Consider the following 98,721-nt stretch of genomic DNA (forward strand, 5'->3'; position numbering starts at 1 on the left):
CAGGCACTGCGATTACTGAACCAGTATGGCGACCGCAGCGTTAAACCCCGGTTGTACAGCCTGCACGAACCGGAGGTGGTGTGTATCGCCAAAGGCAAGGCCCGCACTCGCTATAAGTTCGGCTCCAAGGTCAGCGTGGTGACCACCGCCAAAGAGGGCTTCGTGTTGGATTGCCAGGCACTGGCCGGCAACCCCTACGATGGCCACACCGTCGATACGGCGCTCAAACGAGTGCTTCTGCATACCAGCAAGATGCCGGAGCATCTGCTGGCTGACCGTGGCTACCGAGGTAGCGAGAGCACATTCCTCTCCAAAATTCATATCACCGGCAAGCGGAGAGGACGCGGCAAAGCCCACCCCGATCAGCAACACCGGCGAAACAGTATCGAACCGATCATCGGACATCTGAAAAGTGACGGCCTGATGTTCCGGAACTTCCTCAGAGGGTTTGCGGGAGACAAGATACACGCGGTTCTGTGCGGTGTGGGCCTGAACCTGAGGAAGGTTTTGAGGAAGCTCGCCAAGCTTCTTTGGCTCTGCCAAAAGAAGAGGTATTTACGCCTGATTTTGGCTATTTTTTGTTCGACTCTGGCCTTGCCGGAGGAATCAATGGAGACCGGTGAATTGCTGGTTATCTGAAAGCGGCGTTTTTGCAGGGCCGACTACGTAGAGGATCTGGATAGCACTTTAAGTTTTGAGGCGAAGTGCCAGCAAATAGCCTTCAACACGGATGACTTTGCTGAAGGCATACGTGCACATCAGAGCAAGCAAAGGCCTGAATACAAAGGGCAATAAATAATGAGCACAGCAACACCCCAGTCCAGCCTTCGGCTAGTCTGAGGCGTGGACCCGGCACCTCTATAGATTTACCCTGCTCACTTAATAATCATTTTCCGGACAGCCGACTTCAAAATCTTGTTAACAGACGAAATCGGCAAAGGTTCATCAACAAAAGTCACCGCAACAGGGCATTTGTAATGTGCAATAAACCCGCGACAATGGTCCTTTATCTCCTGCTCGGTCGCACTGCCAGGCTCGGCCAACCTCACAACCGCATGAACAGCTTCGCCCCACTTTTCATGGGGAATCCCAATCACAGCGCACTCGACTACCCCCGGATATCGTGACAGTACATTCTCGACTTCAATCGGATAGACGTTTTCACCACCGCTGACAATCATATCTTTGATCCTGCCAGACAAGAAAAGATATCCGCCTTCGTCAAAGTAACCACTATCCCCGGTGTAATACCAACCGTCACTCAAAACAGCATCTGTGAGTTCGGGCGCCCGCCAATACCCTTTCATCACGTTGGAGCCCTTTACTGCAATCTCACCGACCTGCCCGACAGGCAAAACCTTTCGCTGCGAATCTACAATGCGGACATGGTTATGGAACACCGGGCGCCCTACAGATTCAAGACGTGTCAATCTTTCTGGTTCGAGAGAGTGGTCATCACCGTCGAGCACGCAAACCACGGGCGATGCTTCGGTCATACCATAAGACTGGGCAAACGAAACGCCGGGCAATTCATTCAAGGCCCGCTCAAGCAAAGCAACCGGCATCGGTGCCGCGCCATAGGTAATCAGGCGAAGACTGGAAAATTCAAAGTCAGAAAACTGAGGATGTTCGAGCATCATCTGCAACATAGTGGGAACTATCTGCATGGTGTTGATGCGGTACCGTTGCACTGCATCCATGACGGCCATCACGTCAAACCGAGACAAAATTACAGAATGGGTACCAGTCATGGTGGCGGTGAAAACGCGGGATCCTGCTGCCGTATGGAACAAAGGGCTAGCCAGCAAGTGGGTTTCCCGCTCCGTCATCCGATACCAGGACAATCCCCCCAAGGCGTTTGTAAACTGGTTATTATGAGTAAGCATGACTCCCTTTGATCGTCCCGTCGTGCCACCGGTATAGAAAATCAAAAGGGTGTCATCACCACTACTACCGAAGGAACACTGTGGCTGAGGTGAAGACAAAAGATTTTCGTAACCTTCCATACTTTCCGGAGGTGCACCATTACCGGCATAGATGACGGTCTTCAACCAAGGGCAGGCATCCATCAGCAGTTGAGCCTGTTCAATGTGATGTTCGTCTACTAACAAGAGCTCAGGCCGGGCATCTTCCATACAGGCAATCATCTCAGCGGTAGAGAGCCGGAAATTCAGAGGTAACGCGATAGCACCTGCTTTGGGGGCAGCGAAAAAAAGCTCAAAACACCAATGCGAATTGAAACCCAGATAGGCGACGCGGTCCCCCGCAACAATTCCTTTCGCGGCTAAAACCTCTGCAAAGTTGCAACAGCGCTCATAAGTCTCTCGCCAGCAGAAAGTTCGATCTTCAAATGTTATAGAAGGGCTGTCCGGCCAGAGCTCGGCGGCCCTCTCCAACAGATTCTGAACGGCGATAGATGATGGTTGCCCTGAGTCGCAACCAAGTTTTGCTGAAGACATCATAACTCCCGATAAAATTTATTTTTTATGCAATATCAAGCACGGCTTTGACCCGGCTTATGTCTACCTTAGTCCGTACCAATGAGCGCCCCGAGCATCGACGGAAAACCCAACTGTTCCCTCACTGATAAGATAATTCAGGCAGGCCAGAGCTTCGCCTGTCGCAAGATTAAAGATCATGAAGTGATCGTGATTTATGTGGCGACCGAAGATCACCTCAAACAGATCGACAACTCTCTTGGGCCCTTCTAACAACGCATTCCGTAAACGATTGAAAGCTTGCTCCTGGCTATGCAGCAAGCTATCAATCCGTGCGTGCAACCCTTCAAAACAGCGCTGGTGGGCTGGCAATACGAGCACATCATCTGGCACTTCGTTTTTGAGTTTTCGCAATGAGGCAAGCCAATCCTCCATCGGATTTGCATTGGGCTCTAAAGGAGTTACCGATACGTTGGATGAGATTCCCGGCAGCACCTGATCCCCCGAAATGAACAACCCGCTCTTTTCTGAATAAAGACATGCATGCTCTGGAGAGTGGCCGCTTCCAATGATCACTTTCCACTCATGGCCACCAAATTGGTGACACTGGCCTTCTTCAAGGCGCCTGTAGCTGCGGGGCAAACGGTAGATACGCTTGCCATAATTTGGATAGTGGTCCAGGTAACCCTGGATGGCATCATCGGACCAACCTGCCGCGATCTGAAATGCTCTAAAGTCATCGGGCGTTTGATCGTCCTCAGCATGGGAGATCATTGTCTGACAGGTATGATACTCCGTCCGGGTCATCCAGAACTCTTCAGCGCCGCTCTCCATCAACCAGCCAGCCAAACCGACATGGTCTGGGTGCAAGTGGGTGACAATAACGCGCTTGATACGCATTCCATTCGGCATCTGAGCCATGAGAGCGCCCCAGGCATCTCTGGCTTCCTGAGTATTCATGCCGGTATCAACCAGAGTAAAACCATCTGCATCTTGCAGCAGCCAGACATTGATGTGATTCAGCTTACCCGCCAGCGGGATGCGAGCCCAATGCACATTCGGCGCCACCTCCAGCATTTCTGCAGGGCCGGGGCTGTGCCTTGCACCCTGAATCTTCGAAGCCAACTCAGACATTAGCTGCGCTCTCCTCGAACGCTTCGTCCTGCAGTTTTCTCCACATAATTTTTCCCGTACCGGATTTGGGCAGTGCATCTACGATGTGTACAGAGGTAGGCACTTTGTAAACCGCCATGTTCTCCCTGCACCAGGCAATAATATCGGCCTCGGAGAGGTTCTCAGGAGCGCCCACCTTCAGAACAACCAGCGCCCGCGCAGTTTCGCCCCGTTTGGGGTCTGGTGCTCCAATCACGCAGGCCTCCTGTATATGCGGGTGACCATACATAATGCTCTCGACTTCCGCCGGCCACACCTTGAACCCAGAGGCATTGATCATCCGTTTGAGACGGTCAACCATGAAGAAATAGCCTTCATCATCGATATAACCCAGATCCCCTGTGCGCAGGAATCGATTACCATCGAGTTCGATAAAGGTCTTCTCCGTGGCTTCAGGATTGTTCCAGTAGCGGAGCATCACCTGATTGCCGTGCAGAACGATTTCACCTGTCTCGCCCTGCGACAACTCTTTGAGCGTGGCCGGATCGATAATTCGTGCATCCACGTTAAAACTGGGGATGCCAAGGCACTGGCGCTTACCACGCTCGATCGGATTGCCAAGAATAAAGGCCGCCGTTTCGCTCAGCCCGTATGCTTCGTTGTAGGAGATGCCGAATTCATCCCGCAACTTCTTCGAGATTGCTTCCGGCATTGCTGCACCGCCGCCCATCAATCGAGTCAGGCTTGAAACGTCCCGCCCTGCCAGCGCGGGGTTCGAAAAGAAATCCACAATCATTGAAGGCGGCGCACTCCAGACATTCACCCCGTAACGCTCAATCAGTGTCAGTGCAACATCACGATCCCAGCGCTGCATCAACACAGAAGTGGCGCCGGTCAGCAGGGGTGAGTTCATACCGCCCTGCATGCCCAGGAAATGAAACAGGGGAGCTATCGCCAGAGCGGTCTGTGCAGAAGAGCCACCTCGCCAGATCTTTGAGCTCTCAATCGATGCCATCACAGTGAAATGGGAGTGAACACATCCCTTTGGGTTTCCAGTAGTACCAGAGGTATAACCGATCACGGCCAAATCTTCACTGCATCCAGAAAACTCCATCGGCTCGTGGCTCTGGGCCAGCGCATCCGTCCATAGAACAATACCAGCACCGGAATGCTGAACCCGGGGTTCCTGCACCGCAGCCGGAAGGTTGAGATCCGTATCCTCCTTAATGAAATCAGAATAGGCGTGGACAATCAGATGATCCAGATCCCCGGCAAACAACAGTGGCTCAGCGTTACTGAACAACTCCTGTGCAGCAAGGGCCACCCGGGCGCCACTGTCGGTAACACAATAGCGAAGCTCCTCGCCCAGGTTCATCGGGTTAACCGGCACCACCACACCCTGTGCGCGCAAGACGGCATAGTAACCGATCACGAACTGAGGGCAGTTCTGCGAATACAGTGCCACCCTGTCGCCGGGCTTAACCCCGCACACTTTCTGCAGGTAACCGGCCAGTAACTCGACCTGTTCAGACAATTCAGAGTACGTCAACACAGTGTCATAAAACACGATCGCTGGCTTGTCGGGGTAACGCCCGGTGGCGACCTCCAGGTTGTAGTACAAGCTCGTCTTTGGGACATGAAGCTCTCTGGGGAAGCCCTTGGGCCAATACTCGGTTGTCGCAGCACTCATATTTATTCTCCTGCGTTAACGTCTCTTATCTCAATTTCCGGAACTCTGACTTCATAGTCAGAACATTTTTCTCGCAATCAGCTCTTTCATGATCTCGTTAGAGCCGCCATAGATCTTGCTGACTCGGGCATTGGCGTACATCTTCGCAATCGGATATTCGAGGATATAGCCGTAACCGCCATGCAACTGGAGGCACTCGTCAATCACTTCGCAGTTCTTTTGGGTAGCCCACCACTTCGCCATCGCTGCAGTCGTTGTATCAAGCTCGCCGGCCAACAATTGCATCATGCACTGGTCAACAAACGTCGTCGCAATGGTGGCAACCGTCTGACATTCAGCAAGTTTGAAGCGGGTGTTCTGCATCTGGCTGAGGCTCTGGCCGAACACTTCCCGCTGACTCACATATTCACGGGTAAACTCAATGGCCCGATGCATGCTCGCTTGGGCACCCAGAGCGATGATCATCCGCTCCTGCGGCAGCTGCTGCATCAGCTGAACAAAACCCTTTCCTTCCTCTGCACCGAGCAAGTTGCTGACTGGCACCCGGACTTCATCAAAAAAAAGTTCTGCCGTGTCCTGGGCTTTCTGACCAATTTTCTCCAGCAACTTACCCCGGCGGAAACCTTCAACCTCATCCGTCTCAACCATGATGAGTGAAATCCCCTTTGCCCCCAGTTCTGGGTTGGTCTTGGCAACAACGCAAATCAGGTTGGCGTGGTAGCCATTGGTGATGAACGTCTTTGAACCGTTAATGACATAGTGTTTTCCATCCCGGGCCGCCTTGGTCCGAACACTTTTAAGATCGGAACCAACCCCTGGCTCAGACATCGCAATCGCAGCCACCAACTCACCGGTTGCCATGCGTGGCAGCCATTTCTGCTTCTGCTCTTCACTTCCATAGGCGAGGATATAGTGCGACACAATGCCGTTATGCACACCAATACCAAAGTTGACCAAGGCCCGTGTAATTTCGATGTTGATGATGGCCTCATGGGTAAAATCACCGCCGCCACCTCCGTATTGCTCCGGAATACTTGCACACAGCAGGCCCATTTCACCGGCGCGGGACCAGGCCTCTCGATCAACAAACCCCTGCTTTCCCCAGCGGTCCTGATTAGGCACAAATTCCTTTTCCAGGAACTTGCGTACCGAATCACGAAAAATTTCCAGCTCTTCAGTCATCCACGGAGATCTGTACTGTTGGCCCAAAATCTTGTCCTCTCTATTTGTTATGCAGGCCACTTGGCTCAAAAACTCGACTCCAGAGTAAAAGCCAAACAGACTTTTCCCAATGGCAATAATGGGTGTTTTGATTAGCAATTCTGGTACCGGCTACCGCTTGCACCCTTCATCAGCCAGGCTGGCAACAGTGCAAACCCAAAAATCAATGCCAGAACCAGAAAGCTATCCCTGAAACCACTCTCATACCCCTGAAACCAGACCAACTCCCCCAACTGATAGCGAGCAAACATCCCAACAAGCTCCGGGCTGAGACCAACCACCTGATACCCATTTTCAATGGCAGTGAGCCATTGACTGGTTACAACATTTCCTGATGTCTGGGTGCTGGCGATCGCTGCTGCGTGAAAAGAACTGCGCCACTCCAGAACAACAGCCAGTACGTTCACCCCGACAGCGCCGCCTAACTGCCGAGCAAAGTTGTTTGCTCCGGCTCCCTGACTCAGTAAATGATCCGGAAGCACCTTTAACGACCCGGTACTCAGAGACGGCATTCCCAGCCCCAGTCCCAAGCGCCCCACCAGCACCCAGCCGCCCAGAACCCAGGGCAAGGTGCTTACATCCACCTTCGCCAGTTCCCAGCAGGACCAGGCAAAGAGCATCACACCTGAAGCAATCAGGATACGAGCCGGATAGAGGTCACTCATTTTGCCGGCAATCGGAAAAATGAACCCCATCGCAAGTCCCGCGGGCATCAACAGAAGGCCTGAGGCTGTCGCTGTGAAACCCTGAATTTCCTGTACAAACAAAGGCACCAGATAGGTTGAACCAAACAGCCCGGCACCGTAACAAAAGGCCACCAAAGACCCTGCCGCAAACCCGGGGTTGGCAAAGATCCTCACTGCCAGAAGTGCTTTGTCACTTCGCCACTCCCAAGCGATAAAGACCACGGCAGCAGCCAGTGCGAGCGCTCCGCCCCCCACAATCGAAAACGAAGTCCAACCCAGACGCTGACCGTTCGACAGCGTCCACAACAACGCAGAAAGAGCAATGCACAACAGGAGAAACCCGCCCCAATCAAAGGGGCTGCGCACGGAGTCTGACTCCCGGTCAGGCGCAAAAAAGAGCGCCAGAACTATGCCAACGAGACACGCTGGTAGCGGCAGAAAAAAAACAGCCCGCCAGCTCATCAGATCAACAAGAAAGCCCCCCAAGGCAGGGCCAACAGCGGGCCCAAGAATAACGCCCAGGCCATAAACCCCCATCCCTAGCCCCCGTTGATCCGACGGAAAAACCCGGAAAATAACAGTCATAGCCAAGGGCTGAATAATGCCCGCCATCGCCCCCTGCACCACCCGGGAAACAATGACCATATCTTCGTGCACGCTCATGCCGCCAATCGCCGCCGCAAGGATGAAAATGACCATCGCACCGATATAAGCCGCCTTCATCCCGAAGGATTCAAGCACCCACGAACTCAACAGCATAAAAGACGCCATGGCCGCCAGAAATCCAGTCGAAAGCCACTGAGCCTTGGTTTGGGCAATTCCAAAATTCCCCATAATGTCCGGAATGGCTACGTTAACGATGGTTGCCGCAAGCGTCATCGATAAAGTACCAAGCATGACTGTCAAAGTGCTTAGCCACTTGTAGGCAGGCCCGTAGCGATCAAACAGCTGATCAATCCCGGACACGTATTCCAACCTCCACCATCATGCCCGGACGTAGCCGCGGGTCAGGCGCATCAAAGCGAATGCGAACAGGTATACGCTGGGTGGTTTTCGTGAAATTGCCACTGGGATTCGGGCTCGGAATCAGCGCAAACTCGCTCGTAGTTGCATAGCCAACACGGGTAACCTCTCCCTGGAATGTTTTCTCCGGCATAGCATCTACCGTGATAATCGCCGCCTGACCCGGAGAAATTTTCCGTATGACGGTTTCCTTGACATTAGCCTCCACCCAAAGAGAGTCTGGTGAATAGGCAAGCATCAGCGTCTGCCCCACCTGCACAAACTCACCCTGCTCGACGAAAACCTTGGCAACCCGACCAGGCAGCGGGCTGAGCACACTATGATCCTCAAGTCTCAGTCGAAGCCTTTGCTCCTCTGCATCGAGCTCGGCAATTTCCTGAGTGACGACACCCTTTTGGCCGGCAAGCACACCCTTGCGCGCCAAAGAGGCTCGGGCCTTCTCCAAAGCCGCATTGGTTGATCGAAGCTCACTGCCCGCGAAACTGACTTTGACATCTGCTTGCTGGCGACGATACGTAGCATCTGCGAGCTGCTGGGCCGAAACCATCGCGTTTGCGGTCATGCCCTCCAGGCGCCTCAAATCAGCCGCCGCCTTCTCAAGTTCAAGCTTGGCTTGATTGAGTTCTATCTGAGCCCTGGCTACTGCTTCTTCAGCCAGAAACAATTCGGCCCGGTCTACAGCTTCGACATAGGCCAGTTCCGCATCCAGGCGGTCCAGCTCAGCGCGCAACGTGGCCTGACGGCTAACCAGAACTTTCAGCTCAAGACGGAGCTCTCCGCTATCAATAGTCACCAGAGGCTGAGACTTTAAGATCTCATCGCCCTCGTCAACCGCGACCTGATCCAACCATCCGGGTAACCTGGACGCTACGGCGACCATGTCGCTCTTGATGCGTGCGTCCACTACGTGCACGTGACTCATCCGGTAAAAAAGCCACTGGGCGACAACCACCAACAGCACGCCAAGCAAGGCCAGAGTGACAACAAGCTTCGTTGTCACTCTACCTCGATTGTGCGAAATCCCGATCACAGGGTTGGGCATGGTCTCGTCCTTTGTGCCATTCTTGTGGACTAAAACGTCATATGACTAGGGCGGCATCAAGGCTCAAGCGACGCGCGCCAAGATGCTCCTCGCCATGGCGATTACAGGTGCATCAACCATCTGACCATCTACCTTGAACGCACCTTCGGCTGATTCTGCAGCGATTATCACTCGTTCCGCCCACGCCACCTGCTCCTGCGTCGGTGCAAATCCGGTCTGCACAGGTCCAACCTGCTTCGGGTGAATACACAACATTCCGGCAAAGCCCATGTTACGCACCCGGCGAGCACGCCGTGTCACTGCATCAGGGTCATCAAAGACCGGGAACACTGTCTCAATCGGCGCCGGCAGTCCCGCAACTCGAGAAGCAATCAGCAACTGATACCGGCAATGGTCGAGAATAACCTGGGCACCTTCAGTGTCCCCTTCAATGCCCAGGTCATCGCTCAGGTCGAGCCCCCCATAACTGAGTCTTTCGACTCCCCTGGCTGCTGCAATCTCATTCACAGACCTGATTCCCAACGCCGTTTCGATTAGCGGAATCACCGGCTTTCCGGCCTCGGTTGCAGATACAATGTCGGCGGCAGACTCGGCTTTCGGCAGCACGATTCCTGCAACATTTTCATGCTTGCGACACAGATCAAGATCTGCTGAAAACTCCGCGGTTCCACGTGCATTCACACGAACGAAAACCGCAGATTCGCGGTGCGTGGCCAGGAAGGCGTCCAGTGCGGCCCGGGCCTCCTCTTTTGCGCCCGCTGGTACAGCGTCTTCAAGATCCACGATCACCGCGGCGGCACCGGAAGCGACTGCCTTAGGGATGCGTTCAGGCTTCGTTGCCGGAACAAAAAGCATGGTAGTCAAGTCGTTGGCGGTCATGGCCAGACTCCTGTTAACAATAGATAGGGCGTCAGACGATGCCCTGATTGATAAAGTTATGCGTTTGATTCTCGCTGTAGCCCAACTCACTCAGGATCGCTGTCGTGTGCTCGCCCAGGGCAGGAACGGCCGAAACGGTGTCATCAAACCAGATTCCTGGTGCCTTCAAAAATGGAATGACTCCAGCAGGTGTTTGCACCTCTTGCCAGCGGCCACGGGCTCTTAGTTGTGGGTGAGCCCACACATCGGCCATATTGTTTACCAAAGCATTGGCTATCCCGGCGTCATCGAGACGGTTAACCACATCTTGCGTCGACATTGATCGGAATGCGGCGGTTATCCGGGCCGAAAGCTCAATCCGGTGTTCCGACCTCAGAGGTACATCAACATAAAGGGGATCAGACGCCAGACTGTCATCTTGCAAGACCTGTTCACAGAAGACCTTCCACTCCCGGTTATTCTGCAGGCCCAGCATCACCACACCGCCATCACCAATAGAAAACGGACCGTAGGGATAGATTGTTGCGTGGGATGCGCCAGCCCGGGGAGGTGGCTGAGCCCCTTCGAAACTGTAGTAGAGTGGGTGCCCCATCCACTCAACCAGACATTCAAGCATCGACACATCGATGTGAGATCCTTCGCCAGTGCGGGCCCGCAACAAAAGTGCCGACATGATCGATGAGTAAGCGTACATACCCGCCGAGATATCAGCGACAGAGCAACCTGCTTTGGACATCCCGTCTTCTTCCGGGCTTCCGGTCACCGACAAGAATCCACTCTCACTCTGGATCAAAAGGTCATAAGCTTTCTTATGCTGGTAAGGGCCACCCTGCCCATAACCCGAGATGTCACAAACAATCAGGCCCGGATATCTGGCCTGGAGCGTAGAGAAGGAAAGCCCCAGACGCGAACACGCACCCGGCGCCAGATTCTGAACAAACACATCCGCCGTCGATAAAAGCTGATGGAGGATATGCTGCCCGGTCTCTGACTTAACATTGAGCGTCAAGCTTTCTTTCGATCGGTTCGCCCAGACAAAGTGCGAAGACAAGCCTTTCACCCGGGTGTCATAGCCCCGGGCGAAGTCCCCTTCGCCCGGCCGCTCGATCTTGATAACCCTGGCTCCCTGTTCCGCCAGATGGCGGGTACATAAAGGAGCGGCCACCGCCTGCTCAAGCGCTACAACGGTCACCCCCTCCAAAGGAAGCTGTCTTCGATTTTCCATCTCCACAAGACCATCCCAAACAGCAGATTCTCAGAATGAACGAGGCAACTCCAACAAGTGCTCCGCAACGTAAGACAGGATCAGGTTGGTTGAGATAGGCGCAACCTGATACAGGCGAGTTTCACGGAACTTCCGCTCAACGTCATACTCGTTCGCAAAACCAAAGCCGCCATGGGTCTGCAGGCAAGCGTTTGCCGCTTCCCAGGAAGCCTCAGCTGCCAGGTACTTAGCCATGTTTGCACTGGCGCCGGCATTGCGACCGCTGTCGTATTCTTCACACGCTCTCCAGCGCATCAGATCTGCTGCCTCAACGTTGATGTGCGCCTTGGCAATCGGAAACTGAATCCCCTGATTTTTGCCGATGGGGCGACCAAACACTTCCCGGTCATTGGCGTAGTTTCGGGCCTTTTCGATAAACCAGCGGCCATCACCGATGCACTCGGCGGCGATCAACGCGCGCTCTGCGTTCAGGCCATCGAGGATATAACGGAAGCCTTTTCCTTCTTCCCCGATCAGGTTCTCCGCCGGAATTTCCAGGTCGTCAAAAAACAGCTCGTTGGTTTCGTGGTTGACCATGTTAGCAATCGGCTGAACGGTCAGACCGTTACCAATAGCTTCGTGCAGATCGACAATAAAGATCGACATGCCCTCCGACTTCCGGGTCACTTCATCTAGCGGCGTTGTGCGGGCAAGCAGAATCATCAGGTCTGAATGCTGGATTCTGGAGATCCACACCTTCTGACCGTTGATGACGTACTTATCACCCCGCTTAACTGCGGTGGTCTTGATCTTGGTTGTATCCGTACCGGTCGTTGGTTCAGTTACACCCATAGACTGCAAACGCAGCTCACCAGCCGCAATTCTTGGCAGGTACTTCTGCTTTTGCTCCTCGCTACCATGACGCAACAGGGTAAACATGTTGTACATCTGCCCGTGCACGGTTCCGGAGTTTCCACCAGCGCGATTAACCTCTTCCAGGATGACCGAAGCTTCGGCAACGCCGAGGCCAGATCCCCCATATTCCTCAGGAATCATCGCGGCCAACCAACCGGCCTTGGTCATCGCCTCAACAAACTCTTCGGGAAACGCTTTACGCTCATCAACGCTGCGCCAGTAGGCCGCATCAAACTCAGCGCACAACCCACGCACGCCTTCGCGAATATCTTCATACTTGTTTAAGGAAGGGCTAGTCATCTTTCAGTTCTCCTCGAATTCAATTTCAGCCTCATGCGCAGGGCCATCCTCGTTGGCGGCCCAAAGCAATGCACGACGTTCGCCATCCATTCGGCCTTCTACGTTAAAACTTTTATTGACTGTCAGAGGGCGTAAACCACGATAAGACAGTTTTTTCGGGCGCAAGCCCGGATTGGCCTCCAGAAACGCCTGCAACATCAAAGTGGCAATCAGCGGACCGTGGACCACAAGATCCGGATATCCTTCTACCGAGGTTGTATAGGGATGATCGTAGTGAATACGATGGCCATTGAACGTGACCGCGGAATAGCGGAACAGTAGCAGTGGTGACGGCGTAATAGTCTGGCTCCACTCTGCATCCTTAATCGGCTTATCCAGAGACAGGCGGGGGGGCGCCGGAGCCTTGTAGACAATATCCTGCTCTTCAGAAATACACAGTTCACCGTCCTGACGATATTCATGGCCCACCGTCACAAACAACAACTTACCGGCTCTGCCCACTTTTTCCTGAACGGCAAGAATTTCTGAGCTACGCTCAGCAGCCACCCCGACTTTAAAGGGCTGGTGAAACTCCACCCGGCCACCTGCCCACATGCGGGTATCGCCCGCAGATTTCGGCAAAAAACCACCGGGGGCGATATGCCCATCCGGTCCTGTTCCAGAGGGTGGAACCGGAATCTGAAAGTATGCCCAATGCCACAAGGGAGCCAGAGAATCCCCCTCTGCCGGCGCAGCCCTGTCGAGCGTTGCGGCAATACGTTCCGCATGCGCCGGATCAAGCCTGTCACAGCGTGTTTCCCGCTTACCAATCCAATCTTGTGGTGAACTTGCCATACCAAACCTCTATCAATCTTTATTCTGGGTTCTGCACCTTCCCAATAATGCCGTTATAATAGATGCGGTAGAATTTGTTTTTTCGCAAGGGGCCTTTCGGTTTTCTTGAACATCTTGCTAACCTACCCATTTCTCCAACATCTAATCGGCTGCAGCAACCATGCACTTCAACATTCCCGACCTGAACCTGTTCATCCATGTCGCGGAGGCCAGCAGCCTGACCGGCGGTGCCCGGCGAGCCAACCTCTCAACTGCTGCCGCCAGCATGCGCATCAAATCGCTCGAAGGTCAGCTCGAAACCCGGCTGTTTTACCGTGACAGTCAGGGGGTGGAGCTGACGCCTGCCGGACACGACCTCCTGGTTCATGCACGCGCGATCATGAGACAGGTCGATTACATAAAAGACGAATTTTCACAATACGCCGAGGGTCAGTCTGGCCATTTAAGGATTTTCGCCAATACAACCGCTGTCAGTGACTTCATGCCCGATGTACTTGCTCGCTTCTTGGTTGACCGACCAGGTGTCACCATTGACTTGCAAGAGCGCATGACTCACGAAATCGTTCGCGGCGTACTGGACGGCTCATCCGATTTGGGTGTAATTGCCGGCCCGGTGAAAGACGCCAAAAAGCTTCAGGTCATACCTTTCAGCGTCGACCGCCTGGTACTGGTTACACCTCACGATCACGAGCTGGCCAGAGAGGCCCAGGTATCCTTCCGGCAAAGCTTGGGATACCCTCACATCGGGCTTCGTGAAACCAGCACTTTGTTCCAGTTCCTGAAAAGCCAGGCTCAGGAAGCCGGTGTAGACCTTCAGATGCGCATCCAGGTTTACGGCTTTGAGTCTGCCTGTCGAATGGTCAGCCGAGGCGTCGGCATCAGCATCCTGCCCCGCTCCATTGCCCACCGCTATGCCGATTTCATGAACATCCACACCGTAGACCTGGCCGATGACTGGGCTGAACGAGAGCGCAGCCTGATCGTGCGGGAACTGGACGCCCTGCCGAAATGCGGCAAAGCCCTAGTCGAGCAATTTCAAAATCTTACAGAGCACTAAAGTACTCAGGACAATTGCCTGACGAGCCCCATCTAACCTCGACGAAATACACCGGGGCGACGCTCTGTTACTGCCGTCACACCCTCTTTGTGATCCAGCGTCTTGGCCAGGCACACCTGCTCTGCAAACTCATGCTCGAGATGACTCGCCAACTGCTCGACCAGACCACTGCGCATCGTGGAGCGGGTTGACTCAACCGCCAGCGGTGCACACTGGGCGATCTCAGTCGCAAATTCGATGGCGGCAGATTGCACTTCTTCAGCATCTACCAGTAAGTCGGCCAGGCCAAACCTAAGAGCCTCTTCACCTTTGATGCGGCGACCGGTCAACAACATCAGCTTTGCATTTTGCTCCCCAATCAGTTTTGGAAGAACCAGACTGATACCAAAGCCCGGATGCACCCCTAGCTGAACGAAGTTCGCGGCGAAGCGGGTTTCATGACACACCACTCGGAAATCCGGCACCAACGCCAATCCCAGTCCGCCGCCAATCGCGGGCCCTTGAATGGCACCAACAACCGGCTTGGTAAATTTATAAAGCCTGATCGCTTCCTGATACAGACTCAACGCATTGTGGTCCGAAGTCTCATCGAACAGACCAGCTCCGCTCCCCGAAAAATCCGCGCCGGCGCAAAATACTCTGCCCTGCGCGGCAAGCACAACGGCCCGACAGCGATCATTCCGCTCCAGTGTTTCAAAGGTGTCCGCGAGCTGCTTGATCAGCTCCACATCAAAGAAATTAGTGGGTGGGCGACAGATCTCGACCACCACCACATGCTCACCACACCACTGCACATTCAAATCGTCATAATCAGTCACAGTAAACACTCCCTATATTATCGAGTCGCCAAATCCCACGCTTTACCGAGCACAGAATCGCCATGACCGGATTGCACCTCGTCTTGAATCAGCTCACCAATATACTCCGACCAATAAAACTCGGAACCAAACTCTTCCCGCCAACTCCAGACCCGGCGAGTAAAATGTTGCAACGGGTATTCATAGCTGAACCCCATAGCACCATGAGCCTGGTGGGCGTTTTCCGGAACTTTCTGAGCCGCCTCGCCGGCAACAAACTTCGCCGATGCGATGGCGATAGCAGTTGAACGATCACCACGAAGTGGCCGTTCCGCATTGCTAACGGTGCGTACAGCCTGTTGAACCGCAGCACCGGCAAGCGCTGTCTCCCCGACGATATCTGCGACCCGATTCTGAACAGCCTGAAACTTACCCAACGCTCGCCCGAACTGCTTGCGCTCAGCCACATAGTCAAGTGTCAGTTCCCCAACCCGGTCCAGAGCGCCAACGATCTGAACGGCGCGCAGCAAAGCACAGAACTGCCGAAGGCCGTCTTCGGTGAGATTTTCAATACGCCCAGACAGTTGGCTGGGTATAGCGGAACGCAAGATGATCCTTGTGCGTACTTCTCCGGCCAGATTACGCCGATGCTCCATATCAATGGTCGACGGTGCGAAAGAAGCGACTCTCAGATGACCTTTTTCGAGCACAGGCACAACAATCACCGATGCCTCGTGAGCGCCGGAAGCCATCTCAATGGTGCCATTCACTTCACCACGCACCGCAACCGGAAGCTCACCCCCATCGTACCCCAGGGCCGTCCAACGTCCGGGAACGGTCAGCCCGCTGACAGCCAGCAACAGATTTGCCACCAGTGTCTCCGCAAGCGGTAATGGGAGTGCAAAAGAGGCAGCCTTACGAATTAACTCGAACCCCAGCGCCAGCGAACCACCAACACCCCCAAACTCCTCAGGCACCCACGCCAAAGGTAATCCAGAATCAAGAATTGCATTTGCCAGATCTTCCGGCACCTGCCCCTGTTCATACCGCACCGCCGCTTCGGTCGTGCAGATATCGCTCAGCAGCCGCTCGGCTGCATCAAGGATAAGCAGATCAGTCTCATTCATAGTATGTCCTTAGCCCGTTCGGCGCGATGCGACTTATCGGAGCCCGATTCCCCGGGCTACAATGCCTTTGAGCACCTCATTGGTCCCCCCACGCAACGTAAACGACGGTTGGCGTAACAAGCTATCCGTCATCAAGTCATCGAGAACATCGCCATTACCACTTTTCCAGAGGATTGGCCGGAACGCTCGTAGCCGCTCAACCACGTCCTGCTCAAAACGCGTTCCCAGATCTTTCACCAACGCCGCCTCAACATCCGGAGACTTACCGGACTCCAACAGTGCAGCGACACCCAGTGACATCGCCCTCAGAGCCCTAACACGGGCGATAATGCCGCCTACAATAGCCGCCTGGCGCGCATCCAAATCCGAAGCCGCCCGAACCAAGGCATGCTCAACCACAATGAACGTACTCAAAAAACGTTCCGGCCCTGAGCGTTCCAGAGCAAGCTCACTGGTAATCTGTTTCCACCCCTCACCAACCTTCCCAAGCACGGAGTCATCCGGTACAAAAACGCTATCAAAATGACTTTCATTAAAGTGCATCAGGCCACTCATATCCCGAATGCCACTGATCGCAACACCCTGGGAATCAAGCGGAACGAGAAACTGGGTCAACCCTTCGTGGCGTTTACCCTCAAGCGGATCGGAAGTCCTCGCCAGAACCGTCATGTACTGGCAATGCTGTGCACCTGAGGACCAAAGCTTGGTACCTGTGATTTCCCAACCGCCATCAACTTTTCGCGCCCTGGTTTTGACCGATGCGAGATCAGAGCCAGCCTCAGGCTCACTCAATCCCAACGCAAAAAAACACTCACCTGCAGCGATACGCGGAAGAATGTTGCGCTTCATATCCTCGGTACCAGAAGAGAGAATAAGCGGACCACTTTGCCGGTCGGCAATCCAGTGCGCATGCACGGGCGCCCCAACGGCTAATAATTCTTCGGTAATCACATATCGATGGAGCGCACTCAGCTCTCGCCCACCGTACTGTTTGGGCCAGGTAACGCCGAGCCAGCCCTTTTGGCCAAGCTTACGACTGAAATCCAGATCAACCCCAGCGCACCAGCAGTCGGTTACCGGAGTAAAGCGATCATTGCAGATTTCCTCACGCAAGAAGGTTCGGACTTCACTTCTGAGATCGTAGATGCTCTGATCAAGTTCAGGAGCCGGAAAGTTAAAACGGATTCCACTCATACCAAATACTCGCTGTTGCTTTTACGTCAGCTCTGGCAAAAAAAAGGGTTTTCTTTAACAAGAAAACCCTGACCCAAATAAGGGGGTAGACAAACAACAATACAACACCAATATCAATCAATTAACTGCAGGTTACAAATACCAAAGAGAGATAACCCGTATAAAAAACCGGCATCCCTTAATCTCACCCCATTGAATTCGGTATGAGTAGTGAAATGATCGGGAACGCAACAATTAAAGCCAACACGATCATATCCACCGTTAAAAACTTGATCACACCCGAGAAAATTGTATGCACCTTTATATCTTTGCCAACAACACTATTGATGACAAATACATTCATACCAAGTGGCGGCGTCACAAGACCAATTTCCAGTAGTTTGACAACAACCACGCCAAACCAGATCAGATCCATCCCCATCCCTTCAACCACAGGAATCACGAACGGAAGGGTCAACAGCATGGTACCAATGGAGTCGAGAAACATACCAAGAACAATGTAAAGCAACACAATACAGAAAAGTACTTGCCAGGTTTCAAGCCCAAGCCCTTCAACAAATCCAACGAAAGCCCCGGTAACACCGGTTAACGACACGAAGGAGACAAAGATCTTTGCACCGACTGCAATAAAAAATAATGACGCGGTCTGGAAAGTGGTTTCCTTCATGGAACCAAGGAAATCTTCCCACGAGAGTCTGCGTGATATAACACCAAAACCAACCGCAAACACGAAGCACACTGCGGCGGCCTCGGTCGCCGTGAACACGCCGCCGTAGATCCCACCAATGATAATGAACATCAGCATTAATGCCGGCCAACCTTTAACGGCTGCCCTGAACCGATCTCGATTGGTAATCACAATATCCTTCGGCGCCGGCGCATGATGGGGCTTGAGAATCGCCCAGACCATAACCACAAGAATGAAGCCAGTTATTGTCAGAATACCCGGCAACACCCCCGCCAAAAACAGCTTGTTTACCGACTGCTCCGTGAACATGCCGTAAAGAATAAACAGTACGCTCGGCGGAATGAGCGAACCCAGCGTCCCCCCCATAGCAACGGTGGATGTAGCAAGCTGCTTGTTGTAGCCAAAACGAAGCATCTCCGGCACACAGATGCGCCCCATTGAGGACGCACATGCCAGACTGGAGCCGGTAATTGCCGAAAAACCACCACAACCAAACAGCGAGGCTACAGCCAGCCCGCCAGGCATTTTCGCGAGCCAAACGCGGACTGCCTCATAAATGTCTGTGGTTATCCTGGTGTGGTAAGCAATATGACCCGCAGCGATAAACAACGGAATCATGCTCAACGAATAGGAGTGGATAAAATCAAAAGCATTGGACTCAATGAGAGCTAAGGCCGGTCTGAGACCACGCTCAAAGATAAAGTCGCTGCCAGGCCGCCAGGCATAGGTAATCAACGAGCAAATAGACGCTACCCCTACAAGGACATATGCGATAGGAACGCGCATAAAAAGAAGAAATAACGCCGAGCCAAATCCCCAGGCACCAATAACAGTCGGTTCCATTAGTAGCCACCCTCTTTCTCTGATCCTTCTTCCGGAGCATTCACTACGCCAAACACAACCAAAACATCAAAAATGGAAAGGTCGATAAGCCTGATAAAAAACAAGATATATCCACAGAAAAACAGGCTTCTACCTGGCCACTTTGGCAACTCAAGCAAGCCGAAAAAATAGGCACCCGAATCAACAACATCAATAAATGACAGATATGCAGCGTAAGTAATTGGAGCGACGGCAATAACGCCGAACACCGAGGCCAAAACATTCAACGCCTGCTGAATCTTGACACCGAATTTCTGGGTAAATATCTCTACGGTAATAAACCCTCTATCCGCCGCTACAAAAGCTAGCGGCAATACCAGGGCACCAATCATGAATTCGCCGACAATGACGACCTCATCTGGAATACCCGAATTAAATACAGTGCGCAAGAGAACGCTACTTGAAATCAATAATGCCAAGGCAAAGACACATATTACGCCGGCGTACAGAAAAACTTTCTCCACTCCGCCCAGAAAGCCACGAGAACTCAACAATACTTTCATTGGCGCAGAAGACGCAGACTTTGAGCTTTGAGCAGAAAAATTCAGTGAATTCGCCATACACACCTCCAGGCGAAGATCTGGCTAGCTAACCGCTAGCCCAGCTTCAGAAATTGTGATTATTGTTACTGAAAGAAGGTGATGAACCGGATCGGTCAGGCTGCCCGGCTCACCTGGAAGAGTATCAGGAGCGAGCCCAGGGATAGCCCTTCTCGTCTAGTTCGTTCTGATACTTTTTCAGAAGTGACTGATATTCTTTCCAAATCTGAGCGCCATCATATCCCGCCTTTTCCATGTCACGAATCCACTCTTTGATGTACTTATCAGATTCTGCGAACAATTCTGCCCGTTTCTCATCAGACCAGCGGATGACTTCCACTTTGTTGCCTAATGAACCCGTCGGCAATTCAGCAAGAACTTTTTCTCGATCTTCAACCAGCTTTTGCGCATAGTGGTCAATCATCTCAGAGCCAACTTGGCGCATGAGACTGCGCTGCTCATTCGACAAATCATCCCAGCTCCACTTGTTCATAACCATGGCGAAGCCAGCAATCTGCCCCCAGTCCATTACCGCCACACTATTAACAACCTCAGGGGTTTTAAAAGCTCGCATTGCGTAGAGGTAAGTTCCTGAGCAATCAACCAGACCGGTATCCAATGCCTGATAAACCTCTGAGAAAACAAAGTTCACCATGTTTGAACCCGCATCATTCAGGATCTTGGCATAAATTGCCGATGCACGGATCTTCTTACCTTCAAAGTCAGACAACGATTCCAGCCGGGCATCACCAGCGCACTCAAACTGCATCGGACTTGTAGTAAAATTGGTCACATATACAACATCGTTATCTTCAAACGCCTGTTGCATTTGTGCATTGGTGGTCATCAGCTCATACATAGCCCGCATACCAACCCACGAATCCGATTGCGGAACAGGAACATCTCCCACACTGAGTGCTCGCATTTTTTGTGGCGCATACGCCGCCAGAACACTTCCCATGTCAGCGGTACCTGAACTAACCCCCCCCAAAATGGCACTGTACTTCAGCAAAGCCCCGCCCCAGTGAATATCGAGCTTCAAATCGCCATTCGACCGCGCTTCCAACTGGTCAGCAAAGTACTGCAGGGCATCAGCACGGGCCCCCCGGTTCGGAGAAGCCTCACCGTAACGGAACGTCGTCTCAGCGGCTGCTGCACCGATTGTGGACAATGAAATAATCGAGCCGGCGATCATTGATTTGATCAATTTATTGAAGGCCATCTGCTATACCTCTTATTTTTGGATTAATTGGCGCTGGTGCAATAAACGGGAAATAATTTCGTGAAAACCGATCACGCTGTTCAAAAAACTAACACCACCAACCAATAACAACAACTCACCATATTCTATAGTCGCTATGCCGGCATTTTATGGTCACCCCCCTCTAGAGGGCGACGCCTTTATCCTCTGCACCACCAGAAATGTACTTAAGCGAAAACTGCCCGGTCGCAATGACTTTATCTTCACAAGTTATCCTAACGTCAGCGAAGAAAATCTTACGTCCGCGGCTCACCATCCTGGCCTCGACCCTCAAAACCCCTTCCTTTACGGCGTTCACAAATTGCGTACTCATCGAAATGGTTATGCAACGCCGGACATTCCCGGGCACCGTGCAATACGTTCCACATAGGCCCGCCGCACTGTCGAGCAATGAAGCAAATACCCCCCCATGCACCAATCCATTTCGGTTCATATGCTTCGATTGCACCGGCGCCGTAATGACTGCATACCCCGGGCTCCACTCCTCGATAGCAAAACCCAGAACCTCACGGAAGCCACTCATGTTTTCGGCTTCCAGTGCAATATTTTCTTGACTCATAACATTCACGCTTCTTTACAGTACGCCCCACCAGGCTTTTCAACATGCCGGGGGGCGCATTGACCTCTACCCGTGAAATTTATCGCTCCCACGGATACCCAAGTTCTTCTTTCTCTTTTTCATATCTGGCAACAATATCCATGTACTGTTCCCATATTTTCTCGCCGCTAACGCCAGATTTATTCAGCAACTCAATCCAGTCTTGCGTGTATTTTTCAGACGCCTCAACCAGTCTCTGACGCTCTTCCGGGGCCCACCGAGTAACGGGAACCTGATTACCAATCTCCCCGGTCTCCAAGCCATCCACAACACTATCCATCTCTTCTACCTGAAGACGGGCAAAATAATCGATCATATTGGAGCCCGCTTCCCTCAACGCCTTTTGCTCGGAAGCGCTAAGGTATGACCAACTGTCAGCATTCATGACAATTGCGAAGCCTGCGATCTGTCCCCAATCCGAAAGGGACAAATGATCGATTACCTCGAACGTCTTAAGAGCCCGCACGGTATACAGATAGCTGGCGCTGCAATCCACCAGACCTGTATCAAGTGCTTGATAAATCTCACCAGCTGTAACACCTACAATTTCTGCACCAAGATCATTCAGTACTTTGCTATAAATAGCGACAGCCCTGATCTTTTTTCCTTTAATATCTTCTATGGACTCAATTTTATTAGACCCTGAGCATTCAAACTGAACCCCACTACTAGAGAAGTTCGTCAAATAAACCAGATTCTCTTTCTCCAGTAACTTTTTTAGGCTTTCATTTGTATTCATAAGCTCGTACATCGCCCGCATTCCCACCCAGGGATCTGCAGACTGGTGGGGAATATCACCAATCGCCAGGGCCTTGAGTTTGGTCGGCGCATAAACAGCGAGAACCGAACCTATATCTGCCGTCCCAACTGATAATCCACCAGCTGCAGCCTTATAGTCCAGCAATGCCCCACCCCAATGAATATCGAATTTCAGTTCACCACCGCTCAGCTCGGTCGCATTCTTCATGAAGTACTCGATCGCCTGGGCTCGGGTTCCCCGATTCGGCCCTGTTTCCGAGTATCGTAACGTGGTTTCTGCACTAAGGGAGATAGAGAAAAGGCTAATTGCCAATCCGCAAAACAGTTTCTTGATAATCATGATTCACTCCTTTGTTATTGTATTTCCCAAGCTAACACCGAAGCCTGTTAACAACCTCTATAATTTGTTGATATGCGCCATACAGGTCAGGCATATAGCGAGTAGGGTGAGGCGTTACCGCCTCATCCCTCTCACAGAACCGTACATACGGGCCACGTATACGGCTCATGCCATTAACTTACCCCGAACTCGGGGACGGTGATGCCGGTTTTGACCTTCGCAAGATCCATCAACTGCAGGTCATTGTGCAGGTAGGTGTTGGGCAGGGCCAGACTGGCCAGTGGAGATGCCGCATTGCGCCAGCTTTGCATCTTGATATGCCGGAACGGGGGTTGGTAACCCAGCTGTTTCAGCCTCCGATGCAGCCGACTCGGCTTTTTCCACTGCTTGAGCTGGATGCAGCGCAGGCGCCGCCTTAGCCAACTCATCACCTGCTTTAACACCCGCGCGCAGTTCGCCACCCGGAAGTAGCTGACAAAGCCCCGCAACACCGGATTCAGCTCACGTATAATGGCCGCGAGTCCGATGCCCCGGTTTCGCTTCGTCAGTGATTTCAGCTTCTGCTTAAGCCTGACCACCTTCTTTCCCTGTATGCAGGTGTACTTGCTATGTATCACCACGCCCAGGAACTTAACCCCTTCATCACTATGGGCGATGTGGGTTTTGGTGGTATTGACCGTCAGCTTCAACTCATTTTCCAGATAGCGCCGGGCAACCCGTAACGCATTCTCCGCGCCCGCTCGTGAGCCGCACAGGATCAGGATGTCGTCCGCGTAGCGGACGATCCGGTGACCCCGGGCTTTCATGAACTGGTCGAAGGCGTCCAGATAGACGTTCGCAATCAGCGGGCTGATCACGCCGCCCTGCGGGCTTCCCAGCTCCGTTTCTTCAAGGTGGTACCCCACCATCACGCCGCTTTCCAGGAACTGGCGCAGCAGTGACAGGACACTGCCGTCCGTGATCCGTTGGCGGAACTGGCGGATGATCAGGTCATGGTTGAGCGTGTCGAAGCATTTCGACAGGTCCATGTCCACAACCCAGTCACGCCGGTAGCGGCGGATAAACAACTCCGCCTTGCCGATGGCGTGGTGACCACTGCGTCCCGGACGATACCCGTAACTCGACGGGTGGAAATCCGGCTCGAAGATCGGTTCGATAATACGGCGCAGCGCCTGTTGCACAACCCGGTCCCGAACCGTCGGAATGCCCAGCAGACGCTCACCGCCGTCATCCTTGGCGATGGCAACGCGTCTGACCGGTTGCGCCTGATAGCGCTTTTCCTTCAGCTCGAGCAACAGGCACGACAGCTCCACCTCCAGATTCGCCTCAAACGCACTCAGGCTCTGCCCATCGATTCCGGCCGCGCCCTTGTTGCGTTTGATGTGTCTGAAGGCTTCATACAGGCGCTGTTTTGACAGCAATTGCCCGTACAGACTGTAGTATTTCCTCATGCCTGCTCATCTCTGTGGTGACGGCTTCGAGGATCGGTCTGGCTGCCGGTCTGTTTCAGGCGATCCGCCCGGGTACTAGCGCTCTGGCAATCTGCCGCCACGGTATCGCTCTACTCCCTTGTTCGGAGAACACCAGAGCCACTGCGTTCCCGCAGCACCCCGATGCACGTCCCTGCCCCGTCGGGCAGCTTGTGAACGCAGCGTCCACCTGTTCGCTCGTCGTCCGTCACTCTCGTTAATGACTTCCGCCCTTCGCATCCGACCAGAGCTTTTGACCCTGACCGGTCCGCTGAACCTCCGCCAGCGGTCGTTCCGGTTTTGTCCTCCACGCTGTTACCAGGCTTCTCAGGCCGGAACTTCCTCACTACTACGGCTTCATCTGCCACCTCGCACCGACTGCGGCCTCGGCTTTCACCTTGCGCCACAGCCTCCGGCATCGCCGGATTCGGTGTCAGGCTTCCCCGGTTACTGCACCGGCTCCCTGTTAACGATGCCACCCTCAAACACAGCCCAGGTCTGACTGAGTATCGGGCGTCGCGCTATTTTGCACGCTAACCCACCTGGGCTGCCGAAGCAGGTTCACTTGCGTTGTGTACCGTTAACTTCCTATGGCTTCCTTCAGACCCCACCGTTGGCCAGTGACGCCCTTGCCAGTCGGATTGTCTTCCCCTCAGTCGGGGTGACGCCATCTTCTTTCAGATGGCCGGGTTTGCCGGCTTCGCCGGGCAAACAAAAAAGGGCCTTAACGGCCCCTTTTCAGAAATACATATATTAGTTTCAGATCTTACGGCCTGAATTTTCCCAGTACTTATCACGAAGCCTTCGCTTAAAAATCTTACCTGAATCTTCCCTCGGCAAGTCTTTACCAATTTCAATGAAACGCGGAACTTTGAAACCGGCCAGATGCTCCCGTAGGAAGTTTTTTACATGGTCGACGGAAATACTGCTTCTAGGCTCTACCTCAAGCACCGCCATCACAGACTCACCAAACTCTTCGTCGGGAATCCCAAAAACGGCACAATCTTTCAGTCCCGGGTAGTTGTGAAGCACCGCTTCGATCTCCGCTGGATAGATATTCACACCACCAGATATCACCATATCCTTGGCTCGATCTGCTATAAACAGGTAGCCATCTTCATCCATGTAGCCCATGTCACCGGAGGTAATATAACCATCCCGGTCTATCTCAGCCCTCGCTTCTGGCTTGCCATGATAGGTAAAGTCCAATAGTGGAAACCGGGAGTAGATTTCCCCAATGGTGTTCGGTGGGAGGATGTTCCCATTCTCGTCCAGAATGCGGATATCTGCCTCCTCTACGGTTTTGCCGACGCTTCCCGGTTTGGCGAGAGCCTGCTCGGAATTCAGGGCCGTAATGGCATTAGATTCGGTAGAGCCATAAAACTCGTTGATCACTGGCCCGAACCATTCGATCATTGCCTTTTTCACATCTGCAGGACATGGAGCGGCGGCATGAATAACAAATTCCAGGGACGAAAGATCATACTTATTCCGAACCGCCTCAGACAGCTTGAGCATTCGGATAAACATGATGGGAACCATAATGGCACCGGTCAGTTTGTAGTCTTCGATCAACTTCAGCGTATCTTCCGCATCAAACCTTGGCACAATGACTAACAGATCGCTGATGGCTGAAGCCTGCATGGCATAGCCATTCGGTGCACTGTGGTACAAAGGTCCCGGAACCATACAACGCGCTTTAGGGGCACAGCCGTAGACCCGTGACCGGAAGTTTCGCATTGCTGCGGCATCGTCACCTCTGAGCGGAGCGCGTCGAACCCCCTTCGGATGCCCGGTCGTCCCCGACGTGTAAAGCATTGAGGAGGGCCCTACCACTGCTTCCTCTTCAGTAGGCTCACAAGAGTCCAGCCACTCCTGCCAATGAATCTGCTCAACCGGAACCCGGCAAACTTCAGGAGACAGACCGAATGCCTCATGAAGATCCTCAGGGGTTTCAACCACAAGGCAGGTCACGCCGTTCGGAATCGCGTCGTGGATTGATCGCCAGAGGTCAGCGTGAATGACCAGAACCTTTGCGTTACAGTCATTCAGAATGTAGCTGAGTTCCTCGCCAGCAAGGTGCCAGTTGATCGGGACTGCATAAGAACCAATAAAGTTGGCCGCGTGGTTAGCAATGAGGAAAGGAATATCATTGCGCATGAATATCCCGATACACTCACCTTCTTTAACTCCCAGCGCCTTAAACCCGGCCGCCGCCTTGCGTATCTCTTTCTGAAACTCCTCGTGGCTCAAATGCCGGTCGCCACAGACGATACCTTTGAATGTCTTTTTATCTACCATTGGGTCAGTCACTTAATTGTCTCCTGAAACTTTACTCAACTCTGGAACAATCGGAATTCAACGGCCAGAGAACACCGGCTTTCGCTTCTCGTTAAAAGCGGTAACACCTTCAACCCAATCGTCGGCTGTCACCGTATCTCCGAAGGTTTCGGCTTCAGCCTGCAACTGGTATTCGAGAGAGTGTTCAAGTGAGGAGGCAATCAGTTTTTTGATATTGCCGTAGGCCTTGGTGGGCCCCTTCGCTAACCTTTCAGCAAGTGCACGGGTTTGCGTCTCAAGCTCATCAGCGGGCACAACCCGGTTAATCATGCCAATGTCCTTGGCTTCCTGAGCACCGAATCGGTCGCCTAACAAGGCAATTTCCATTGCCTTTTTTGTTCCGACCAGTCTCGGCAGGAAATACGTCGCACCGCCATCCGGGCTACTGGCAATATGAGAGTAAGCCAAAGTAAAAAAGGAACTGTCAGATGCAATGACCAGATCACAACTCAACGCCAGGCTCACACCCGCACCCGCTGCTGCGCCGTTGACAGAAGCGATAATCGGTTTGTTTAAACGCCGCATCGTTGAAATCAAACCATTCAAGTTGGCCTGTATGCGGTTAATGAACGTAACTCGCCGCTCAGCAGGCGTCAGTTTAGTGAAGTCGTAAAACGACTTAACGTCGCCACCTGCCACAAAGTGGTCACCGTGCCCTCGAAGCACAACACAACGCACGGTGGAGTCTGTTTCAAGCTCCTGGAATACTCTAAGTAGCTGCTCGCGCATTTCCAGCGACAATGCATTGCGAACCTCTGGTCGATTCATCGTGAGATAAGCAACACCGTTTTCTACTTCGTACAGAAGATGACTCATTTTTGTTCTCCTCGCGCTACCGGATAAGTGATACCGGCACCTGAATTTTTTAGATTTCGCAACTAGAGTGCGCTTAGTTTTTCGCTGTCATAACCTAGCTCGGTAAATACGGCCTCGGTATCGGCACCATAAGGCTTAGCCGGAGAGGGTGTGCCGGAAACGGTTCTGCTAAACCGCGGGGCAGGAGCCGGCTGAACCATTTCCCCAACACGAATGTAGGTTTTTCTGGTGACGTTATGAGGGTGCGACGCGGCTTCTTCGAGGTCCAGCACCGGAGCAAAACAGATGTCGGTCCCTTCCATGAGCTCACACCATTCATCCCGGGTTTTCTGAGCAAAGGCCTCCGCCACCGCCTGCTTGAGCTCAGGCCAGTTTTCCTTGTTCAACTGGTCTCGAAACAGGTCTTCTGAAAGCCCCGCCACATCCAGCAATTGAGCATAGAACTGAGGCTCTATCGATCCAATAGAGATGTATTTGCCATCACGGGTTTCATAAGTGTCATAGAAGTGAGCCCCCCCATCGAGCTTGTTAGTGCCGCGGTCCAAGCTATGGATTCCCATCGCATGCATGCTGTGGAACATCGCCATCAGCACAGCGGAACCATCCGTCATGGCAGCATCTATTACCTGCCCCTGGCCCGACTTCTGAGTCTCCAGAAGCGCCGCGACGAGACCCAGTGCCAGAAACATTCCACCACCGCCGAAATCCCCCACCAGATTTAATGGCGGAACAGGCTTTTCCCCGGGCCGCCCGATTGCATGAAGGGCACCCGTTAGGGATATGTAATTGATATCGTGGCCAGCAGCGCGGGCCAAAGGACCAAATTGGCCCCAGCCGGTCATTCGCCCATAGACCAGCCGGGGGTTTCGCGCCATGCATTGTTCAGGTCCCACTCCCAGCCTCTCGGCCACACCTGGGCGAAAGCCTTCAAAGAGAGCGTCTGCTGTTTCAACCAAGTCCAGCAGCGCAGCAACTCCTGCGGGCGTTTTAAGGTTCAACGCGACTGACCGCTTTCCACGGCGACTGCAATCCAGCGCTACGGCCGGAGGGTTGGAACCTGAACGCTCAATACTGATTACCTCAGCACCAAGGTCCGCAAGTACCATTCCGCAAAAGGGGCCAGGCCCCAGCCCTGCTAGTTCTATAATGCGAAACCCGTGTAACGGTCCCATGTTTACTGCCTCCAACAGGCCATAATGTGGTGGCCTTTATTTTTGTTGTTACGAGCTAGCTACGATCTTCTCATCGAAAAGTCGGGCAATTTCGGGGGCCGATAAGCCCAGCGTATCGGCCAGAATCTCTTCCGTGTGCTCGCCAAGTTTGGGTGCAGGCCTCACAGGCTCCCGCTCAACGGAAGTGAACCGCAGAGGATGGTCCGGCATCAGGTATTTACCAATGCCCGGCTGCTCAACCATCTGGAAAAGGGGGTTATCTACCGAACAATCAATGTCTTGCTCGACCGCCTCTTTCACGGTCTGATACTTGCCCCAGCACGCCCCAACCTTGTCAAGTTCAGCAGTTACTTCGGAGAAGTTACGATCAGCAAACCAGGGCTTGAACACCTCTGTAATACCATCACGCCCTTTATAACGATCCCCTTCTTTCCTGAAATCAAGGCCGAGCCGATCTTGCAGAGCCTTTATTTCATTCTCGGTACCGGTTACCTGAACCAGGGCACGCCACTGGTTTGGACTCACTCCAACAACCATCAAGCGTTCGCCATCTTTGCACTGGAAATCATGGCCATAGGTGCCGTAGATATTGTTTCCAATGGCATCACGCTCAGTACCATTGATCATGGCTTCCGCCACATAGCCCAGATTACCAAGTGTCGCGAGCGCCACATCGGCCAAGGCAATACGTACCAATTGCCCCTCGCCGGTGCGAGCTCGGTGGCGCTCGGCCGCAAGGAGACCAAGCGCAATCTGCTGGCCAGTAATAACATCCCAGGCTGGCATCGGATTGTTTAAAGGCGCAATGTCTCCACTGTGTCCCACCCCAGTCATGGAAGGGAACCCAACTTTGCAGTTGACTGTGTAATCCAGTGCGCCCCGACCATGGCGGTCGCCTACCAGGTTCAGGTAAATGAGATCTTCGCGCTCCTGCCTGAGGCGCTCATATGAGAGCCACCCCTTGGCAGGGAAATTCGTCAGAAACATACCGGCCTGTTCACCTGGCGCCGCTATCAGTCGAGTCAGCAGCTCTTGACCTTCCGGGCGCTTGAAGTCGACGGCGATCGACCGCTTACCCTTATTCAGGCTATGCCAGTAGAGACTCTTCTGGTCTTTTGTGACGGGCCAGCGGCGGTAATCGATACCTCCAACAATAGGGTCAAAGCGAATCACATCGGCCCCAAGCTGGGCCAGCGTCATGCCACCTGAAGGCGCAGCAACGAACGCACTGCCTTCCACCACTCGAAGGCCTGAAAGTATGTTCTGCATATCTTTTTCCTGAAGATCAGAGCAAAGAAAAAAAGCCGCCGAACCGGCGGCCAAGACCTATCGTCAACTTACTTCTGCATATCCGTTGTTGATCACCACAACATCACGCTCAACCACACGACAGCGAAACGCCACAGCATCGTCCTCACGCCAGATCTCGGTACGGATAGTTTCGCCTGGATAAACCGGCGAGGAGAATCTGAGTCGGATCCTGTGGAAACGGGCCGGATCGTAGTCACAGAGGGTTTTCAGAATAGCGTGGGTGGCCACGCCAAATGTGCACAAGCCATGCAGAATCGGAGCCTTGAACCCTGCGGCAGTAGCGACGGAGGGAGACGCATGCAGCGGGTTATAGTCACCTGACAGGCGATAGATAAGAGCCGACATGGGCAGGGTCGGAAGATCGCAGGTCATATCTGGTGCCCGCTCAGGAATTGGGTCCGGTTTAGGTGAGGGTACCGCAGGGCCGCCAAAGCCACCGTCACCGCGGGCCATCGTCGTGCTGATCAGTGTACACAGATCTTCACCGGTTGCTGCGTCACGGACAGTTCGCTCAGACAGGATCAGAGCACCTCTGCCCTCCCCCTTATCAACAATCTCATTGATTTTGGTGGTGGCCTCAACCGTGCCTGACGCCGGCAAAGGCTTGTGCATGATCATTTCCTGACCAGCATGGAGAATTTTGACCCAGTCGATCCCGGTATCTGGCTCCTTCGCCCAGAATCCTGGATAGGCCAGCACGTTGGCCATGCTCGGCAGAGCCTTCAAACCATCTTCGTAGACGAACTGGAGGCACTGCTCATCCAGGGGATCAATACCCATGCCCACGCCTAAAGCGTACAGAATGGTGTCTTTTTCCGTGAAGGTATGTTCCAGCCGCTCAAACTTGCGACTCATCAGCTTGTTGTAATCGATCGCCACCAGAGCTCTCCTTTGTTCTTGTATCATCGCCAGACGTGCCCAGGTTGATCCGGGCACGTCCCTGAGTCATTGGCAATATTTTCAGAAAGGGTCCCAGCTGAATACATCAGCAGAACGGCTCAGAGGATAAAAATCGGCTTCAAACGCAGGCAGTACCCGATCCAGAACGGTGTCCGGAGTCCAGCCTTCAGAAGTATGGGCTGAACGGAATGGACGCGGCTGGCTGAACAGGAAGATTTCGTTGTTACGAACACCGAAGATCTGGCCAGTTACATTCTTGGCCTTGTCTGAACAGAGAGAGACCGCCAGTGTAGCAATCTTGTCTGGAGTCATTTGCTGGATCTTGGCTACGCGAGCTTTCTGCTCTTCTGTATCGGTCGGAATACTTCCGATCAAACGACTCCAGGCGAACGGAGCGATACAGTTGGAAGTCACACCGTAGCGGGCCATATCCAGCGCCATAGACTTGGACAACCCGACAATGCCCATCTTCGCTGCAGCGTAGTTAGCCTGGCCAAAGTTGCCAATCAGACCTGATGTTGAGGTCATGTTTACGAAGGTACCGCTTCCCTGCTCCCGGAAGATAGTCGCAGCTGCACGGCTTACATTGAAAGTACCCTTCAGGTGAACCGCGATTACGGAATCAAAATCGTCTTCGGTCATTTTGTGGAAAATGACGTCACGCAGGTTACCAGCGTTGTTAACCACACCATCCAGCCGACCGAAAGTATCTACAGCAGCCTTGACGATGTTCTGACCACCGTCCCATGACACTACGCTGTCAAAGTTGGCGACAGCATCGCCGCCGGCAGCCTTGATTTCATTTACCACTTCCTGGGCCGGCGTGGCGTCATTCCCGGAACCATCCGCACTGCCCCCAATATCGTTAACAACGACTTTAGCGCCGTTTTCTGCCAGCATCAGGGCGGTTGCACGCCCAATGCCGCGGCCGGCACCCGTTACGATAATAACCTTGCCATCTAACAGTTTATTGTCGCTCACAATTATCTCCTTAAAGCTTGTTGTAGTCTTACCAATAAATATTGTCGTGATGCCAAGGCATCACCGCTTAATTGCACCCGGCGGCGCCCTTCAGGCGCGGCTCACCAAGTTTCGGGCAATTACTTTCAGAGCCAGAGTTTCTTCGGCGCCCTCAAAGATTGACAGAACCCGCGCATCGACAAAGTATCGGCTGACCGCGGTCTCTTCCGCATACCCCATTCCGCCGTGAATCTGCATTGCCTCACGGGTAACCCACTCGGCGGCCCTGCAACTGAAGAGCTTGACCAGACTCGCCTCCATCTGACCTTCACCTTTATCCATCATGCGCGCCACGGCGTAGGTGAATTGACGCGAGGCGGTTAGCGTTGCCATCATCCGGCCGAGTTTGACCTTGGTAAGCTGATAGTCCCCGACAGGGCTGCCGAACACCTTACGATCCCGTGAATAGCTCAGAGCCTTTTCAAATGCTGCCTGCATGACGCCTGTTGCACGGGCTGCCGTTTGAATGCGTCCGCCGGCAAACCCGGCCATGGTGAAGTAGAACCCTTTGCCTCTTCCACCTTCTTCACCAATCAGACAATCAGACGGAACGAAATAGTCCTCGAAAAATACATCAAAAGAGTGCATTCCCCGGTAACCGATAGTGGCGATGGCCTTACCTGAAATTACGCCACCACCCGGCTGCTGATGCCGAAACTCATGTCCGGAAGCTGAAGGCTTTTCGACGATAAAGAGGCTCAGGCCTTTATGGCCTAGCGAGGGGTCAGGCTCACTCCGGGCCATAGTTATCAGAACACTGGCTTTACCACCGAAGGTGCACCAGGTCTTGCTGCCGTTGAGCAGCCAGCCACCCTCTACCGGAGTCGCCTTCAGACCAAGTGAGGCCACATCGGAACCGTAGTTAGGCTCGGTAATGGAAATGGCGCAGAGCTTTTCACCCGACGCAATTTGCGGCAGCCACTTCTCCTGTTGTGCGGACGTACCACCCTGCAACAGAGCCTTTGCCGCTATTTCCGGACGAGTGATCAAAGAACCCGCAGCCCCCAGAGAGGCCTTCGATAATTCCTCTGTCACCACGATCATCCCGAGACTGTCATCATGATCATCTGGCTGCAAACCACCAAACCGCTCCGGGATACTGATTCCAAAGCAGCCAAGCTCTGACGCTTTCACCAGAATCTCATCCGGGATATCCGTATCCTTACGGTGAATCTCCTCCGCAAGGGGAGCCACGACGTCTGCGCCGAACCGGGCAAACATATCCCGAACCATTTCCTTGTCTTCAGACAACAATGACGGAAGGTGTAACGATCCGCGAGCCGTTACGGTTTCTCCAATACCGGCCAGAAATTCCGCGCTTCCAAAACTGGCCAGGAACGCCTGGAACTCTGCATCCGCATAAAGTCCGGAAAGCTCCCCGACATTCAAGCCAAGATCCTTAGCTCGCGCCAAAAGGCGTTGCATAACCGACTGAACAGCTTCCGCCGTATACGCCAATGCATTGTTCGCAGCCAGGCCATCGGTTTGTGCTGCAGAGCGCGCATACTCACAGACTTCTCTGGAAGCCTCGAGCTCAGCCACGCAGAATGCCAACTCATAACAGCTAAGTTGGTGCCGATCCAGCAGTTCGCCATCAAGGCGACCGTCTACCGTGCAGTGCGCTTTAAGGCTTCTAAGACCTTGACCAACGTGGGGGTCCAGAGCCCGAACGGCATATTCTGCTTGATCTAAAGCCGAAGCCCAGTCACTGAAACTCATAGTCAATTCACCTAGTCAAAGGGAGCGGAGAAAAGCCGGAGCAGGATCTTTCCCGCCCCGGAGGCAAGCGCCTAACCGTTATTCATACCGACCAATGATCGAGATACTGCAAATATTCTGGTGCGGGAACCCACCAAGGTTATGGTTCAGAGCTAAGCGCGGATCTTTGAGCTGACGCGCTCCGGCACGCCCCTGGAACTGCAGATAGTTCTCATAGATCATGCGGAGACCGGAGGCGCCGATCGGATGCCCAAAGCACTTCAAGCCGCCATCGATCTGGCAGGGAATACGACCATCGGCATCAAAGTCACCGTTCAGAATATCCCGAACAGCCTGCCCTTCGTCGGACAACTGGAGATCCTCCATGGTCACCAGTTCGGTGATCGAGAAGCAGTCATGAACCTCTGTCATGCTCAGTTCTTCACGGGGGTTCTTGATGCCAGCCTCGTCATATGCGCGCTGCGCAGCAACACGGGTAGTTTTCAGATAAGAACCGTCCCACTCGCTGTAGCTGGCTTCTTCGCCATTCGAAGCAGCAAGCTGCAGGGCCTTAACAGAGATCATGTCATCCCTGCCAAGAGCGCGAGCAATCTCTGGAGTACACACAATGGCGCAGGCAGCGCCGTCACTTACCCCACAACAATCAAACAATCCGATCGGCTCGGCAATATAAGGAGCCTTCAACGCCTGCTCTTCAGTAATTTCGCGCTGCAAGTGAGCCTTGGGGTTCTTTGCTCCATTTGCGTGACTCTTTACTGACACATGAGCCATTGCACGCTTGAGGTCTTCCTTACTAATACCATGCTTGGCCCGGTAGCCACTGGCCAGCTGTGCAAAAGCTCCGGGGGCTGACAGGTTCGGCCAGAACATATCGTTTTCAACGCCGCGAGTACGCTGGGGAAGGCCGCCGTAGCCTACGTCTTTCAGCTTTTCCACACCCAGGGCCAGAGCGATATCGCAGGCTCCTGAGGCTACCGCATAGACAGCACCACGGAAGGCTTCTGTGCCAGTGGCACACATATTTTCGACCTTGGTTACCGGAATATTCGGCAGTCTCAGAGCTACCGACAGTGGCATTGCACTGGAGCCTACGTTATAGGCATCAATGCCTGCACCGAACCAGCCCATTTGAATCTGGTTCTTGTCAATGCCGGCGTCTGCCAGACACTCTTCAAATGCTTCGGACATCAGGTCTGAAGGGCTCGCATCCCAGCGCTCACCAAACTTGCTGCAGCCCATTCCGAGGATTACTACTTTATCTTTAATTCCACTAGCCATTGCTATTCCCCTATCGTTAGCTGCCTGAATTATTGGTGGGCCGGAGTTGCTTTCCAGAAGTACTTCCGGAAACCACGCTGATGGTCAAATTGGCGAATCCGGAAGTGCAAAGACACCTCTACACCCGTCTCAATCGCACCCGGCTGAACCTCGGTGAAGTCCATCATCAGGCGCCCGCCACCTTCAAACTCCACCAGTCCGAAATATGCCGGTGGATTCCAGTCGAAGGTGAGGCGATCAGCAGTCCAGGTCTTGACATGCCCCTTGAGAGCAGCCATGGGATAATCTTCCTGGCTGTTCAGGGCGTTACACTCGGGGTTAACGCAATAGTTGTCTTTCGGAATCTGAATGGTGCCGCAGTCACGACATTTGCCACCCACAAATCCGGTCAGCAAGTCCTTCTGACGATACATGGCAGCAAGATAGCTTTGCTTATCAAGCTCACCACGCTTACCAACATCCCGGTCAACGAGGTTATTGAAGCTCAGAAACTTGTTGTAGTTCGAGTCTTCCCTGCGACGTGCCAAAGCACCGGAGAAGCCAGTTGCAGGACGCTTGGAAGTCACAAGCTCTGTGGCGCGCAAAAGGATCGCGTCAGCGCCCTGCCCGAACCCGGTAAGCAGAATCAGGTCACCAGGTGCGGCGTTTTCCAGCACCTTGGCCAGCAACAGAACCGGGTGAGCAGCTCCGGCGACCCCCATATCGGTGATATGGTTATCAACGACAGCCTCAGCCGACACACCAATTTTCTTGGCGACAGCCGCAGGCGTCCTCGCCTGATCAGTAGCGAGAATGAAGTGCGCTACTTCGGAAGCCGGAACCCCTGCTTTTTCAAGCAATCTGGATACGGCGGTGGGCACACTCTTCATGAAGCCTTCATCACGAATCCAGCGCTCTTCCCACTCGTAATCGATAGTCGAGTCTTCGCCGCGATAGTGATCCACAAAGTCTGTCACATAGGTTTCACTGCCCAGGTACTCGGCAATCACATCGTCGGCACCAACAGCTACTGCTGCTGCGCCGTCACCCCACAACATTTCACCGCGGGAACCGCACTTACTCCGGCGATGCTCGGAGGCCACCAAAACAGAATTGCCCTTTCCACTGCCGGACTCGAACAGAGAAATCAGGGCCGACGTTGCCGCCCGCTGCGATGCGGTTACATCCATCGTGCGCAGCTTGTCACCCAGGTTCAGAGCTTGACTCACAACCACCGAGTTCTGGCGATCGAGGAACGGCATGGTGGTTGAAGCAAGATAGAGAGCATCGACCGAATCGCGATCCAACACCGAGAAACAGTCCTGTCCGGCCTCAACGGCCATTGTGATGGTGTCTTCATCCCAGTTACAGACGCTTCGTTCACCCTTAGCCAATCCTCGAAGACCCGCATCGAACCAGTCGTTTGCATCAGCAATCGCCGACTTAAGCAAGCGGGTTCTCGGGATATAGGCGCCGTATGCGGTTATACCTGACATATCATTTCCTTCCTTACTTTTGGTGCATTTCCGACCAGCCACGCTGACCGGAAACGTCAGGATTAGAGGGAGCGAGCAATAACCAGCTTCATGACTTCGGAGGCGCCGCCGTAAATACGACGTACGCGAGCATCTACGAACATCCGCGCAATCGGGTATTCCGTCATATAGCCATAACCACCGAACAACTGAAGACACTTATCAACCACAACACCTTCATTCTCGGTGGTCCACAACTTGGCCATGGCGCCTTCTTCCGGGGTCAACGTACCCTCATTACACTTTTTGATGCACTGGTCCAGGTAGGCCCAACCCACGTCGAGGTTCGTTTTCAGATCTGCCAGGGTGAACTGAGTGTTCTGGAAATCGGCCAGCGCCTGACCAAACATTTTGCGCTCTTTAACGTATGCATTAGTAACATCAAATGCACGCTGAGCTTCCGCCTGGGCGCGACAAGCGATGGTGATTCGCTCGCGCGGAAGCTCACGCATCATCATCGCAAAGCCTTCACCTTCATTTCCTACCAGGTTAGATACCGGAACACGCACATCCTGGAAAAACATCTCAGATGTATCGGCGGCCTTCTGTCCAATCTTGTCGAGATTACGGCCCCGCTCGAAACCGGCACGATCGGCCTCAACAATAATCATGCTGATACCACGGGCACCCTTGGAGGGGTCGGTTACACAGGCAAGGAGCACAAAGTCGGAGTTCTGGCCGTTCGTGATATAAGTCTTCTGACCATTAATGACATACTCATCACCGTCGCGGACCGCGGATGTGCGAATTGCTTTCAGGTCACTACCGGCGCCGGGCTCAGTCATACCAATCGAAGCGATCACCTCACCGGAAACCATTTTCGGCAGCCATTTCTGTTTCTGCTCTTCCGTCCCCGCGTGAAGCAAGTAGTAAGCAACGATATCTGCGCTTACTGAGAAGCCAACGCTGGCACCACCAATGGCGTAACCGGTCTCTTCTGACAACACCATGTTGTACATGAAGTCAGCACCCGGCCCGCCATACTCTTCCGGAACGCCACAGCACAGAAAGCCGTTTTCACCTGCCTTGCGCCAGAACGCCTTGGGAACTATGCCATCCTTCTCCCACTGCTCAATATTGGGCTCAAGCTCTTCACGAAAAAAGCGGCGAGCATTTTCGCGAAACAGCTCATGGTCGCTGCTGTAGATGGAACGATTTTGCATAGTCTTTATCCTCTTAATGAATACAGGTCTGGCGCTCCGAACGACTCCCTTTCACTTCGGTAGAGGCAGCATCGGGGCCTGACTTGGCTTTTAAACCTTGCCAGAAACCCTATCAGCTAAAAAAAACTACAACAATTATATACTTTTTATACTACTGATCTATTCTTGGCATACCAGGACCATTAAACCTATGCCTAGTTTCCACCACTGATATAGAGTAAGAACCTAGCAACCACACAGCTGAAGAAGGCCCGCACTATGTCCTTTAACCTTAATATTGATTTGCGCCAACTCAACACCTTCCTGACCGTTGCGGATACTGGAAGCTTCAGCAGAGCGTCCGAGAAATTATTTATTGCCCAACCAGCCCTTAGTCGACAGATCCGGATGCTGGAAGATGCACTCAGCGTTGAGGTATTCGTGCGTCATGGCCGAGGGGTTGTGCTGACGGCAGCAGGAGAGCTGCTATACGAGAGGGCGAGACTACTCCTTCAAAGCCTGGAAAGGACACAAGCTGACGTTACAGCTATTGCCGGCGAGGTAACCGGACAAGTAACGCTCGGATTGCTGCCCACAGTGACCCACGCCTTTTCCGGCACAATCATTGAGCAGTACCGCAAGCGCTTTCCCCAGGTACACTTGGCCGTCAAATCCGCCATGAGCGGCACACTTCAGCAAATGGTTACCCAACACCGCCTGAACCTTGCAATCACCTATAACCACAGTAACCACAAAAACCTTCGATACAAACCACTTCTGGAGGAACGCCTTTACCTGATATCCCCCGCGAACAGTAAAGTGTCGAAGCGATCTGAAATCACCCTGACTGAAGTGATCGATTTACCCTTGGTTATGCCAGAAGAAAAGCACGGTCTCAGGGTAGCCATGGAAAAAGAGGCCGCGGAAAGAAAAAAAACCATCAACCTGGCCCTGGAAGTAAGCGCCTGGCCCATGCTGACAGACATGGTGCGTCGCGGCTTGGGTTATACGATCCTTTCATCCGCAGCAGTTCACGACATGGTCCAACGAAAGGAGCTTGTAGCGATCCCCATTGTTGACCCGGAAATCAAGCGAACACTATCCATCGTTACGCCCACAGACCTACCAGCCTCCGTCGCGACCACAAAACTCGCCGAAATCGTCATGCAGCAGGTAGCCGAACAAGTTGAAGCGGGCCACTGGAGCGGAAAGCTACTGTTCAACCCAAAAGAGATCGCTCAAACAGCCAAAGAAATGGACGGCGATACCTGAACGAAATCTCGCCGACATCTCCGGATAACAGAAACAGATCCGTCTTATGCAGGAAGGTATGCCACAACCGCATACCTCATATCTAATATAGATAATTGTTGCAGCCACATACCACTGATAGATTTGTCGCTGCCGCACGATGGCACTACATGCTGGGCTGGTAAAACCGAATGCACCGAGAACCAGCCAACTATTCCAACAAGAATTCCGGAGACAATTTTTATGCACTTCAACCAAAAAAAACTTACAGCGAGCGTGACCGCAGCCATGGCCATGGGTGTTGCTTCCCATGCCAGCGCAATTTCTTTTGAAGCGGGTGATGCAAAGGTTGACCTTTATGGCTATGCCCGGCTCAACGCGGTATATGACATAGACGAATCCATCAGTCGCGCCACTGGCACCCAGTCCGGCGACTTCAGCAGAATCAATACGGGCGCTGACGAAGACAACGAGGCGACTGGTTACTTCGATGCCGATGCTGTTCAGTCCCGCATTGGAGTGCGAACCACACTACCCACCGGTGTAAAGGTAAACATCGAAGGTGACTTCCGCGGCGGCTCTACCGGGGGGACTGTCCGGCTCCGTCACGCCTATGGTCAGTACGAGAACTGGCTCCTTGGTCAGACATGGTCCAACTACAACAGTTTTGTAGGTGGCACTTCAGTCCTGGAATTTGACGGCGTCGCCGGTGACCCTGGCCTGCGCTTTCGGAAGGCTCAAGTACGTTACACCAATGGCCCCCTGTCCCTGTCTGTAGAAGACTCGACAACCCGTATCGAAGGCGCCACACCGAAGAACGGCCTTCCTGCGTTTACGGCCCGCTTCGAAGACAAATCGGACATGGTCGCCTTCTCAACGGCCGCCGTGGTTCAGCAGGTGGGCTACGATGACGGTACCGACGATGATACAGCCTTTGGCTACGCCGTTTTTGGCTCCGCCAAGCTGACTCTAACAGACACGCTCAGTATTCAGGGTTCAGTTAACTACAGTGACGGTGGTAATGCCTACCTATGGCGCTCCGGAACCAATTACTACGGCGAAGATGCCTACGTTGTTAACGGGAACATTGAGACCATCAGCGGCATGAGTGGAAATATCGGCGCCAGCCTGAAAGCCGCCGGCGGTACATTCAACCTGGTCGCCGGTATGACCGAGATGGACTGGGACGATGCAGAGGCAGATGGCATTAGCGTTTCTGAAAAGCACGAGCGCAACACCAACGCTTTCTTCAATTACCAGTGGTCACCCGTCAAGAGCGTAAACCTGGGCGTTCAATATGGCTATTTCAAAGTAAAGAAAGTCAACGGGGAAGATGGCGACGCCAGCCGCGTGCTGTTCGCTGCCCAGTACAACTTCTGATAAAGCCAGAACTGTCGGATCCCCCGGGCCCTGAAAGGCCTGGGGGCTCTGAAGCTATGGTGACTACCGGAAATCCCGACGACATCGTTCCTCTCTGGCTGCTCCGGGCTTTTCAGAATCTGACTAATGACATGCGTGCATACTTCCCGGTTGCATACAATCTGGCTTTGGGAACCTGTAGGTTGCCAATATTAGAAAGAGGAGAAGTGAATGAAGGTCCTCGTCGCTGTAAAACGAGTTATCGACTACAACGTGAAGGTGCGTGTCAAGCCGGACAACACCGGCGTTGATCTCGCCAACGTCAAGATGGCAATGAACCCGTTCTGCGAAATCGCAGTTGAAGAAGCGGTTCGTCTGAAAGAGAAGGGCGTTGCCAGTGAAATCGTTGTTGTATCCATTGGCCCGAAGGCTTCTCAGGAGCAGATCCGTACTGCCCTGGCTCTGGGTGCTGACCGCGGTATCCACATCGAGACTGACGAAGAAGTTCAGTCCCTCGAAGCGGCCAAGCTGCTGAAGGCTGTTGTTGAGAAAGAGGAGCCCAAGCTGGTGATTCTTGGCAAGCAGTCCATCGATTCCGACAACAACCAGACCGGCCAGATGCTAGCTGCTCTGACTGGCATGGGCCAGGGCACCTTCGCCTCTGAAGTGGTTGTTGACGGTGATAAGGTTAAGGTAACCCGCGAAGTAGACGGCGGTCTGATGACAGTTGCTCTGAACCTGCCGGCGGTTGTTACCACAGACCTGCGTCTGAACGAGCCGCGCTACGCTTCTCTGCCGAACATCATGAAAGCCAAGAAGAAGCCGCTGGACTCCATGTCTCCGGCTGATCTGGGTGTTGAAATCGCCCCGCGCCTGACCACCCTGAAAGTCGAAGCCCCGGCTGCACGCCAGGCTGGTATCAAGGTGGCTGACGTAGCTGAGCTGGTGGATAAACTGAAGAACGAAGCGAAGGTGATCTAAATGAGCATCCTGGTAATTGCTGAACACGACAACAGCAGCCTGAAACAGGCTACTCTGAACGTTGTAGCGGCTGCCAAGGCCATCGGTGGCGACATCGACGTGCTGGTTGCCGGTGAGAACGTAGGCGCCGTCGCTGAAGCCGCTGCCAAGGCAGAAGGCGTGAACAAGGTACTGGTTGCCGACAACGCCGCTTACGGTCACTTCCTGGCAGAAAACCTGTCTGAGCTGGTTGCTGAGGTAGGCAAGGGTTACAGCCACATCCTGACCTCTGCCGGCACCACCGGTAAAGACATCATGCCGCGTGTTGCTGCGCTGCTGGACGTCGCCCAGGTTTCTGACATTATCCGCGTTGAATCCGAAGACACCTTCGTGCGTCCGATCTACGCTGGTAACGCCATTGCGACCGTTAAGGCAAGCGACAGCATCAAGGTTGTGACGGTTCGTCCGACCGCGTTCGACCCGGTAGCCGCTGAAGGTGGTTCTGCCTCTATTGAGCAGCTGGACATAGTAAAAGACGCTGGCCTCTCTTCCTTCGTTGGTGAAGAGAAAGCCCAGTCTGATCGTCCCGATCTGGCTTCTGCCGGTATCGTTATCTCCGGTGGCCGTGGCATGCAGAACGGCGACAACTTCAAGATGCTGGAGCAGGTTGCGGATGTTCTGGGCGCTGCGGTTGGCGCGTCCCGTGCCGCGGTTGACGCTGGCTTCGTGCCGAACGACATGCAGGTAGGGCAGACCGGTAAGATTGTTGCGCCGCAGCTATACGTTGCGGTGGGTATCTCCGGCGCCATCCAGCACTTGGCGGGCATGTCTGACTCCAAAGTGATCGTTGCGATCAACAAGGACGAAGAAGCCCCGATCTTCCAGGTGGCCGACTACGGCCTGGTTGCGGATCTGTTTGAGGCGATTCCTGAGTTTGAGCAGGAGCTCGACAAAGTTTGTAGCTGAGCGACCCTCAGGAGGGGCTTCTACCCTTCCCCCTTCACCCCCAACCCTGTTGGGGGCTTTTTTACCAGGAGACCAACGTGGAACGCGAATCGATGGAATTTGATGTTCTGATCGTCGGCGGCGGCCCTGCGGGCCTGTCGGCAGCCTGCCGCGTTATGCAACTGGCGCAGGAAGCCGGCGAAGAACTGACCGTTTGTGTGGTTGAAAAAGGTTCTGAGATCGGTGCGCATATCCTCGCCGGTACCGTATTCGAGCCGACGGCCCTGAACGAACTCTTCCCGGACTGGAAAGAGAAAGGCGCGCCACTGAATACTCCGGTTACCCGGGACGATATTTTCCTGCTGAAAAATCAGGAAAAGGCCACCAAAGTACCCAATGCCTTTGTGCCCAAAAACATGCACAACCACGGCAACTACATCATCAGTCTGGGCAACCTGTGCCGCTGGCTGGCTGAGCAGGCCGAACAGCTGGGTGTGGAAGTGTATCCGGGCTTTGCTGCCGCTGAAACCATCGTGGAAGATGGTCAGGTAAAAGGCATCATCACTGGCGATATGGGCGTTGCCCGCGAGGGTTCCGAAAAAGACGGCTATATGCCGGGCATGGAACTGCGCGCCAAGTACACCCTCTTTACCGAAGGCTGTCGTGGTCACCTTGGCAAGCGCCTGATCAACGACTTCAAACTGGATGAAGGCAAGGATCCGCAGCACTACGGCATCGGTATCAAGGAACTGTGGGACATCGACCCGGCCAAACACGAGCCCGGCCTGGTTGTTCACACCACCGGCTGGCCGCTGAATGAGTCCGGCTCTACCGGCGGTTCTTTCCTGTATCACCTGGAAAATGGCCAGGTGTATGTTGGTCTGATTACCGATCTTTCCTACAGCAACCCGCACCTGAGCCCGTTCGAAGAATTCCAGCGTCTCAAGCATCATCCGGAGATCAAGAAATATCTGGAAGGCGGCAAGCGCGTGGCCTACGGTGCCCGTGCCATCGCCAAGGGTGGCTACAACGCCCTGCCGAAGATGAGCTTCCCGGGCGGTCTGCTGCTGGGTTGCGATGCTGGCACCCTGAACAGCTCCAAGATCAAGGGCTCCCACACCGCCATGAAATCTGGCCTGTTGGGCGCTGAAGCCGTATTCGAAGCCCTCAAGGAAGGCAAGTCCGGTGAGGAAATCACCAGCTTCCAGAAGCGGTTCGAAGACAGCTGGCTGTACAAGGAGCTTTACGCCGAGCGTAACTTTGGTCCGGCCATGCACAAGTTCGGCAACATTGTCGGCGGCGCCATTGCCTTCGTTGAGCAGAACATTCTGCGCGGCAGCCTGCCGATCACCTTCCGCGACACGACGCCGGACTATGCCACCCTGAAGCCAGCGTCTAAGTGCAAAAAGATTAACTACCCCAAGCCGGACAACAAGCTGACGTTTGACCGTCTGTCCTCGGTGTTCATTTCCAACACCAATCACGAGGAAGACCAGCCGGTTCACCTGAAGCTGACCGACCCGGAGATTCCGCTGAAGGACAACCTGCCCAAGTACGACGAACCGGCCCAGCGCTACTGCCCGGCGGGCGTGTACGAGGTGGTGGAGAAAGATGACGGCAGCGGCAAAAAGTTCCAGATCAACGCCCAGAACTGTGTTCACTGCAAGACCTGCGACATCAAGGATCCTGCCCAGAACATCACCTGGGTAACGCCGGAAGGCGGCGGTGGTCCGAACTACCCGAACATGTAGTCGAGAATGAGACCCCGGCTATGCATGAAAATGACGATGATATCAGCTTCGAACAATGGTGTGAGAAGCTGCGCGCTATAGCGAATCAGGAGATCTGTGAGTGGATCGTCCCAAACGATCCACTGATTCTTCGCAAGGCTTATGAAGAGGGGCTAACTCCTGAAGATGAGTATGACCGGCTAAATAAGGTAGCCGCCTGGAGTGGTTGTGGTTGTGGTTAGTTAGTAAGCCTCGCTGCCAAAGAGGCTCCCGTGCAGCGGGGAGGGACCCACTCCGTTTCTGTCTGAATTCGTAACTCTCTCGCAACTGGCCAAGACTACCTGCGTCTCGGCATAGACTCGAAGCCAGTTTCTTTACTGGCCATTCTCGAAACTTATTGATACTTGTTCGAGGAGAATCAAAGCCTGTTTACGTTAAATTAACAACGCATTAATAAATCATGAATTGTCGAACACAGAAACAGTGTTAGCTTTAATCAAGATAAAAACAATATTGAGGATTAATTATGTTGCGTGGCAAACTTCCCTTTATCGCAATCACTGCAAGTCTTTTTATCACGTCTTCCGCAAACTCAGAAGAAATCGGAGCGCTTTTTCCCCTCAGCGGGCCTAACGCCACCTACGGTGACATATTTATGTCAGGCGCGGATCTTGCTGTGCGCCATGCGAATGAAGACAAAATGCTGTCAGATGACTTAAGCATTATCTATGAAGATAGCCAGGCATTACCTCAGCAGGGTGTTGTCGCAATGAACAAACTGGTGAATGTTGAGGCCGTACCGTACGTGCTCTCAGCTTTCACAGGTGTATCCAAGGCAATCTCAACTCTTGCACAGCGGAGTCAGACCGTGGCGGTAAACGGCGGCGGTGTTGGCCCGGATCTGGCAGAACTGGGCGAATATTTTTGGAACGTTATACCTTTGGCAAACAATGAGGTGGGCGCACTCGTTCGCTATGCGGTGAACGATTTGGGACACAAACGGTTTGTTCTGGTGTATGTTGATGATCCATTGGGGGAGTCTATTCAAAAAGAGTTAGAAAAGTCATTGCCACCACTGGGTGCTGAGCTTGTGGATGCCCACTCCATTGCCTCTTCTGCCCAGCAGTTCAGCGGGGTGGCGGCACGAGTTCGTAGCGCTAATCCGGACATGGTATACGTCGCCTCCTACGGGTCTCAGCAGTTGCAGATCGTAAAACAACTTCGCGACAACGGTGTTAAGGCACAGATTGCGAGCTATTCCGCATTCTCCGTACCTGAATTGCAACAACAAGAGGAAGCTCTGGGCTCACTATTCACAACTCAGAGCATTGACTGGGATTCCGAAGATCCGATTACAAAGCGCTTTGTCGATGATTATAACGCGGAGCACGGCAAGAATCCGACGTCTTACATTGCCAACTACTATAACGCTGTAAGAGTTTTCGCATTGCTCGCTCAAGATCTAGAGGAACAGGGTAAAGAGATTACCGGGGCCAACCTCCTGGCGCAGCGTAAGGCCACAGACACTTTTAAGCTGGTTGGTGGCGAGGTGTCTTTCCAGGAAAATGGCACCCTGCTGGCACCGATCCAGGTGCTCGAAGTGGACGGCTCAGGCAGCGGCAAAGTAGTTTTTGTAAATACTGCTGAGTAAGGAGCTGTCATGCTGTTTCTGCAACTCCTTGCGAACGGCCTGCAGGTGGGGGCGATTTACGCCCTCACAGCGGCTGGCTTTTCACTGATCTTCGGGTCTACCAAGATATTTCATTTCGCCCACGGCGCAACCTTCGCGATCGCGGCATACCTGTTCCATTTTGCGTTAGCCGGACTGGGCATGCACTGGACTTTTGCGGTGTTGTTGGCAGCCGTCAGTGCGGTTGTATTTGGCATTTTGCTGGATCGGCTAATGTACGCACCGATCCAGCGCCACGAAGGCTCTTTCTTTACCGTTTTTGTCGCCTCCTTCGGTATTGGAATTGTCGTCCAGAATTTGCTTGGGAGTGTGTTCGGACGGGGCTTCATGTCGGTCGCTACCCCCTTGAGCAACTCTGTCGAGGTAATTCCGGGCATCTATCTTTCGCCACTGAACGGATTGGCAATTGTATCGGCGATCATCTGTTTCGCCGCTCTGCACTTATTCCTGACCCGCACGTTTGTGGGTAAGGGTATGCGAGCGCTGAGCGAAAACCCTGAGTTGGTTCGCACATTTGGGCTTAGCCCCCGCAGGCTATCGACTTACGCCTTTGCGCTCGGGTCGTTGCTGGTGGTGCCAGGTGCAATATTTACGGCAGCTGGTACCGGCATCAACCCGGCTGTTGGACACCATGTCATGTTGATCAGCCTGGCGGCAACCATTGTGGGGGGGATTGGCAGTCTTCGGGGTGCGGCCTGTGCCGGCTTGCTGATCGGTGTGGCAGAGAACCTGGCGATGTGGAAGTTAGGTACCCAATGGAGCGAAGCGATTACCTTCGCGATCTTGTTCTTCTTTATCATCTTCAAACCGTCCGGTTTCTTTGGGCGGCAGACGGTTTCGTGAGGCGCTGACATGACAGCTTATATATTGAACTTGCTGGTCTTGATCTCGGTTTACGCGATCCTGTCGACCACACTGAATTTCATTATCGGATATGCCGGTATCTTCTCTCTGGCCCATGCAGTGTTTTTCGGAATCGGCGGCTACACTGCGGCCTTAGTGGCCATGCATGTTAGTCCGGAGTTCTTTGTGGCGATTCCTATCGCCATGGCCGCTGCCGCTGGAACGTCTCTGCTACTGGCCTTGCCTGCCCTTCGAGTAAGGGGCGAATACTTCGTGGCGGCTTCCCTAGGGTTGCAGGTATTGGCAGTAACCTTGTTTTCGGAGTGGAAAAGCTTCACCGGAGGCATTGGTGGTGTCATCGGGATTCCATCCGTGGAACTGTTCGGCTATCCCGTTTACAAACCGTGGCAATTTCTGATTATCTCACTGATTTGCTTGGCGATTATTATTGTCATTATCCGGACTTTGGTGCACACCAGTTTCGGACGGAGCCTAAAGGCAATACGAGACAGTGAGTCGGCAGCATTAGCGTCGGGCAAGAATATAACGGTGATCAAAACGCTTTCTGTCGTTCTGTCCTCGTCGCTGGCTGCTGTAGCTGGAGCGCTCTACGCCTTTTACATGAGCTTTATCAATGTTGAGAGCTTTATGCTTGATACGTCGGTACTGGTAATGGCGATGGTAATCATTGGAGGCACTGCAACGATTTTGGGGCCGCTACTGGGCGCCGGGTTGCTGATGTTACTGCCTAGCGCCCTGACTTATCTGTGGTTCCTGCCACAAACAGAAATCGGTTCCATCCAGCAAATCGTCTACGGACTAGCCATGGTATTGCTGATGATTTTCCGCCCTGGAGGCATTGTGAGCTCACACCCGGGAGGTGGCAAATGAACGAGCCGTTAATTCCAGTTCAGAAGCACTCAAACCCTGCTCCCGATTCCGGCTTGACAAGCTCGACAGGGGAACAGGAAGTATTACTGGAGATAAACAACCTCAGTAAAAACTTTGGTGGTCTTCAGGCTATCAGTGATGTGTCCCTAAGCCTTCGGGCCGGCATTGTCACGACCCTGGTAGGTCCGAACGGGGCAGGTAAAACCACCTTGTTCAATATGATAACCGGTCACATTCAGCCTTCTGAGGGCGATGTGCGCTGGCAGGGCGAGTCGTTGATCGGAAAGTCACCCTGGAAAGTTGCAAGAGGCGGGATTGCAAGGACATTTCAGGATCTTCGACTGTTCACCCACATGACGGTGGAAGAAAACATTCTCACTATGATGGAGCCGGGGGCCTGGCTCTGGCAGCTTGGTGGAAAATCAGGCAAGGCCAGGCGATACGACAAAGTGGACCGGATACTTGAGAGAACCGGGCTTACAGACAAACGCCATACACGGGCACTGGATCTGGCTTATGCCGAACGCAAGTTCCTGAGTCTGGCCCGTATCATGGCAACAGATTCCCGATTGTGGCTTCTGGACGAACCGGCGTCAGGGCTTGACCCAAACTCCTACAACCTGTTTCTGCAGTTGCTCAGAGAAGAGGTCAAAGACGGTATCACCGTCTGCATCATCGAACACAACCTCGACATAGTGGTGAATATATCCGACCGAATTGCATTTTTGGATCAGGGTAAGTTATTGGCCGATGACGAGCCAGAAACTATCCTGAACGACCCAACCTTGGCCGCAATTTACTTCGGAGAGCGATAACCATGACAGACAAAATTCTCCAGGTTGAGAATCTGGTGGTTGGTTATGGCGGCCGACCCGTGCTGACGGATATCAATGTTCACGTTAACAACAATGAAGTGTTGTGCCTGATCGGACATAACGGTGCCGGAAAATCCACCCTGTTAAAGTCCATATTTGGACTAGTACCGCACGAAGGTGGCCGCATTCAGTTCAACGGTAAACCCGCAGTCATCGACCCTCGGGCGATGACCATGGCGGGCATGTCCATGGTGCCGGAAGGCCGTGGCGTGTTCCCCGGCATGACCGTAGAGGAAACCCTGAGTCTGGGCATGTGGGCGGCGGGAGTTCCCGAAAATGAGCGGGCGGAGAGAACTGATTGGGTAATGTCGATCCTGCCGGTGATGAAAAAGTTTTACCGGACACGAGCTGGGGACCTGTCCGGCGGACAGCAGCAAATGGTCTCTATTGGCCGAGCCCTGCTGAGCCGCCCTCGCTGCTTGTTGATGGATGAGCCCTCGATCGGCCTAGCTCCAAAGTTGTTTCAGGATCTCTGTGGCCCGATACGGGAACTGCAGCAGAAAACAGGCATGTCGATCCTGTTAGTGGAGCAGAATGTTAAGGAGGCTCTGAAAATCTCTGATCGGGTCGTGGTGATGAAATCCGGTCAAATGACGTGGGAAGGCCTGCCGGAAGAGTTGAGTGATAATAAGAAGCTGATGGAGCTGTACTGATGCTGAAGAAACTGACCCTGACTTCGTTGGTGTCTGAGCATCTGGAGCGGGCCCCGGAATCCTGTGCGCTTGTAGTGGACCACCGTCAATTCAGCTACCGGGAGCTGGACCAAATGGGCCTCGCAGCGGCGGCCTGGCTGCGAGAGCAAGGTGTTCGCCCAGGTGACCGCGTGGCTGTATGGCTAGTTAACCGGCCTGAGTGGCTCGCGTTAATGCTGGGATTATCCCGCATCGGCGCTGTGCTGGTGGCCGTGAACACTCGTTATAGAACGGAAGAATTGCAACACATCCTGTCTCTGTCGGGAGCCCGAATTCTGATCATGCAGCCACGTTTTCGGAACATTGATTTTCAGGCTTTGCTGCAGGACCTCAAGCCCCACACGTTACCCGACCTGGAAGCGATTGCAGTGCTTGATCCGGAAATGCCATTACCAAAGCTGGAAGGGTGTTCCGGGCTGACCTTTCCTGACCTGGCGAACACAAATGCATCGCAAGTAGCTGATAAATCCCGCGATGATGACTTGGCTATACTGTTTACCACCTCAGGCACTACTAAAATGCCGAAGTTGGTGATGCATACTCAATACTCGCTGGCCAGCCACGCACAATGCGTGGCTGAAGCGTTTATGCTTAATCAGCCGGGCGCAGGCCTGCTTGCTCCGTTACCATTCTGTGGAACCTTTGGTTTGGTTCCGGCGATTGCAGCTCTGGCCGCAGGTACGCCCATTGCGGTCATGGAGACGTTTGATGCTAAGCCCGCAGTTGAACTGATCCGAAAACTCCGGTTAACCCACCTGTTCGGCAGTGACGAGATGTATCGGCGTATCCTTGATGTGCTGCCCGAGAGCGCTAGCCTGGATAGCCTCCGGGTATGTGGCTTTGCCGCATTCCAGACGGGCGCGGAAGAGCTTGTCCGGCAGGCTGATGCCCGGGGCATTCCGATTGCAGGTGTCTATGGATCAAGTGAGGTGCAGGCTCTGTTTTCTATTCAGCCTACGCAAAAGAATATGCACGAACGGTGCAAAGGCGGTGGCTTTCCTGCCGATCCGGAGGCGAAGGTGAGGATTCGCGACACTGAGTCTGGTGAGTTGATGCCTCCGGAGCAGAGCGGCATTCTGGAGATTAACGCTACGGGTAACTTCTCCGGGTATTTCAACAACCCTCTCGCCACCTCTGAGGTCATTGATCAGGATGGATACTTCTCTACCGGGGATATTGGCTACCTATGCAAGGATGGTTCGTTCGTCTACCAAACCCGACAGGGTGATGCAATCCGCCTGAGCGGGTTCCTGGTAAACCCGTCAGAAATCGAAGATGTCCTGAAAGGCTGCCCGGGTATCGTCGAAGCCCAAGTGATTGGAGCAGATGTTGATGGCGTGCAGTCTTGTGTTGCCTTCGTGATTGCCGAACCGGGCAGCAATATTGATGCCGATGGCATCAGAGCATGGCTTCGAAACGTTATCGCACCATTCAAGGTGCCGTCTCGAGTCTGGTTTCTGGATGCCTTCCCAGTTACGGATAGCCCCAATGGCGTCAAGATCCAAAGGGCCAAGCTGAGAGAAATGGCTGCCGAGCGTGATTTGGGTGTTAGCAACTAGTCTGCCTTTATCATTCGGGGCGGTGCATCTGGAACTTCTGAGAGGCATCCACTTTGAAGTAGTCGGCGGGGCCGCCACCACGAAGTATAGGCTCTGCTCCAGCGGTATCGTAGATTCCGTTGCGGAGTAGGCGCCCCGCAATATGAACGCCGACGACTTCACCGAATACCATCCAGGTGTCCAGCTCTTCACCGTCGGCACCGGCAAGCTGGAGTACCTGGGATACCCGACATTCAAACCTGACCGGGCTTTCCGCCACGTGTGGTACCGCAATCACCCGGGATGGCGCCGGGGTGACACCCGATAGCGCAAATTCGTCCACCTCGGGCCCGACTGCCCTGCATGTTTCGTTCATGGCATCGCTTAGTGGACGGGTCACCAGGTTCCAGCAGAACTCTCCCGTTTGCTCGGCATTCCGCACAGAGTCCTTGAAGCCGATACTGGAGAAGGCGACGATGGGCGGGTGGTAATTGAAGGCGTTGAAGAAACTATAGGGTGCGAGGTTCAGCACGCCGTTGCGGTCCCGCGAGGAGATCCACCCGATAGGGCGTGGTGCCACCAGGGCGTTAAACGGATCATGGGCTAAGCCATGACCTTCAGCCGGCCGATAAAAGTGGGTTTCCTCGCACATACAACCTCCCCAGCTGCAGATAGACGTGCAACATCTATTTTAGTCTTTAAGTGCGCTCGGGTGCTCATTCAATGGCGTAACCTCAATATCCATGTAAGGAAACAGAGGAAGGGAGCTCAATAACTCATGCAGTTCTTGATTCGACTCTACATCGAAGATACTGACGTTTGAATATTTTCCTGTCACTCGCCATAAATGAGGCCACTTTCCCTTACGTTGAATATCAAGTGCTCGGTTTTTCTCCGCAACCTTGACATCATCAAATTCCTCTTTTGTTAAGTGTGAAGGGGGATTTACCTTCATTTGAACCATGAACAGCATCGTCACTACTCCTCGAAAGTCATTTTTTAGTTAGAAGCTGGGGCCTTTAATGAACGTCTCGGGTGATTATAGGCTTAAGCTTTCCAATAAAACTCTTGCCATGCTCAAACCATTGCTTACGAACACTCGATTTCAGGTACTCCTGATATTTCTCCTCACTCTCAAACCAACACTCTGCTACCGCATCAAATGGTCCCACGCCAAGATAAGGAACATGTGTGTCCTTCGGCTCCCGGTCGACCAGTCGAACCTCATATTTATACAAGGCCGGGACATCATGGGACATGTCATAATGAACCCTGCATTCTTCCGCAAATTTTTCGGGGGACATATGCTCCGGTCGCACCAACAAATACACGATTCTAATCATAGGTAACCTCTCAATCAGCGGAATTATATGCCCGAAAAATCTACTTCTACAGCGGTGCTGCGCACGATTTCCTCCCGCGAGACCGCCGGATTCACAAACAGCGCACGAACCTTGTTCCCGTCACTGCAGGTCTCAAAAGTCCCATAGTTCGTGTAAATACGGGTCACGCAACCGAGCCCGGTCGGTGGATAGGTCAGTTGTGGCACAATCTTGGGGCGGCCATCCCGATCTACATGATCCATCATTACGAAGGTCTGCTTTGCACCGATCGCCAGGTCCATCGCACCGCCAACCGCCGGGATTGCATCCGGATCTCCAGTATGCCAATTGGCGAGGTCGCCGTTGCAGGCAACCTGGAAAGCCCCGAGCACGCAGATGTCCAGATGCCCTCCTCTCATCATCGCAAACGAATCCGCATGATGGAAAATTGCCGCGCCTGGTAACAATTTGATCGGCACTTTTCCGGCATTAACGAGATCAGGATCCTGCTCACCTTCCGGAGCATCAATCCAGCGCCCAAGCACACCGTTTTCGGTATGGAGAATAACCTCCTTATCTCCCTCTCCTAAATGGTTAGCCACCAGAGTTGGCATACCAATACCCAGATTCACGTACGCGCCCTCTGGAATATCGCCGGCAATTCTCGCCGCTAGCATAGACCTATCTTCAGTATTCATAATGCAAACCTTTAACCATTGTTAGGGAAGAAGACTCAGACTTTAATGAAAACATTGACATAGATACCCGGAGTCACAACGCATTCCGGGTCTAGCTGACCAGCCTCAACGACTTCACTGACTTCGGCAATGGTTGTCTTTGCTGCCATGGCCATTACAGGGCCAAAATTTCTGGCAGTCTTTTTATAGGTAAGATTCCCGTAACGGTCGGCGACAGCCGCTTTGATCAACGCCACGTCAACACGAATGGGATACTCCAAGACGTAGTTAACTCCATCGATCTCTCGCGTTTCCTTTCCCTCAGCCAGAGCAGTGCCATATCCGGTTGGCGTAAAAAATGCTCCAATCCCAGCCCCACTAGCCCTTAACCGCTCAGCCATGTTGCCTTGCGGCACCAGTTCAAGCTCAATTTCACCTTTTCGATACAGATCTTCAAACACCCAGGAATCTTTCATTCTTGGAAAGGAGCAGATAATCTTTCTGACTTTCCCGGCCTTTAGCAAAGCAGCAATGCCTTCCTCCTTTTGCCCGGCATTATTCGTAACAATGACAAGATTTTTGGCATTTTTATTTTTTATTAATGCGTCAATGAGCATATTGGGAGATCCAGCGCCACCAAACCCGCCAATGGCCACAGTGTCTCCCTCGTTAACCCTGGAGACTACCTCCAGAAGATCACTTGTTTGTTTATCAATCATTCTATTCCCTTTTGTTTTTGAGCAATAAAAAATAATCGGTCAAGAAACTTTACCCGACGATCCACCACCTCCATCAATCCCTTAATTGATTAACCTGCAGTAGAGGGTAACCAAAGGACCAGGTCAGGAAAAACAATCAGGACAAAAACAAGTGCCAACAGTGCGAGAACATACGCAAGGACGCCAGAGAATATAGATTCCACTGGAATATTGGCAGATTTAGCCACGACAAATACATTTATCCCAACAGGCGGAGTCACAATTCCGATCTCAGACAGCAGAATAACGATCACTCCGAACCAAAGTGGATCAAAACCCAGGCTGATTACCAAAGGTAATACCACCGGTACGGTTAGAATCAGAATAGAAATCAAATCCAGAAAAAGGCCAAGCACCAGATATAGCAAGACGATAAATGCAAGAATCAGATAGGGGGAAACATCCAAACCACCCACCCATGCCACCATCTCCCGGGTAACCCCCGTAAAAGTAATGAAATAACCAAAAATATGTGCGCAAACGATAATTAAACCGATCATTGCGGAAATTGCACAGGTGTTAACGAGTGCTGTTCGAAATCTTTCGCCGTTAAGGTTTCCGGATTTCCCCGCAATTAACAACGCCCCAAATGCGCCAAGCGCTGAAGATTCAACGGGTGTAGCGATTCCGGTGTAGATCAACCCTGTCACCACGAGAAACAAGAGAATAAAGGGTCCGGCGACCTTGAGTGACTGTATCTTCTCTTGGAATGAATAGCCCCTATAACTTTCAGGGAGTGGATGACGGAACAGCAAAACCTTGATGGTGAGCGCAATGGTCAGTGTTACCAGAATCCCGGGTACAATTCCTGCGATGAGCAGATCAGCAATGCTCACGCCGCTGAGTAGGCCATAGAAAATTAACGCGACGCTAGGAGGAATAAGCATCGCAATGGTTCCTGATATAGCCGCGATGCTGCCAGCGACTCGCTGGGGATATCCCTCATTCAGCATGGCAGGCACACTGGTTTTGGCTAGTGTAGCGGCCGCAGCAGTACTTGAACCGGAAATGGCACCAAAAGCCGCGCCGGTGATCACAGTTGCGATTCCGACCCCTCCTTTGACCCTGCCAGTCCATTTAGCGATTGCATCGAACAAAGACGACGTAATACCGCTTACTCCCATGAACTCGGCCATCAGAATAAACATGGGAATGGTCAACAATTCATAGGTACTCAATGCGGAGCCTGGTGACGCGGTCAGTATCCCAACCAGCACATCGGCATTGGTCGCCAGAAAAATGCCAAGTGCACCAGAGAGCGCCAGACTGATCGCAACCGGCACACCAAAAGCCAGTAGCGCAAAAAGTACAAAAAATGGTAGATAAATCGTCATGTCCGACTTCCTCCCAGCGCCAGCAACTGGTGAAAACTGGTCGTCAGGAGGCGCAGGGCAAAAGCCCCACAACTGAGGAACACCAGGATGTCTGCTGGCCACATTGGCCATGGAATGACCCCACCCATCACATCACCGTCGACCCAGGCGTGCCACCCCTCCTGAAGGTAGAACCATGCGATATAGGCAAACAACACAACAGAAGCAAGCCCGACGATGAAGAGCACCACTCCCTGCACCCGGTCGTTCATTCTTTCACCGAAATAGTCGACCTTGAGATGGGTCCCCATTCGCAGCGCATAGGAAAAGGCAAGGAAATAAGAACCGGGCAACAAATACAGCACGATGAAGTCAAACGACCAACTCAACGGGCTGGACAAGACGTAGCGCAGGAATACATCGACACAGGTAACGACCATCGCAACTACGATCATAAGCGCAGCAACGCCCACCAACAGGTTTTCGACATAACGAACGGCGCGGTCAAGCCAGGCTAGAGGGCCGGGAACAGCTAAAGTAGTCAACGTCATCCCCTTCTTAAACTGATACTTTTAGGTGCCCGATCACACTGATCACCAGGTCGCAGGCTCAAACACAAAGCCGCCGTTCTGACGTCGCACATAGCCGCAATAGGGGTCACCAAAATGAACAGGCAGAAGCAGAGCCTCTTCGTCGGCCAACTGGTTGAGCATTTGCATCCTTACCTCTCGCGCCCGCTCTGGCCAGATACAGTAGCCGGAATTGAATTCGGGACGCATGATTTGCAGAGGGCTATGGAAAATATCACCACTAAAAATGCCCACCTCGCCCTTCGATTCGAGCCGGAACGTGACCTGCCCGGGGCTGTGGCCGGCAGCCGAATGCACGGTCAGGCAGTCAGCAATTTCATCACCCGGACGCATAAGACGGGCGAGACCTTCATTCATGATTGGCATAACGCTGTCAAAGAACGAATCACCAAACACGTCGATCACACCGGGTGCCTTGTTCTTTCCCTCCTGACAGAAAGTGAAGTCATCTTCCGGAAAGTAGTAGGTTGCATTCGGAAATGTGGGGACCCAGCGACCATCCTGCCAGGTGGTATTCCAGCCGACATGGTCGGCATGCAGATGAGTCATCACCACGTGGGTCACATCCTCAGGTGCCGCCCCCGCAGCTACGAGCCATTCTCGTACCAAGGTGTTCAGCATATGCATGCGGGGAATATCTTGTCTGGGCTTGTAATTGCCCACTCCGGTATCAATCACAATGATGCTGGAGCCGGTCTGTACGATCCAGAACTGGATTGTCACGATCAGCTTACCCATATGAGGCACCCAATGGTGGGGCGCCATGATGCTCTCAAGCCGATCAAAATCGCCTCGCTCGGCCTCCGGAAACAGGAAAGCAGGATCATGGGTAGGACCAGAATATTCCAGGATGCGGGTGACAGTAGCGTCACCGATACGCCGAGTCTGAATCATGGCAGAGACCTTTTTATAATTGATTCGGAGGCTTTGAACTTTGGATTTGATGCCATCCGTTCTTTCGCCTTCCAATATCAGTCAGCGCAAACGGAAGAGTCAATGCAGAATTATCAAACACATTCTTAACCAGTGGTTAACAGGAACAACATTAATCTCACTTACCACGCATTAAGCGATGATTAACAGGCGCTGAATATTTTAGAAACGCCGATACTGCAGATATTTGATAGCTTGGAAGATGCTTAATCCAGAAAATAAAAAATAAGGAAAACTACATGCTCAAGAAACAACTTCTTATATCGGCCTGCATCGCTACACTTGCTGTGTCAGGTACGGCTCACGCAACCCAGTCCGTAACCCTCCGATTCGCTGATTGGATGCCAGAATCCGCCTTTACCACAAGCTACGGCGCGAAAGCATTCATGGAGAAAGCAATAGAGCTTTCCAAAGGCCAGATCAAATTCCAGTATTTCCCTGCCGAGCAGCTTGGTAAAGGTTCCGAGTCGCTGACGCTGCTGCAAAGTGGGGTTGCAGATGTTGCGAACGTAGCTCCTGCCTATGTGTCGGAACATCTTCCCCTGTCCGGAGTGGTGGAACTCCCCGGGGCGGTGACGGACTCCTGTACCGCCGCCAACAAATTTTATGAACTGGCGCAGCCTGGCGCCGTTCTTTATGAAGCAGAGTATAAAAAGAACAAGGTGCGCCCGCTGTTTACCGCTAACCTTGGCCCCTACCGGATATTAACCAACAAACAGGAACTTTCTTCGCCTGTTGATTTTTCAGGGCTCAAACTGCGCACGGCGGGCGGGGCCATGGCAATGACCGCAGACCATTTGGGAGCAAACCCCATCCGGATGCAAGGCTCAGACGTGTTGGCGTCCTTGTCCAGAGGAACGCTGGACGGCGTATTCTGGGGACTCATCAGCATTGAGGACTGGAGCCTGGAAACCGCGCTGGACCAAATGATTCCTAACCTCAGCGTCGGAAGCTTTAATGTGACCTACTCAATCAGTGACCGCACCTGGAACAAACTTTCTCCGGAACTGCAGGAAATACTGGTCAAAGCCGGGCAGTATGCCAACCAGAACCATTGTGACTACGTAAATCGCGCGGAAACACAAGCAATTACCGACCTTCAAGAAAAACATGGTATCCAGCCACTCAACCTGCCAGAAAACGAACTCAAGCAAGTTCAGGGTGAACTGACCGAAGTTCATAAAAAATGGGCAGAGCCGCTCAATAAGCGCGGACTACCCGCAGACGAGGTAGTAGAGCAGGTGTTCTGACCGTTCCCCCCCGTTTTTTCAAACAACCCCGCTGTCGCGGGGTTGTTTATGTCTGGCCAAAAAGTTCTATGGCTCAAAACCATAAGATGCCGTATGTTTTCAGATCGGACATTGAAGCCACCGGGGTAACTAATGGCAATAAAGTACGATCTGACAGATTTTCGGCTGTTTATCAAAATTGCAGAAACGGAGAGTCTCTCTAGAGGCGCGGAGCAGTGCCACATGTCAGTGCCAGCGGCGAGCAATCGGGTTCGGAACCTGGAAGACAATCTAGGTATAAAGCTACTGCAGCGAACCTCGCAAGGCGTGAACCTTACTAACGAAGGCCGGGTTTACTTACGCCATGCTCGTAAGATTGTCGCCCAGCTAGAGGTGCTTAGCGGTGACTTGCAGGAATTTACCAAAGGCGTCACAGGGCAATTGCGTCTGTTTGCAAACACAACTGCAATTACAGAACTACTGCCAGCCGTATTAGGGGAATATCTACAATCCCACCCCAATGTACACGTTGAGATGAAAGAAAAAGTTAGTGAGGAGATTATTCGCGCAGTCAAGGAAGGCATGGCAGATCTGGGGATCGTTTCCGGCAACATACCCACCGCCGATCTTCAAACCCGCCCCTTTGCTCGCAGTCGACTGATCGTTATCTGCCCGATGGATCACCCCCTTGCTGAACACAAAGAGATCAGCTTCGAAGACTGTCTGTCATATCCGCTGATATCCCTGCTTGAGGCTTCTGCCATACACCAGTTTCTGGTCCGTGAAGCTGAAAAGCTCCATGTTGATCTTAACATCAGGGTACAAGTCGCCAGTTACGATGCGATCTACCGGATGGTTGCCGCTAAGGTAGGTATCGCAATCATTCCGCAACTGGGCTTCGCCCGCCACAAGGGCACCCGGGATATCAAACAGATTGAGCTGGTGGATGCCTGGGCCGAGCGTAATTTCCAGCTTTGTTCCGTGGACTTCGAGAGCCTGCCGACATTTGCTCAAGAGTTTTGCGAAAGTCTGTTGCAACGATATGGATAACTGCTCACAAGCTGACTAATTATCAGAGCACTGATCCAGTAACGTTACCGAACTTATTTGCTGTCTCAACTACCCCTCTCGCTCGCGCACGATTCACCGACGTACCTGGTGGATTATATGCCGCGGTTGGAGCAGCAACCCTTAATCGTGACACCTGGAATCGTTTCAATAACGAGGAGAAAGAGGGGCTGCTAAAGGCCGGTTCAGTTATGGCTGCCTATGTTACCCTCCTCTATCAGCAACAAGCTTATAGCGACATGGAAAAAGCTGAGAAGAAAGGTATCAACATTCTGAAAGCGGAAGGTGATCTTCTTGAAAAATTTAGAGAATTCATCAAACCAGACCTCGAGTTCATCCCGAAATTCTATGCTGACGAATACAAAATCGATGTCTCGAGAACTCAGCAACTGACCGCCAACATGTCCAAGTTGATTGAAAAATGGAACGGACTCGTGGGAGATATCGAGACGGCAGATCAACTGGCTGAACTGTGTTGGAACGTAAGCGTTCATTCCACGGCGTAGTTGACCTACTTCACGTCACGCAGAGGCCTTAATAACTCCGGCGAGACCTTGTACTGTTTGGTGCCGTCCTCGGCTAACACGATCACGCTCTTGCGGTTGATCTTGGTGACGATCCCCAGCACGGGGCCTTCCCGGGCCTCGAAGGTCACTTTCAGGCCCACCCGCAATTGGCTCAGCGCCTGGAGATTTTCCCGGTCCCGCAGTTCATCAATGCGCCGGCAGATGGTTTGATTCAGTTCCAGCAACTGGTCGATGCTCATGTCTTCAATACGCATGAACGGTGGCCTCCGGCTGTCTGCTTTGTCGGTCAGGGTGGCGTGGGTCGATCAGCGCACGTAACGGGGTCTCGGCGAACCGGGTTTTCCAGAGTCGTGGGGTCAGATTGGCTACGTCGCTGGCCGGATGTTGGCTGATGCGTTGCAGCACGTCCACCAGGTAGGTGTAGGGATTAATGTTGTGCAGCTTGCAGGTGCTGATCAGGCTCTGGATGATGCCCAGGTGTTCCGCGCCCAGCTCGGTCCAGCAGAACATCCAGTTTTTCTTGCCCATGGGGATTGGGCGTAGGGCCCGTTCCAGGTGGTTGGTGTCTGGCTGAACGTCGGGATCTTCCAGGAACACGGTCAGACTCGCTTCGCGGCTGAGCACGCAGTTCAGGGCTTTGGCCAGCGGTTCGCTGGGAAGCAATCCCCCCTGTCCCAACTGATCGCGGCACCACTGGAAGAAGTCGTCGACCGCCGGTTTTGAGTGTTCCAGCCGGTACTGGCGTTTCTTCTCGCCAGTCAGCCCCTGGGTTTTGATCGCCTCTTCATTCTGGTAGAGCTTGGCAATCTGCTGCAGAGCTTCGGTGGCCTGCTCCGGATGATCTTTCTGGGCCTCGACGAAGCAACGGCGGCTATGCACCCAGCATTGAGCATGAGTAATACCTTGTTGGGCCGCGGCATAGCGGGCATAGGCGGCATAACCATCGCTGATCAGCGTGCCACTGAATTGGTCGTTCAGAACCTGCTCGATGTGCAGCCGGCCCCGACTGTTCGAGTAGGTGAATACCACTTCGTCGGCATCGCCATACAGCGGCCAGAACCAGCCTGTTTTCATCTTGCCTTTTTGCGGGCCCGCCCGGCCTTGGTGGCCAGCTTTGATGGGCGTTTCGTCCATCGCCAGCACCCGGCTGCGCAGCACGTTGTCGGTCTGGGCGTCCACAATGGGCCGAAGCAGATCGATGGCTCGTTTCACAAGGTTGGTCTGGGTGCTGCGGCTGACGGTCACACTGGCTTGCTGGATGCGCTGGTGTTGGCGATACAGCGGCAGGTGGAACTGGAACTTGTCCACCAGCAACCCGGCCAGCAGGCTGACGTCGGCCAGGCTGTTGTCCAGCACGTTGAACGGAGTTGGAGTTGTCACCGGCTTCTCGGTTCCCTTGCGCCGGAACACTGGCCGCTCCACCTTCAGCACCACATAGCTGGAGGCCCGCTGGGCCAGCCGGTAGGTGGTCTTGCTGCCGATCACTTCGTAATGATCGGCCTCGGGGCCGGTCAGCTCCGGTGGCAGGTGCTCAATGACTTCCACCGGCACATCGGCGGTAAAGCGCAGACCGGTGTCGTTCAGGCAGTCGTCCTCCCGCTGCTTTTTGCCGGTGCCGCGCTGATAGGCCTTAATGATGCGCTTTTTTCATCCGCAGGCTGCTCTGGCAACGGTGCTTCATCGGGCTGGAACAGGCTGTCCTGCTCTGGCAGGTCATACACCTGCTTCTCGGATTTGGAACCGAACAGCTGCTTCTTGAACCAGTCCAGTTGATGCGTCAGCTGCCGAACCGCTTCTGCCTGGGCTTACAGCTGCTCCCGCAACACGGCATTCTCCTCGGCCAGAGCCGAGTAGGAAGGCGGGTTGGAATCGGGAGTGGAAGCCATTGAATTCATGGCTGATATTATACTGGAAGTCGGTCTTCTATACCCCTCGAAAACGCTTGAACTGACGGTATTTCTGAACCTCGATGCCATCGATCAGCAGTTGCAGATCCGTTAGGGTCAGGGCCCGCTGACCAGAGGCGGATAACGGCACCCGGAACTGCCCTTGTTCCAGGCGCTTGGCCCACAGGCAGTATCCGGTGGCAGTAAAATACAGCATCTTCATCTGGGTCTTACGGCGATTGACGAAGACAAAATACTGGCCGCTGAGTGGATCATGCTTCAACTGATTCCGAACCAAGGCGCTCAGGCCCCGGAACGATTTGCGCATGTCGGTAGGCTCGGTGCACAGCCAGATGCGAGCCTGGCTATCGAGCCCGATCATCCGTTCTGGCTCAGCCGCAGTTCCACGCCGTTGCCGAGGCTCAGCACAATGTGCCAGCCTGGAACGGAGGATGGAGAGTTACCCATCAAGGATGAAAGATCCAGAAAGCTGGCTTCATCGGAACCTGTCGAATTATCGGTCGACTGATCGGCGGACGGACGCTTGCGCCAGTTGCAGAAGCTGGCGTAACCGATCTTCTCCTTTTTACAAAACTGCGGTGCTGTCAGGTCGCTGGCGCGCTGCTGATCAACCAGGGCCTGCCACTGTTCTAGAGTACGGTGCTTTCTCATGGGGGGTAACCTCGTGTCGGGAAATGTGAGGTTACTGTAGGGCGAAACTTACTGGGGTGGCAGAGCGTCCCGGAATGAACGCTCACGTTGGAACGAAGTTTATTCCTAACTTGACCCTGCCACTTCCGGCAAATAAAAATAAAAAAAAACGGACCTCTCGAGGCCCGTCCAGATTCAACCTGCCGCCAACCCGGACAGATACTTTACTGACTCACCCCGAGCGGCCCTGGCTTGATGGTCTCTTTGCAGTCTGCACAATCGTCCTGGTGATAACCGGAATCAAACGCTGGTGGCGCCACGCCACTCTCCCGCAACTCCCGGATGCGGCTTTCATCAAACCCCAGCCCGGCCAGGATTTCATTGGAATCCTGGGCGAATGCCGGAGGGGCGTTGCGGTAGCTGGCAGGGGTGCGGTTCAGTTTCACAGGCGTGCCGGTGCCCTTGTAGCTGCCAATTTCCACCAGCATGCCGCGATGAGCAGTATGGGGGTGACTCAGGACTTCACTGGCGTTGAGCACCGGGCCGCAGGGTACGCCTGCACGTATCAACCTTTCTGCAATTTCGCTGCCGTTATAGCGGCTGAGCACCGTTTCGAGCTCACCACGGAGTTCGGCGCGATTGATCACCCGCTGACTGTTGTCCTGAAAGCGTGCATCTTCAAGGATCTGTGGGCACTCCAGCACTGCACACATCTTGGCAAACTGGGTGTTGTTACCCACCGCCAGGAAGATTTTCTGGGTACCCGTGGCATACGCCTCGTAAGGCGAAATGTTGGGGTGGGCATTGCCTGTCCGCCTCGGCTCGGAGCCACCGCCGAAGACGTTGGGGAAATGCGGATGCATCAGCGCCAGCGCGGAATCGAACAATGCCGCTTCCACAAACTGGCCCTCACCACTGCGAGTACGCTCATGCAGTGCCAGGGTGATGCCAGCCACGGCGTTAAGGCCCGTGACCATGTCCACCAGCGGCAGGCCAACCCGTAGCGGGTCGCCGCTCTCCTCCCCGTTGACGCTCATCAGCCCACCCATCGCCTGGGCAATGGCGTCATAGCCAGGCAGCCCGCCGAGCGGGCCGTCGGCGCCAAAGCCGCTGATGCGGCAGTGGATCAGGCGGGGAAATAACTGGTGCAGTCGGTCATAGCCAATGCCCCACTTTTCCAGCGTGCCGGTCTTGAAGTTTTCCACCAGCACATCGGCATCCTCAAGCAACTGCAGCAGGATCTCACGGCCCTCTTCACGGGCGAGGTCGAGAGCCAATCCACGCTTGTTGCGGTTGACGCCCTGGAAATAGGACGCCGTGCCGTTGATGAAGGGAGGCCCCCAGCCACGGGTTTCGTCACCCATCGGCGGTTCGATCTTGATCACATCCGCGCCATGATCCCCCAACAGCTGGGTGCAGTAGGGGCCACCCAGCACACGGCTGAGGTCGATGATGCGGATGCCGTCCAGTGCGCTGCCCATCAGACCACCTCCTCGACCCGGTGTTTGCGGGCCGGAACCAGCCGGATTACCTCATCGAGGGCCAGTTCGCGTTCTTCAAGAAGCGCCCTGATCAGCTCTGCCTGGTCAGGGTGACTGGTGCCCAGCGGATCCCGTGGCAACAGTTTATGAACGATCACCAGATGGGCCAGCGCCAGGCGCCGCCAGTTATCACCCATCTTCGCGGCTTCCCAGGCCAGGAAAACGGCAGAGGTGATGTTGTACAACGCGCTGGCGATCTGGCGTACGTCGGCTTCCTCGGCGTCGGCATCCACCTGCATCAGCGCACGGTCGGCAACTTCATCAATCAGGTTGGCCAGCAGTGCCATTGAGGCCTCCGGCAAGCCAGCATCGCCAAGCAGGCTGTGCAGGTAGCGTTGCAGCACCGGCAGAGTACCTTCACGACGGATAGCGCGGAAAACGTCCAGCGCCACAATGTTGCTGGTTCCCTCCCAGATGGAACCCAGATGGGAATCGCGAAGCACCCGGGCATCGGAGAATTCTTCGATGTAACCGCAGCCACCACGCACTTCCATACCATCACCAGCAGCCTTGCGGGCATCGCGCGTGGTGCGGAACTTGATCAGCGGTGTCAGGATGCGCAACAGCTTAGCGGCGTCGTCATCACCGGCGTCCGCCCGTCGGAGGCAGTCGGCGGTGTGGAACACCATGCTCCGGCCCTGCTCGGCGCTGACCATAATCTTGATCAGCTGACGCTCCATCAACGGCAACTCAATCAGGCGCTTGCCGAATGCACTGCGGTTACGGGCGACGAACAGCGCCTCGTTGAGGGACCGCCGCATCAGCCCGGCAGCACGCACACCGTTGGACAGGCGCGACATGTTGATCATGTCGGTCATATGCTTGAAGCCCTTGCCCTGCTCGCCCACGATGTAGGCTTCGGCGCCTTCAAGCACGATCTCGCCGCTGGCCATGGAGCGGGTACCCATCTTGTCCTTGAGGCGGATGATGCGGTAGTTGTTGAGGCTGCCATCCGCCAGTTTCCGCGGGAGCAGGAACAGGGTCAGGCCACGGGTGCCCCGCTCGGCACCGGCCGGACGGGCGAGTACCATGGCCAGGTCGGCATCCGGGTTGGAACAGAACCATTTGTCACCGTATAACCGCCAGACGCCGTCCTCAAGACGCGCCTCGGTAATGGTGGCACCAACGTCTGAACCGGCTTCCTGCTCAGTCATGAACATTGCGCCCTGATACAGTTCACCGAAATCCTGGGATGTCAGCGGCTCGATAAACCGCTCCACCAAAGCGGGGTCACCAAATTTGCGCAGGGTGCGGGTCAGGGAATCGGTCATGCTGACCGGGCACATCAGCCCGAACTCAGCCTGCACAAACAGATAGGTCAGGCTGTATTTAACAATCGGCGGCAGCCGTTCTGGCCAGTCAAACACGCCAGCCCGGTGCGACATGGCCGCCAACCCGAATTCAGCCAGTGCGTATTCCTCCAGGCGCTGGTAGGCCGGGTGTTTCTCGAGTCGCTGGGACTCTGTACCGTTACGGGCACGCAGTTGCAGTGTCGGCGGGTTCTTGTCAGCGGTCAGGGCCAGCTGCTCAAGCTCGTCTCCAACAAGGGCACCCAGTGCTTCTAGGCGCGGCTCTACGTGGCGGACCAGCGCGTCGTCCGCATACAGCCTGAACAGGCGGGCGAAATCAGGGTCGGATGCATAGGCGCTGTGGCCGCGGGAATCAGGTACAACACTGTCAATTTGATGGCTCATGAGCAGATCCTCTCTTTGTTTTTTTGCCTATCTACAGGCTACAAAACACTCGGGATGCTGCCCAATACTATATAAATCAGGAACGATACAGTTTTTTGAATGATTGTTATACTCGGCACTGACATTCCGCTTTTCCGCGCTGCGAAGGAAACCCTATGGCCTTGACACTGAAACAGCTCCGCTACTTTGTTGTGCTCTCCGAAGAGCTGCATTTCGGTCGTGCCGCGGATCGCCTGCACATTTCGCAGCCACCACTCAGCACCAGTCTCCGGCAGCTTGAAGGGGTGCTTGGCGTGCAGCTGCTCGAACGCAACAGTAAGTGTGTAGCACTGACGCCAGCGGGTAAACTGTTCCAGCGCCAGGCACGTTTACTATTGGGCCAGCTCGACGATGCCCAGGATATGCTCCGCCGCACTGCCGAGTCGGATTATGAGGTTCTGCGCATTGGCTCGACACCAGCCATGATCTACCGCGGCCTGCCACCACTGCTATCCGAATTCAAGGATCTGTATCCTGGCATCGGCATCCAGCTGTTCGAGCAGTACTCCCTGGATCAGGTGGAGTCACTCTGCCGCGGCCGCATCGATATCGGTTTTATCAATTCGATACCCTTGCCAGCCGAAGTCGATTCGCTACCCATCGGTGTCGACGAATTTGTTTGCTGTCTGCCAGCAAACCATCCACTGGCGCAACGCGATGTTATTGAACTTACCGACATCGACAGGGAACCACTGGTCATGCTCAACAGCGCACTGGCCCCTCACTTCCACCAGCATTTTCATAACATTTTCCGCGCCAAGAACTTTGAGCTGAATGTGAAGCACGAAGCCTCCCACTGGCAGACCGTAGTGGCGCTGACGTCCTATGGACTGGGCATTTCACTGGTTCCCCAGTCCCTGGAACTGTCCGGTATGAACAATGTGCGTTTCGTACCTCTGGCCGGAGTTGATACCCGCTATACCTCCTGCTGTATCTGGAGACGGGACTCAACCAGTCTGGGCCGGGATTTCCTGCTCGCTTGCATCCGCTCGCGCCTGGAACGCAAGCAGTTCTCGTAGCTGGCAGTTGGGCTGAACCCATCACTAACGGAACTCAACAGCGCCCAAACGCAACGAACCCCGGAAAAACCGGGGTTCGTCAGCAGTCTGACCGGGCCTCTCGAGGCCCGTTTTTAATTTGAACTTCGAGTTACCATGGTCTTTATCCTAAGAACTATCAATCGATTTTTCTGACCGATTTCGAATCGCAATTTATATTCCCCCGTTTTTGATATTTTTCACCTGCAATCCTGGAGAAAACCATGCAATACCGCCGCCTCGGAACAACCGGCATGAAAGTCTCCCGCCTTTGCCTCGGCACCATGACCTATGGCTCGCCCAAATGGCGGGAGTGGGTTCTGAACGAGCAGGCCAGTCGACCCTTTATCAAACAGGCGCTGGACGCGGGCATCAACTTCTTTGATACCGCGGACATGTATTCCATAGGTGAGTCCGAGCGGGTGGTGGGTAAGGCACTGCTGGATTATGCACCGCGCGAGGATGTGGTTATCGCCACCAAGGTTTTCAATGCCATGGGGGATGGTCCCAACAACCGCGGGCTGTCCCGCAAGCACATCATGACGGCCATCGACGCGTCATTGCGGCGACTGGGCACCGACCATGTCGACCTGTACCAGGTCCACCGCTGGGATTATCACACCCCCATCGAGGAAACCATGGAGGCGCTGCACGATGTGGTGAAGGCAGGCAAGGCCCGATATATTGGCGCCTCGTCCATGTTTGCCTGGCAATTTGCCAAGGCCCAGTTCACTGCGGAAAAACACGGTTGGACCCGCTTTGTCACGATGCAGCCGATGTATAACCTGATCTATCGGGAAGAAGAGCGGGAAATGTTGCCGCAGTGTGTCGATCAGGGCATCGGAGTGATTCCCTGGAGTCCGCTGGCCCGGGGCATTCTGGCCGGGAAAACGAGACAGGGCGAGGACGGTGAGACGGCCCGGGCGCGCACCGACGAGAATACCCGCAGGTGGCATCTCGGCAGCGACATCGATCAGCCTGTTATCTCCGCCCTGCGGGAAGTTGCGGACAACCGCGGCAGCTCCATGGCGCAGGTTGCACTGGCCTGGGTGCTGTCCAACCCCGCCGTTACCGCCCCCATCATCGGGGCCAGCAAGCCAGGTCATATCGAAGAGGCCCTTGCAGCCCTGGAACTGGAGCTGAGCGAGGACGAGAAAGCCGCCCTCGAGGCCCACTATGTGCCCCACCAGGTGGCTGGGCACGCCTGAGACAGGGGTTCGGACGGGAAGCGACGCTTCCCGTCGAGTCATCAGAACGGCAGGGTAAACACCGCACAGACCAGGCTACAGGCAACCAGCGCGGCCAGGGAATAACGCAGGCTCCAGCCATAGGATGCCGTTTGGGCGCTGTACCCGGTGCAACGCTCCAGCAGCAACGAATTGGCCGAATACGGCGTGCCGGCAATGGTAATCCCCCACCCCGCCACAATGCCCAGTCCGAGGCCCAGCAGTCCATACTCCGGCCAGATCGGTCCGAGAATACTGCCGGACAGGGTGCCGGAAATGATCGGATTCACCCCGATCGCACCACCAGCGAAGAATAGCCAGGGCACCACCATCGCCACCAGCGGATAGGCCCAGATGGGCAGACTGAAGTCCATGCCAAGCCAGCCGAGGGCAAAGGTGCTGACAATGCCCCCGAGAAACGAAGAGCCACCCATGATGGCCAGCTCATTATTGATCATGGCCAAAGAGGGCATGGCAAGCACACCATCGTGTAACCGGCGGTAGATCAGTCCGATCACCACAGCGGTTAGACAGCTCAGGGTCACCGCCTGGGAATAAAGCAGCCCACCCCAGGCGCTCAGGGTAAAGGCGCCCACACAGATCAGTGCAATGATGCTGATAAAGCGCAGCCATGGCAGCAAAGCCGACTCCGGTTCAGCGTCATCCACCAGGAGAGCCTCCCGGGGTGGCTCCTCTTCCCGAGCAAAGGTACCGGCGAACAGGTAAAGCAGGGCAAACGGCAGCCCGAGGGCAATCAGCTTCCAGCTCGATAAGCCGGGCAGAAACGTCACGGTCATGACGATGGCGATGGACAGCGGTGACGCCATGGGCGACGCCCCAAAGCCCCGAATCACTGCCCGAGCAGCATTGCGGGCCATCGGGCTGTCGCCCTGATCCTTCACCTGAAGGCCAATCATGGTGGCGATAACACCGACCGCTCCAAAGTTAAGAGGAATGGAGAGTATGGCGGTTCCCGACGTCATACCCGCATAGCGCAACAGGGGTTTACCGCCAAACAAACTGCGGGAGATCACCTTCAGGTCGTTCGATTGGCCCAACACCGCGGACAGCAGCATCACGGTGATGATCAGCGAACCGATACGCGCCATGTTACCCGCGGCCCTGGGCACCGCGGACGGCTCGTTCACCAGCGCAACCACAGTCAGCAAGAGAATCAGCACAAAAATGGCGCGGCCGACCATGCGCAGGTTACCCCACCCCAGCACAATAGCCAGGCACGCCAGTGAGGTCGAAAGGTAGATTTGGCCGGGAAGAAAGGTCGCGATCCCGGTCAGCAAGGCCAGGTAAGCCAGTATGGAGCGGGGACGAGAGAAACTGTCTGGTTGCAGCAAAGCCTTCATTCGATCTCCATCCTCGAAACGCTCTCCGTCAGTCATCATGAATTATCGCCGTCCAGAACGAACAGCGGCCGGTAATCATAACGGAGATGATTACCGGCCGTAAGATAGTTTGCTACTTTTGTCGCAAGTTTGCCGCCACAGCCTAACTGCGGGGTACCGCCACACGCGGCGGGTTCAACAAACCTTTGCCAACGTACATCAGGACAATCAGGCCCAGCCCAACCGCCTCTGAAAACAGGTTCGGGTAGATCAGGCAGCCACCGGCGGCCAGCGCCAGTACCCGTATGGGCCAGCCTATAATGCCGATGCGGTAGAGGTAGCCTTCCATGGCAGAGGCAATCAGCCAGATGGCGGTAATGGCTGTCAGAGCCGATATCAGGATTCGCGCGATGTCCCCTTGCAGAATCAGCGACGGATTCAGTACAAACAGGAACGGCAGGATAAAGAGTATGCCTCCCAAGCGCATGGCATAGATACCAGTTTTGGTGGCGTTCGAGCCTGCCACGCCTGCCGCAGTGATGGCAGCCAGCGATACCGGCGGCGTGATGTATGACAACATGCCCCAATACAGGATAAACAGGTGGCTGGCCAGCGGGTTGAGCCCCGCATTGACCAGCGCTGGCGCCAGCAGGATCGACAGGAAGATGTAACAGGCACTGACGGTCATCCCCATCCCCAGGACAAAACTGGTAATGGCGCCAGCAATCAGCATCAATGGTATGCTGCCGTCGGCATACAACAGCAGTTCCCGGGAGAACGCACCCGCCACCCCAGTGTATGACAGGCCGCCAACTACCAGCCCGATGCCTGCCAAAATCGCCACCAGGTTGGACACATTGGTGGTCAGATCCGCAATAAAAGCCTTGGCACGAGTCCAGTTCAGTCGGTAGTCACGCTTAAACAACGCCACCCCCAGCAGCACCAGCGAAGCGTAATACGGCGCGTAGGCCTCAATCCGCATTACCAACAGCATGTAGACCAACATCGCCAAGGAGAACAAGTAAGGCCAGCCTTCCTTCAGGGTTTCTTTTAGTGACGGAATCTCCTCCTCCGGCAAGCCCTTGAGACCGCGGCGGGCGGCATAGTTATCCACCTGGAACAGCAACGCCAGGTAAAACAACAGCGCTGGCAGGAAGGCGGCAATCATAATCTCGGCGTAAGCCACCCCAAGAAACGACGCCATAATGAAGGCCACCGCACCCATCACCGGCGGCATCAGGGTGCCGCCCGTGGAGGCGCAGGCCTCCACCGCTCCGGCGTAATGCGCAGGGTAGCCGGTTTTCTTCATGGTCGGGATGGTGATTGGGCCGGTGGTCAGGATATTGGAAATAACACTGCCAGACAGGCTGCCCAGAATGCCGCTCGACAGCACCGACACCTTCGCCGGCCCCCCACGGCTGCGACCCATCAGCGAGGTAGCAAATTTCATAAAGAAATCGCCGCCACCGGTGATGGTGAGCGCGGCGCCAAACACCACGAAACCGATGACCAATTGCGCCACCACCTGCATGGGAATCCCGATAATGCTTTCCACACCGATAACGTGGGCGCGAAGCAGCTCCGGCAGCTCGTACTGGTTGCCCCACAGAAAGCCGGGCATGCTGTCGGCGTATAGCGGGTAGGTGCCGAAGAACAGCGACACGAACAGCAGCGGCCAGCCACCACAGCGGCGCACGCCCTCGAGCACCAGTACCAGCAGGATGCCGGAAAACACCGTAGCTTCAGTCGGCGCCATATACTCCCAGCCCATGTTGATCATGGTCAGACCGTGATAGCCGAGATAGCCACAGGACACCAGCGCCAGCACCGCCAGCACCCAGTCATACCAGGAAATCCGATTACGGGCGCCGGACCAGGCCGGAAAACAGAGAAACGCCGCCGCCAGGAAGATACCAATCAGGTAATATAGATAGGAGTTACCCAGAGGCTGGAAACCGAGAAACTTGAGGTTAAAGGTCTGGTTGATTGCCATCAGCAATCCCAGAGTACCCAGCCCCAGGGCTATCCAGTAGCCGATTCCACGCAGACGTCCTTTGTCGGAGCTTTTGGGTTCAGGAGTAGTAGTGGTTTGGGCATCGGCGCCCTGCGAAGAGGTCATATTGTTATGGCTCCAGGGTTAAAACCCTGGGTGCGGCATCCGTGAGATGCCTCCCCAGAATCAACCCACTTTGTCGATCAGAGTGAAATCCAGAGTAGAATCAGAGCGCACCAAGCGCCTGCTGACGATGCTTTTCCCAGATCTGGGCAAACTCTTCATCGCTCTTGCCCTCACCTTCGGCAACGGCTTTCGGCCAGGCTTCCAGCAACGCGTTCAGGCGGGCAGTCCGAGCGTCATTCCAAGCCTGATGCTCGTCAGTCCAGATACCTTTTTCTTTCAGGTAACGGATGGCGCCTTCGTGGAACGGCACGTCAATGGCGGGCACCCCGGCGAGATTGATATCCCAGCGAGGCATGGCTGCAGTAGCATCCTTGTACATCGGATAGGTTTCATCAACCGCCTTAAGCATATTGTATGCGGTATCTGCATCCATATCGGATTTAACCGCCAACACGGGATAGCGATATGCCATGATATCGACAGGATTTTCTTCACTGATACCTGCACCAATAGTCTCTTTGAACGGTGCGAAGAACGGAGCTACCTCATTAACCTTGGCCCAGGACTCGGTATCTTCAGGGTCCATATTCAGCCAGCGAATACCTCGAGGTGACTCAGCCAATTCGTACACATGACTCGGCGTTGTCGTTGTACAGGAGGCATCAGCCTCGCCCCGGGCAAGCGAGCCCATCGCACTCGCATACGTGGGGAACATCACGGCTTCAAGGTCATCCTCAGTCAAACCGGCAAACGCCAAGAACGCATTACACTTTACATTGATTGAGGGATTCCCAGCGACATAAGCGAAACGTTTTCCCTTTAGATCTTCCAGTGTCTCAATACCAGCGTCCTTTGCCGTAAAAATACCAATAGAAGAAGGACGACCTGCAAGCGCTCTCAAATCTTGGGGTCCCCACTGGCGAGTTGAAAAGTCGTAAACCCCTTCTGCAGCAAAGAAGGTCTCGGTGGCCAGGAAACCCACAGCCGCCCGACCACTCAGCAGAGGCTGAAGGCGCCCGATAGCAGATCCGGATGGCTGAATACGAATACGGGTGCCATATTGCTTACCGAACGCATCAGCAATGGCTGATGCTTCCGCATAGCCTGCGGAACCCACATCGTAGGACGACCAGGTCATCGTGCTGGGAAGATCAGGCTCTGCCGCCTGAACCGCCACACTCGCACCAAACATCAGTGCAGTTGAAGTGACGGCGGCAACAAGCGGACGTTTGACTTGCTTAGAGAGAAAGGACATGGCACATCTCCTAATTGTTTTTGTGATGAAGCAACCATTTTGTACAGTTACTTATTGACCGGACCGAGGCCGGATCTTCCAACAATTATCCGGCCTCACATCAGCGGGTCAACAACTAATCCATTCATCAACAAATCGTTTTTCTATGCGAGACATGCCAAGATTATATACCCAATGCCTTCAATCGATTATGCTCTTTCGAAAATAGCGGCAACTCCCTGCCCACCACCCACACACATAGTCTCCAGCCCATACCGACTGTTTCGGCGCTTCATTTCATGTAGCAAGCTAGTCATGATCCGCATACCCGTCGCCCCAATTGGATGACCAAGCGATATGCCTGAGCCGTTTACATTGAGCTTATCCGAATCGTTCCAGTCCCACTCTTTCAGTACGGCCAACACCTGACACGCGAACGCTTCATTTACCTCTACGAGATCCATGTCGGCGAGACTCAGGCCAGTTTTCCGCATCAGTTTTTCAACCGCTGGCACCGGGCCAATACCCATAGTTGCAGGGTCACAACCCATGGCACTCCAGCCCGTCAGAAATGCCATCGGCTCGAGACCAAGTTCCTCCAACTTATCCTCGGCAACAACCAGGCAAGCAGCCGCTGCATCACTCTGCTGGCTAGCATTACCAGCGGTTACCGTTCCGCCTTTAATCAGGGGGCGAAGTGCGGACAGGGAGTCCATTGTAGTATCTGGACGAATACCCTCATCCTTGCGAAATACCAGAGGATCTCCTTTTCGCTGTGGAACGGAGACAGGCACAACCTCCTCATCAAAAAGGCCATCCTCCCAAGCCTTTGCCGCTCGCTTGTGACTCTGAACAGCAAACTCGTCGGCCTGCTCGCGGGTGATATTGTATTTTGTTGCCAGGTTCTCTGCTGTTTCTATCATGCCGGAGATATATCCGAAGCGCTCTTCAGGCTGTGACCGCTCACGGCCGCGATCAAGCCGGTCATGCATTGTGAAAGATCCCGCACGCTTACCCCAGCGGACATCGGTGGAGTAATATTCGATGTTACTCATGCTTTCAACACCACCGGCAAGCACCACGTCACAAGCTCCGGATTCCACCATCATGGCGGCGTTGATCAACGCTTGCAGGCCGCCACCGCAACGACGGTCTACCTGCATTCCCGGAACATGCAGGGGCAGTCCTGCGTGCAGGGCCGCCCAACGGCCCACACAGGGGACCTCACTGTTGGCATAGGACTGTGCCACAATGGCATCCTCAACTAACGCAGGATCGATGCCAGAGCGGTTCATAGTCTCTTTCACCACAGCTGCAATCAGGTCTTCGACAGACACCGGCCGCAGACTTTTACCGAAAGCTCCAACACCGGTGCGTACCGGAGCAACAATGGCTGCACGTCTTTTTTGCATAACTCACCTCATAGAATTCACTGTTAGAAACTGTTTTTCTGGATTAATGAACGATACCTTGCTTCGCAGTGTCGTACTCATCATGCAGCTGGAGCACGGCATCTGCGATCGACATCAGCTTTGAGATACCGCCGACACCCTGGCCAGCGCCCCAGATATCACGCCATGCCTTCGCCTTGCTAGTACCAGAGCCAAAGCTCATCTTACTCTTGTCCGATGCCGGCAAGTCGTCGGGGTCGAGCCCCGCGTTCTCAATACTGCCGCGAAGATAATTTCCGTGAACGCCGGTAAACAAGTTGGTGTACACAATATCCGAGGCCGATGACTCAACGATCATAGCCTTGTAGGCCTGGTCGGCGTTGGCTTCTTCGGTAGCGATGAAACGAGTTCCCATGTAAGCAAGATCAGCACCCATCACTTGTGCAGCAAGGACATGGTTGCCCTTTGTGATTGCCCCCCCAAGAACAACCGGGCCATCAAAGATCTCACGAATTTCCGAAAGCAACGCAAATGGATTCAGTGTCCCGGCATGCCCTCCCGCACCGGCGGTTACCAGAATCAATCCATCCACGCCCATACTGATTGCTTTCTTTGCATGACGGATATTGGTTACATCATGAAACACCAGCCCGCCATAACTGTGAGCTTTTTTGATTATCTCGGCATTGGCCTGGAGACTGGTAATGATAATTGGCACCTCATGCTTTACACACACATCCATGTCGGCCTGCAGACGCTCGTTGGTGGGATGACAAATCTGGTTAACAGCAAAAGGCGCAACTTTCAGATCCGGGTTCTCAGTCTGATATTTGGCCAGCGTTTGCTTGATTTCAGAAAGCCATTCATCGAGCTTTTCTGCTGGCCTGGCGTTCAACGCAGGAAATGACCCTATAATCCCGGCCTTGCATTGCTCTATAACAACCTTCGGGTTGGAAATGATGAACATTGGGGAGCAAAGTACCGGCAGGTTAAGCTTGTCTTTTAGTGAAGCTGGAATGGTCATATCTTTTCCTTTGTTGTTTCTTGTAGGTTTTGTGCCTCAAAGCACGATGTAAAGAACCATGTACATAATTGCGAGCACACTCACATTGAACCAGCCATTCCAGACCACCCCGAGCCGGAGCGCCGAAACACCGGAAAAGCCGGCTATAAATCTTAGCGACGCGGTAAAAGGTGACGCTCCTGCAAATACTGCCCATGTAATGGCAACCACTGAAGCCTGAACCATTGGTGCAATATCGAGACCTGGAACTTGCTGCAGAGTACCCAGCAAAAGCGTTACTGTAATAATCGCGTTTATGCCCAAAAACGAGCATATGAGCATGATTAACGAAAGGCTCACCATGATCGTTGCGTTGCTGACATTGGCATGAACCAGAAAGTTACGAGCAACCTCCGGGTCTACCAAAGGAATGAGAATCACGCCAAGAAACCCGGAGCTGGCAAACAAAACAACTTCATTCCGTTGCACAGTAAAAGTTTTAGGGAAGCTGCGCTTCATTCTTCGAAAAACCAATCGCAGCCGGAGCCAATGATCTGCACGGCGATACTGATACCAGATCCATATGACTCCAATGACCGGCGCGCACATGAGCAACATCGGGAAAATATCAAGACCGGTAATACGTGATAAGAAATAGGCCAGGGTTGGAATCAGCCCGACGAGAACTACAAAAGGTATTAGCACCGACAGGTTCCTATCGGCAACTTGGATTGTTCGTGGGCGTGGATACGCCAGCCAATCCAAAAGTGCCCCCCAAAGTATGAACAATACCGTCCACACCAGACCTACCGGTGCATACTGCTCCCAGGTTAACTGCGGCAAACTTGAAAGCACAAGTAGCATGGTGACAGATGTCGGCGCCCACAAAGGGACACCACAAAACCCACGAAGCGTTGCTGTCAGCATCCTTTTCTTGCGAATACTCGCCAGCCGCTGAGCGTCCCCTCCTCCCGTTATACGAACAGCACGCTGAACCATGGTGCCCAGCACATTTAATGCGCCGATGTTAAGCATGATGCTAAAAAGATGGGATCCAAAAGACATCAGCATATATCGCCGAGCTGGTGGCTGATTCACCAAGGCCTTTCCACACTCCCGGACCAAAGTCGAGGACTTGGCAGATTCTCGCAATACCGCCAGCGAAGTCAAAAAGAAGGTAAAAAAAGCTGCCCTGTCAACGCCATTCGCAATCGTCTGAGCATCGATTTTATCCGATAACCAAAGCCCTGTAGCGAGCCCTGGCGTGACAACGGAGAATATTCTGTAGGTCATAGTAATGCCCTGCCATTGCAGGGCAATAAACACCAGTAACGCAGTTGCTGCCGGTATGGTTAACCACTCCTCACCACCAAACTGCCGGGCAATCGCACAAGCAGTCGCAATCAACAGGCAAACAGTGGCAGGGAGCCGAGCAAAATCCTCCCAATTATCCTGCCGTTTCAACACTGCCGCACCAATAATCACTGCGGCAGTGACAATCGGGCAAGCTGCTGCTGGTGATAGTCCGCATCACCAAACACTGAATGCAGAACCATCAGTCGCTTCACGTAATGGCCAACATCAAGTTCATCGGTAATGCCCATCCCGCCGTGCAGCTGGATAGACTCGTTACCTACCCGTTTGCCACGAAGCCCCGTAATAACCTTCAGTGCATGCAGGTTTTTTTTATGTTCCAGAAGATCATCTTCACCCGCGGAGCACAGCACCCGGTACAATAAGGAACGGGTTTCTTCACAAGCGGTGAACATATCAACCATTCGGTGCTGAAGCACCTGAAAGGAACCAATGGCAACGCCAAACTGTTTTCGAGTTTTGCTGTACTCAATGGTCGTGTTTGTAAGGTGAGTCATCAGCCCCAGTGCTTCAGCACAAATAGCCGGAATCGCTTGATTCACGACTTCTTCAAGAACCACTGCGCCCTGATTTTCCAGACCGATCAACCGGTCAGTACTGACCCGGACATCACGAAAGGTAACATTAGCAACCTTCTGGCCGTCCATTAACTGGATCGAATTCAACTCAATACCCGGCGCCTTCGCATCCACCAAGAGCAGACTTACGCCATTCTTATCTGTAGCGGAGCCAGAAGTGCGAACAGATACCACAAACATATTCGCGGCCTGAGCGTTCATTACCAAAGCTTTCTCACCCGAGATTACAAACTCATCCCCATCCCGGTGCGCGTTAGTCTGTACGTCAAACAGCTCATGACGGGACTGACGCTCCATATAGGCCAAGGCGCCCTGAAGCTCTCCTGCAATGAGTCGCTCAAGCAACTCAGCTTTAAGCGCCGGATTCGCCCCTGCTTCCAAACAGCGACCAAACAGTAGAATCGAGGGCAGATACGGAGTGGCAACCAGGCCTTTGCCCAGCTGCTCCATCAGCACAAAGAGATCTGTTGCATCACCTCCAAAACCACCGTTTTCTTCCGCGAACGGAACCGATAGCCATCCGAGATCGGCAAACTGTCGCCACAACTCCGGGTCAAAACCGACGTCGTTTTGAACATCACGTTGCCTGCGTTCAAAAGAATAATCCTGGCCCACAAATCGCGCCGCACTGTCCTGCAGCATCTGTTGCTCTTCAGTAAGATTGAAATTCACAGCGGATTCCTTATTCTGTAGTTGGCTCTGCGTTTCGCTTAAAGCCCGAGTACACGCTTGGCGATAATGTTCTTTTGAATTTCGTTAGAGCCACCAAAAATCGTGGACGCCCGGCCGTACATGAAATCCTTTCGCGCGCTGTCTCCGAAATCATGACCAACTGATGATCCGGGCTCACCAACATCAAGAACGACCCCGCCATAAATTCCCGCAAGCTCTATAGTCAATTCGTGCAGCGCTTGCTGAATCTCCGTGCCCTTGATTTTCAACAAGGACGACTCTGCTCCGGGGCTTTCATTACGGGCCATCGCAGCAAGAACCCTGAGCTCCATATACTCCAAGGCCATCAACTCAACTTCGATATTGGTAAACCTGTGCCGGAACGACGCATCCTCAATTATCGGTTGACCACCCTGGAGCTCTCGAGAAGCAATCTGGCGGAGTGTGTTGAGGCGCTTTTTGGAATCCGCCACTCGGGCAATCACCGTTCGCTCATGTGCAAGCAGCGATTTCGCATAAGTCCAACCCTGCCCCTCCTCACCAATCCGGTTCGCTTTCGGCACATGCACATTCTCAAAGTGCACTTCGTTCAGGGAGTGAACACCGTTAATACTCTGGATCGGAGAAACTGTAATGCCGGGAGTGTTCATATCAATTAGCAGGAAACTGATTCCCTGCTGAGGCTTACCGGAGGCATCTGTGCGCACCAGGCAAAAAATCCAGTCCGCGTATTGAGCGTAAGTGGTCCAGATTTTCGAGCCATTAACAATGTAGTCATCGCCCTCCGACACAGCTCGGGTAGTGAGCGACGCCAGATCAGAGCCTGCACCGGGTTCCGAGTATCCCTGACACCACCAGTCATCACTATTGAGAATACCGGGCAGAAAGCGGGCTTTTTGGTCGTCATTTCCGTAGGTGTAGATAACGGGCCCCACCATTTTCAAGCCAAAGGGAACTACATCCGGAGCGTTTGCTTTCACCCGCTCGGTTTCATAAATATATGACTGGGTAACTGTCCACCCAGCCCCACCGTATTGCGTAGGCCAAAACGGGGCGACCCAGCCTTTTTCATGAAGTTTCTTTTGCCACTGCACAGCACCCTGCTTATAGGTGCGGGGATTATTAATTAGCTGCTGGGCCTTCTCCGGCTCAGCATTGTGGAAAAAGGCTCGAACCTCTTCTCGAAACTTCAAATCATCAGACGATAAACTCGCATCCACGGTACTGGCTCCATTACAAAGGGGAGATAACTGCACTGGGAGTGCTCCCACGCGCCTTAATAAAAGGTCAACTACTGAAAACCACAGAGTTCTCTAGAGGTTCCCGGTCAGTTCTGGTTCGATTTGCGGGTACGCCCGGATCCTCATAACCAAAACTGATCCCAAGAAGAATTCCGATCTCATCATCAATTCCGAACTCTTCTCTGACCAGGTCTGGATATGCGCGCATACTACCCATAGCGCAGGAACTCACACCATACGCTTCCATAACCAGCATAAGTGTCTGAGCGTAGATACCCACATCCAGCGCAATTGCCGGCCCGAAACTTTTATCCATACCTAAAAACACTATGTGCGGGGCGTCGAAGAACTCGAAGTTACGCTGTACTGCATGGGCGCGTCCTTCTTTATCATCACGGGCTATGCCCATCTCGTTATAGAGCGCTACAGCGCAATCCACCTGTCGCTTGCGGTACTTGCCTTCAAAACGTGAGACATAGCTGAAATCGGGATTACCGGGAGCCTGAGCGTTCACACGCTCAAGAAACTTTTGGCGCAGACGGTCCTTGCTCTGTCCTGATGCGACATATGCATGCCAAGGCTGCGTATTGCAGTTAGAGGGCGCACTCTGCGCAAGTTTAAAAATAGATTCGAGGGTTGCTTGCGGAACCGGTTGAGGCCGGAACCCCCGTACAGAATGCCGTCCCCTGACTGCATCGATCAAAGACAAGCCTGATTCCTGCCTATCCATACCAACTCCTGCTGATTGTAGTTATTAGATCACGTTAGCAAGATACCAATCCTTTGAGAAAAGCATATTTTTTATCAAACCTATGCCTGATCCGCATACCGAACCAACAGCATTAGTTCACCGGAGAACATCAGCTTCCAAACGAAAAAAACCGCCTAGACTTCAATTTGAAGCCTGGCGGCAAAGGAGGGGTCAACACTTCAATTCCGAGCTACAGCCGATCCTTCAACCACAACGCAGAGGCACGCCTATCAATTACGGGTCACCCAATACCGACGAACCGCAAAGGCCAGCGAGGCAACGGTTAACAAAACGAAGACCCAGGTGATTGGCCCACGGAAAAACACCGATGGGTCGCCCTTGCTGATCAGGATGGTCCGGCGCAGGTTATCTTCGAACATGGGCCCAAGTATAAAACCGATCAAAAACGGTGCGGCAGCAATACCAGTGCGATTGAACACAAAACCAAGAATACCAAATGCCAGCATCAAGCCGATATCAAAAGTACTGTTATTGACTGCATAGGCCCCGTAGATACAGAACATCAGAACAATCGGCAGCAGAATGGTTTTGGGGATATCAGCAATCAGAGAAAAATATTTGATAGCAGCATTACCCACAACCAGCAGAACTACAGAACTCACCAGAATCCCGCAGAACAGGGCATAGACCAGAGTCAGGTTTTCCTGGAACAGTACGGGCCCCGGAGTCAGACCGTGAATCATAAAGGCGCCGAGAATAATGGCCGTGATCACATCACCGGGAATACCCAGCGACAGCAGTGGAATCAGAGTGGCACCCGCAACACCATTGTTACCGGCCTCCGCTGCCGCAACCCCCTCAACCTCGCCTTTGCCGAAGTTATCCTTTCTCGGGGATGTCCGCTTGGCTTCGCTGTAAGAGATAAACGCGGCAGACGTGGCTCCCGTTCCCGGTATTGCCCCGATAATCACGCCAATGACACTGCCCCGGATAATGGTCTTCAGGGAGGCCTTGAACTCTTGCCAGGTCAGCGACGCACCGGTAACCGCCGTACGGATGTGTGGCGCAACCTTGGACGTGTAAAAATCAATAACTTCCGGTATTGCAAACAGCCCAATGAGCAGGGGGATAAAGGACACCCGATCCATCAGGTTGTAATTGTCGAAGGTCAGGCGCTGGGTACCATAGACCGCATCCAGACCAATCGTAGAGACGATAATCCCCAGGAACGCCGCAATCAGCCCTTTCACAACAGAGCTGCCAGAAACAGAGACAATAATGGTCAGCGAGAAGCAGATCAGCCAGAAATACTCTGGCGGCCCGAAATTCAGGGCGATTTTTGCCAGGTAAGCGGCAAAGAAAATCAGCGCCACATTGGAGATCACATCCGCGACCACGGAAGAGTACAGCGCCGTTTTCAGCGCCTTTTTTGCCTTGCCTTGCTGCGCCATGGGGTAGCCATCCAGCAAGGTGCAGGCGGAGGCCGGAGAGCCAGGCGTGCGAATCAGTATGGCGGTAATCGAGCCGCCGTACATGCCGCCTTTATAAATACCGACCAGCAAAAGTATTGCTGTTACCGGCTCCAGTGAGAAGGTAAATGGCAGGGCAAGCGCAACCGCCATAGTAGCGGTCAGCCCCGGGATGGCACCCACCACAACGCCAATAAGAACCCCGACGGCTATCGCTATAAAATTATCAACGCTCAGGAAGAGCGACATAACTTCAGAAAAATTTTCCATTTCTGGCACCCAAAGCTTTTGAACTAACGCCTGCCCTACACATCAGGGCCGCGCATACTTAGTAAGTGTTTGCTGGCGTCAGAACCAGGCTTCCCACAGCTCCCCGGCAGGCAGGGGCACATTCAGCAGGTAAATAAACAACAAGGTTACAAGCACCGGGAAAGCAGCGGCGAGCAGGTAAATCAACGGATTACGCAAGCCACTGGCCAAAAACAGCAACACACAGGCAAGTACACCACTGCCGATGGCACCCAACTGCTCAAAGAAAAATGCGTAAACCACACCTGCCGCTACCATCAACCCCTGGCGGATAACGGATACGCCCCGGCGAAGCTCATCTCCGGGCTCGCGCTCCGGAGGAACACGAAGGCCACTGACCATCAGCACCAGCGACAGCACCAGCACCGACCACCCCGCCACCTGGGGCAAGAACTTCGGCGACAGCAGCGGATGCTGCATGAACGGAGGAGACGAAATGTAGTTCGGGATTATGTAATAAAGAAAAACCAGGGCCAGGATAAAGAATGCCGCACCCACAATCGTATTCGGATTGAGTCGACCGTAATGAGTTGCCGGCGCATCGGCAATCTGGTTCTCGGAGATAGCCATGATAAATATCTCGACAGTATTCGTTAACAAAGAAAAGGCGGGCCGGCCTGTCAAACCGGTCCCGCCCAGTGCAAGATTGATCAGCGTTTCAGGTTTGCCTGCTCAGCAACCTCTGCCCACTTTTCAAGCTCGTCAGCAACGAAGGCACGAAACTCGTCACCAACCTCTTTACCTGCTACCGCACCAAACTGCGGCAAAAAGCTTTTAAAGTTTTTGCTTTCAACAATTTTCTCGAGCGCAGCCCCAAGCTTGGCCTGCGCCTCCTCGGGAAACGACTTGTGTGCGATCAGGCCAAACCAGGCCGAAGTGACGTAATCGCCAAGACCAAACTCTGCACCAACTTCTTGCAGCGCAGGAACTTCTGGCAGGAATTCTGACCGCTCAGCCGTGGTTACCGCCAGAGCCTTCAGCTTTCCGGATTGGATATGAGGGTAAACCGTCGGCATGTTTTCGAAGGCCACGTCGACATCCCCCGCCAGCAGCGCCGGCAACGCTTCACCCGAACCGCGGAAAGGAACGTGAATCAGGTTGGTTTGGGTCAGGTTCTTGAACAGCTCACCAGACATATGGATCGAGCTGCCAATGCCAGGCGAGCTGAACGACAACTGCCCTTCACGTGCGGCAGCAACGAACTCTTCAACAGAGTTATAAGGACTGCTTGCCGGCACAACCATCACGTTCGGAATGTCGATGACATTGCGAATGAATACGAAATCCTCTACCGGGTCATAGCGCAGATTGGGATAAATTGAGGCGCCGATTGTGTGCCCCGGGGAGGCCATCACCAACATATGATCGGAACCACGGCCGCCACGCGCCAGCTGCGCTGTTGCGACAGTAGAGCCCGCACCGGGACGGTTCTCTACAACAACGGTAGTGAGTTCTTTCTGAAGAAGGTCTGCCACCTTACGGGAGAGCAGATCTGTAGTGCCGCCAGCGGAATACGGTACTACCAAGCGAATATTATCACTTGGCCACTCTTCACCATGCGCAACTCCAGTCATCGCGAGAGTGACAGATGCAACGGCTGCAACAACCGCGGATTTAAACAGTTTAGTTGATGTACTAATCATCTTGTCATTGTCCTGCTTATCTTTGGTTCGATTATCGAACATATGTTCGTATTTTCGAGTGCCAATCTCACATAATACGCTTGCTCGCGCAAGTACTTTTACGAACAAATTCTGATCAATTGGGGAGCAATACGACTAATAGACGGGCCGATGCAAGCAGGCGCAAACGATGGAGGGGAAAGAAAACGCCGTAGCCGGTACTAATTGTACCGGCTACGCGCATGAACAGGTTCAGGGCAACACAGATGCTATGTTACGGGCAGCCGTTCTCATTATCGGCACATACTCATCAACGATTCGCTCCAGCGTGACAGAACTGACATGGCTACTGGAGTTGAGCGCAAACCGCACCTGCTCCCTCCGGTCTACAACAGGGACTGCAACAGCACGCATACCCAGCTCCAACTCCTGGTCTACAATCGCGTACCCTTGCTCTCGAACCCTTTCAAGCTCCACTCTCAGCTCGTCCGGCCCCTTGGTGTTCGGCGTATGTTTCTCGAAACGCGACTTTTCGAACACCGCCTCCAGTTCTGGCTGCTGAAGATAAGCCATCAGAACACGCCCACCGGATGTCGCATAGGCCGGCAGCCTTGCGCCAATCTGCAGATTGATCGGAATCAGGCCCCTGCGGGGAATACGAGCCACATAGACGATATCAACCCCATCCAGAACGAGTGCGGAGCAGGATTCACCCAGTTCGTAAGCCACCTTTTCCAGATGGGGAGTGATGGTTTCTGAAAAATCGAGTGACGCCAGGTAGGCATACCCAAGCTCCAGTACCTTTGCAGTGAGCCTGAATTTTTTGTCTTCCAGAGATACATAGCCCAGTTTCTGTAACGTCAGCAAAAACCGCCGGGCTGCCGCTCTGGACAGCCCGTTTTTCTCTGCAACGGCAGACAACGTCATAGAAGGATTATCAGTATCAAAGGATCGGATAACCTCCAGCCCGCGGGCAAAAGTCGTCAGAAACTCCTTGTCAGCTCCTGACATATCCTTGTTTTGATCAGTCATTAGATCGGTCCATAAAGCTGAGGTAAAACAGCATCATCTCTTATCAGCACTCCAGCTATCAAGCGTTTTCCCCTCAAGAGCCAGTTGCTCCAGCAACGGTGCAGGCTGCCAGTAATCTGCCCCCGTTTTGTCACGGAGCGCACAGATACAGTCGTACACTTCCCTGAGCCCCATCTGACTTGCAGTGAACATGGGGCCACCGCGGAATACCGGGAAGCCGTAACCATTCACATAAACCACATCGATGTCACTGGGCCTTTGCGCAATGCCTTCGCCGAGAATGTGGAAACCCTCGTTAATCAGCGCCATCAAGTGCCGGTCAAGAATTTCCTGATCGCTCATCGTCCGGCGCTGAACGCCATGGGCCTTGGCCTGCGCTTCAATCACTTCCAGAACCTCTGGGTCCGAAGACCTGGCCCGAGTTTCTGGGTCGTAGCGGTAATATCCCGCTCCAGATTTCTGCCCCAAACGTCCCATCTCCACAAGCGCATCAGCAATGCAATAGCTGCGGGGGTCGCCTTTTTGCTCAGGCGTCAGGGCCTGACGGGCCTTATAGCCGATATCCAGGCCGGCAAGATCACCAACCGCGAGTGGCCCCATGGCCATACCAAAACGAGTGAGGACACCGTCAATCTGCTCAGGTGACGCCCCCTCAATCATCGACAGCTGGGCTTCCCGCGCATATGGGCGCAGCATCCGATTGCCGATAAAGCCGTAACACACCCGAGCCAGAACCGGCACCTTAGCAATTTTCTTGCCCAGCGCCATAGAGGTCGCGATCACATCCTCAGATGTGGCGTCGGCACGAACTACTTCCAGCAGGCGCATCACATTCGCCGGGCTGAAAAAGTGCAGCCCGACCACGTCTTGCGGGCGCGAAGTGCAGGCAGCGATTTCATTCACATCAAGGTAGGAGGTATTTGAGGCAAGAATAGCCCCGGGCTTACACACCCGGTCAAGCTCACCAAAAACCTGCCGTTTCACATCCATGCTTTCAAACACGGCTTCGATAACCAGATCGACATCGGCCAGGCTGTCATAGCTTGTGCTGCCGGTGATCAAGGCCTGACGTTTGTCCGCAGCCTCCTGCGACATTTTGCCCTTGCTGACGGTGATGCTGTAGTTCTTGGCGATCAGCGCGAGGCCACGGTCAAGTGCCTCCTGGTTAAGCTCCAGCAGCGTGACCGGGATTCCGGCATTGGCAAAGGTCATTGCGATACCGCCACCCATGGTGCCGGCACCAATAATACCAACACGGTTGATGGGTTTCACTGCAGCGTTTCCGCTAAGGCCCTCAACAACTGCGGCCTTGCGCTCGGCAAAGAACATATGCCGCATCGCAGCTGCCTGGTCAGAGCCGACACACTCAAAAAAACTCGCCCTTTCGAATTGCAGGCCGTCCTCAAAGGGTTTCGAGACCGCCGCTTCCACACAATCCACGATCTTCTGGGGAGCAACCTGCCCGCGCCGGCGCTTGGCCATGTTCTTGCGCCATACTTCGAAGACATCTGCACTGCCTTGGGCTGCAGGCACCTCAAGATCTCTGATCCGGCGCAGTGGCGCGCCCTCGTCCAGAAGGGATCGGGCGTAAGCCAAAGCCAATTCCTGCAGGGGCTCCTCGACCACACGGTCAACCATGCCCAGCTCCAGAGCTTTCGGCGCCGCTACTCGTTTGCCTGAGGTAATGACATCCAGGGCTGTTTCCACGCCTACCAGTCTTGGCAAACGCTGCGTTCCACCAGCACCAGGCAAGATACCCAAATTAACTTCCGGCAGGCCCACAGCCGCGGTTTTTAGCGCACAGCGATAGTGACAGCTGAGCGCCAGCTCAAAACCGCCGCCCAGAGCGGTTCCGTGTAATGCGGCAATCACTGGCTTTGCGGAAGATTCAACAGCTTCGTTCATTTCCGGAAAGGAGGGGGCCATCGGTGGCTTGCCAAATTCCTTGATATCCGCCCCTGCCGCAAAGGTTCGGCCCTCGCAAATCAAGACGATCGCCTTTGAGTTATCTGTCTGAGCTTCCGCAATTGCTTCCACCAAGCCCTGACGCACCTTTTGTGACAGTGCGTTTACCGGTGGGTTATTGATGGTAATAACGCCCAAGTCACCAACCAGCTCATAAGTAACCAACATACCGATTTTCCCCTTCTAAAAAAAAGAGTCGAACCCGCCCTCTGCGAGGCAGGGTTCGACTCTGTATAACAGAAACAGCGCTGTCTAGATTATGCCTTTATCACGCAGCGCCTTGATATCACCTACAGACTTTCCAAGCACTCGGCTCAAGACAGAATCCGTGTCTTCCCCCAGCAGCGGAGGCGCCTTCTTGTAGCTCTGCTGTGTTTTGGAGAATTTAATTGGATTCGCAATGCCCGGCACCGGGCCAATACCCGGATGCTCGAGCTCCAACTTCATGTTACGCGCCTGGACCTGCGGATCGTCAAAAACCTCCGAGATATTCTGAATCGGGCCACAGGGCACACCCACAGCGACAAGCTTTTCCATCCATTCACGACTGGTGCCAGTCCGGGTCCGTTCACAGATCTTGCCGACTAATTCCTGCCGGTGCGCAACACGCTGCGGATTGTTCTCAAATCGCGGATCTTCAGGGATTTCCGGACACCCAATCACTTCACACAGGCGTCTGAACTGGGCATCGTTACCCACTGCAATTACTACCTGCCCATCACTTGTGGGGAATGGCTGATACGGCGTGAGGTTCGGGTGGTACTCTCCCGTCCGAGTAGGAATCTCACCGCTGCAGAAATAGTTAAGCGCCTGATTTGCCAACCAGCTGACCTGAACGTCCAGCAAAGCCATGTCTATGTACTGCCCCTCCCCGGTCTTCGACCGGTGATGCAAGGCCGACAAAATGGCAATGGTGGCGTTCATGCCGGTGGTCAGGTCAGCTACCGCCATGCCAACTCGCTGAGGGCCGGCACCCGGATCACCATCGGCAACGCCGGTGATACTCATCAGCCCAGCCTGCGCCTGAATCAAATAATCATAGCCCGGGTAACTGGCCATCGGACCGGTCTGACCGAATCCTGTGATCGAGCAATAGATCAAGCCTGGATTCACCTTGGCCAGATCATCATAGCCCAGGCCCTTCTTGGCCAGGCCACCGGTTTTAAAGTTTTCAACCAGGATATCGCAGTCCGCCGCTAGTTCACGGACCAACTGTTGCCCTTCCTCACTACCCAGATCAATTGTTACCGAGTGCTTGCCCCGATTTGCCGACAAATAATAAGCCGACTGGGCTGTTGGCTGACCATCCTTGTCTTTCAGCCAGGGCGGGCCCCACTGGCGGGTGTCGTCACCGAGCCCCGGGCGCTCAACCTTGATAACTTCCGCACCCAGATCCGCCATAATCTGGGTACTCCATGGCCCCGCCATCACACGGGACAAATCCAGTACACGAATGCCTGATAATGGACCTGACATTTTAATCTCTCCGATTATCAAGCGTTCTGAGCATCACGGATCAGGTGCTTGGCAATGACCAGCTGTTGGATCTGCGAGGTCCCCTCGTACAGACGGAACAGACGAACGTCACGATAGAATCGTTCTACACAGTACTCACCGATGTAACCGGCGCCACCATGAACCTGCACAGCGCGATCAGCAACACGGCCGACCATCTCAGTGCAGAACAACTTGCAGCATGAAGCATTCATAGACACTGACTCACCTGCGTCATAGGATCTTGCCGCTTCTTCCACCATGCACTTGCCGGCATAGTATTCCATCTGACTGTCTGCGAGCATGGCCTGAACCAGCTGGAAGTTAGAAATTTCGGTTCCGAACTGCTTGCGCTGGGTTGAATAATTAACGCTTTCCTCGATCAAGCGCTTCGCCGTCCCGACGCTCAACGCACTGATATGCAGTCGGCCCCGGTCTAGAACCTTCATGGCCGTCTTGAACCCCTGCCCTTCTTTTCCGCCAATCAAAGCAGACGCCGGTACACGAACGTTCTCGAAAATTACGTCACAGGTATGGGCACCCTTCTGGCCCATTTTCTTGTCCGGCTTACCCAAAGTAATACCGGGCAGGTCAGCATCTACCAGAAATGCAGACACACCCCGACCACCCTCTTCTTTGGTTCCGGTACGAGCCATCAGCGTAAAAACACCCGCACGCGGCGCGTTGGTGATGTAACGTTTGGTGCCATTGATAACGTATTCGTCACCTTCCCGACGCGCCATCGTAGTAACCGAACCCGCATCAGACCCCGCATCCGGCTCCGTCAACGCAAAAGAACCAATCAATTCACCGCTCGCCATTTTCGGCAGGTAGTGGGCCTTCTGCTCAGGAGTTCCGTCAATAACAATCCCTTGAGACCCGATGCCTACGTTGGTACCAAACATGGAACGGAAAACTGGCGACGTGTACCCCATCTCTTGAATTACGGCTACCTCCTCAGCCATGGTCAAACCAAGACCACCGAACTCTTCAGGAATGGATAAGCCGAACAGGCCCATCTCTTTCATTTCATTGATTACTTCTTCGGGAATCCGGTCTTCCTCGGCCACTTGCATTTCCAGAGGAACAAGGCGTTCACGGACATACCGCCTGACGCTATCCACGAACTGGTTCAAGGTGTCTTTATCTAGTGCCATCGGGGCCTCCAAAAATGTTGTATGGGTAAGTAAACGATAGTTCCGAACCTTAAAAATGTTCGATATTCGGAACCATAGTTCGATATTCGCCTGAATAATGTCAAATGTCACACATTTGTGAGCAGCGATCAAGACCTTCTTAAACGATAAGCCACCCCCCAGAACCCTAGCAACGCATCCCAAATACTAGCCACCAGAGTGCACAGTTTTGTCAATCAGGATAGCCAAATCCGCCATTGGTAGCGGCGCACGAAGGCAATATTCTGGCTCAGTAAGCAGAAAATCAGCGTCGGAACTTCAGACAAAAACAACAATGAGAGAAAGCAACATGACGACAAAAAAGCCACGAAAACTGATCAGATTCGCCACATCCACTGTTTTGATGCTCGCTCTGGCAGCCGGTTTTCAGACAGCGCAGGCCGATGCGCGCACACTTAACTTTGCCACTCCACGCCCGCCAACGGAGCGCCCGACCAACGATGTCCTGAGGTGGTGGGTTGATGAAGTAAACGCCCGGACAGGCGGAACCATCGAGATCAAAGTGCACTGGCTTCAGAGCCTCGTCGCATTCAGGGATGCAGCCCGGGGCATCCAATCGGGTGTCGCCGATATCGGCGATGTAACGCCCGAATATACCGCCGCCAGAAATCCTTTGTGGGCAATCACCCAGACTGAAACCGGATCAGGCGACAACTACATTGCTACCGAAGCCTGGCGCCGCGCTACCAATGGCTTTACCCCTTTGGAATAAGAGAGCGCCCAAAACGGCCTACGGCCTATCGGTTACTACTCCAGCGGCGTGAGAGTGAACATCAGCACCACACGCCCCTACCTGACTCCGGATGACTTCAAAGGCGACAAAGTTCGCATGACACCACGAGCCATCTCTGCCCGAACGAACAGCAAGTGGAATGTCACGCCGGTCAACATCACCTTTACGGACATCTATTCCGCTCTGGAGCGAGGAACTATCGATGGTGCACAAAGCTATCTATATGTCATTGCGCCATACAAACACAACGAAGTGGCCAAGCATGTGGTCAATACCACGATCGGCCAGTCGCTGATTCCGGTCATGATGAATGCACGAGTATGGAAAAGCCTGACAGACAAAGAGCGCGAGGTCTTTCTGGAATTGGAACCACTGTTCAGCGAAAAGATGACAAAAGCCGGGCTGGAAGAAGCCGAACAGAGCATCCAGCTGCTACAGAATCACCCAAGGTATCCGGTTGAATACTACACCCTGAATGAAGCCCAGCGAGCCGCCTGGGAGCAAGACATGGCTCCCGCAATCGAGGAGTACATTAATGACATTGCCAAGCGTAATCCGGCTGCGCACGAATTGCATGAACGCCTGATGACACACATTGCAGAGGTTGAGCGCGAGGTGCAGGAACATGGCTATCCGTGGCAGAGAAAACAGTCACTTGAAGCCAGCGAATAAATACCTGAACAACAAACATCAAGGAGTAATTATGTCTTTTTCTCAAAAACCTGTACACGTAGCAGGCATCGGGATGATCCCTTTTACCAAGCCCGGAGCCAGCGAACCCTACCACGTGATGGGTGCCCGCGCCGCAAAACTCGCACTCGAGGACGCTGGAGTTGATTACAGTTTGGTACAACAAGCGTTTGTTGGTTACGTTTACGGTGACTCGACGTCTGGCCAAGCTGCCGTCTATGGTGTCGGACTGACCGGAATTCCCGTTATTAACGTCAACAATAACTGCTCCACTGGCTCTACTGCACTATTCCTTGCCCGCCAGGCGGTCGCCAGCGGTATGATTGATTGCGCCATTGCACTGGGCTTTGAACAAATGACCCCTGGCGCACTAAAGGGAGCTTACACAGATCGCCCATCCCCAATGGAGCGATTTGCGCATGCGATGGATGCCCATCAGGGCACCGATCCAAATGCACCGAGAGCCGCTCAGTTCTTTGGTGGAGCTGGCGCAGATTACATCAAAAAATACGGCGTCAGCCCTGACACGCTGGGCAGAATTTCTGTCAAGGCCCGCCAGCACGCAGCTCGTAATCCACTGGCGGTATTCCGTCAGGAACTCACCCTCGAAGAAATCATGTCTTCACCAACGGTCTACGGCCCGCTCACCCGATATCAGTGCTGCCCTCCAACCTGCGGTGCTGCCGCCGCAATTGTGTGTTCTCCGGAGTTCGCAAGAAAGCACAATCTGAATACGGATGTCGTCATTGCCGCCCAGGCCATGACGACCGATACCGTCAGCACATTTGACAGCGACGACATGTGCAAAGTCGTGGGTTACGACATGACTGTATCTGCAGCAGAACAGGTATACGAGGCTGCCGGTGTTGGCCCGGAAGACATTAAGGTGGTAGAGCTCCACGACTGTTTCACAGCAAACGAGCTGATCACCTATGAAGGACTGGGGCTAACTCCGGAAGGCACAGCGGAGAAGTTCATTCTTGATGGTGATAACACCTACGGTGGCCGGGTTGTAACCAATCCGTCTGGCGGCCTCCTGTCCAAGGGTCACCCTCTTGGCGCGACAGGCCTTGCCCAGTGCTACGAACTGGTTTCCCAGTTGCGCGGAAATGCTGACAAGCGACAGGTTGAGGGTGCGCGCTTTGGTCTGCAACACAACCTGGGGCTGGGCGGCGCCTGTGTTGTCACGCTCTATCAAAAAGTCTGAGGTCAGCATCATGATTGACCGCAAGTTTATTGGCCACAAAATGCCGCAATTTTCGGTTGCTGTAGAAAAGGGACAGCTGTGCTTTTTTGCGAAAGCTACCGGGCAGACTGACCCGGTTTACATTGACGAATCAGCGGCAAAGACAGCTGGCCACAGGGGTCTTCCGGTACCACCAACCTTCTTTTTCTGTCTGGAATCTGCATCTCCGGACAAGGATGCATTCAGAGACTTGCTCGGCCTTGATTACCGGAAGCTGCTCCATGGAGAGCAGAGTTTCACCTATCACGAGATGGCTTATGCAGGCGATGTACTGACCTTTGAGCAAAGCGTCGAAGACATCTACGACAAAAAGAACGGACTCCTAGAGTTTGTGGTTCGCAAAACCACCGTTACCAACCAGCTGGGTACTCACGTTGCCGATCTGCACAGCGTGACCGTGTCCCGCAATGGTTAAGGAAACAGAGATGACAGAAAAGCTTCAGCGTTTTGATGACATTCAGGTTGGTGATCAGATTGCCAGCCTGAAACTGCCACCGATCTCCAGGCATACCCTCGCGCTTTATTGTGGAGCCTCGGGCGATCACAACCCGATCCACGTGGATTCGGATTTTGCCAAGAGCGCAGGCATGCCAGATGTCTTTGCCCACGGCATGTTGTCGATGGCCTGGCTCGGCCGGCTACTGACCAACTGGGTACCACAGGAGGCCATTCGCAGCTTTGGTGTCCGTTTCGTGTCCATTACCCAGATACACGACCAGATCACCTGCAAGGCGGAAGTCACTGAAAAATTCACAGTCGGGCATGAGAACAGAATCCGCCTGGCCCTGAGCACTTGCGATCAGCAGGGACAAGCCAAACTCTCGGGCGATGCTGTAATTGCGCTGCAGTGATACTTAACTAACTCAGGAGACGATGTACATGACACAGAAACTTGCCGGAAAAGTTGCACTGATCACAGGTTCAGGCCGGGGCATCGGCCGCGAGATTGCATTAAAGCTAGCCAGCGAGGGTGCTCGCGTAGTGGTCAACGATCTTGACCAAGAACCTGCCCAACAGACCGTTGACGAAATTCGATCCTCTGGGGGCGAGGCTGTCGTCTGCACCGGCAGCGTTACTGAGACAGAGTTTGCTGACCGCTTTGTCAAAACCGCTCTCGATAGCTTTGGCGGCATCGACATCATCGTTAACAATGCCGGGTACACTTGGGACAACGTTGTTCAGAAAATGTCAGACGAACAGTGGGAAGCCATTCTCTCCGTTCACCTGACCGCACCCTTTCGAATTCTGCGAGCTGCTTCCGGTTTTATCCGTGAAGCCGCCAAGAAAGAAATTGAAGCCGGCACACCGGTCCACCGAAAGGTAGTGAACATTTCATCCACAGCTGGCGTTTACGGCAATGCAGGTCAGATCAACTACGCCGCGGCGAAAGCCGGTGTAAACGGTATGACAAAGGCCATGGCAAAGGAGTGGGGGCGTTATAACGTCAACGTTAACAGTGTCGCTTTCGGCTTGATCATGACCCGTCTAACCGAATCCCCCGCAGATGCAGATGCCAGCATTGATATTGAAGGTAAGAAAATCAAGGTCGGCGTACGCCCTGAAATTCTGCAAATGGCGGAAAAAACCATTCCTCTTGGCCGCGGTGGCAAACCAGAGGAGGCTGCGGGTGCAGTCTACATGCTTTGTATTCCAGAATCCGATTATGTCAGTGGTCAGGTACTTGTGTGCGCCGGAGGAAAACCCTAAAAAGCCGCTTTAATCAGATCATTATAATTGCACCACCGGGCTCTCCTGGCGGTGCACAGAATTGCCAATCAAGTTCATCGCATCTGTCATTGGTCTCCTCATCCGCTCTACCTAGACTGATGTTCCGGGTGCAAGCCAAAACACAACAATAAACTGAGGTTATAAAATGAAATCCCTAAGCCGTCTGGCACTCCCAAAGGTATTTTCCGTACTCACACTGTCACTGGCTCTAGCCTCTGGCCTGAATGCAGCTGATGTAGATGCCAGAACCTTGAATTTTTCTACACCGGCACCCCCAACCGACCGTCCGACCAATGACGCGCTACTCTGGTGGGCGGATGAAGTGGAAAAGCGCACCGAGGGCTCTGTCAGCATCAAAATCCACTGGCTCCAGAGTCTGGTCAAATATATGCGTATTCCGGCGAACGTGACCGGTCATTCCGGGGATCGTGACCGATTTGCACACGGCCATCACGCTGGAGTCGATTTTGTACTCTGAGCGGTCACGATGGGTCAACCGATTCCGTCTTTTGTGTTTTCGCTTTTCGCAGTGATTCTCCCTTCAGATTGAGCCGGTGAGCGCCGTGCAGGAGCCGGTCCAGGATGGCGTCGGCGAGCGTGGCGGAGCCGATGTAATCGTGCCAATGCTCCGTTGGTAACTGGCTGGCAATGAGCGTTGAGCCCCTGCCGTGGCGGTCCTCAATCACTTCCATCAGATCCTGTCGCTGTTGTGCGGTGACCTTCTGCATGCCCCAGTCGTCCAGGATCAACAAGTCGGTTTTCAGCAGCTGGATCATCAGGCGGGCGTAGCTGCCATCGCCGTGGGCGATGCGCAGTTGTTCGAACAGGCGCGGTACTCGCAGGTAGCGAACCGAGAGCCCCTGCCGGCAGGCCTGGTTGCCCAGGGCGCACGCCAGCCAGGTCTTTCCGCAACCGGTCGGGCCGGTGATGCACAGGTTCAGGGATTGGCGGATCCAGTCACAGCTGGCCAGTCCGGCCATGCGAGAGCGCTCCAGCCCTCTCGGGTGGTGGTAGTCGATGTCTTCAATGCAGGCCGGCACACGCAGACGGGCGGCCTTGAGCAGCCGCTCCAGTCGCCGGTTTTCGCGGTGCATTACTTCGCGATCTACTAGCAGGGCCAGACGCTCCTCGAACGCCAGGTCGTGGGTTTCGGGCTGCGCCCGCTGTTGTTCCAGGGCATCGCACATGCCGGTCAGTTTGAGCTGTCGCAGGGTATCGAGGGTGTTGTGAGTCAACATCAGTGTCTCCGGGATCAGTGGTAGTAATGGGGGCCGCGAACGTTGGTGTGTACTGGCAGATCGGCCAGCTCTGGTTCTTCCTCGGTCAGGGGAAGAGGCAGTTGATCCAGCCCCTGCTTCAGGATTGAGCTGATGCTCTGGTAGCTGGCCGAGTTGATGGCCAGTGCTCGGCTACAAGCCTGCTCCAGGCGGTCACGGCTGTAGCGGCGACTGAGGTTCAGCAGACCCAGGCATGCTCGGTAACCATGCTCCGGATGAGGGCGATCCTTAAGCTGTCGCTGTACCACGTCGAGCGTGGCGGGACCGATGTCCGTGGCCCAGTTCAGGAACCGCCCGGGAGACCAGTTCTGATGGACCTGGTGGGACTTGGGCATGTGCTCGGTCAGGGTGACGAAGCGGCTCTTGCCGTGGCGCGGATGCAACGCTACCCGCTGGCCCTTGTGCATGACTTCCACGGCGGTGTCGGTCACCCGTACATCCAGCTTCACGCCCACGAGAGCGTGAGGCACGCTGTACAGCCGTTTGTCGATCTCGATGTGGTAGTCGATGCCCGGTCGTGCCTTACGCCACTCGGCATAGACGTAGCGCGTTGCCGGCAGTGGCTTCAGCGCGGGTCGGTCCAGCGCTTCGAACAGGCTCTGGCGGCTCTCGGAGCGCCCCTGGAACGGGCGCTGGTTCAGTGCCGGTAGCAGGTCTGCAATCGCCGAGTTCAGTTCGGCCAGTGAGAAGAACGTTCGGTGCCGCAACCGGGCCAGGATCCAGCGTTCAACCAGCAGCACAGCGGCTTCAGCCTTTGCTTTGTCCTTGGGCTTGTAGGGGCGTGCCGGCAACACCGCCGTCTGGTAATGGGCGGCCAGTTCCGCGTAGGTCTCGTTGATCCGGGGAGTGTATCGGTCTGCCTTGGTGACCGCTGCCTTGAGATTGTCCGGAACCAGCAGTTCCGGCACCCCACCGTAGAACGCTAGCATCCGCTGGTGGGAGGCGATCCAGTCCGGCAGGCTCTGGCTCCAGGTGGCCTCGGCGAAGGTATAGCTGGACGCGCCCAGCACGGCCACAAAGACCTGGGCCTTACGCATCTCACCGGTGTTGCGGTCCACCACCAGCACGGTGGGGCCACAGTAGTCGATAAAAATCTTTTCCCCGGCCCGATGAACCTGGCTCATGCTGCGTCTCTGCCGACCTCGCCAGAGCCGGTAGTGATGGCAGAACTGGCTGTATCGTCGGGCTTTGTCGCCGTGGCGTTCCACGTACTCGGCCCATAGCAGTTGCAGGGTCACGCCCTTGGTCTTCAGCTCCTGATGGACCTGGAAGTAGTCGGGCTCGGCAAAGCGAGATGGGGGCGTCTTGGCCGGGAACAGCTGGGTTTCCAGCCGAGCTTCGTCCGTGCCTTCCGGCAACGGCCAGGTGAGGCCCTGCGCGGTGGCCAGGCTGACGTACTTGCCTACCACGCCCTTGGAGAGGCCGCAGGCACGGGCAATGCGCTCATGGCTCAGGCCCGCTTCGTACTTGAGGCGCAAGACCTCGATGATTTGTCGCATGGAAATCCTCGCTGCCGGCATCCGCCTTTCCTCGTGATGAAAAAGAAACGGGTATGCCCCCCTCTGGCAGGATAGTTGGCACTACTTAATTTTTAACCAGTTGGGCGGTTCAGGTGTTGATAGTGCCTCGCTATTCCGAAGAACGTAAAGCCGCCGTGCTGGCGAAGTTATCGCCGCCTCATAGTATGACCGTTGCTGCTTTGGCGCGGCAGGAAGGCATTTCGGATCAAACCCTTTACAATTGGCGGACACAAGCCAGAGATGAAGGACGCCCGGTGCCCGGTTCCAAAGCCAAGTCAGACCAGTGGTCAGCAGAAGCAAAGCTGGCAACCGTGATTGAGACAGCCGCGCTGTCCGAAGAAGAACTCAGCCAGTACTGCCGGGAAAAAGGGCTTTACCCTGAGCAAGTCCGGCGCTGGAAAGAAGAGTCCCTGCAAGGCTTCCAGCGCAGTGCCGAGCGGGAAAAGCAACTTCGCAAAAAGAGTCAGTCAGACCAGAAGCAGATCAAGAAACTTGAGCGTGAATTGCGCCACAAGGAAAAGGCTTTGGCCGAAACCGCTGCACTGCTGGTGCTGCGAAAAAAGCTGGATGCGCTCTGGGAAAACGACAACGAGGACGACTAACCTCGGTCCCTGAGCGCAGGGTAATGATCAACCTGATTCAGGAAGCCATGAGCGCCGGAGCCCGGCTGTTCAAGGCCTGTGGAGAAGCTGGCATTGGCTTGCGTACCTATCGCCGCTGGTTCCGTGAAGGCGAGGTTCAGCCCGATAAGCGCCCGGACGCTGTGCGCCCCAGGCCGGCCAACAAGCTCAGTGAAGCAGAGCGCCAGCAAATCCTGTCGACCTGTAACTCGGCCCGCTATGAGAGCCTGCCGCCGTCTCAAATCGTGCCATCGCTGATAGACGAGGGGCTGTACCTGGCCTCGGAGTCGTCGTTCTACCGGATACTCAAAGCCCACAACCAGTTGAACCATCGGGGACAAAGCCTCGCACCGCAGCGGTCCCGGGAAGCGACCACACATCATGCCTCCGGCCCGTGTGAGGTGTGGTGCTGGGACATTACCTACTGGTGTGCCCGGAGTCCAGGGCGAGCATGGAAGCTCAAATGGACCACGAGTCTATCTGGAATATTGAACCGGTAATTCAGGAGGAAGTAACCAATCAATCCCACCCACTGTGAGGGTGGTGAGCCTGAGCGGCAGTGACCTGCGGTATGCCCGCAGGGTGATGTAACCCGCTGACAACGGGGATTGAGGCGAGGTCACTAAGCCAAGATGATCCTCAAGGCTGAGTGCTGAAAGGCTGAAGAACATGAACCCATTCATCCGCCTCTGTGGGTTGAAATGTCACCACGGCTTACGTGACCTGATAAGCCGTACGGGAAGGTTGGGCAGCATGACGCATAGGCGCTGCCAAACGAAGAAGTCCAAATTGGTAGCTCGGGCTTCGGTTCAGCAGTATCCATCACAGATTGGACTGCTGCTTCCTGTCAACTTGCGGCAAGCAAGGGTAAAGAGTGCGATGGGCAGCCTCCTCAGCATGCTGGAGTCCAGATAGGTAAACCGGGGAAGGTCAATATTGGATGCCAAGGGGGCATGACCCCGATGCCAAGTTGACTGGCGGAGCTCCCGTAGTAGTCCGCGATGGGGAAAGCCCATTACATGGCGAAGGGGAGCAGTTTAAACGTGTTTGCCAAGCAAACTACCTGACCAAACAAGGTGAAGACCTTTGATAATCAGCGAAATGCAACGCAAGCTAGCGACCTGGACAACAACCGACCCCACCCGCCGGGTGGACAGGTTGTTGCGCCTGATAGCACAGCCTGACTGGCTCGCAGAAGCGGCTCGGGTCACTCTGTCTTCCAAAGGGGCAAACACGCCCGGGATAGACGGAGAGATCAAGCTGACTGTGCAGGACAGGCTGCCGGCTATTCTTCAACAGATCAGGAGTGATTTACTCTCCGATGTTTACCAGCCGTTACAGGCCCGAAGGGTGTATATCCCAAAGGCCAACGGCAAGCAACGACCACTGGGTATCCCGACCCTACGCGACCGCATCGTTCAACGGGCCATGTTAATGGCGATGGAGCCCATGTGGGAGAGCGACTTCCATACGCTCTCCTACGGGTTCCGACCGGAGCGGAGCGTTCATCACGCGATCCGTACAGTGAAACTGCAACTGACGGACAATAAGGAAACGCGCGGACGCTGGGTCATTGAAGGGGATCTGTCCAGCTACTTTGATACCGTGCATCACCGGCTTCTGATGAAAGCTGTACGTCGCAGAATCAGGGACCGACGGTTCCTGAACCTTCTCTGGCGATTCATAAAAGCCGGTCATATTGATGCAGGTCTTTTCCGGGCAGCAAGTGAGGGCGTACCTCAGGGCGGTGTTATATCGCCACTGCTATCGAATATCATGTTGCATGAGTTCGATCAGTACCTGAATAGGCGCTACCTCGGCAAAAAGGCCCGAAAGGATCGATGGTACTGGAACCACAGTATCCGAATCGGTCGAAGCTCAGCCATCCGAGAGAACCGACAATGGAAGCCAGCCGTCGCCTACTGCCGCTATGCCGATGACTTTGTGGTTATCGTCAAGGGCACCAAAGCCCAGGCAGAGGCGATTAGAGAAGAATGCCGGGAGATGCTGGAAGGAACTCTCAAGCTGACACTGAACATGGATAAGACCAAGATTACCCATGTGAATGACGGCTTCGTGTTCCTGGGGCATCGCATCATCCGCAAGCGGAGCCGCTATGGCGACATGCGGGTGGTGACGACAATCCCCCGGGATAAGGCACGTAACTTTGCAGCATCTTTAACCGCCAAGCTGTCAGGCAATTATAGTGAAAGCAAAATCGACATGGTCGAATCCATCAACCGAAAGCTGAAAGGCTGGGCGGCGTTCTACCAGTTCGTCGATTACAAAGCGAAAGTCTTCAGCTACATCGATGGTGTCGTGTTCTGGAAACTGGCCCATTGGCTGGGCCGCAAATATCGCTCCCGGCTCAAACCGCTGATGCGTCATTGGTTCAAAGCCCCGGCTTCAGGTCAAAGTAAGACTTGGGTGCTGTATGGCAAAACCAATCAGGGGCTATTTAGTGGCGCCATCCTGTACCGACTCGTCGGTCACGGGAAAAAGCGATTCCGTTGGCGTCTTCCAGAGGGTAATCCCTACCTGAGGACAGAGTCCAGAAACACGTGGACCTCTCGCTTTCCCGAAGTTGCTATGGCCTTCGCCAGCGTTTAAGCGGAGAGCCGGATGCGCTGAAAGGTGCACGTCCGGTTCGGAGAGGAGAGGCAGGGAGATAGTTCGACTACGCCCTGCCTCTTACTCTACCGCTTCAACCGTGCGTGGGCAGTTCTATTACTTGTACATGTTTGAAGACGTATACAGCCGCAAGATCGTGGGTTACGAAGTCTACGAGACTGAGAGCGGCGACTATGCTGCAGGGCTGTTTCAGCGTTGCCTGCTGCGAGAGCAGTGCCTCCACCGGCCTCTGGTGCTGCACTCGGATAACGGAGCCCCGATGAAGGCGCAGACGATGAAAGCAAAGCTGGAAGAGCTGGGTGTCCTGCCGTCTTACAGTCGACCCCGGGTTAGTAATGACAACGCGTTCTCGGAGTCCCTGTTCCGGACTCTGAAATACCGCCCGGGATGGCCTTCATCGGGATTTAACAGCCTGGAGGAAGCCCGGCGCTGGGTCGACCGCTTCGTCAACTGGTACAACCATGAGCACAAGCACAGCAAGCTGCGGTTCGTAACACCGCATGAGCGCCACAGTGGTGAGGACGCCGCTATCCTCGCCCAGCGTCAGCGGGTTCTGGAGCAGGCAAAAAAGAGAACTCCAGGTCGATGGGGCCGTCGCCCCATCAGGAATTGTGAGCCCGTCGGCTCAACCACGTTGAATTCGGAAAAGCGAGTGGTAGAGAAAGGCGTCGCTTAAACGGAGAAATCAGTGCCAACTGTCTTGAAAAACACCGAAGGTGCCATTGGACAATATACAGCTAGGAGTCTGCGCGGCAGAAGTGTTTTGAGCAATTGCCTCCGCCGCGCCGAATCACGGTTGTGCCCGAGAGTATATGCGCAGTATCCAACCGGATAGAGTCACGATTTTCTATTCAGGCAATCAAGACGGTTATAGGCAAGTTCACAACCGTAGCCCGACCACTCAGCACGGCCCGGCACGCCGCCTCAGATTGCCTATGTCAGCCTCATCAGCGAACTCATCCGCCTGAGGTTAAGCGACAGGCAGACCAGAT

The 98,721-nt window shown here is 54.0% G+C and carries 86 protein-coding genes and 4 pseudogenes; 29 read left to right on the forward strand and 61 right to left on the reverse strand.

What is annotated here, in order from left to right; genetic code table 11:
* On the forward strand, positions 1-639 hold a 639-nt coding region (locus tag C7H09_RS04870; RefSeq protein ID WP_165794783.1), incomplete at its 5' end, for a transposase.
* A 236-nt stretch (positions 640-875) separates the two neighbouring features.
* On the opposite strand, the gene C7H09_RS04875 is transcribed toward C7H09_RS04870, so the two are convergent.
* The 10 genes from C7H09_RS04875 to C7H09_RS04920 all read right to left on the reverse strand — a co-directional run bounded on the left by C7H09_RS04875 (position 876) and on the right by C7H09_RS04920 (position 13,345).
* Positions 876-2,459 (reverse strand): class I adenylate-forming enzyme family protein, encoded by a 1,584-nt coding sequence (locus tag C7H09_RS04875; RefSeq protein ID WP_165794784.1) that lies wholly within the window; start codon positions 2,457-2,459, stop codon positions 876-878.
* Between the two features lie 63 nt (positions 2,460-2,522).
* Positions 2,523-3,572: an MBL fold metallo-hydrolase gene (locus tag C7H09_RS04880; protein ID WP_165794785.1), complete on the reverse strand. Its 1,050-nt coding sequence runs from the start codon at positions 3,570-3,572 to the stop codon at positions 2,523-2,525.
* Complete coding sequence (locus C7H09_RS04885; RefSeq protein WP_106761492.1) at positions 3,565-5,241, reverse strand: long-chain-fatty-acid--CoA ligase; 1,677 nt, start codon at positions 5,239-5,241, stop codon at positions 3,565-3,567. Before C7H09_RS04885 ends, C7H09_RS04880 begins: the two co-directional genes overlap by 8 nt.
* 57 nt (positions 5,242-5,298) lie before the next feature.
* Positions 5,299-6,423 (reverse strand): acyl-CoA dehydrogenase family protein, encoded by a 1,125-nt coding sequence (locus tag C7H09_RS04890; RefSeq protein ID WP_106761493.1) that lies wholly within the window; start codon positions 6,421-6,423, stop codon positions 5,299-5,301.
* A gap of 131 nt (positions 6,424-6,554) precedes the next feature.
* Positions 6,555-8,114 (reverse strand): DHA2 family efflux MFS transporter permease subunit, encoded by a 1,560-nt coding sequence (locus tag C7H09_RS04895; protein WP_206074267.1) that lies wholly within the window; start codon positions 8,112-8,114, stop codon positions 6,555-6,557.
* Positions 8,101-9,171 (reverse strand): HlyD family secretion protein, encoded by a 1,071-nt coding sequence (locus C7H09_RS04900; protein WP_165794786.1) that lies wholly within the window; start codon positions 9,169-9,171, stop codon positions 8,101-8,103. The genes C7H09_RS04895 and C7H09_RS04900 overlap by 14 nt, the downstream gene beginning before the upstream one ends.
* Positions 9,172-9,276: 105 nt before the next feature.
* Complete coding sequence (locus C7H09_RS04905; RefSeq protein WP_106761496.1) at positions 9,277-10,092, reverse strand: HpcH/HpaI aldolase/citrate lyase family protein; 816 nt, start codon at positions 10,090-10,092, stop codon at positions 9,277-9,279.
* 31 nt (positions 10,093-10,123) lie between these two features.
* Entirely contained in the window at positions 10,124-11,317 is a 1,194-nt protein-coding gene (locus C7H09_RS04910) for a CaiB/BaiF CoA transferase family protein (protein WP_106761497.1), read from the reverse strand.
* 30 nt (positions 11,318-11,347) lie between these two features.
* Positions 11,348-12,511, reverse strand: coding sequence for an acyl-CoA dehydrogenase family protein (locus tag C7H09_RS04915; protein ID WP_106761498.1), 1,164 nt, complete (start codon positions 12,509-12,511; stop codon positions 11,348-11,350).
* A 3-nt stretch (positions 12,512-12,514) separates the two neighbouring features.
* A complete protein-coding gene (locus C7H09_RS04920) occupies positions 12,515-13,345 on the reverse strand; it encodes an HTD2 family dehydratase (RefSeq protein WP_106761499.1) in 831 nt (276 codons plus the stop codon).
* Positions 13,346-13,505: 160 nt separating this feature from the next.
* Here C7H09_RS04920 and C7H09_RS04925 point away from each other — a divergent pair, with 160 nt between their 5' ends.
* Complete coding sequence (locus tag C7H09_RS04925) at positions 13,506-14,402, forward strand: LysR family transcriptional regulator (protein ID WP_106761500.1); 897 nt, start codon at positions 13,506-13,508, stop codon at positions 14,400-14,402.
* A gap of 32 nt (positions 14,403-14,434) precedes the next feature.
* Here the strand turns inward: C7H09_RS04925 and C7H09_RS04930 are convergent, their stop codons facing one another.
* The 19 genes from C7H09_RS04930 to C7H09_RS05035 form a co-directional block, all read right to left on the reverse strand.
* Complete coding sequence (locus tag C7H09_RS04930; protein ID WP_106761501.1) at positions 14,435-15,220, reverse strand: enoyl-CoA hydratase/isomerase family protein; 786 nt, start codon at positions 15,218-15,220, stop codon at positions 14,435-14,437.
* Positions 15,221-15,237: 17 nt separating this feature from the next.
* A complete protein-coding gene (locus tag C7H09_RS04935; RefSeq protein WP_106761502.1) occupies positions 15,238-16,326 on the reverse strand; it encodes an acyl-CoA dehydrogenase family protein in 1,089 nt (362 codons plus the stop codon).
* A gap of 33 nt (positions 16,327-16,359) precedes the next feature.
* On the reverse strand, positions 16,360-17,520 hold the full coding sequence (locus C7H09_RS04940) for an acyl-CoA dehydrogenase family protein (protein ID WP_106761503.1): 1,161 nt from the start codon (positions 17,518-17,520) through the stop codon (positions 16,360-16,362).
* Positions 17,521-17,704: 184 nt separating this feature from the next.
* The gene (locus tag C7H09_RS04945) at positions 17,705-19,051 is read right to left on the reverse strand and encodes a TRAP transporter large permease (protein WP_106761504.1); all 1,347 of its coding nucleotides are present in this window, start codon (positions 19,049-19,051) and stop codon (positions 17,705-17,707) included.
* On the reverse strand, positions 19,051-19,650 hold the full coding sequence (locus C7H09_RS04950; RefSeq protein WP_106761505.1) for a TRAP transporter small permease subunit: 600 nt from the start codon (positions 19,648-19,650) through the stop codon (positions 19,051-19,053). The genes C7H09_RS04945 and C7H09_RS04950 overlap by 1 nt, the downstream gene beginning before the upstream one ends.
* A 124-nt stretch (positions 19,651-19,774) precedes the next feature.
* Positions 19,775-20,851 (reverse strand): C4-dicarboxylate TRAP transporter substrate-binding protein, encoded by a 1,077-nt coding sequence (locus tag C7H09_RS04955; protein ID WP_206074269.1) that lies wholly within the window; start codon positions 20,849-20,851, stop codon positions 19,775-19,777.
* Positions 20,852-21,014: 163 nt separating this feature from the next.
* Positions 21,015-21,449, reverse strand: coding sequence for a PaaI family thioesterase (locus C7H09_RS04960; protein WP_106761506.1), 435 nt, complete (start codon positions 21,447-21,449; stop codon positions 21,015-21,017).
* Between the two features lie 79 nt (positions 21,450-21,528).
* Positions 21,529-22,587, reverse strand: coding sequence for a C4-dicarboxylate TRAP transporter substrate-binding protein (locus C7H09_RS04965; protein WP_106761507.1), 1,059 nt, complete (start codon positions 22,585-22,587; stop codon positions 21,529-21,531).
* A 173-nt stretch (positions 22,588-22,760) separates the two neighbouring features.
* Positions 22,761-24,038 carry a group II intron reverse transcriptase/maturase gene (ltrA, locus tag C7H09_RS04975; RefSeq protein WP_106761509.1) on the reverse strand — a complete coding sequence of 426 codons (1,278 nt, stop codon included), beginning with the start codon at positions 24,036-24,038 and terminating at the stop codon, positions 22,761-22,763.
* A 777-nt stretch (positions 24,039-24,815) separates the two neighbouring features.
* Positions 24,816-26,369, reverse strand: coding sequence for an acyl-CoA synthetase (locus C7H09_RS04990; RefSeq protein WP_206074270.1), 1,554 nt, complete (start codon positions 26,367-26,369; stop codon positions 24,816-24,818).
* A gap of 45 nt (positions 26,370-26,414) precedes the next feature.
* Entirely contained in the window at positions 26,415-27,212 is a 798-nt protein-coding gene (locus tag C7H09_RS04995) for an enoyl-CoA hydratase/isomerase family protein (RefSeq protein ID WP_106761511.1), read from the reverse strand.
* Positions 27,213-27,274: 62 nt separating this feature from the next.
* Positions 27,275-28,384 carry a CaiB/BaiF CoA transferase family protein gene (locus tag C7H09_RS05000; RefSeq protein WP_106761512.1) on the reverse strand — a complete coding sequence of 370 codons (1,110 nt, stop codon included), beginning with the start codon at positions 28,382-28,384 and terminating at the stop codon, positions 27,275-27,277.
* A gap of 48 nt (positions 28,385-28,432) precedes the next feature.
* Entirely contained in the window at positions 28,433-29,707 is a 1,275-nt protein-coding gene (locus tag C7H09_RS05005; protein WP_206074271.1) for a CoA transferase, read from the reverse strand.
* Between the two features lie 9 nt (positions 29,708-29,716).
* Positions 29,717-30,574, reverse strand: coding sequence for a MaoC/PaaZ C-terminal domain-containing protein (locus tag C7H09_RS05010; RefSeq protein WP_106761514.1), 858 nt, complete (start codon positions 30,572-30,574; stop codon positions 29,717-29,719).
* An 81-nt stretch (positions 30,575-30,655) separates the two neighbouring features.
* On the reverse strand, positions 30,656-31,576 hold the full coding sequence (locus C7H09_RS05015; RefSeq protein WP_106761515.1) for an SDR family NAD(P)-dependent oxidoreductase: 921 nt from the start codon (positions 31,574-31,576) through the stop codon (positions 30,656-30,658).
* A 90-nt stretch (positions 31,577-31,666) separates the two neighbouring features.
* Complete coding sequence (locus C7H09_RS05020) at positions 31,667-33,334, reverse strand: acyl-CoA dehydrogenase family protein (RefSeq protein ID WP_106761516.1); 1,668 nt, start codon at positions 33,332-33,334, stop codon at positions 31,667-31,669.
* 78 nt (positions 33,335-33,412) lie between these two features.
* On the reverse strand, positions 33,413-34,612 hold the full coding sequence (locus tag C7H09_RS05025; RefSeq protein ID WP_106761517.1) for an acetyl-CoA acetyltransferase: 1,200 nt from the start codon (positions 34,610-34,612) through the stop codon (positions 33,413-33,415).
* Between the two features lie 29 nt (positions 34,613-34,641).
* Complete coding sequence (locus C7H09_RS05030; protein WP_106761518.1) at positions 34,642-36,087, reverse strand: 3-oxoacyl-[acyl-carrier-protein] synthase III C-terminal domain-containing protein; 1,446 nt, start codon at positions 36,085-36,087, stop codon at positions 34,642-34,644.
* A 62-nt stretch (positions 36,088-36,149) separates the two neighbouring features.
* Entirely contained in the window at positions 36,150-37,289 is a 1,140-nt protein-coding gene (locus C7H09_RS05035) for an acyl-CoA dehydrogenase family protein (RefSeq protein ID WP_106761519.1), read from the reverse strand.
* 258 nt (positions 37,290-37,547) lie between these two features.
* On the opposite strand from C7H09_RS05035, the gene C7H09_RS05040 reads away from it, so the two are divergent.
* The 12 genes from C7H09_RS05040 (at position 37,548) to C7H09_RS05090 (ending at position 50,063) form a co-directional block, all read left to right on the forward strand.
* The gene (locus C7H09_RS05040) at positions 37,548-38,540 is read left to right on the forward strand and encodes a LysR family transcriptional regulator (RefSeq protein WP_106761520.1); all 993 of its coding nucleotides are present in this window, start codon (positions 37,548-37,550) and stop codon (positions 38,538-38,540) included.
* 222 nt (positions 38,541-38,762) lie between these two features.
* Positions 38,763-39,899 carry a DcaP family trimeric outer membrane transporter gene (locus tag C7H09_RS05045; RefSeq protein WP_106761521.1) on the forward strand — a complete coding sequence of 379 codons (1,137 nt, stop codon included), beginning with the start codon at positions 38,763-38,765 and terminating at the stop codon, positions 39,897-39,899.
* Between the two features lie 210 nt (positions 39,900-40,109).
* A complete protein-coding gene (locus tag C7H09_RS05050; RefSeq protein ID WP_106761522.1) occupies positions 40,110-40,859 on the forward strand; it encodes an electron transfer flavoprotein subunit beta/FixA family protein in 750 nt (249 codons plus the stop codon).
* The gene (locus C7H09_RS05055; protein ID WP_106761523.1) at positions 40,860-41,804 is read left to right on the forward strand and encodes an electron transfer flavoprotein subunit alpha/FixB family protein; all 945 of its coding nucleotides are present in this window, start codon (positions 40,860-40,862) and stop codon (positions 41,802-41,804) included.
* A gap of 77 nt (positions 41,805-41,881) precedes the next feature.
* Complete coding sequence (locus C7H09_RS05060) at positions 41,882-43,534, forward strand: electron transfer flavoprotein-ubiquinone oxidoreductase (protein WP_106761524.1); 1,653 nt, start codon at positions 41,882-41,884, stop codon at positions 43,532-43,534.
* 20 nt (positions 43,535-43,554) lie between these two features.
* Complete coding sequence (locus tag C7H09_RS19710) at positions 43,555-43,755, forward strand: hypothetical protein (protein ID WP_133166202.1); 201 nt, start codon at positions 43,555-43,557, stop codon at positions 43,753-43,755.
* A gap of 284 nt (positions 43,756-44,039) precedes the next feature.
* On the forward strand, positions 44,040-45,164 hold the full coding sequence (locus C7H09_RS05065; protein WP_106761525.1) for an ABC transporter substrate-binding protein: 1,125 nt from the start codon (positions 44,040-44,042) through the stop codon (positions 45,162-45,164).
* Between the two features lie 9 nt (positions 45,165-45,173).
* Positions 45,174-46,046, forward strand: a complete 873-nt coding sequence (locus C7H09_RS05070) for a branched-chain amino acid ABC transporter permease (RefSeq protein WP_106761526.1) — start codon at positions 45,174-45,176, stop codon at positions 46,044-46,046.
* 9 nt (positions 46,047-46,055) lie between these two features.
* A complete protein-coding gene (locus tag C7H09_RS05075; RefSeq protein ID WP_106761527.1) occupies positions 46,056-46,937 on the forward strand; it encodes a branched-chain amino acid ABC transporter permease in 882 nt (293 codons plus the stop codon).
* A complete protein-coding gene (locus tag C7H09_RS05080) occupies positions 46,934-47,752 on the forward strand; it encodes an ABC transporter ATP-binding protein (RefSeq protein WP_106761528.1) in 819 nt (272 codons plus the stop codon). Before C7H09_RS05075 ends, C7H09_RS05080 begins: the two co-directional genes overlap by 4 nt.
* Positions 47,753-47,754: 2 nt before the next feature.
* Positions 47,755-48,465, forward strand: coding sequence for an ABC transporter ATP-binding protein (locus C7H09_RS05085; RefSeq protein ID WP_106761529.1), 711 nt, complete (start codon positions 47,755-47,757; stop codon positions 48,463-48,465).
* Positions 48,465-50,063, forward strand: a complete 1,599-nt coding sequence (locus C7H09_RS05090; protein WP_106761530.1) for an AMP-binding protein — start codon at positions 48,465-48,467, stop codon at positions 50,061-50,063. The genes C7H09_RS05085 and C7H09_RS05090 overlap by 1 nt, the downstream gene beginning before the upstream one ends.
* A gap of 10 nt (positions 50,064-50,073) precedes the next feature.
* Here the strand turns inward: C7H09_RS05090 and C7H09_RS05095 are convergent, their stop codons facing one another.
* From C7H09_RS05095 to C7H09_RS05130, 8 genes are all read right to left on the reverse strand, one after another.
* Positions 50,074-50,694 (reverse strand): flavin reductase family protein, encoded by a 621-nt coding sequence (locus tag C7H09_RS05095; RefSeq protein WP_106761531.1) that lies wholly within the window; start codon positions 50,692-50,694, stop codon positions 50,074-50,076.
* 39 nt (positions 50,695-50,733) lie between these two features.
* Positions 50,734-51,015 (reverse strand): muconolactone Delta-isomerase, encoded by a 282-nt coding sequence (catC, locus tag C7H09_RS05100; RefSeq protein ID WP_106761532.1) that lies wholly within the window; start codon positions 51,013-51,015, stop codon positions 50,734-50,736.
* A 46-nt stretch (positions 51,016-51,061) separates the two neighbouring features.
* On the reverse strand, positions 51,062-51,385 hold the full coding sequence (gene mmlI / locus C7H09_RS05105) for a 4-carboxymethyl-4-methylbutenolide mutase MmlI (RefSeq protein WP_106761533.1): 324 nt from the start codon (positions 51,383-51,385) through the stop codon (positions 51,062-51,064).
* Between the two features lie 23 nt (positions 51,386-51,408).
* Positions 51,409-52,062 (reverse strand): CoA-transferase, encoded by a 654-nt coding sequence (locus C7H09_RS05110; protein WP_106761534.1) that lies wholly within the window; start codon positions 52,060-52,062, stop codon positions 51,409-51,411.
* 35 nt (positions 52,063-52,097) lie between these two features.
* Positions 52,098-52,760: a 3-oxoacid CoA-transferase subunit A gene (locus C7H09_RS05115; protein ID WP_106761535.1), complete on the reverse strand. Its 663-nt coding sequence runs from the start codon at positions 52,758-52,760 to the stop codon at positions 52,098-52,100.
* Between the two features lie 89 nt (positions 52,761-52,849).
* Positions 52,850-54,133, reverse strand: coding sequence for a TRAP transporter large permease (locus C7H09_RS05120; protein ID WP_106761536.1), 1,284 nt, complete (start codon positions 54,131-54,133; stop codon positions 52,850-52,852).
* Positions 54,130-54,663: a TRAP transporter small permease gene (locus C7H09_RS05125; protein WP_106761537.1), complete on the reverse strand. Its 534-nt coding sequence runs from the start codon at positions 54,661-54,663 to the stop codon at positions 54,130-54,132. Before C7H09_RS05125 ends, C7H09_RS05120 begins: the two co-directional genes overlap by 4 nt.
* A gap of 42 nt (positions 54,664-54,705) precedes the next feature.
* Entirely contained in the window at positions 54,706-55,671 is a 966-nt protein-coding gene (locus tag C7H09_RS05130) for an MBL fold metallo-hydrolase (RefSeq protein WP_206074272.1), read from the reverse strand.
* Between the two features lie 203 nt (positions 55,672-55,874).
* Here C7H09_RS05130 and C7H09_RS05135 point away from each other — a divergent pair, with 203 nt between their 5' ends.
* From C7H09_RS05135 to C7H09_RS19715, 3 genes are all read left to right on the forward strand, one after another.
* Entirely contained in the window at positions 55,875-56,885 is a 1,011-nt protein-coding gene (locus C7H09_RS05135) for a TRAP transporter substrate-binding protein (protein WP_106761539.1), read from the forward strand.
* Positions 56,886-57,017: 132 nt separating this feature from the next.
* A complete protein-coding gene (locus tag C7H09_RS05140; protein ID WP_106761540.1) occupies positions 57,018-57,914 on the forward strand; it encodes a LysR family transcriptional regulator in 897 nt (298 codons plus the stop codon).
* Positions 57,884-58,438 carry a type 2 periplasmic-binding domain-containing protein gene (locus C7H09_RS19715; protein WP_133166203.1) on the forward strand — a complete coding sequence of 185 codons (555 nt, stop codon included), beginning with the start codon at positions 57,884-57,886 and terminating at the stop codon, positions 58,436-58,438. Before C7H09_RS05140 ends, C7H09_RS19715 begins: the two co-directional genes overlap by 31 nt.
* Positions 58,439-58,443: 5 nt before the next feature.
* Here the strand turns inward: C7H09_RS19715 and C7H09_RS05150 are convergent, their stop codons facing one another.
* The 6 genes and pseudogenes from C7H09_RS05150 to C7H09_RS05175 all read right to left on the reverse strand — a co-directional run bounded on the left by C7H09_RS05150 (position 58,444) and on the right by C7H09_RS05175 (position 64,231).
* Positions 58,444-58,713 carry a hypothetical protein gene (locus C7H09_RS05150; protein WP_106761542.1) on the reverse strand — a complete coding sequence of 90 codons (270 nt, stop codon included), beginning with the start codon at positions 58,711-58,713 and terminating at the stop codon, positions 58,444-58,446.
* Positions 58,703-60,255 (reverse strand): annotated as a pseudogene (tnpC, locus tag C7H09_RS05155) (IS66 family transposase); the annotation flags it as partial. The pseudogene tnpC and the gene C7H09_RS05150, both read right to left, overlap by 11 nt.
* A gap of 127 nt (positions 60,256-60,382) precedes the next feature.
* A complete protein-coding gene (gene tnpB / locus C7H09_RS05160) occupies positions 60,383-60,727 on the reverse strand; it encodes an IS66 family insertion sequence element accessory protein TnpB (protein ID WP_016915087.1) in 345 nt (114 codons plus the stop codon).
* Positions 60,724-61,017, reverse strand: coding sequence for an IS66 family insertion sequence element accessory protein TnpA (gene tnpA / locus C7H09_RS05165; protein WP_106761543.1), 294 nt, complete (start codon positions 61,015-61,017; stop codon positions 60,724-60,726). The genes tnpB and tnpA overlap by 4 nt, the downstream gene beginning before the upstream one ends.
* A 203-nt stretch (positions 61,018-61,220) precedes the next feature.
* Complete coding sequence (locus C7H09_RS05170) at positions 61,221-62,477, reverse strand: CaiB/BaiF CoA transferase family protein (protein WP_106761544.1); 1,257 nt, start codon at positions 62,475-62,477, stop codon at positions 61,221-61,223.
* Positions 62,477-64,231, reverse strand: coding sequence for an acyl-CoA dehydrogenase family protein (locus C7H09_RS05175; RefSeq protein WP_106761545.1), 1,755 nt, complete (start codon positions 64,229-64,231; stop codon positions 62,477-62,479). Before C7H09_RS05175 ends, C7H09_RS05170 begins: the two co-directional genes overlap by 1 nt.
* A 155-nt stretch (positions 64,232-64,386) precedes the next feature.
* Between C7H09_RS05175 and C7H09_RS05180 the strand changes: the two genes are divergently transcribed.
* Positions 64,387-65,289, forward strand: a complete 903-nt coding sequence (locus C7H09_RS05180; protein WP_106761546.1) for a LysR family transcriptional regulator — start codon at positions 64,387-64,389, stop codon at positions 65,287-65,289.
* 242 nt (positions 65,290-65,531) lie between these two features.
* Entirely contained in the window at positions 65,532-66,515 is a 984-nt protein-coding gene (locus C7H09_RS05185) for an aldo/keto reductase (RefSeq protein ID WP_106761547.1), read from the forward strand.
* Positions 66,516-66,556: 41 nt separating this feature from the next.
* Here the strand turns inward: C7H09_RS05185 and C7H09_RS05190 are convergent, their stop codons facing one another.
* The 16 genes from C7H09_RS05190 to C7H09_RS05265 all read right to left on the reverse strand — a co-directional run bounded on the left by C7H09_RS05190 (position 66,557) and on the right by C7H09_RS05265 (position 87,245).
* Positions 66,557-67,933, reverse strand: a complete 1,377-nt coding sequence (locus tag C7H09_RS05190; RefSeq protein ID WP_240616503.1) for a hypothetical protein — start codon at positions 67,931-67,933, stop codon at positions 66,557-66,559.
* A 103-nt stretch (positions 67,934-68,036) separates the two neighbouring features.
* Complete coding sequence (locus C7H09_RS05195; RefSeq protein WP_106761549.1) at positions 68,037-69,992, reverse strand: TRAP transporter permease; 1,956 nt, start codon at positions 69,990-69,992, stop codon at positions 68,037-68,039.
* Positions 69,993-70,092: 100 nt separating this feature from the next.
* A complete protein-coding gene (locus C7H09_RS05200) occupies positions 70,093-71,247 on the reverse strand; it encodes a TAXI family TRAP transporter solute-binding subunit (protein WP_106761550.1) in 1,155 nt (384 codons plus the stop codon).
* 188 nt (positions 71,248-71,435) lie between these two features.
* Complete coding sequence (locus C7H09_RS05205; RefSeq protein ID WP_106761551.1) at positions 71,436-72,638, reverse strand: acetyl-CoA C-acetyltransferase; 1,203 nt, start codon at positions 72,636-72,638, stop codon at positions 71,436-71,438.
* A gap of 43 nt (positions 72,639-72,681) precedes the next feature.
* The gene (locus C7H09_RS05210) at positions 72,682-73,641 is read right to left on the reverse strand and encodes an NAD(P)H-dependent flavin oxidoreductase (protein WP_106761552.1); all 960 of its coding nucleotides are present in this window, start codon (positions 73,639-73,641) and stop codon (positions 72,682-72,684) included.
* A 36-nt stretch (positions 73,642-73,677) separates the two neighbouring features.
* Positions 73,678-75,084 carry a hypothetical protein gene (locus C7H09_RS05215; protein WP_133166204.1) on the reverse strand — a complete coding sequence of 469 codons (1,407 nt, stop codon included), beginning with the start codon at positions 75,082-75,084 and terminating at the stop codon, positions 73,678-73,680.
* 17 nt (positions 75,085-75,101) lie between these two features.
* A complete protein-coding gene (locus C7H09_RS05220) occupies positions 75,102-76,244 on the reverse strand; it encodes an acyl-CoA dehydrogenase family protein (RefSeq protein WP_106761554.1) in 1,143 nt (380 codons plus the stop codon).
* Positions 76,245-76,282: 38 nt separating this feature from the next.
* Positions 76,283-77,464, reverse strand: a complete 1,182-nt coding sequence (locus tag C7H09_RS05225) for an acyl-CoA dehydrogenase family protein (RefSeq protein WP_106761555.1) — start codon at positions 77,462-77,464, stop codon at positions 76,283-76,285.
* 67 nt (positions 77,465-77,531) lie between these two features.
* Positions 77,532-78,215 (reverse strand): nitroreductase, encoded by a 684-nt coding sequence (locus C7H09_RS05230; RefSeq protein ID WP_106761556.1) that lies wholly within the window; start codon positions 78,213-78,215, stop codon positions 77,532-77,534.
* Positions 78,216-78,466: 251 nt separating this feature from the next.
* Positions 78,467-79,936 carry a tripartite tricarboxylate transporter permease gene (locus tag C7H09_RS05235; protein WP_106761557.1) on the reverse strand — a complete coding sequence of 490 codons (1,470 nt, stop codon included), beginning with the start codon at positions 79,934-79,936 and terminating at the stop codon, positions 78,467-78,469.
* Between the two features lie 78 nt (positions 79,937-80,014).
* On the reverse strand, positions 80,015-80,545 hold the full coding sequence (locus C7H09_RS05240) for a tripartite tricarboxylate transporter TctB family protein (RefSeq protein ID WP_106761558.1): 531 nt from the start codon (positions 80,543-80,545) through the stop codon (positions 80,015-80,017).
* An 80-nt stretch (positions 80,546-80,625) separates the two neighbouring features.
* Positions 80,626-81,660 carry a Bug family tripartite tricarboxylate transporter substrate binding protein gene (locus C7H09_RS05245; RefSeq protein ID WP_240616504.1) on the reverse strand — a complete coding sequence of 345 codons (1,035 nt, stop codon included), beginning with the start codon at positions 81,658-81,660 and terminating at the stop codon, positions 80,626-80,628.
* Between the two features lie 189 nt (positions 81,661-81,849).
* On the reverse strand, positions 81,850-82,629 hold the full coding sequence (locus C7H09_RS05250) for an IclR family transcriptional regulator domain-containing protein (protein ID WP_206074273.1): 780 nt from the start codon (positions 82,627-82,629) through the stop codon (positions 81,850-81,852).
* 33 nt (positions 82,630-82,662) lie between these two features.
* The gene (locus tag C7H09_RS05255) at positions 82,663-84,768 is read right to left on the reverse strand and encodes a 3-hydroxyacyl-CoA dehydrogenase NAD-binding domain-containing protein (RefSeq protein WP_420844174.1); all 2,106 of its coding nucleotides are present in this window, start codon (positions 84,766-84,768) and stop codon (positions 82,663-82,665) included.
* A gap of 78 nt (positions 84,769-84,846) precedes the next feature.
* Positions 84,847-86,070 carry a CaiB/BaiF CoA transferase family protein gene (locus tag C7H09_RS05260; RefSeq protein WP_106761560.1) on the reverse strand — a complete coding sequence of 408 codons (1,224 nt, stop codon included), beginning with the start codon at positions 86,068-86,070 and terminating at the stop codon, positions 84,847-84,849.
* Between the two features lie 17 nt (positions 86,071-86,087).
* Positions 86,088-87,245 carry an acyl-CoA dehydrogenase family protein gene (locus C7H09_RS05265; RefSeq protein WP_106761561.1) on the reverse strand — a complete coding sequence of 386 codons (1,158 nt, stop codon included), beginning with the start codon at positions 87,243-87,245 and terminating at the stop codon, positions 86,088-86,090.
* Between the two features lie 328 nt (positions 87,246-87,573).
* Between C7H09_RS05265 and C7H09_RS05270 the strand changes: the two genes are divergently transcribed.
* From C7H09_RS05270 to C7H09_RS05300, 7 genes and pseudogenes are all read left to right on the forward strand, one after another.
* Entirely contained in the window at positions 87,574-87,996 is a 423-nt protein-coding gene (locus tag C7H09_RS05270) for a type 2 periplasmic-binding domain-containing protein (protein ID WP_133166205.1), read from the forward strand.
* Between the two features lie 18 nt (positions 87,997-88,014).
* A pseudogene (locus C7H09_RS05275) lies at positions 88,015-88,689 on the forward strand (TRAP transporter substrate-binding protein); the annotation flags it as partial.
* A gap of 31 nt (positions 88,690-88,720) precedes the next feature.
* Positions 88,721-89,914: a lipid-transfer protein gene (locus C7H09_RS05280; RefSeq protein ID WP_106761564.1), complete on the forward strand. Its 1,194-nt coding sequence runs from the start codon at positions 88,721-88,723 to the stop codon at positions 89,912-89,914.
* Positions 89,915-89,924: 10 nt separating this feature from the next.
* A complete protein-coding gene (locus C7H09_RS05285) occupies positions 89,925-90,368 on the forward strand; it encodes a MaoC family dehydratase N-terminal domain-containing protein (protein WP_106761565.1) in 444 nt (147 codons plus the stop codon).
* Between the two features lie 10 nt (positions 90,369-90,378).
* Positions 90,379-90,804, forward strand: coding sequence for a MaoC family dehydratase (locus C7H09_RS05290; protein WP_106761566.1), 426 nt, complete (start codon positions 90,379-90,381; stop codon positions 90,802-90,804).
* Between the two features lie 28 nt (positions 90,805-90,832).
* A complete protein-coding gene (locus C7H09_RS05295; protein WP_106761567.1) occupies positions 90,833-91,660 on the forward strand; it encodes an SDR family NAD(P)-dependent oxidoreductase in 828 nt (275 codons plus the stop codon).
* Positions 91,661-91,826: 166 nt separating this feature from the next.
* Positions 91,827-92,159 carry a type 2 periplasmic-binding domain-containing protein gene (locus C7H09_RS05300; RefSeq protein ID WP_106761568.1) on the forward strand — a complete coding sequence of 111 codons (333 nt, stop codon included), beginning with the start codon at positions 91,827-91,829 and terminating at the stop codon, positions 92,157-92,159.
* Between the two features lie 4 nt (positions 92,160-92,163).
* On the opposite strand, the gene istB is transcribed toward C7H09_RS05300, so the two are convergent.
* Together istB and istA are read right to left on the reverse strand one after the other, a co-directional pair.
* Positions 92,164-92,919, reverse strand: a complete 756-nt coding sequence (istB, locus tag C7H09_RS05305) for an IS21-like element helper ATPase IstB (RefSeq protein WP_106761569.1) — start codon at positions 92,917-92,919, stop codon at positions 92,164-92,166.
* Positions 92,920-92,933: 14 nt separating this feature from the next.
* A complete protein-coding gene (istA, locus tag C7H09_RS05310; RefSeq protein ID WP_165794788.1) occupies positions 92,934-94,478 on the reverse strand; it encodes an IS21 family transposase in 1,545 nt (514 codons plus the stop codon).
* A gap of 101 nt (positions 94,479-94,579) precedes the next feature.
* On the opposite strand from istA, the pseudogene C7H09_RS20150 reads away from it, so the two are divergent.
* From C7H09_RS20150 to C7H09_RS05335, 3 genes and pseudogenes are all read left to right on the forward strand, one after another.
* Positions 94,580-95,559: pseudogene (locus C7H09_RS20150) on the forward strand (transposase); the annotation flags it as partial.
* A 625-nt stretch (positions 95,560-96,184) separates the two neighbouring features.
* A complete protein-coding gene (gene ltrA / locus C7H09_RS05330; protein ID WP_099616115.1) occupies positions 96,185-97,708 on the forward strand; it encodes a group II intron reverse transcriptase/maturase in 1,524 nt (507 codons plus the stop codon).
* A 91-nt stretch (positions 97,709-97,799) separates the two neighbouring features.
* Positions 97,800-98,405: pseudogene (locus C7H09_RS05335) on the forward strand (transposase); the annotation flags it as partial.
* Positions 98,406-98,721 lie beyond the last annotated feature (316 nt).

Source organism: Marinobacter fuscus, from assembly GCF_003007675.1.
GTDB lineage: Bacteria > Pseudomonadota > Gammaproteobacteria > Pseudomonadales > Oleiphilaceae > Marinobacter > Marinobacter fuscus.

Coding starts and splice junctions, on each gene's coding strand:
- C7H09_RS05230 (WP_106761556.1), bottom strand. CDS start 78,215: ATGGATAGGCAGGAATCAGGCTTGTCTTTGATCGATGCAGTCAGGGGA.
- C7H09_RS05095 (WP_106761531.1), bottom strand. CDS start 50,694: ATGTGCGAGGAAACCCACTTTTATCGGCCGGCTGAAGGTCATGGCTTA.
- tnpB (WP_016915087.1), bottom strand. CDS start 60,727: ATGATCGGGCTCGATAGCCAGGCTCGCATCTGGCTGTGCACCGAGCCT.
- C7H09_RS05290 (WP_106761566.1), top strand. CDS start 90,379: ATGACAGAAAAGCTTCAGCGTTTTGATGACATTCAGGTTGGTGATCAG.
- C7H09_RS05200 (WP_106761550.1), bottom strand. CDS start 71,247: ATGTCCTTTCTCTCTAAGCAAGTCAAACGTCCGCTTGTTGCCGCCGTC.
- C7H09_RS05245 (WP_240616504.1), bottom strand. CDS start 81,660: ATGTTCGATAATCGAACCAAAGATAAGCAGGACAATGACAAGATGATT.
- C7H09_RS05035 (WP_106761519.1), bottom strand. CDS start 37,289: ATGCAAAATCGTTCCATCTACAGCAGCGACCATGAGCTGTTTCGCGAA.
- C7H09_RS05085 (WP_106761529.1), top strand. CDS start 47,755: ATGACAGACAAAATTCTCCAGGTTGAGAATCTGGTGGTTGGTTATGGC.
- C7H09_RS05295 (WP_106761567.1), top strand. CDS start 90,833: ATGACACAGAAACTTGCCGGAAAAGTTGCACTGATCACAGGTTCAGGC.
- C7H09_RS04875 (WP_165794784.1), bottom strand. CDS start 2,459: ATGTCTTCAGCAAAACTTGGTTGCGACTCAGGGCAACCATCATCTATC.
- C7H09_RS04915 (WP_106761498.1), bottom strand. CDS start 12,511: ATGACTAGCCCTTCCTTAAACAAGTATGAAGATATTCGCGAAGGCGTG.
- C7H09_RS19710 (WP_133166202.1), top strand. CDS start 43,555: ATGCATGAAAATGACGATGATATCAGCTTCGAACAATGGTGTGAGAAG.
- C7H09_RS05110 (WP_106761534.1), bottom strand. CDS start 52,062: ATGAATACTGAAGATAGGTCTATGCTAGCGGCGAGAATTGCCGGCGAT.
- C7H09_RS05285 (WP_106761565.1), top strand. CDS start 89,925: ATGATTGACCGCAAGTTTATTGGCCACAAAATGCCGCAATTTTCGGTT.
- C7H09_RS05270 (WP_133166205.1), top strand. CDS start 87,574: ATGACGACAAAAAAGCCACGAAAACTGATCAGATTCGCCACATCCACT.
- ltrA (WP_106761509.1), bottom strand. CDS start 24,038: ATGAGGAAATACTACAGTCTGTACGGGCAATTGCTGTCAAAACAGCGC.
- C7H09_RS04995 (WP_106761511.1), bottom strand. CDS start 27,212: ATGAGTCATCTTCTGTACGAAGTAGAAAACGGTGTTGCTTATCTCACG.
- C7H09_RS05000 (WP_106761512.1), bottom strand. CDS start 28,384: ATGGGACCGTTACACGGGTTTCGCATTATAGAACTAGCAGGGCTGGGG.
- C7H09_RS05175 (WP_106761545.1), bottom strand. CDS start 64,231: ATGAGCCATCAAATTGACAGTGTTGTACCTGATTCCCGCGGCCACAGC.
- C7H09_RS04885 (WP_106761492.1), bottom strand. CDS start 5,241: ATGAGTGCTGCGACAACCGAGTATTGGCCCAAGGGCTTCCCCAGAGAG.
- C7H09_RS05055 (WP_106761523.1), top strand. CDS start 40,860: ATGAGCATCCTGGTAATTGCTGAACACGACAACAGCAGCCTGAAACAG.
- C7H09_RS05090 (WP_106761530.1), top strand. CDS start 48,465: ATGCTGAAGAAACTGACCCTGACTTCGTTGGTGTCTGAGCATCTGGAG.
- C7H09_RS05185 (WP_106761547.1), top strand. CDS start 65,532: ATGCAATACCGCCGCCTCGGAACAACCGGCATGAAAGTCTCCCGCCTT.
- C7H09_RS05300 (WP_106761568.1), top strand. CDS start 91,827: ATGAAATCCCTAAGCCGTCTGGCACTCCCAAAGGTATTTTCCGTACTC.
- C7H09_RS04955 (WP_206074269.1), bottom strand. CDS start 20,851: ATGGCCTTCAATAAATTGATCAAATCAATGATCGCCGGCTCGATTATT.
- C7H09_RS05195 (WP_106761549.1), bottom strand. CDS start 69,992: ATGACCTCTTCGCAGGGCGCCGATGCCCAAACCACTACTACTCCTGAA.
- C7H09_RS04905 (WP_106761496.1), bottom strand. CDS start 10,092: ATGACCGCCAACGACTTGACTACCATGCTTTTTGTTCCGGCAACGAAG.
- C7H09_RS05030 (WP_106761518.1), bottom strand. CDS start 36,087: ATGTCAGGTATAACCGCATACGGCGCCTATATCCCGAGAACCCGCTTG.
- C7H09_RS05040 (WP_106761520.1), top strand. CDS start 37,548: ATGTCCTTTAACCTTAATATTGATTTGCGCCAACTCAACACCTTCCTG.
- C7H09_RS04920 (WP_106761499.1), bottom strand. CDS start 13,345: ATGGCAAGTTCACCACAAGATTGGATTGGTAAGCGGGAAACACGCTGT.
- C7H09_RS05025 (WP_106761517.1), bottom strand. CDS start 34,612: ATGGCTAGTGGAATTAAAGATAAAGTAGTAATCCTCGGAATGGGCTGC.
- C7H09_RS04940 (WP_106761503.1), bottom strand. CDS start 17,520: ATGAGTGGAATCCGTTTTAACTTTCCGGCTCCTGAACTTGATCAGAGC.
- istB (WP_106761569.1), bottom strand. CDS start 92,919: ATGTTGACTCACAACACCCTCGATACCCTGCGACAGCTCAAACTGACC.
- C7H09_RS05170 (WP_106761544.1), bottom strand. CDS start 62,477: ATGGGCAGCGCACTGGACGGCATCCGCATCATCGACCTCAGCCGTGTG.
- C7H09_RS05065 (WP_106761525.1), top strand. CDS start 44,040: ATGTTGCGTGGCAAACTTCCCTTTATCGCAATCACTGCAAGTCTTTTT.
- C7H09_RS04890 (WP_106761493.1), bottom strand. CDS start 6,423: ATGACTGAAGAGCTGGAAATTTTTCGTGATTCGGTACGCAAGTTCCTG.
- C7H09_RS05210 (WP_106761552.1), bottom strand. CDS start 73,641: ATGACCATTCCAGCTTCACTAAAAGACAAGCTTAACCTGCCGGTACTT.
- C7H09_RS05125 (WP_106761537.1), bottom strand. CDS start 54,663: ATGACGTTGACTACTTTAGCTGTTCCCGGCCCTCTAGCCTGGCTTGAC.
- C7H09_RS05135 (WP_106761539.1), top strand. CDS start 55,875: ATGCTCAAGAAACAACTTCTTATATCGGCCTGCATCGCTACACTTGCT.
- C7H09_RS04935 (WP_106761502.1), bottom strand. CDS start 16,326: ATGAATGAGACTGATCTGCTTATCCTTGATGCAGCCGAGCGGCTGCTG.
- C7H09_RS05250 (WP_206074273.1), bottom strand. CDS start 82,629: ATGACTGATCAAAACAAGGATATGTCAGGAGCTGACAAGGAGTTTCTG.
- C7H09_RS05050 (WP_106761522.1), top strand. CDS start 40,110: ATGAAGGTCCTCGTCGCTGTAAAACGAGTTATCGACTACAACGTGAAG.
- C7H09_RS05075 (WP_106761527.1), top strand. CDS start 46,056: ATGACAGCTTATATATTGAACTTGCTGGTCTTGATCTCGGTTTACGCG.
- C7H09_RS05020 (WP_106761516.1), bottom strand. CDS start 33,334: ATGAGTTTCAGTGACTGGGCTTCGGCTTTAGATCAAGCAGAATATGCC.
- tnpA (WP_106761543.1), bottom strand. CDS start 61,017: ATGAGAAAGCACCGTACTCTAGAACAGTGGCAGGCCCTGGTTGATCAG.
- C7H09_RS05180 (WP_106761546.1), top strand. CDS start 64,387: ATGGCCTTGACACTGAAACAGCTCCGCTACTTTGTTGTGCTCTCCGAA.
- C7H09_RS05045 (WP_106761521.1), top strand. CDS start 38,763: ATGCACTTCAACCAAAAAAAACTTACAGCGAGCGTGACCGCAGCCATG.
- catC (WP_106761532.1), bottom strand. CDS start 51,015: ATGCTGTTCATGGTTCAAATGAAGGTAAATCCCCCTTCACACTTAACA.
- C7H09_RS05205 (WP_106761551.1), bottom strand. CDS start 72,638: ATGCAAAAAAGACGTGCAGCCATTGTTGCTCCGGTACGCACCGGTGTT.
- C7H09_RS04965 (WP_106761507.1), bottom strand. CDS start 22,587: ATGATTATCAAGAAACTGTTTTGCGGATTGGCAATTAGCCTTTTCTCT.
- C7H09_RS04910 (WP_106761497.1), bottom strand. CDS start 11,317: ATGGAAAATCGAAGACAGCTTCCTTTGGAGGGGGTGACCGTTGTAGCG.
- C7H09_RS05240 (WP_106761558.1), bottom strand. CDS start 80,545: ATGGCTATCTCCGAGAACCAGATTGCCGATGCGCCGGCAACTCATTAC.
- C7H09_RS04960 (WP_106761506.1), bottom strand. CDS start 21,449: ATGAGTCAAGAAAATATTGCACTGGAAGCCGAAAACATGAGTGGCTTC.
- mmlI (WP_106761533.1), bottom strand. CDS start 51,385: ATGATTAGAATCGTGTATTTGTTGGTGCGACCGGAGCATATGTCCCCC.
- C7H09_RS05080 (WP_106761528.1), top strand. CDS start 46,934: ATGAACGAGCCGTTAATTCCAGTTCAGAAGCACTCAAACCCTGCTCCC.
- C7H09_RS04950 (WP_106761505.1), bottom strand. CDS start 19,650: ATGGCGAATTCACTGAATTTTTCTGCTCAAAGCTCAAAGTCTGCGTCT.
- C7H09_RS04925 (WP_106761500.1), top strand. CDS start 13,506: ATGCACTTCAACATTCCCGACCTGAACCTGTTCATCCATGTCGCGGAG.
- C7H09_RS05150 (WP_106761542.1), bottom strand. CDS start 58,713: ATGCGTATTGAAGACATGAGCATCGACCAGTTGCTGGAACTGAATCAA.
- C7H09_RS05280 (WP_106761564.1), top strand. CDS start 88,721: ATGTCTTTTTCTCAAAAACCTGTACACGTAGCAGGCATCGGGATGATC.
- C7H09_RS05235 (WP_106761557.1), bottom strand. CDS start 79,936: ATGGAAAATTTTTCTGAAGTTATGTCGCTCTTCCTGAGCGTTGATAAT.
- C7H09_RS05070 (WP_106761526.1), top strand. CDS start 45,174: ATGCTGTTTCTGCAACTCCTTGCGAACGGCCTGCAGGTGGGGGCGATT.
- C7H09_RS05260 (WP_106761560.1), bottom strand. CDS start 86,070: ATGTCAGGTCCATTATCAGGCATTCGTGTACTGGATTTGTCCCGTGTG.
- C7H09_RS05265 (WP_106761561.1), bottom strand. CDS start 87,245: ATGGCACTAGATAAAGACACCTTGAACCAGTTCGTGGATAGCGTCAGG.
- C7H09_RS04945 (WP_106761504.1), bottom strand. CDS start 19,051: ATGGAACCGACTGTTATTGGTGCCTGGGGATTTGGCTCGGCGTTATTT.
- C7H09_RS05115 (WP_106761535.1), bottom strand. CDS start 52,760: ATGATTGATAAACAAACAAGTGATCTTCTGGAGGTAGTCTCCAGGGTT.
- C7H09_RS05140 (WP_106761540.1), top strand. CDS start 57,018: ATGGCAATAAAGTACGATCTGACAGATTTTCGGCTGTTTATCAAAATT.
- istA (WP_165794788.1), bottom strand. CDS start 94,478: ATGCCGGCAGCGAGGATTTCCATGCGACAAATCATCGAGGTCTTGCGC.
- C7H09_RS04880 (WP_165794785.1), bottom strand. CDS start 3,572: ATGTCTGAGTTGGCTTCGAAGATTCAGGGTGCAAGGCACAGCCCCGGC.
- C7H09_RS05120 (WP_106761536.1), bottom strand. CDS start 54,133: ATGACGATTTATCTACCATTTTTTGTACTTTTTGCGCTACTGGCTTTT.
- C7H09_RS05190 (WP_240616503.1), bottom strand. CDS start 67,933: ATGATGACTGACGGAGAGCGTTTCGAGGATGGAGATCGAATGAAGGCT.